At 63.7% G+C, this 113,072-nt stretch carries 104 protein-coding genes, 1 tRNA gene and 1 rRNA gene (1 of these 106 running past the window's edge); 42 read left to right on the forward strand and 64 right to left on the reverse strand.

What is annotated here, in order from left to right:
* Together E2484_RS04525 and E2484_RS04530 are read right to left on the reverse strand one after the other, a co-directional pair.
* Window positions 1-374 (reverse strand): 16S ribosomal RNA (locus E2484_RS04525); the annotation flags it as partial.
* Between the two features lie 905 nt (window positions 375-1,279).
* A complete protein-coding gene (locus E2484_RS04530; protein WP_137284056.1) occupies window positions 1,280-1,588 on the reverse strand; it encodes a non-histone chromosomal MC1 family protein in 309 nt (102 codons plus the stop codon).
* A gap of 251 nt (window positions 1,589-1,839) precedes the next feature.
* Here E2484_RS04530 and E2484_RS04535 point away from each other — a divergent pair, with 251 nt between their 5' ends.
* Both E2484_RS04535 and E2484_RS04540 read left to right on the forward strand, forming a co-directional pair.
* Complete coding sequence (locus E2484_RS04535) at window positions 1,840-2,037, forward strand: hypothetical protein (protein ID WP_115798291.1); 198 nt, start codon at window positions 1,840-1,842, stop codon at window positions 2,035-2,037.
* Between the two features lie 45 nt (window positions 2,038-2,082).
* A complete protein-coding gene (locus E2484_RS04540; RefSeq protein ID WP_137284057.1) occupies window positions 2,083-3,138 on the forward strand; it encodes a quinone-dependent dihydroorotate dehydrogenase in 1,056 nt (351 codons plus the stop codon).
* A 16-nt stretch (window positions 3,139-3,154) separates the two neighbouring features.
* Here E2484_RS04540 and pheT read toward each other — a convergent pair whose 3' ends face one another.
* Window positions 3,155-4,882 carry a phenylalanine--tRNA ligase subunit beta gene (gene pheT / locus E2484_RS04545; RefSeq protein ID WP_137284058.1) on the reverse strand — a complete coding sequence of 576 codons (1,728 nt, stop codon included), beginning with the start codon at window positions 4,880-4,882 and terminating at the stop codon, window positions 3,155-3,157.
* Window positions 4,882-6,390, reverse strand: a complete 1,509-nt coding sequence (gene pheS / locus E2484_RS04550) for a phenylalanine--tRNA ligase subunit alpha (RefSeq protein WP_137284059.1) — start codon at window positions 6,388-6,390, stop codon at window positions 4,882-4,884. The genes pheT and pheS overlap by 1 nt, the downstream gene beginning before the upstream one ends.
* 445 nt (window positions 6,391-6,835) lie before the next feature.
* Between pheS and E2484_RS04555 the strand changes: the two genes are divergently transcribed.
* On the forward strand, window positions 6,836-7,504 hold the full coding sequence (locus tag E2484_RS04555) for a class I SAM-dependent methyltransferase (RefSeq protein WP_137284060.1): 669 nt from the start codon (window positions 6,836-6,838) through the stop codon (window positions 7,502-7,504).
* Window positions 7,505-7,728: 224 nt separating this feature from the next.
* Here E2484_RS04555 and E2484_RS04560 read toward each other — a convergent pair whose 3' ends face one another.
* Together E2484_RS04560 and E2484_RS04565 are read right to left on the reverse strand one after the other, a co-directional pair.
* Window positions 7,729-8,907, reverse strand: a complete 1,179-nt coding sequence (locus tag E2484_RS04560; RefSeq protein WP_137284061.1) for an aspartate kinase — start codon at window positions 8,905-8,907, stop codon at window positions 7,729-7,731.
* A 118-nt stretch (window positions 8,908-9,025) separates the two neighbouring features.
* Window positions 9,026-10,183 (reverse strand): ATPase domain-containing protein, encoded by a 1,158-nt coding sequence (locus tag E2484_RS04565; RefSeq protein ID WP_321111824.1) that lies wholly within the window; start codon window positions 10,181-10,183, stop codon window positions 9,026-9,028.
* Window positions 10,184-10,304: 121 nt separating this feature from the next.
* Between E2484_RS04565 and E2484_RS04570 the strand changes: the two genes are divergently transcribed.
* Window positions 10,305-10,778, forward strand: a complete 474-nt coding sequence (locus tag E2484_RS04570; protein WP_137284062.1) for a hypothetical protein — start codon at window positions 10,305-10,307, stop codon at window positions 10,776-10,778.
* 134 nt (window positions 10,779-10,912) lie between these two features.
* Here the strand turns inward: E2484_RS04570 and E2484_RS04575 are convergent, their stop codons facing one another.
* A complete protein-coding gene (locus tag E2484_RS04575) occupies window positions 10,913-12,541 on the reverse strand; it encodes a DNA-directed DNA polymerase II small subunit (protein WP_137284063.1) in 1,629 nt (542 codons plus the stop codon).
* Between the two features lie 364 nt (window positions 12,542-12,905).
* Here E2484_RS04575 and E2484_RS04580 point away from each other — a divergent pair, with 364 nt between their 5' ends.
* A complete protein-coding gene (locus E2484_RS04580; protein WP_137284064.1) occupies window positions 12,906-13,781 on the forward strand; it encodes a S24/S26 family peptidase in 876 nt (291 codons plus the stop codon).
* Between the two features lie 106 nt (window positions 13,782-13,887).
* On the opposite strand, the gene E2484_RS04585 is transcribed toward E2484_RS04580, so the two are convergent.
* Window positions 13,888-15,378 carry a Cdc6/Cdc18 family protein gene (locus E2484_RS04585; protein ID WP_137284065.1) on the reverse strand — a complete coding sequence of 497 codons (1,491 nt, stop codon included), beginning with the start codon at window positions 15,376-15,378 and terminating at the stop codon, window positions 13,888-13,890.
* A gap of 1,881 nt (window positions 15,379-17,259) precedes the next feature.
* Here E2484_RS04585 and E2484_RS04590 point away from each other — a divergent pair.
* The 7 genes from E2484_RS04590 (at window position 17,260) to E2484_RS04615 (ending at window position 23,384) form a co-directional block, all read left to right on the forward strand.
* On the forward strand, window positions 17,260-17,901 hold the full coding sequence (locus tag E2484_RS04590; RefSeq protein ID WP_137284066.1) for an Era-like GTP-binding protein: 642 nt from the start codon (window positions 17,260-17,262) through the stop codon (window positions 17,899-17,901).
* 4 nt (window positions 17,902-17,905) lie between these two features.
* On the forward strand, window positions 17,906-18,295 hold the full coding sequence (locus E2484_RS04595; RefSeq protein ID WP_137284067.1) for a DUF2073 domain-containing protein: 390 nt from the start codon (window positions 17,906-17,908) through the stop codon (window positions 18,293-18,295).
* A complete protein-coding gene (locus E2484_RS04600) occupies window positions 18,295-19,017 on the forward strand; it encodes an OapC/ArvC family zinc-ribbon domain-containing protein (protein WP_137284068.1) in 723 nt (240 codons plus the stop codon). Before E2484_RS04595 ends, E2484_RS04600 begins: the two co-directional genes overlap by 1 nt.
* 87 nt (window positions 19,018-19,104) lie before the next feature.
* A complete protein-coding gene (locus E2484_RS04605) occupies window positions 19,105-20,583 on the forward strand; it encodes an MATE family efflux transporter (RefSeq protein ID WP_137284069.1) in 1,479 nt (492 codons plus the stop codon).
* Between the two features lie 39 nt (window positions 20,584-20,622).
* On the forward strand, window positions 20,623-20,715 hold the full coding sequence (locus tag E2484_RS26260; RefSeq protein WP_449272298.1) for a hypothetical protein: 93 nt from the start codon (window positions 20,623-20,625) through the stop codon (window positions 20,713-20,715).
* Window positions 20,715-21,485 (forward strand): DUF7089 family protein, encoded by a 771-nt coding sequence (locus E2484_RS04610; protein ID WP_137284070.1) that lies wholly within the window; start codon window positions 20,715-20,717, stop codon window positions 21,483-21,485. The genes E2484_RS26260 and E2484_RS04610 overlap by 1 nt, the downstream gene beginning before the upstream one ends.
* 411 nt (window positions 21,486-21,896) lie before the next feature.
* Window positions 21,897-23,384, forward strand: a complete 1,488-nt coding sequence (locus E2484_RS04615; protein ID WP_137284071.1) for a PAS domain S-box protein — start codon at window positions 21,897-21,899, stop codon at window positions 23,382-23,384.
* 114 nt (window positions 23,385-23,498) lie between these two features.
* Here E2484_RS04615 and E2484_RS04620 read toward each other — a convergent pair whose 3' ends face one another.
* The 3 genes from E2484_RS04620 to E2484_RS04630 all read right to left on the reverse strand — a co-directional run bounded on the left by E2484_RS04620 (window position 23,499) and on the right by E2484_RS04630 (window position 25,273).
* Window positions 23,499-23,744 (reverse strand): ferredoxin, encoded by a 246-nt coding sequence (locus tag E2484_RS04620; protein WP_137284072.1) that lies wholly within the window; start codon window positions 23,742-23,744, stop codon window positions 23,499-23,501.
* A gap of 173 nt (window positions 23,745-23,917) precedes the next feature.
* Window positions 23,918-24,577, reverse strand: a complete 660-nt coding sequence (locus tag E2484_RS04625) for a metallophosphoesterase family protein (RefSeq protein ID WP_137284073.1) — start codon at window positions 24,575-24,577, stop codon at window positions 23,918-23,920.
* Window positions 24,578-24,697: 120 nt separating this feature from the next.
* Window positions 24,698-25,273, reverse strand: coding sequence for an IMP cyclohydrolase (locus E2484_RS04630; protein ID WP_137284074.1), 576 nt, complete (start codon window positions 25,271-25,273; stop codon window positions 24,698-24,700).
* Between the two features lie 144 nt (window positions 25,274-25,417).
* Here E2484_RS04630 and E2484_RS04635 point away from each other — a divergent pair.
* Both E2484_RS04635 and E2484_RS04640 read left to right on the forward strand, forming a co-directional pair.
* A tRNA-Gln gene (locus E2484_RS04635) sits at window positions 25,418-25,490 on the forward strand.
* 442 nt (window positions 25,491-25,932) lie between these two features.
* A complete protein-coding gene (locus tag E2484_RS04640) occupies window positions 25,933-26,997 on the forward strand; it encodes a methyltransferase domain-containing protein (RefSeq protein ID WP_137284075.1) in 1,065 nt (354 codons plus the stop codon).
* A 257-nt stretch (window positions 26,998-27,254) separates the two neighbouring features.
* Here E2484_RS04640 and E2484_RS04645 read toward each other — a convergent pair whose 3' ends face one another.
* The 6 genes from E2484_RS04645 to mdh all read right to left on the reverse strand — a co-directional run bounded on the left by E2484_RS04645 (window position 27,255) and on the right by mdh (window position 34,536).
* A complete protein-coding gene (locus tag E2484_RS04645; RefSeq protein WP_137284076.1) occupies window positions 27,255-27,791 on the reverse strand; it encodes a DUF4188 domain-containing protein in 537 nt (178 codons plus the stop codon).
* Window positions 27,792-28,493: 702 nt separating this feature from the next.
* Complete coding sequence (locus E2484_RS04650; protein WP_137284077.1) at window positions 28,494-29,816, reverse strand: sulfatase-like hydrolase/transferase; 1,323 nt, start codon at window positions 29,814-29,816, stop codon at window positions 28,494-28,496.
* A 272-nt stretch (window positions 29,817-30,088) separates the two neighbouring features.
* The gene (locus tag E2484_RS04655) at window positions 30,089-30,466 is read right to left on the reverse strand and encodes a DUF5789 family protein (RefSeq protein ID WP_137284078.1); all 378 of its coding nucleotides are present in this window, start codon (window positions 30,464-30,466) and stop codon (window positions 30,089-30,091) included.
* A 51-nt stretch (window positions 30,467-30,517) separates the two neighbouring features.
* Complete coding sequence (cgi121, locus tag E2484_RS04660) at window positions 30,518-31,084, reverse strand: KEOPS complex subunit Cgi121 (protein WP_137284079.1); 567 nt, start codon at window positions 31,082-31,084, stop codon at window positions 30,518-30,520.
* A 25-nt stretch (window positions 31,085-31,109) separates the two neighbouring features.
* Window positions 31,110-33,353, reverse strand: a complete 2,244-nt coding sequence (locus E2484_RS04665; protein ID WP_137284080.1) for an ATP-dependent DNA helicase — start codon at window positions 33,351-33,353, stop codon at window positions 31,110-31,112.
* A 268-nt stretch (window positions 33,354-33,621) separates the two neighbouring features.
* Window positions 33,622-34,536 (reverse strand): malate dehydrogenase, encoded by a 915-nt coding sequence (gene mdh / locus E2484_RS04670; protein ID WP_137284081.1) that lies wholly within the window; start codon window positions 34,534-34,536, stop codon window positions 33,622-33,624.
* Between the two features lie 195 nt (window positions 34,537-34,731).
* On the opposite strand from mdh, the gene E2484_RS04675 reads away from it, so the two are divergent.
* Together E2484_RS04675 and E2484_RS04680 are read left to right on the forward strand one after the other, a co-directional pair.
* Complete coding sequence (locus tag E2484_RS04675; protein WP_137284082.1) at window positions 34,732-35,514, forward strand: Sjogren's syndrome/scleroderma autoantigen 1 family protein; 783 nt, start codon at window positions 34,732-34,734, stop codon at window positions 35,512-35,514.
* Window positions 35,515-35,538: 24 nt separating this feature from the next.
* Entirely contained in the window at window positions 35,539-35,931 is a 393-nt protein-coding gene (locus tag E2484_RS04680) for a universal stress protein (protein WP_137284083.1), read from the forward strand.
* Here E2484_RS04680 and E2484_RS04685 read toward each other — a convergent pair.
* A complete protein-coding gene (locus E2484_RS04685; RefSeq protein ID WP_137284084.1) occupies window positions 35,918-36,226 on the reverse strand; it encodes a hypothetical protein in 309 nt (102 codons plus the stop codon). The genes E2484_RS04680 and E2484_RS04685 overlap by 14 nt on opposite strands.
* A gap of 200 nt (window positions 36,227-36,426) precedes the next feature.
* Window positions 36,427-38,862 carry a DEAD/DEAH box helicase gene (locus E2484_RS04690; protein ID WP_137284085.1) on the reverse strand — a complete coding sequence of 812 codons (2,436 nt, stop codon included), beginning with the start codon at window positions 38,860-38,862 and terminating at the stop codon, window positions 36,427-36,429.
* Window positions 38,863-39,224: 362 nt separating this feature from the next.
* Here E2484_RS04690 and E2484_RS04695 point away from each other — a divergent pair, with 362 nt between their 5' ends.
* Window positions 39,225-40,595 (forward strand): GntP family permease, encoded by a 1,371-nt coding sequence (locus E2484_RS04695; protein WP_137284086.1) that lies wholly within the window; start codon window positions 39,225-39,227, stop codon window positions 40,593-40,595.
* A gap of 48 nt (window positions 40,596-40,643) precedes the next feature.
* Here E2484_RS04695 and E2484_RS04700 read toward each other — a convergent pair whose 3' ends face one another.
* From E2484_RS04700 to E2484_RS04745, 10 genes are all read right to left on the reverse strand, one after another.
* On the reverse strand, window positions 40,644-41,225 hold the full coding sequence (locus tag E2484_RS04700) for a diacylglycerol/polyprenol kinase family protein (protein WP_137284087.1): 582 nt from the start codon (window positions 41,223-41,225) through the stop codon (window positions 40,644-40,646).
* A gap of 2 nt (window positions 41,226-41,227) precedes the next feature.
* Window positions 41,228-42,973: a glycine--tRNA ligase gene (glyS, locus tag E2484_RS04705; RefSeq protein ID WP_137284088.1), complete on the reverse strand. Its 1,746-nt coding sequence runs from the start codon at window positions 42,971-42,973 to the stop codon at window positions 41,228-41,230.
* Window positions 42,970-43,818 carry a CBS domain-containing protein gene (locus E2484_RS04710; protein ID WP_137284089.1) on the reverse strand — a complete coding sequence of 283 codons (849 nt, stop codon included), beginning with the start codon at window positions 43,816-43,818 and terminating at the stop codon, window positions 42,970-42,972. The genes glyS and E2484_RS04710 overlap by 4 nt, the downstream gene beginning before the upstream one ends.
* A gap of 245 nt (window positions 43,819-44,063) precedes the next feature.
* A complete protein-coding gene (locus tag E2484_RS04715; RefSeq protein WP_137284090.1) occupies window positions 44,064-44,648 on the reverse strand; it encodes a DUF7529 family protein in 585 nt (194 codons plus the stop codon).
* A gap of 264 nt (window positions 44,649-44,912) precedes the next feature.
* The gene (locus tag E2484_RS04720) at window positions 44,913-45,365 is read right to left on the reverse strand and encodes a DUF7555 family protein (protein ID WP_137284091.1); all 453 of its coding nucleotides are present in this window, start codon (window positions 45,363-45,365) and stop codon (window positions 44,913-44,915) included.
* Between the two features lie 24 nt (window positions 45,366-45,389).
* Window positions 45,390-46,721: an ABC transporter ATP-binding protein gene (locus tag E2484_RS04725; protein ID WP_137284092.1), complete on the reverse strand. Its 1,332-nt coding sequence runs from the start codon at window positions 46,719-46,721 to the stop codon at window positions 45,390-45,392.
* On the reverse strand, window positions 46,718-47,800 hold the full coding sequence (locus E2484_RS04730) for an ABC transporter ATP-binding protein (RefSeq protein ID WP_137284093.1): 1,083 nt from the start codon (window positions 47,798-47,800) through the stop codon (window positions 46,718-46,720). Before E2484_RS04730 ends, E2484_RS04725 begins: the two co-directional genes overlap by 4 nt.
* Window positions 47,800-49,194, reverse strand: coding sequence for an ABC transporter permease (locus E2484_RS04735; RefSeq protein WP_137284094.1), 1,395 nt, complete (start codon window positions 49,192-49,194; stop codon window positions 47,800-47,802). The genes E2484_RS04730 and E2484_RS04735 overlap by 1 nt, the downstream gene beginning before the upstream one ends.
* Window position 49,195: 1 nt before the next feature.
* The gene (locus E2484_RS04740) at window positions 49,196-50,212 is read right to left on the reverse strand and encodes an ABC transporter permease (protein WP_137284095.1); all 1,017 of its coding nucleotides are present in this window, start codon (window positions 50,210-50,212) and stop codon (window positions 49,196-49,198) included.
* 243 nt (window positions 50,213-50,455) lie between these two features.
* Complete coding sequence (locus tag E2484_RS04745) at window positions 50,456-52,312, reverse strand: ABC transporter substrate-binding protein (RefSeq protein WP_137284096.1); 1,857 nt, start codon at window positions 52,310-52,312, stop codon at window positions 50,456-50,458.
* 293 nt (window positions 52,313-52,605) lie between these two features.
* On the opposite strand from E2484_RS04745, the gene E2484_RS24775 reads away from it, so the two are divergent.
* The 6 genes from E2484_RS24775 to E2484_RS04770 all read left to right on the forward strand — a co-directional run bounded on the left by E2484_RS24775 (window position 52,606) and on the right by E2484_RS04770 (window position 60,887).
* Window positions 52,606-52,776, forward strand: a complete 171-nt coding sequence (locus E2484_RS24775; RefSeq protein ID WP_170977244.1) for a DUF7556 family protein — start codon at window positions 52,606-52,608, stop codon at window positions 52,774-52,776.
* 98 nt (window positions 52,777-52,874) lie between these two features.
* Window positions 52,875-53,294 carry a PPC domain-containing DNA-binding protein gene (locus E2484_RS04750; protein ID WP_137284097.1) on the forward strand — a complete coding sequence of 140 codons (420 nt, stop codon included), beginning with the start codon at window positions 52,875-52,877 and terminating at the stop codon, window positions 53,292-53,294.
* A gap of 1 nt (window position 53,295) precedes the next feature.
* A complete protein-coding gene (locus E2484_RS04755; RefSeq protein ID WP_137284098.1) occupies window positions 53,296-58,329 on the forward strand; it encodes a DNA polymerase II large subunit in 5,034 nt (1,677 codons plus the stop codon).
* Between the two features lie 80 nt (window positions 58,330-58,409).
* Complete coding sequence (locus E2484_RS04760; RefSeq protein ID WP_137284099.1) at window positions 58,410-58,751, forward strand: DUF7130 family rubredoxin-like protein; 342 nt, start codon at window positions 58,410-58,412, stop codon at window positions 58,749-58,751.
* 49 nt (window positions 58,752-58,800) lie between these two features.
* Window positions 58,801-59,724 (forward strand): ketopantoate reductase family protein, encoded by a 924-nt coding sequence (locus E2484_RS04765; RefSeq protein WP_137284100.1) that lies wholly within the window; start codon window positions 58,801-58,803, stop codon window positions 59,722-59,724.
* 137 nt (window positions 59,725-59,861) lie between these two features.
* Entirely contained in the window at window positions 59,862-60,887 is a 1,026-nt protein-coding gene (locus E2484_RS04770; RefSeq protein ID WP_137284101.1) for a lysylphosphatidylglycerol synthase transmembrane domain-containing protein, read from the forward strand.
* A 166-nt stretch (window positions 60,888-61,053) separates the two neighbouring features.
* Here E2484_RS04770 and E2484_RS04775 read toward each other — a convergent pair whose 3' ends face one another.
* The 4 genes from E2484_RS04775 to E2484_RS04790 all read right to left on the reverse strand — a co-directional run bounded on the left by E2484_RS04775 (window position 61,054) and on the right by E2484_RS04790 (window position 64,511).
* Window positions 61,054-62,541, reverse strand: coding sequence for a sulfatase (locus E2484_RS04775; RefSeq protein WP_137284102.1), 1,488 nt, complete (start codon window positions 62,539-62,541; stop codon window positions 61,054-61,056).
* Between the two features lie 94 nt (window positions 62,542-62,635).
* A complete protein-coding gene (locus E2484_RS04780; protein WP_137284103.1) occupies window positions 62,636-62,998 on the reverse strand; it encodes a NifU family protein in 363 nt (120 codons plus the stop codon).
* 419 nt (window positions 62,999-63,417) lie between these two features.
* Window positions 63,418-63,738, reverse strand: a complete 321-nt coding sequence (locus E2484_RS04785) for a DUF5783 family protein (RefSeq protein WP_137284104.1) — start codon at window positions 63,736-63,738, stop codon at window positions 63,418-63,420.
* A 128-nt stretch (window positions 63,739-63,866) separates the two neighbouring features.
* Window positions 63,867-64,511, reverse strand: coding sequence for a helix-turn-helix domain-containing protein (locus E2484_RS04790; protein WP_137284105.1), 645 nt, complete (start codon window positions 64,509-64,511; stop codon window positions 63,867-63,869).
* Window positions 64,512-64,596: 85 nt separating this feature from the next.
* On the opposite strand from E2484_RS04790, the gene E2484_RS04795 reads away from it, so the two are divergent.
* Window positions 64,597-65,502, forward strand: coding sequence for an alpha/beta fold hydrolase (locus E2484_RS04795; protein ID WP_137284106.1), 906 nt, complete (start codon window positions 64,597-64,599; stop codon window positions 65,500-65,502).
* A gap of 352 nt (window positions 65,503-65,854) precedes the next feature.
* Here the strand turns inward: E2484_RS04795 and E2484_RS04800 are convergent, their stop codons facing one another.
* The 4 genes from E2484_RS04800 to E2484_RS04820 all read right to left on the reverse strand — a co-directional run bounded on the left by E2484_RS04800 (window position 65,855) and on the right by E2484_RS04820 (window position 71,080).
* Entirely contained in the window at window positions 65,855-67,291 is a 1,437-nt protein-coding gene (locus E2484_RS04800; RefSeq protein ID WP_137284107.1) for a DHHA1 domain-containing protein, read from the reverse strand.
* Between the two features lie 1,307 nt (window positions 67,292-68,598).
* On the reverse strand, window positions 68,599-69,120 hold the full coding sequence (locus tag E2484_RS04810; RefSeq protein ID WP_137284108.1) for a hypothetical protein: 522 nt from the start codon (window positions 69,118-69,120) through the stop codon (window positions 68,599-68,601).
* Window positions 69,121-69,431: 311 nt separating this feature from the next.
* Window positions 69,432-70,496, reverse strand: a complete 1,065-nt coding sequence (locus E2484_RS04815; protein WP_137284109.1) for a tyrosine-type recombinase/integrase — start codon at window positions 70,494-70,496, stop codon at window positions 69,432-69,434.
* A 2-nt stretch (window positions 70,497-70,498) separates the two neighbouring features.
* Complete coding sequence (locus tag E2484_RS04820) at window positions 70,499-71,080, reverse strand: hypothetical protein (RefSeq protein ID WP_137284110.1); 582 nt, start codon at window positions 71,078-71,080, stop codon at window positions 70,499-70,501.
* Window positions 71,081-71,126: 46 nt separating this feature from the next.
* Here E2484_RS04820 and E2484_RS04825 point away from each other — a divergent pair, with 46 nt between their 5' ends.
* Window positions 71,127-71,684 (forward strand): RNA 2'-phosphotransferase, encoded by a 558-nt coding sequence (locus E2484_RS04825; RefSeq protein WP_321111840.1) that lies wholly within the window; start codon window positions 71,127-71,129, stop codon window positions 71,682-71,684.
* Window positions 71,685-71,964: 280 nt separating this feature from the next.
* On the opposite strand, the gene E2484_RS04830 is transcribed toward E2484_RS04825, so the two are convergent.
* Window positions 71,965-72,795, reverse strand: coding sequence for a uroporphyrinogen-III synthase (locus tag E2484_RS04830; protein WP_137284112.1), 831 nt, complete (start codon window positions 72,793-72,795; stop codon window positions 71,965-71,967).
* Window positions 72,792-73,946, reverse strand: coding sequence for a hydroxymethylbilane synthase (gene hemC, locus E2484_RS04835; RefSeq protein ID WP_137284113.1), 1,155 nt, complete (start codon window positions 73,944-73,946; stop codon window positions 72,792-72,794). Before hemC ends, E2484_RS04830 begins: the two co-directional genes overlap by 4 nt.
* A 156-nt stretch (window positions 73,947-74,102) precedes the next feature.
* Between hemC and E2484_RS04840 the strand changes: the two genes are divergently transcribed.
* A complete protein-coding gene (locus E2484_RS04840) occupies window positions 74,103-74,459 on the forward strand; it encodes an HVO_A0114 family putative DNA-binding protein (protein ID WP_321111842.1) in 357 nt (118 codons plus the stop codon).
* Here the strand turns inward: E2484_RS04840 and E2484_RS04845 are convergent.
* Window positions 74,361-74,831: a hypothetical protein gene (locus E2484_RS04845; protein ID WP_137284114.1), complete on the reverse strand. Its 471-nt coding sequence runs from the start codon at window positions 74,829-74,831 to the stop codon at window positions 74,361-74,363. The two genes, E2484_RS04840 and E2484_RS04845, sit on opposite strands and share 99 nt — an antisense overlap.
* Window positions 74,832-74,928: 97 nt before the next feature.
* On the opposite strand from E2484_RS04845, the gene E2484_RS04850 reads away from it, so the two are divergent.
* Complete coding sequence (locus E2484_RS04850; RefSeq protein ID WP_137284115.1) at window positions 74,929-75,126, forward strand: hypothetical protein; 198 nt, start codon at window positions 74,929-74,931, stop codon at window positions 75,124-75,126.
* Between the two features lie 27 nt (window positions 75,127-75,153).
* Here E2484_RS04850 and hemL read toward each other — a convergent pair whose 3' ends face one another.
* Window positions 75,154-76,494, reverse strand: a complete 1,341-nt coding sequence (hemL, locus tag E2484_RS04855; protein WP_137284116.1) for a glutamate-1-semialdehyde 2,1-aminomutase — start codon at window positions 76,492-76,494, stop codon at window positions 75,154-75,156.
* A 237-nt stretch (window positions 76,495-76,731) separates the two neighbouring features.
* Between hemL and E2484_RS04860 the strand changes: the two genes are divergently transcribed.
* Window positions 76,732-77,697 (forward strand): hypothetical protein, encoded by a 966-nt coding sequence (locus E2484_RS04860; RefSeq protein ID WP_321111845.1) that lies wholly within the window; start codon window positions 76,732-76,734, stop codon window positions 77,695-77,697.
* Window positions 77,697-78,716 carry a hypothetical protein gene (locus E2484_RS04865; protein WP_137284117.1) on the forward strand — a complete coding sequence of 340 codons (1,020 nt, stop codon included), beginning with the start codon at window positions 77,697-77,699 and terminating at the stop codon, window positions 78,714-78,716. Before E2484_RS04860 ends, E2484_RS04865 begins: the two co-directional genes overlap by 1 nt.
* Window positions 78,717-78,762: 46 nt before the next feature.
* Here the strand turns inward: E2484_RS04865 and E2484_RS04870 are convergent, their stop codons facing one another.
* The 3 genes from E2484_RS04870 to hemB all read right to left on the reverse strand — a co-directional run bounded on the left by E2484_RS04870 (window position 78,763) and on the right by hemB (window position 82,362).
* A complete protein-coding gene (locus tag E2484_RS04870) occupies window positions 78,763-79,179 on the reverse strand; it encodes a DUF5518 domain-containing protein (protein WP_137284118.1) in 417 nt (138 codons plus the stop codon).
* Between the two features lie 115 nt (window positions 79,180-79,294).
* Entirely contained in the window at window positions 79,295-80,968 is a 1,674-nt protein-coding gene (locus E2484_RS04875; RefSeq protein ID WP_137284119.1) for an ammonium transporter, read from the reverse strand.
* Between the two features lie 398 nt (window positions 80,969-81,366).
* Window positions 81,367-82,362, reverse strand: a complete 996-nt coding sequence (gene hemB / locus E2484_RS04880; RefSeq protein ID WP_137284120.1) for a porphobilinogen synthase — start codon at window positions 82,360-82,362, stop codon at window positions 81,367-81,369.
* A 103-nt stretch (window positions 82,363-82,465) separates the two neighbouring features.
* Here hemB and E2484_RS04885 point away from each other — a divergent pair, with 103 nt between their 5' ends.
* A complete protein-coding gene (locus tag E2484_RS04885; protein WP_137284121.1) occupies window positions 82,466-83,179 on the forward strand; it encodes a DedA family protein in 714 nt (237 codons plus the stop codon).
* A 322-nt stretch (window positions 83,180-83,501) separates the two neighbouring features.
* Here E2484_RS04885 and E2484_RS04890 read toward each other — a convergent pair whose 3' ends face one another.
* The 4 genes from E2484_RS04890 to E2484_RS04905 form a co-directional block, all read right to left on the reverse strand.
* Complete coding sequence (locus E2484_RS04890) at window positions 83,502-85,622, reverse strand: heterodisulfide reductase-related iron-sulfur binding cluster (RefSeq protein WP_137284122.1); 2,121 nt, start codon at window positions 85,620-85,622, stop codon at window positions 83,502-83,504.
* Between the two features lie 83 nt (window positions 85,623-85,705).
* Complete coding sequence (locus tag E2484_RS04895; RefSeq protein WP_137284123.1) at window positions 85,706-86,413, reverse strand: energy-coupling factor transporter transmembrane component T family protein; 708 nt, start codon at window positions 86,411-86,413, stop codon at window positions 85,706-85,708.
* Window positions 86,410-87,156: an energy-coupling factor ABC transporter ATP-binding protein gene (locus E2484_RS04900; protein WP_137284124.1), complete on the reverse strand. Its 747-nt coding sequence runs from the start codon at window positions 87,154-87,156 to the stop codon at window positions 86,410-86,412. Before E2484_RS04900 ends, E2484_RS04895 begins: the two co-directional genes overlap by 4 nt.
* A gap of 43 nt (window positions 87,157-87,199) precedes the next feature.
* Window positions 87,200-87,781 carry a biotin transporter BioY gene (locus E2484_RS04905; protein ID WP_137284125.1) on the reverse strand — a complete coding sequence of 194 codons (582 nt, stop codon included), beginning with the start codon at window positions 87,779-87,781 and terminating at the stop codon, window positions 87,200-87,202.
* A 115-nt stretch (window positions 87,782-87,896) separates the two neighbouring features.
* Here E2484_RS04905 and E2484_RS04910 point away from each other — a divergent pair, with 115 nt between their 5' ends.
* Entirely contained in the window at window positions 87,897-88,499 is a 603-nt protein-coding gene (locus tag E2484_RS04910) for a conditioned medium-induced protein 4 (RefSeq protein WP_137284126.1), read from the forward strand.
* A 490-nt stretch (window positions 88,500-88,989) separates the two neighbouring features.
* Window positions 88,990-89,553, forward strand: coding sequence for a CRISPR-associated protein Cas4 (locus E2484_RS04915; RefSeq protein WP_321111851.1), 564 nt, complete (start codon window positions 88,990-88,992; stop codon window positions 89,551-89,553).
* Window positions 89,554-89,629: 76 nt separating this feature from the next.
* Here E2484_RS04915 and E2484_RS04920 read toward each other — a convergent pair whose 3' ends face one another.
* The 4 genes from E2484_RS04920 to E2484_RS04935 all read right to left on the reverse strand — a co-directional run bounded on the left by E2484_RS04920 (window position 89,630) and on the right by E2484_RS04935 (window position 91,790).
* The gene (locus E2484_RS04920) at window positions 89,630-89,962 is read right to left on the reverse strand and encodes a HalOD1 output domain-containing protein (protein ID WP_137284127.1); all 333 of its coding nucleotides are present in this window, start codon (window positions 89,960-89,962) and stop codon (window positions 89,630-89,632) included.
* A gap of 213 nt (window positions 89,963-90,175) precedes the next feature.
* A complete protein-coding gene (locus E2484_RS04925; protein WP_137284128.1) occupies window positions 90,176-90,769 on the reverse strand; it encodes an L-threonylcarbamoyladenylate synthase in 594 nt (197 codons plus the stop codon).
* A 218-nt stretch (window positions 90,770-90,987) separates the two neighbouring features.
* Window positions 90,988-91,509 (reverse strand): redoxin domain-containing protein, encoded by a 522-nt coding sequence (locus E2484_RS04930; protein WP_137284129.1) that lies wholly within the window; start codon window positions 91,507-91,509, stop codon window positions 90,988-90,990.
* Entirely contained in the window at window positions 91,509-91,790 is a 282-nt protein-coding gene (locus E2484_RS04935) for a glutathione S-transferase N-terminal domain-containing protein (RefSeq protein WP_137284130.1), read from the reverse strand. The genes E2484_RS04930 and E2484_RS04935 overlap by 1 nt, the downstream gene beginning before the upstream one ends.
* Window positions 91,791-91,956: 166 nt before the next feature.
* Here E2484_RS04935 and E2484_RS04940 point away from each other — a divergent pair, with 166 nt between their 5' ends.
* Entirely contained in the window at window positions 91,957-93,345 is a 1,389-nt protein-coding gene (locus tag E2484_RS04940; protein WP_137284131.1) for a hemolysin family protein, read from the forward strand.
* Window positions 93,346-93,530: 185 nt separating this feature from the next.
* Here the strand turns inward: E2484_RS04940 and E2484_RS04945 are convergent, their stop codons facing one another.
* Genes E2484_RS04945 through E2484_RS04955 form a run of 3 tightly spaced genes read right to left on the reverse strand, consistent with a single transcriptional unit; the run spans window position 93,531 to window position 95,706 of the window.
* Entirely contained in the window at window positions 93,531-94,721 is a 1,191-nt protein-coding gene (locus tag E2484_RS04945; RefSeq protein WP_137284132.1) for an inorganic phosphate transporter, read from the reverse strand.
* Window positions 94,722-94,773: 52 nt separating this feature from the next.
* Entirely contained in the window at window positions 94,774-95,460 is a 687-nt protein-coding gene (locus E2484_RS04950) for a DUF5828 family protein (protein ID WP_137284133.1), read from the reverse strand.
* A 57-nt stretch (window positions 95,461-95,517) separates the two neighbouring features.
* The gene (locus tag E2484_RS04955) at window positions 95,518-95,706 is read right to left on the reverse strand and encodes a hypothetical protein (RefSeq protein ID WP_321111855.1); all 189 of its coding nucleotides are present in this window, start codon (window positions 95,704-95,706) and stop codon (window positions 95,518-95,520) included.
* Window positions 95,707-95,941: 235 nt separating this feature from the next.
* Here E2484_RS04955 and E2484_RS04960 point away from each other — a divergent pair, with 235 nt between their 5' ends.
* Window positions 95,942-96,316, forward strand: a complete 375-nt coding sequence (locus tag E2484_RS04960; protein ID WP_137284135.1) for a cupin domain-containing protein — start codon at window positions 95,942-95,944, stop codon at window positions 96,314-96,316.
* Window positions 96,313-96,963, forward strand: coding sequence for a hypothetical protein (locus tag E2484_RS04965; protein WP_137284136.1), 651 nt, complete (start codon window positions 96,313-96,315; stop codon window positions 96,961-96,963). Before E2484_RS04960 ends, E2484_RS04965 begins: the two co-directional genes overlap by 4 nt.
* Window positions 96,964-97,024: 61 nt before the next feature.
* Here E2484_RS04965 and E2484_RS04970 read toward each other — a convergent pair whose 3' ends face one another.
* The 5 genes from E2484_RS04970 to E2484_RS04995 all read right to left on the reverse strand — a co-directional run bounded on the left by E2484_RS04970 (window position 97,025) and on the right by E2484_RS04995 (window position 101,801).
* Complete coding sequence (locus E2484_RS04970; protein ID WP_137284137.1) at window positions 97,025-98,845, reverse strand: carbon starvation CstA family protein; 1,821 nt, start codon at window positions 98,843-98,845, stop codon at window positions 97,025-97,027.
* 195 nt (window positions 98,846-99,040) lie between these two features.
* Window positions 99,041-100,009, reverse strand: coding sequence for an ArsA family ATPase (locus E2484_RS04975; protein ID WP_137284138.1), 969 nt, complete (start codon window positions 100,007-100,009; stop codon window positions 99,041-99,043).
* Between the two features lie 21 nt (window positions 100,010-100,030).
* On the reverse strand, window positions 100,031-100,327 hold the full coding sequence (locus tag E2484_RS04980; RefSeq protein WP_137284139.1) for a hypothetical protein: 297 nt from the start codon (window positions 100,325-100,327) through the stop codon (window positions 100,031-100,033).
* Window positions 100,328-100,928: 601 nt separating this feature from the next.
* On the reverse strand, window positions 100,929-101,336 hold the full coding sequence (locus tag E2484_RS04990) for an SRPBCC family protein (protein ID WP_137284141.1): 408 nt from the start codon (window positions 101,334-101,336) through the stop codon (window positions 100,929-100,931).
* Window positions 101,337-101,474: 138 nt separating this feature from the next.
* On the reverse strand, window positions 101,475-101,801 hold the full coding sequence (locus tag E2484_RS04995) for a hypothetical protein (RefSeq protein ID WP_137284142.1): 327 nt from the start codon (window positions 101,799-101,801) through the stop codon (window positions 101,475-101,477).
* A 93-nt stretch (window positions 101,802-101,894) separates the two neighbouring features.
* Here E2484_RS04995 and E2484_RS05000 point away from each other — a divergent pair, with 93 nt between their 5' ends.
* The 3 genes from E2484_RS05000 (at window position 101,895) to E2484_RS05010 (ending at window position 103,233) form a co-directional block, all read left to right on the forward strand.
* The gene (locus E2484_RS05000) at window positions 101,895-102,074 is read left to right on the forward strand and encodes a hypothetical protein (protein WP_137284143.1); all 180 of its coding nucleotides are present in this window, start codon (window positions 101,895-101,897) and stop codon (window positions 102,072-102,074) included.
* A gap of 127 nt (window positions 102,075-102,201) precedes the next feature.
* Entirely contained in the window at window positions 102,202-102,879 is a 678-nt protein-coding gene (gene upp, locus E2484_RS05005; protein ID WP_137284144.1) for a uracil phosphoribosyltransferase, read from the forward strand.
* A 111-nt stretch (window positions 102,880-102,990) separates the two neighbouring features.
* Window positions 102,991-103,233, forward strand: coding sequence for a hypothetical protein (locus E2484_RS05010; RefSeq protein ID WP_321111858.1), 243 nt, complete (start codon window positions 102,991-102,993; stop codon window positions 103,231-103,233).
* A gap of 25 nt (window positions 103,234-103,258) precedes the next feature.
* Here the strand turns inward: E2484_RS05010 and E2484_RS05015 are convergent, their stop codons facing one another.
* Window positions 103,259-104,122 (reverse strand): universal stress protein, encoded by an 864-nt coding sequence (locus E2484_RS05015; protein WP_137284145.1) that lies wholly within the window; start codon window positions 104,120-104,122, stop codon window positions 103,259-103,261.
* A 273-nt stretch (window positions 104,123-104,395) separates the two neighbouring features.
* Between E2484_RS05015 and E2484_RS05020 the strand changes: the two genes are divergently transcribed.
* A complete protein-coding gene (locus E2484_RS05020) occupies window positions 104,396-104,611 on the forward strand; it encodes a DUF7569 family protein (RefSeq protein ID WP_137284146.1) in 216 nt (71 codons plus the stop codon).
* A gap of 308 nt (window positions 104,612-104,919) precedes the next feature.
* On the opposite strand, the gene E2484_RS05025 is transcribed toward E2484_RS05020, so the two are convergent.
* Complete coding sequence (locus tag E2484_RS05025; protein ID WP_137284147.1) at window positions 104,920-106,986, reverse strand: S9 family peptidase; 2,067 nt, start codon at window positions 106,984-106,986, stop codon at window positions 104,920-104,922.
* A 278-nt stretch (window positions 106,987-107,264) separates the two neighbouring features.
* Between E2484_RS05025 and E2484_RS05030 the strand changes: the two genes are divergently transcribed.
* The 3 genes from E2484_RS05030 to E2484_RS05040 all read left to right on the forward strand — a co-directional run bounded on the left by E2484_RS05030 (window position 107,265) and on the right by E2484_RS05040 (window position 111,592).
* Window positions 107,265-108,311, forward strand: coding sequence for a TAXI family TRAP transporter solute-binding subunit (locus tag E2484_RS05030; RefSeq protein ID WP_137284148.1), 1,047 nt, complete (start codon window positions 107,265-107,267; stop codon window positions 108,309-108,311).
* 112 nt (window positions 108,312-108,423) lie between these two features.
* Window positions 108,424-108,876: a DUF1850 domain-containing protein gene (locus E2484_RS05035; RefSeq protein ID WP_170977304.1), complete on the forward strand. Its 453-nt coding sequence runs from the start codon at window positions 108,424-108,426 to the stop codon at window positions 108,874-108,876.
* Window position 108,877: 1 nt separating this feature from the next.
* On the forward strand, window positions 108,878-111,592 hold the full coding sequence (locus E2484_RS05040; RefSeq protein WP_137284149.1) for a TRAP transporter permease: 2,715 nt from the start codon (window positions 108,878-108,880) through the stop codon (window positions 111,590-111,592).
* 208 nt (window positions 111,593-111,800) lie between these two features.
* Here the strand turns inward: E2484_RS05040 and E2484_RS05045 are convergent, their stop codons facing one another.
* Both E2484_RS05045 and E2484_RS05050 read right to left on the reverse strand, forming a co-directional pair.
* Entirely contained in the window at window positions 111,801-112,796 is a 996-nt protein-coding gene (locus tag E2484_RS05045; protein WP_394347898.1) for an A24 family peptidase, read from the reverse strand.
* A gap of 89 nt (window positions 112,797-112,885) precedes the next feature.
* On the reverse strand, window positions 112,886-113,072 hold the 3' portion of the coding sequence (locus E2484_RS05050) for a hypothetical protein (protein ID WP_137284150.1). It continues 74 nt past the right edge of the window; the window shows 187 of its 261 coding nt (coding positions 75-261); the start codon falls outside the window, past its right edge; its stop codon occupies window positions 112,886-112,888.

A 113,072-nucleotide genomic window follows, 5' to 3' on the forward strand; every position in this document is an offset into this window, starting at 1 on the left:
CCCTTATCGCACTGTCGTGCAGTGTAAAGTTTTCGCGCCTGCTGCGCCCCGTAGGGCCCGGAATCTTGTCTCAGATTCCGTCTCCGGGCTCTTGCTCTCACAACCCGTACCGATTATCGGCACGGTGGGCCGTTACCCCACCGTCTACCTAATCGGCCGCAGCCACACCCTATGGCGCCGTAGCGTTTCTGATTTCCCTCACTCCAGAGTGGAAACCTTATTCGAGATTAGCCTCAGTTTCCCGAGGTTGTCTCGATCCATAGGACAGTTTGGCCACGTGTTACTGAGCTATCTGCCACGGGTCTAAACCCGTGCGACTAGCATGGCTAAATCGAACTCCGATAGCAATGGCCTCCGGCAGGATCAACCGGAATGGTTGCCGAGCTCAAAGGCTCGGTGGGTTTCTGGCGGAGACACTGTATCGTGTCTATCTTCTAGGTCCGTCAGTTCGACGACCCCAAACCAGATCGTTGGTCGGGTGTCACCGAACTACCAGGGCTAACATCAGATTCCATCGTGTACGGCGGACCGCAGGGGTGGAATCCTCATTTCCTCCGGACCCGAACGTTGACCTCGATTGGCTATAAACCCATCGAAATCGGTCCGAGTCCGAGACAGCGGAACGGATCGAACGTTCCGCAAATCACGTCGAGTCTTTCTCTGCATTCCAGTTCAAAGCGCCCTTATTATTTAAGGGCACCGAACTGCGTTCGTCCTTCGGTGGGAAGACCCCCGAAGGCTCGGTTGCACTCAATCCAAGTACCCTGTTACACTTAAGGGCAACGGATTGGGCGTCTAGTTGTCGTCCAAAACCACAAGACGACGTCGACATCCAATCCGAGTGCCCCTATACACTTAAGGGCAACGGATCGAGGGCGTGTTTCGAGAGGCGGCCGAGACGCCTTAAAAAGGCGTCGATTTAAGCCGTCTCCCGGAGGCCCGAACCACCGGACCTCGTTCGCATTCTTACGAATGGCAGGGTTACACTTAAGGCCGTCGAACCGAGGCGGCTCCGGGGAGGGATAACGTGGCACCCGTCCTGCGATTCGTCGGAGAACTCCCCTCGGTTTCGGGACTCACCTCGTAATTCCGAACGTGTAGTACAGGTGGAGGACGAGCCGGTCGTCCTACCTGTCGTACGCGACGTCCCGGTGGGTATCGCCTGCGTGAGTGAACGGACGGACAGTCGAGCCAACAGTCCTGGTCGTCTCGCTCGCACACGCAAAGAAGAATCTAGTCAAGGACGACAAAAACGATTGAAAAGTCGTTCCCGCCCGACCTACTCATCGAGGTGTTCGATGCCCTGTTTCGAGACGTTAGCCTCGGTGATCTCGTCCGGCATCCAGTCGGGTTTGTCGTCGGGAGCAGACTCGTTCCAAGCCCAGCCGTCGTAGATGTGGACCTTGTCGGTCCCCTTCTCTCGGAGACGGAGCTCGGTTCGGTCGGCGGAGTCTTCGGACGACGCCGGTTCGAGTCGTCGAGCTGCTTTGAGTGCGGCCTGCCGAGGAGTGTTCCCCGAGAAGACACTACTCTCGTCACCGTCCGATTCTCGAAGCGCGAAATTCCGTTTACCGTCTTCACGTACCATGGTTTTTTCCTCCATGCCAACCCAGCACAGGACCCATTATAAATATATCGCCGATATGAGCCGTTCTCGTCGAAAAGTTTATATAGTGAATTCGCACGGTCGTGCGATTCTCCGGGCGATTTTCGACGTCGGCGCGAACACGGCGGCGGGAGTACGTAGCTATATGCGTACGGCAATCCAGGCCCGAACTGGGTAGTCGGTAGAAAACACTTAAGTATAATCTGGAGCGAACGTATGCGTACAATACCGCGATGGTACGGAAAAAGAAGCTCAGCCCCAGTGGCGCGAAAGGCGAGGACGGCGAGTATCACAACGTCCACATCAACCTGCACGAGGACGAACTCGCCGTCGCTGGCATGGACATCGGCGACGAGGTGTTCGTGCGCGTCAGGGAAGACAAAATCATCATCCAGAAGGCTGACAAAGACGAGGTCGAACACGAATTCTGAACCGGAACGAGGGCTTTTTGCCACCGGAATCAGGGTAAACGTACTATGAACGCGTACCAGTTGGTGAAGCCGCTTCTCTTCAGTCTCCCTGCCGAGACGGCCCACGACGCCGTCCACGCGGGAATGCGAACCGCACAGGGAACGCCGATAGCGGACGCGCTCCGAGAGCGTTACCTCGTCGACGACGACCGCCTGCGGGTCGAAGCTTTCGGCCAGCAGCTCCCGAATCCGGTCGGCGTGGCCGCCGGATTCGACAAGAACGCACAGGTCCCCTCGCTACTGGCTAGTCTCGGCTTCGGCCACGTGGAAGTCGGTGGCGTCACGGCCGACCAGCAGTCGGGCAACGCCCGCCCCCGGATGTTCCGCCTGCGCGAGGACGAAGGCATCGTCAACCGCATGGGGCTGAACAACCACGGCGCAGACGTGGTCGGCGAGCGCCTCGCGGCCGCGAGCGTGAACGTCCCGGTCGGCGTCAACCTCGCCAAGACCGAACACGTCGCCATCGACGACGCGCCCGAAGACTACCGCTACACCTACGAGCGGGTCGCCGAAGGCGGCGACTTCTTCGTTGTCAACGTCTCCTGTCCCAACTCGGAGGGCTTCCGCGACCTCCAGAACCGCGACTCGATGGAAGCCATCCTCACGACGCTACAGGACGCGGGCGCGAGTCCACTCCTCGTCAAACTCTCGCCCGACCTGCCGGACCCGGCGGTCGAGGACGCGCTCGACCTCGTGAACGAACTCGGTCTCGACGGCGTCATCGCTACGAACACCACGACCGACCGACCGGCGACCCTCCGGAGCCACAACCGCGCCGAGGAGGGCGGTCTCTCCGGGAAACCCATCGAACCGCGCGCGACCAAGATGGTCCGGTTCGTCGCCGAGCGCGTTGACGTGCCGGTCGTCGGCGTCGGCGGCGTGTTCACCGCCGAGGACGCGTATCGGAAGCTGCGCGCGGGCGCGCACGTAATCCAACTTTACACTGGACTCGTCTATCGCGGCCCCGCAATCGCCCGCGACATCAACGAGGGACTGCTCGACTTGCTCGAACGCGACGGGTTCGACTCGGTGGAAGACGCCATCGGCGCGGACTTGGACTGAGAAAAAGCAGCGAAGTCTACTCCAGCGCGTCCAGTCGGAACTCGAAGCCGGCGACGGGGAGTTCGAGGTCGTGTTCGACCAGCACCTCGGGGTGTATCTCGCCGATGACGCCAACGCTCTCGCCGTCCAGAACGACTTCGGCGACGCGCCCGTCGATGAACGTCGGATGGTCGGTCGCGGGGGTCTCCAGTTCCACGTCGAAGTTCCGAGCCACCGCCTGAAGCCGAGCCTTCGCGTCCTCGTAGGAAGCGTCGTGACGCGCCAGGACTCCGGCGACCGTGCGGCGCTCGGCGAGACCCGTGTTCTGGCTCTCGTCGACCTCCGCCGCGAAGCCGACCTCCGCGAGGTCCTGCGGGTAGCCCCGATGGGTGTTGTTTTCGAGGACCATCAGCAGCGAGGGGAGCGCCCACGTCCGGAGCATGGTGTAGTCCTCGCTGTAGGGTTCGAGGATGGTCGCGGGGTCTGCGGCCCCGAGAACCTCGTCGTCCTGCGATAGACGCATCCGGTCGAAGTTCTCCTCCTCGCTGATCATGTGGAAGTTGAGCAGGTCCTCGAAGCCGAGACCCACGAGCGTCTCGCGCGCGGCGTCTTCGAGCTTCGACCGGTCGTGGCGACCGCCGACCGTCCCCACGTCGGGGTAGCGCGGTTCGAGGTCGTTGAAGCCGTAGGCCCGCCCCACGTCGTCCACGACGTCGAGGGGGTGAAGTACGTCCACTCGGTAGGGCGGCACGTCGACCTCGTAAGCCAACTCGTCGTCGCCGACCTCCTCCGTCTCGGCGTCGAGGCCCGAGCGCTCCAGCAGGTCCAGCACGCGCTCGGCGCTGAGGTCGACGCCCAGCATGCTCTCGATTCGCTCGTGAGTAACGGTCTTCTGGCACACCTCGAAGTCGGGGCGCACGAGGGTTCTGTCCGGGTACTCGACCGTGACCTCTTCGACCTTCGCGCCGCGGGCGTCGAGCGCGTAGCAGATGATGTTGCACATGTGGTCGATGGTCCACTGGTCGGTGCCGGTCAGTTCCACGAACAGGTCACGCGATTCGGTAGAAACCTCGGTCCGGCGGCCGTTGATGACCGGCGGGAACGAGAACAGACCGATGTCGTCGTAAATCGCGGGGTAGTGGTCGTACTCGGCCACGAGGTCGGCGTAGGTCTCGCCGGTCGGGTGCGAGCGAAGCACTTCCTCGGGAGTCATCTCGGCGTCCGAGTCGAGAGGGACGAATCGGTCGCCGTCGGGGTCGATACCCCGGTAGACGATGGAGTTTCCGGCCTCGGCCTGACCCTCCGCGGTGGCGGCCTGCCCCTTCAGCATCGTCAGGTCGTGGATGCCGATTGCGCCCTTCGCGCGCTTGCGACCCATCGTGGCGTGAAGTTTCTCCTGCAACTGGATGAGCGAGTCAAGCGCCTCGTCGTCCAGACTCACGTCTCGAATCACCGCACCCGTGACGTAGGGTCGTTCGTCGGGCACGCTCTCGTCGACTTCGATGGTCCAGTCGGGGTCGTTGGTGCCGGGGACGTAGACTCCCCGGTCGTCGCCGTACTGGTAGCGAAGCGAGCGCGCGACTCCTTCGACCGAGAGTCGGTCGAGTCGGTCGGGCGCGAATTCGAGTTGGAGGTCGTCGTCCTCCGTCCGCCCCTCGAATTCGAGGCCGAGCGCGAACAGGTCGTCTATCAGTTCGTCGTCGCTCTTCTCCTCGTGGCCGGTCAGGTCCCGGAGTTCGTCGGGATTCACGTCTACGACTGGCATCAGTGTAGCACCTCCGTCTCGCGGAGCAGTTCGAGGTCGCACAGCGTCCCGTGGATGTCCCGGATGTCCTCGAAGCCGTACATCAACATCAGCAGACGCTCCAGCGACAGGCCCCACGCCATCACGTCGCAGTCGACGCCGAGAGGCCGAAGCACCTCCTCGCGGAACATTCCGCTGTTGCCGACCTCGACCAGTTCACCCGTGGTCGGGTGTTCGCCGAACAACTCGAAGCTCGGCTCCGTGTAGGGGTTGTAGTGGGGCTTGTACTGCAGGTCGGTGATCCCGAACTGCTCGTAGAACTCCTCGAAGGTCCCCATCAGGTCTCGGACCGACAGGTCCTCGGCCATCACCCAGCCCTCGATCTGGAAGAACTCCAGCAGGTGAGTCGGGTCGAGCGTGTCGTTTCGGTACACCTTCTCGACGCTGAAGAACCGCTGTGGTGGCTCCAGGTCGCCGATTTCGTGACCCGAGAGGTAACGCATCGACAGCGAGGTGGTGTGGCCCCGGAGCGCGATTGCCCGCGCGAAGTCCTCGGACCACGGCGAGTGGTAGCCCTCGCCGTCTTCGCCGACGCCGTTGTGGTGAGCGTCTTCGACGCGTGCCACGAGGTCCTCGGGCAGATCGTCGATTTCGGTCGGGTTCGAGAGGGCGAACCGGTCCCAGTGAGTCCGCGCCGGGTGGTCCTGGGGCATGAACAGCGCGTCGTTGATCCAGAAGTCCGCGTCCGCGTGCGGGCCTTCCATCTCCTCGAAGCCCATGCCGACCAAGGTGTCTTTCACGCGGTTCGCGGTCTGGCGCAGGATGTGGGTCTTGCCGCCGTCGATGCGCTCGGCGTCGGCTTCGACGTTGTACTCGGCGAACTCCACGTCCCGCCACTCGCCGGAGGTCAGCATCTCGGGCGTGAGTTGGCCCACGGTCTCGGCCGTCTCGACGCCCTCCATCAGCGCAGTCACGCCGTCGTCGGTCAGCGTCACCGAGCGAACCGTGGATTCGGAGAGGGTCGCGAGTCCACGACTCTCCAACTGCTCCAGCACGCTCTCGTCCTCGACCGACTCGCCCGCGTCGAGTGCGGCGAGGGCTTCGGCCTCGGCGTCGCGCTCCGGGTCGGCGTCGGGGTCGGCCACGATCTCTCCGCTCTCGATGGTGCCGTACCCCTTCCGGGCGTAGTTCGACAGGGCGATGTCGACCTGCGGTCCCTCCAGTCCGGACTGGCCGATGACTCGTCCCATCTGGACGGCCGCCTCGTCGGCCCCGGCGTCGATCGCGGCCTCGTAGAGTCGGACTTCGGGCAGGTCGTCATCGACGTACTCGCGGCCCTCCTCGGTTATCTCGACCGTCTCGTCGGTCGATTCTTCGACCGTGACGAGACCGGCAGACTCCAGTTCGAAGGCCGCGCCCGTGACCGTCTCGGGCTTGAGACCGGTTTCGTCGGCCAGTCGTTCGATACTCTGTGCGTCGTTCGCGCTCGCGGCTTGAAGTACCGCGACCTGTGATTCGGGTAGTTTCATCGTCCGTCAGGCTCTCTTTGCTGGTAACGTTCCCGTGCGTCCGTTTATCGTTTCTGAAGCGCGGCCGTCCCTTTCGAGGGACCGCCGCGCGCGAGCGGTTTCGTCCCCGCCGGGGCCCTCGCTCGGCCGGGACTCCGCCGCTCGGTCAGGACGCGAAGAAGAAGCCGAACCCCGCGGACTGTTGCCGTGGCTGGCGAACGCTACCATCGGTCTGGGGCTCGGATGGCATACTCGGCAGTTAGCCGTAATCCATGAAAAACATTCCGGGGCCGCGCGAACGCTCGAAGGCCCGAATCCGGTCGATTCCTGCGCGGTTAGCCCATCAATTGTCAACTAACCTCGAAAGAGACCTAATCCCCGGGGACGGATTTCTGAGTGAAGAATATTTCTTCGTTTTCTTCCAAAAATACTTATCTGCGTTTGGGGTAGCTCCAGGCATCTCCCCATGTACGAAGGAACCATCGACTGGGACGCGTACTGGCGCACCGACCGCGAGACCGAGACCGACTTCCCCGCCAACGTGGGTGCGTACGGCAAGGCCGACCTGCTCGCGCGTTTCTTCGAAGACGAAGGAGTCCCCGACGACTTCGCGTCGATCGGCTGTGGCCCCGCCGACTGTCCTCTCGAACTCGCCGAGCGCTTCCCCGAGTTGGACGTGTTCGGTTACGACGCGGCCGAGTCGGTGGTCCGCGAGAACCGCGAGCGAATCGACGGCGAGACCACCGACCGCGGGAACGTCACCTTCGAGGTGGCCACGCTCCCCGATTTCGACGTGGGCCGTCAGTTCGACCTCGTCTACTGCTACGCGACTCTCCACTACGTCCGAAACGTCGAGCGCGCCATCCGGAATCTCTACGAGCACGTCCGTCCCGGCGGGCACCTCGTCTTCAACTACCCCAGCGAAACGACGCGGGAATTCTATCACGACCAGTTCGACGACGAAGAGGAGTTCCGCGACCGATTCCAACTCGTCTTCGAGGGCGAGAACGTCACGTCCGCCGCGGAGATCGAGGACGCGCTCGGCGCGAGCCTCCACGATTACTGGGACGCGGTGGACGCCGACAGCGACGTCGGGGCCGCGCCACCTAATCCCTGCGTCTACGTCGAGAAGTAGCCGGGATTTCGACCATACGAACCTGTTTCAAGAACCCCTGTACATTTGTCAGATATAGATTCTGTTGTGTTAGGGGAGCGTACCGTACTAGCGACCGCGGCCCTCCGAGCAGTCGGCGCTTTGCGCCGACGACGCCGGGAGCGAGCGACTCTTTTTGGTCTCTTCGTGAGCGAAGCGAATGAAGGCTCGTCAGAACGTAGCTCTGACGGCGCAAAAACTGGTTGCTAGAACTCGTTCTGGATGATGTCTAGCGTCTCCTCACGGTCCGACCAGTCCACGAAGACGGCGACGCTCGTCGCGCTGGTGATGAGGTCGTGGATGTTGATGTGAGCCTCAGCGATGGGGTTGACGAGGTTCCGGATGACGCCCGGTTGGTTCGGGAGTTCGCCGCCCATCACGCGGACGACGGCTACGTCGTCGTCGACGGTGACGCTCGACAGCGAGTCCTCTTCGATGACCTCGCGATGGAGGATGTTCTCGGCGCGCTCGGCTACCGTCTCGTCGACGTAGAACGTGACCGAGTCCATCCCGCTGGCGACGGCGTCGACGTTGATGTCGCTGTCGCCGAGCGCGGTCGAGAGTTCCTGTAGGATGCCCGGCCGGTTCCGGATAGCCCGGCCCGCGACCGTGAGACAGGCGAGGGGTTGCTCGCGCATGTCGATGAGGTTCTCGAACTCGCCGATGATGTCGGTACCGCCAGCCAGCAAGTCACCGTGCTGGTAGTGTACCACGCGGACGTTCAGGTTCTCGTTCTTGTACGAGAGCGCGCTGGGAGCGACGACCTCCGCACCGCGGAACGAGAGATTACGGAGTTCGTCCACCGAGATTTCCCCGACGTTGCGCGCGCCCTCCACGACGTGGGGGTCGCCGGTCATGACGCCCTCCACGTCGGTCACGATGACCACCTCGTCGGCGGTCATGTAGTTGCCGAGCATCACGGCCGTGGTGTCCGACCCGCCGCGACCGAGCGTCGTCACGTTGCCCTCGGGGTCCTCCGCGAGGAAACCGGTGACGACCGGAACCACGTCGTCGAGTTCAGTGGCGAGTTTCGCGGCGGCGTCCCTGGTCCGCTCGGCGTCGAGTTCGCCGTTCTCGTCGGTGAAGACGGGCCAGCGGTCGCTGCCCGGTTCCACGAAAACCGCCTCGACGCCGCGGGCCGCGAGCGCGGCTTTAAGCATCCGGACGCTGGTTCGCTCGCCCATGCTGACGATTTCGGCCCGGTCGGCTTCCTCCGTCTCGAACTCGATCTCTTCAAGGAGTTCGTCGGTCGTGTTGCCCATCGCGCTGGCGACCACCGCGATTTCGTGTCCCTGCGCCACGGCGTCGGCCACCGAGTCCGCAGCCCGGTTGATCCGGTCACCGCTTCCAAGACTCGTCCCGCCGAACTTCGCTACTACTCGCATACTATCACCTTCGAATCCGAAGACCCCCACGCGTGACGCGAATGCATGCGAGAGGCTAACTCTGGAACGCAGATAACTGCTTCCATGTCTGAGAAGCTTGCCACCGAAAACTCCGACTCTACCCTCCGCCGTGTTCCGCGAACTCGTGATTTTCCCCGGGAGAACCGCCCTCGGGTCGCTCGCGTTCGTCGTCCTCCCCCTCGTGTTCGCCGTCCTCTTCGCGTCCGCCGCCCTCGTACGTCTCGTCCATCTCGGCTATCGGGTCGAACGTGACCAGACCCTTCCCGGCGGTGAACTCGTAGGCGACCCACTCGGGAATCGCGAGTACGCCGTTCATCTTCCGGATTCGGATTCGCTTGATGAGGGTGTCCTCCACGATGGAGCCGTTCACCTGCATGTCCACGACGCCGTCGACGGCGTATCCGAGGTCGTGGGGAAACGTTTCCTCCTCGCCCGTGAACGTCGCGCCCGCGAAGACGGGGACGAACCGACCTTTACAAACGTCGGCCCGAACGTCCTTGACGAAGTTGTACGCCTGCACGGGTTGGACGAGCGTGCCGAACTCGGTCAGCGAGTCGATGACCACCACCCCGCAGTCGCTCATCTTTAACCCTTCGAGGCAGTTGTCGAGTTTGTTGTGGATCTCGGCCGCGTCGGTCGGGTCTCTGACGGTCTGAGTCACCGACTTGGTGATGCTGTAGATGTGGCGGTTCCACTCGTCCATGCGCTCGAACATGCGCTCGCGATCTCGGTCGTCCATCCGATAGGTGAAACAGTCCACGACGTGGAGCTGACCGGACTCCAGATACGGCAAGACGTTCCAGTCGAGCGAGACGAACCCCTCGACCACCGAGATGGGCGGTTCGGTGAACGTGACGACCGCGGCGGGTTCGTCGCGTTCGAGCGCCCGCCAGACGAGTTCGGCCCGGAGTGCGTCGTCGCGCGCCCCTTCGTCATTGGCCAACAGGACGAACGAGTTCCGGGGAAACCCCTGCGGGAGGAACTTGTCCAGGCCCGAGACGCCGGTTCGGATGCGCCGGAAGCCGTGATACTCGGTGAACGCCTGGTCGCTCTCGAGCATCGCGTCCCGGCAGGCTTCGGTGCAGAACTCGTAGACGTCCGACCCGCGCTCGAGCGTCACCGTGTCGGTCGGACACGGGAGACGGCAGAAATCGCAGAGTTTCCTGTCGTCCGGCCCGGAAGCGTCCGGTCCGGCCGCGTCGAAGTCGGGTGAGGTGTCGGAGTCCGCCGAGTCCGAACCATCCATGTCATTCATACCCACGACATAGGTCCCCGAGCGAAAAAGCCCTGCGCGTCAACGTCTCGGCTGAAACGTTCGTGAAGTAGACACGTGTTCCCCGCGAGCTTTAACTTAGTCGGCAGTCGATACGTGAACAATGCGCGTGCGAGATGCAGTCGAAGAGGACGGTGAGGTACTTGGTAAACTCGCCGACGCCCCTGCCGAAGTGATGCGAAACGTCGTCCACGACCGAACGGTCAGGGTGGCCGAGCGCGAGGACGAGAACGACGACGGAGACGCCGCCGAAGCCGAGAGTAGCGACGAAGCTGACGACGACCGCCTCGAAGTCGTCGGGTTCGTAGGCTTCGACGCGATGCCGGGAACCGTCCGCGTGACCTACCTCCGCGGGTCGCGGGCGGCCCGCGAGCGTCTGCTGGAGGAACCGCTCCGGTTCGCCCGAAAAGAAGGGATGGCCGTCGAGGCACTGGTCCCCGAGAACGAGGCGGAGACGAGAGAGGTGGTCGAAGAAGTCGGGTTCCAGCGCGTCGGGACCGGCCCGCGATTCGAGGGCGGCCAGACCCTCGAATATCGTCTCGACCCGTCGGTGAACACCGATTCGACCCGTCGATGAACGTCGGTTCGACTCGCCAGTGAACACTCTCTCGACCGACCGGCAACCGTCGATTCCGTACGTCGGTAGGCAGTGCCAACCGATCGACCCCTTCGTTTCAGGTGGAGCCTGAAACGCGAGTCTCCGGAGAAGAGTTAGCTGAACTGCCGGACCGTCATGTCGAGCGTGTCGAGGTCCAGAATCGGTGCGAACCCGGCGTCGGGGTCGATGTTGACCGACTTCTGGAAGGCCGTCTGGGCCTGCCAACATCCCGAGTTGACCGCGAGGACGTTGTGGTACTTGCCCCAGCCGAGTTTGTGGACGTGGCCGGTGTGGAACACGTCCGGAACGTCGTCCATCACGAGGTAGTCCTTCTCCTCGGGCGCGAGTCGGGTCTTGCCGCCGAACTGCGGCGCGACGTGGCGCTTCTTGAGGAGTTGGTACATCGCCTTGTGCGGTTCGTCGTAGTTGGCCTTCTCGTCGGGCAGTTCCGCGATGACCTCGTCGAGCGAGACGCCGTGGTACATCAGGATATCGACGCCCTCGACCGTGACCGTGGAGGGGTTGCCCGAAATCCGGGCGTCGTGGACCGACATGATGTCGCGGAGTTCCTCGTCGAAACCGGGTTGGGGTTCGGCGAGTCGAACCGCGTCGTGGTTGCCCGGAATCATGAGAACCTCCATGTCGCCGGGCACCTCCTTGAGATACTCCGAGAACTGCTCGTACTGGTCGTAGATGTCGATGATGTCGAGCTCGTCGTCCTGATTGGGGTAGACGCCGACGCCCTCCACCATGTCGCCCGCGACGAGGAGGTACTCGACGCGCTCGGCTTCGGGGGTGTGAAGCCAGTCCGCGAATCGGGACCACGCGTCGGCCATGAACTCCTGACTGCCGACGTGAACGTCGCTGATGAGCGCTGCCTGCACGTGGCGGTCGGCCGTGGACGGCTCGTAGGTCCGAGGAACGTCCGGAAAGTACAGCGAGTCCACGAACATGATGCCGTCCCCGTCGCCGTTGTCGTCCGAGAGCGTCCCCTCCACCGCGATTACCTCGTCGAAGAGCAGTTCGTCCACCGCGTCGGCGAACTCGCGGTCCTTCATGACGAGACAGGGGTACGTCCCGCTCGTGTCCTCCAACTCGATGAGCCAGTGCCCGCTGGCAGTCGAGCGAATGTCGCTTATCATCCCGACGATGGCGGTTTCGCCGCCGCCGGGCATCTCCTGGACTACGGAGGTCGGACGCGCGTTGACCCGCGAGCGCAACTGCTTCGAGAGGCGCTCGAAACGGTCCTGAAACACGGAGACGAAGTCCTCGTACTCGCCGGTCCCGGTGCTCTCGCCGGTTACGTCGCCGAGTACGTCGAGCGACCGAGCGTCGAGGTCCGGGTCCCGGACCGACTCGTCGGGCCGAGACACGTCGATTACGTCCTCGCCGATACCTTCGGAGTTCTCGTCGGTCTCGCCGAGGTCGCCGGAATCGCTCCGTTCCCCTCCATTTCTCACCCCCTTCGTTTCCTCTGCAGAGTCCGTCTCCCCCTGCGAACTGTTTCCGTTTTGGCCTCCAGTAGAAACAGTGGTGTTTTCGTCCGGGGTGTACTCCGCGAGGACGCGCTCGACGTGGTCCGCAGAGAGTTTGAGGGCGTCGTCGGGAGCGTGCTCGACGACCGCCTCGAGCGCGGCGTTCGGGTCGTCGGCCCCCGCGAGCAGCGTCACCGCCTCGCGGTCGGCGTTGTAGCCGCGACTGGTGAGTTCGCTGACGATACGCGCGGGGGTCTCCAGCGGCACGTTCGTTCAATTTCGGGGGTTCGTCAAAAGGATAGCGGAGCGCGGCAGGGGAGAGAACGAGTACCGAAGTGCGGTAGTTCACGAGAGACGGAGACACGGCCAGAGGTTCTTCGGGCGTACAGGAGCTCAGAGAAATATCTACGTTTCTTAGAGCATTGTTTTTCGTTATTTTGTTACTGTAGAGTTATCTCGCCGTTCCAGCACCGGACGTCGAGCGCGCACGTCGAACGCGCGTCGGGGGTCGCGGGTCGCTTCGGCGATAGTCAGGGTACGCTCGGCGACGCGCGGTTCGCTTCGGAGGTTCTGCATCGCCAACGCGTCGCACCCGGAAAATTGACAACCTCGGAACGGTAAGGTGGGTTCGATGAGTTCTTCCCGAGACGGTCACCCGTCCGACGAGGACGAACGGACGAACAGTCCGCCAGCCTCGTCGGACGGGCGGTCTGACGACGCGGCCACGGACGGGTCCGCGCGCTCCCAGCGCGAGACCCGTCCGGCGCGGTCCGACGGCGGCGAGCGCGAGAAGGGAACCGGCCCGCTCGCTCTCGTCCGTCGGTTCCGCAGTAGCGAAAATCAGGTGGTCGTGTTCGTCCGCGAGATGTTGAGCAGCGCTGGTATCGTCATCGCTATCGGTCTCCTTCTGTTCGCTATCAGCGGCGTCTGGCCCCCGATGGTCGCCATCGAGAGCGGAAGCATGGAACCGCACATGCAGAAAGGCGACCTGGTGTTCATCATGGAGGAGGGCCGTCTCGCGCCCGCGGCCGCACAGGGGGACACCGGCGTCGTCACGTACCAGAAGGGCGAAGAAGAGGGCTACAAGTCGTTCAACGACTACGGCGACGTAATCATCTATCAACCCGACGGGAAGGACTACAAGACGCCGATAATCCATCGCGCCAGATTCTGGGTCGAAGAGGGGGAGAACTGGTACGACGAGGCGAACAAACAGTACATCTCGGCGGACAGTTGCGAGGAGTTGAGCAACTGTCCGGCCCCGAACTCCGGGTTCATCACCAAGGGCGACGCGAACCCGTACTACGACCAGTCGAACGGGATGCGAATCAGTGGTCCCGTCGACCCGAGTTGGGTGCGCGGCACCGCCGAGGTCCGCGTTCCGTGGCTCGGCTGGGTCCGCCTCCAGTTCTCGGGCGCGGCGTATCTCTCTCCCGGGACGACCGCCCTCTCCCCCGGAGCGACACCGCTTTCCTCCGGAGTGACACCGCTTTCCGCGACCGGATAGTTCACTGGAGTGACGCAGCCCACACTCGACGTCGCTTCTCGTCGATGCTTTCTCGCAGAGAAGTGTCCGCTTTCGAGCTAGTAAACTCGTTCCGCGCCGACGGCCCCTAGTTGTCGAACCGCGCCTGCACGAACGGCTGGACGCTCTCGATGTCGCCGAGTCGGGAGTCGGACATCAGGACCGCCTCGGTCTCGTCGATTGGCACCGAGAGGCTGATCTCCTTGGTTCGGCCGTACCGACCCTTGCTGACGACCACCGCGTTGACGATGCCGAGCATGTCGAGTTCGCTGATGAGGTCGGTCACGCGGCGCTGGGTCAGCACGTCGGCGTCGATCTCCTCGCAGAGGCGCTTGTAGATGTTGTACACCTCGCCGGTGTTGACGTTGTGGACGCCGTTCTTCTCCAGCGAGATGATGGAGAAGAGGACGAGTTTCGACTGGGTCGGGAGCGTGCGGACGACTTCGACCACGCGGTCGAGTTCGATCTTCTCCTGGGCTTTCCGGACGTGCTTCTCGTTGACGCCTTCGGCTTGGTCGCGCTCGGCGAGTTCGCCCGCAGTCCGCAGGAGGTCGAGCGCACGCCGGGCGTCGCCGTGTTCCTGCGCTGCGAACGCGGCACAGAGCGGAATCACGTCGTCCGAGAGCGCGTCGGCCTTGAACGCGACCTCGGCGCGGTGCTGGAGGATGTCCCTGAGCTGGTTGGCGTCGTACGGCGGGAAGACGATTTCCTCCTCGCCCAGTGAGGACTTCACGCGCGGGTCGAGGAAGTCGGTGAACTTCAGGTCGTTCGAGATGCCGATGATGGAGACCCGGGAGTTTTCGAGTTCGGAGTTCATCCGCGAGAGGTTGTAGAGAGTGTCGTCGCCCGACTTCTCGACCAGCTTGTCGATTTCGTCCAGCATGATGACGACGACTCGCTCCTCGTAGTCCACGGCTTCGAAGAACGTGTTGTAGACGCGGTCGGTCGGCCACCCCGTCATAGGGACCGACTCCATCTCCTCGCGGTCGTCCTTCAACTCCTCGATGCGCGCGTCGATATCTTCGAGAGAATCGAACGAGGTGTCGGTGAGTCGAGCGGGGTCGGCGGTCGCTTCCTCGCGGAGCGTCTCGAGTTCCGTGGTCCGGTCGTCGACGAACTCCTGATTGTTCTCGATGAACTTGTTGGCGAGTTGCGCGAGGACGCGGTACTGAGTGTCGGTCACCTCGCAGTTGATGTACTCGACGTTACAGGGCACGTCGTACTTCTGGGACGTGCTTTCGAGTTCCTTGCTGACGAACTTCGCGCTGGCAGTCTTGCCAGTCCCGGTCTTGCCGTAGATGAGGATGTTCGAGGGCGTCTCTCCTCGGAGCGCGGCGACGAGAATCGTCGCCATGTTGTTGATCTGGTCCTTCCGGTGGGGGAGTTCGTGTGGCGTGTACGACGGCCGCAGGACCTCCTTGTTCTCGAATATCGGTTCGCCGGACAGCAAGTCGTCGAAGAGCCCTTGGTCGTCGTCTTCGTCGTCGAAGACCACGTCGTCCAAATCGACGTTGTCGAAGCTACGGTCGGGGCTGACGTCGACCGCGTCGTCCGTCGGTTGGGTGTTTTCGTCTGTCATGCGTTCGTTCCGACCCCTTCGTTTCAGGTGGAAGACGCGCGACGCGCGAGCAGATTTCGGCGAAACCGACCGAAAGCGGCGGGAAGCCGAATCCGAGAAGTGGCGAGCGCGTCCAGTTGATGCAGAAGAACCAAAGGTCCAGCAGGGTATTAAACTCTTTCTTCTTTCGACTCAGTTCGGACAAAATCACCCGGGAGCGGCGAAGAGTCGAAAATCGGTATTTGAAACCCGTGTACGTCGGGGTAATTGGTCCCTACACCCTGGAATCTCCCCGTTTCGCGCGGTTCGGGTGACGATGCGACGGCGCGAGTCGGTCGGGTTCCTCTCGTCACGAACCTCGATTCTTTCGTCTCCGCTACTCCGTCTCACCGTGTCCCTCGACTCCATCGTATCCCTCGATTCCATCGTATCCCTCGATTCCATCGTATCCCTCGACTCCACCCTCGTCTCGATTTTTCGTATCCTCTTCCCCCGACCCCATCGTTTCGCGTACAGCGACGATACCAGCGTCTTGGCCGGGAGGTAGAGTCTCGAATCGAGGCCTGGAGCCTCGGTCGAGGATAACGCCCCGGTCGAGGAACCAGAGGCGTATTCGAAGAATCGAGTGCGGAGTTTCCGTGTCGAGCCGAATATCTGCGGACAATTCCGAATTTCGGACCGAGATAGCGGGAAAGGGCAACGCTTCGAGTCGAAGGAGACTCAGATACCGGAAGAGTTCGAGTCGAACAGAGCGTGACTGTATCGAGTCGTTCCGAACTCGTCTTCTTTGGAATTCGTATTCTTTAGATCTCGCGTTCTTCAGAACCCGCACTCGTTCGGAACCCGCCGCTTTCGAGTGGAAATGTGTTCCGAACAGAAACCTGTTCCAAGGCGGAGAGTGTTCCGAGTAGAAGCAGGTTCCGATACTGAAGAGCGTAGTTTGCAAGTTGCGGGCCGATCGTTCGCGTAGATACCAGTTCTCGTGACCGACAGCCGATATTCTGTTAGTCGGTCACAGCTATCACGTCGGTCGGTCACAGTTTGCACGGTCGGTTTTTCCACGGTCGATTGGGATGATTTGTACGGTCGATTTTGGCGAGTGAGTGGACGGGGACCTCCCCCACCCCTTCGTTTCAGGTGGAACGGGGTGAGAGGCAGGGGAGGGAGGGTGCCTATTCGAACAGGTACTTTTATTACCATAGATATAAAACAATATCTGCAAACTAGATATTTTAGGTTTATTTAGTTAGTACGGTTTAGGTAGACTGCGAAATCAACCTCGGCAGTCCACCACCCATCCCGGTCTCCACCAACTCCACTCGAAACAAAGGGGTGGGGGAGGCCACCCGTTGCTCGGTTAGTCGTTCGAGGGTACGATTACCGAATCACTCCACCGATAATTCGCCCGGTTGTGGTCTGTTTTCGACTTCCTCGCTTCGCGGCCGACTCGACCTCCGAACTCGCCCGGATTCGGCAGTCTCACGGTGTCTCCACCCGTTTTCCGTCGCTTTCGAGGACCGAGATATTTCGTAAGGCTACTGGACATCTGACACGAGTACCCCTCCGTTTCAACTGGAGATTGCTCCTTTCGTCACCTTGGATACGTTTCGTCATCTCGGATTCTTTTTCGTCACCTCGGACTCTTTCGGTTTCCGAGACCTCGACCGGCCCGAACTATTCGATACCGTGACTGGCTCAGATCGTCCGATACCGTGAGTCCCAGTTACCTCTCGTCGGCGGTGAGACAGGCCCGAACCGGGGGACGGGTCCGCTCCGTAACTCGAAATAGGTCTTTTTTGCCGAATCGTGTCTGACATAGGTTTAAGTAGGTAGGATATAGTTATTCGCGCAACAGCCCCCGTGACGGTTTCATTCGCCGATAGTGGGGTCTGGGAGGAAAGGATGGGATTGTTTACGGATCTGAAAGACAGCATTTCCCGCGTTACGGACAAGCTCTTCTCCGCACAGGAGCCGAAGCGTATCGGCATCTACGGCCCGCCGAACGCCGGGAAGACGACCCTCGCTAATCGTATCGCCCGCGACTGGACCGGTGACGCAGTCGGACCGGAGAGCCACATTCCACACGAAACTCGACGTGCTCGTCGCAAAGAGAACGTCGAAATCGAGCGTGACGGCAAGACGGTGTCCATCGACATCGTGGACACGCCAGGCGTCACGACCAAAGTCGACTACGAGGAGTTCCTCGACCACGACATGGAGAAGGAAGACGCCGTGCGACGCTCCCGCGAAGCGACCGAGGGCGTCGCGGAGGCGATGCACTGGCTCCGCGAGGACGTAGACGGCGTCATCTACGTCCTCGACAGCACGACCGACCCCTTCACGCAGGTCAACACCATGCTCATCGGTATCATCGAGAGTCAGGACCTCCCCGTCCTCATCCTCGCCAACAAGACCGACCTCGAAGATTCGAGCGTCCAGCGCATCCGCAACGCCTTCCCGCAGCACGAGACGATTCCGCTCTCGGCGCTCGAAGGCGAGAACATGGACGAAGTGTACGCCAAAATCGCGGAGTACTTCGGGTGATATCATGCCGGAAGTGACAGAGGACGGCCCGAACGACGGCGTCCAGATCGACCTCATCGGTGCCGACCGGATGTCCGAGATGGCATCGATGGAGAAGATACGGATGATACTCGACGGGGTGCGCGACGGCAACATCGTCATCCTCGAAACCGGTCTCTCCCCCGACGAGGAGAGCAAACTCATCGAGGTGACGATGACCGAGATCAGTCCCGACGAGTTCAACGGCATCGAAATCGAGACGTATCCGCGCTCGGAGACTGCCGACCAGAGCTTCCTCGACCGACTGATGGGCAAGGAGTCCACCCAGAAGCTCACGGTCATCGGCCCGGCGAACCAGATAGAGACGCTCCACAAGGACGAGAACCTCATCAGCGCTCTCGTGTCACGAAAATAATGCCCCACCAGTGTACCACCTGCGGCCGGTCGTTCGAGGACGGTTCCAAGGAGATGCTCTCGGGCTGTCCCGACTGTGGCGGGAACAAGTTCCAGTTCAAACCCGCGGGAGCCGCGGATGGGAACGTTGGTGAGGCCGGAGGAAGTGCACGGTCTGCCGCGACTGCACGGAAGAAGACGCCCGAGAACGTCGGGCCGGCCGTCGGCGACGCACCGGAAACGGGGGGCGACGACCGGAGCAGCGCGGTAAACAGAGCCGCGGCGACGGTTCGGGACTGGGTGGGTGCGCGAGACGAGACCGAAGCGGACTCGGCCTCGGCCGCCGACAGCCAGAACTCGACGTCCGTCTCCGACGACCCGACACCAGTCGCCGAGGATTCGGCCTCTGTCGCCGAGGACTCGGCGCAGGCGAGCGCCCGGCGCGACGTAGTTCCGGAGTCGGAACTCCCGGACGAACCGCCGGAGGACGCGTCTTCTGCGCCGACGGCCGACTCGGACGCCGAAGCGAACGTCGTCGAGGCACCCGACGTGGAGAATCCCGGACTGAAGGAACTCCGCGAGGAACTCAACAGTCAGTTCGAGAGCATCCGCATCGTCGCACCCGGCCAGTACGAACTCAACCTGATGGAACTCTACGAACGTGAGGAGTACATCATCTCCCTGAAGGAGGACGGCAAGTACGTCATCGAAGTGCCGGACGCGTGGGACGCGACCGAGCGCTGAATCCACTCCGAGTTCTCGGAAACCACCAGCGAGCCACGTAGTCGTAACAAAACTGTTTAGCTCCGCCCTCACAAATGCCCGAATCCGATGCTCGACGACGCCAAGCGCCGAGCCCAGCGCGTCGCGTTCCTCTTTCCGGCCGCGCTGGCCCGCCTCGGCCTGCTCGACCGCGAGAAGGGCGAGGAGGCGTTCGACCTCGCGGTCCCCGTGATGGTCACGGGCGGGATGCGGACCCTCCTGCGCGTGGCCGACTTCTTCATGGTGGGGCGGGCACTCGGCGACGAGGCCGTCGCCGCGCTCGAACTCGGCTTTCAGTACTTCTTCATCCCGTTCGGTCTCTCGCTGGCGCTGACCAGCGGGACCATCAGCGTCGTCTCGCGGTTCGAGGGCGCGGACGAACGCGCGAAGGCCAACTTCGCCATCAAGCAGTCGCTCTGGCTGGCGCTCCTGCTCGCGGTGCCTATCACCGCGGCGACGTGGGTCTACGCCGCACCGATGCTCGACGTCCTCACCGACGACCCCCGGACCATCGAACTCGGGGCTATCTACCTCAAAATCATCATGCTCTCGGTCTCCTTCCGGTTCTGGAGCATGATAGCGGCCCGCGCTCTAGCAGGGGTCGGCGACACGCGGACGCCGATGTACGTCCGCTTGCTCACCCTCCCGACCAACGTCTTCCTGAACGCGGTCCTCATCTTCGGGTTCGGCCCGTTCCCCGAGTTGGGCGTCGCGGGCGCGGCGTGGGGAACCGCGATCGCCAACGTCCTCGCGGCGACCATCTTCACCGCCGCGCTCCTCTCGGGTCGGTACTCGGTCCGCTTCCCAATCGGCGGCAAGCAGTGGGACTGGTCGATTGCAGCCGAAATCGTCCGGGTAGGCGCACCGCTCGCGGGAACGCGCCTCTCCCGAACGTTCGGTCGGTTTCCGTTCCTGTTAGTCCTCACCACGCTCGGCACGCCGGTCGTCGCGGCCTACGCCATCGGTCGCCGAGTCATGCTGTTGGCACTGATGCCAGCGTGGGGTTACTCGACTGCCTCCTCGACGCTCGTCGGCCAATCCATCGGTGCCGGCAACGACGGCGAGGCCACCGAGTACGGCTGGCAGACCCTCCGCATCGCGCTCGTCACGCAACTGCTCCTCGGCGCGGTGCTGTTCGTGGCGGCCCGACCTATCGCGGTGGCTTTCGGCACCGAACACGTCGATTTGACCGTCACCTTCGTCCGCGTGTTCGGACTCGGCGTCGCGGCCTTCAGCGTCTCGCGGACGATGCGCGGCGGACTTCGCGGCGCTGGCGACACGCGCTGGCCCTTCTACGGCGCACTCGCGGGTACGTACCTGTTCAAACTACCGGTGGCGTTCCTCGCGGTCGCGCCCGGCGTCGTCCTCTTCTCGGTCGCCGACTGGCAGTTCGCGCCGGGTCTCGGTTGGGGCCTGCTCGCGGTCTACGCCTCCATCCTCGGCGACATGTACCTCCGGGCGGTGGTCAACGTCTTCCGGTTCTGGACCGGCAAGTGGAAGCGAATCGCCCGCGAGTCCGACGTCGGGGCCGGAACCGGCGCGGACTAAACCTGAGAGTTTTAAACGCTCGCGCTCGAACGACCCGACATGAGCAAGGCAACCAAGATCGTCGTCGCAACGGTCGGTATCGTCGCGGTTCTCTCGGTCGCAGTGCTGGCGAATCTCTGGCTGGCCGCCTGATGTTCGAGGAACGATCACTGTCCGGAGAGGTGGCCGCGGTTCGGGAAGCGCACGCTCCCCAGACGCTGGTCCTCGACTCCGGGTCGGACTTCGAGACGCTGTCGCCCGAGCGGGCCGAGGACCTCGGACTGCTCGTGGACGCGCTCGACCCCCTCGCCTACCCCGAAGAGTGGCTTCCCGAGGACGCGCCGGAACTCCTCCGGCGGTTCGCCTCGACCGACTTCACGGTCGGGATGCCCGGCGACGGGAGCGTGGCGTGGACCCGCCAGACCGAACCGCCTGTGGCGTTCGTGAAGGCCCGGGTGCAGGGGTCGCCCGACGACTTCGTGGACTTTCTGATCGCGGAAGCCCTGGTGGAAATCGGCACGCAACTCCCCGAACACTTCCTCGGGTTCTTCGAGGACCAGTACGTCGCACTCGACGCCGCGCTCCCGTTCGACGGTGGGAGCGTCTACCAAATCGCGGCGGCGCTGTACGACGCTTACCTCGGACTCCACACCCGGAAGGTCTTCGAGGAGTGGGACGACGACTACCCGCGTCTCTTCGCGGCGTGGCAGGACGCCGGCGAGCGCATCGAACCCCGTCTGGAGGGGCTTCCGTCGTCGATGGCCCGCGACGAGACCGACTTCGCGGACGCCGCGGAGTTCTCGTGCGCCGCGGTGAAACACGGTCTCGAACTCCCCGCGCCGTTCGCGGCGCTCGACACCGAGGCCTACCGCAGTCACGGCCCGGAGTACGCGGTGAAGTGGGCCGAGAAGACGTTCGAGTGAACGTCTCCGACGGTAACTTTGCAACCTGCGAAACGGTTTTAGCCTTCTGTGGCGAACGAAGGGATGGTGTCAAATGAACTGGGGGAAACGCGCAGAACCCGGCTGGGAGGAACAGCTGTATCCCGACGCTGACGACGAAGAGAGCGTCGAGGAGTCTACGACCGAGTAAACGACTGGAGTTCGAGTCGAACTCTCCTTCGATCTGCCCGATTGCTACCGAATCGATTCTCTGTAGCTCTTCGCTTGGCCCTCCGCCGATTCCCGTTTGCCCCTTCGTTTCGTCTGGAATTCCGGCCTCGTCGAACTCCCCGCTCCAGAGTGCCGTCTCCGTGAAGGAGCGCCTCAACTGACGTCGAGATGGCAACAAGGGAACCAACATCGTCTTTACCGACCAGTATCTTGGGGTGAGCAATGGGATACTTGCCCCGGGGTATCGAACGGGTCGGGGGACGCCGCGTCGTCTTAGCCCTCGGAGGACTCTACGTCGTAATTGCGGCCGCCTTCCCGATTACGTTAATCGTCGGGGACAGGTCAGCCGACGACGTACTGATTATTTCGCTCCTCGTCGGCGTGAGTGGTCTCGTACTCTCTTACGGCGGCTATCGGCTCTCGCGGACGAACATCCGCCCCGACCTCTACCACGTCGTCGCCGGGTGGTGCGTCCGCGCCATCGAGGTCATGGTCGGCGTTCTCCTCTTCATCTCGGCCGTCACGAGTCTGAACGACCCACTCGCGAACTTCCTCATCCTCCCTGCCCTCGCCAGCGTCGCCGGTCTCGGGATGGGGTATCACGATGGACGTGCCCAAACGCGAGCGGTGGACGCCGAAGAGTCCAGTCAAGAACTCGAACGCTACGAGACCATCGTCGAAACCGTCAACGACGGCATCTTCGTCACCGACGAGGAGAACTACTTCACGCTGGTCAACGACGCCTACACCGAACTGGTCGGCTACGACCGCGAGGAACTCGTCGGTTCGCACGTGTCGCTCGTCGTGGCCGAGGAGGAGAACGTGACGGCGATGGTCGAGGAGGTGAAACGTGACCTCAAGGAAGGTACCACCGACTCGAAGATGTACGAGACGGCACTGAAAACCGCGTTCGGGGAGACGATAGACGTCGAATGGACTGTCGCACCCCTCCCGGAGCAGGAGGACACCGGCCCCGACACAGTTGGCGTCGTGCGCGACGTGACCGAGCGCAACGAGCGCGAACGGCAACTCGAACGACAAAACGAGCGACTGGACAGTTTCGCGAGTCTGCTCGCCCACGAACTGCGCAACCCCGTCAACATCGGCCAGATATACAGTCAACAACTCTCGCGCGAGAACAGCCCGAAGGCGGTCGAGTACGTCACGGAAGCGTTCGACCGCATCGAAGACATGATCGACGTCATGTTGCTCGTGGCACGGGGCCGCGAGGCGGTCTCCGAGTGCTCGACGGTGCAACTCGCAGACGTGGCGCGGCAGGCGTGGTCCGAGATAGATACCTCCGAGGCGACGCTGGAGGTGACGACCACCCAGACGATAGACGTAGACGACACGTACATCCGGCACCTGTTTCGGAATCTGTTCGAGAACGCCGTGGAGCACGGCCCCACGAGCAGTCGGCCGGAGGCCGACGACGCCGTCGAACACGGCGGGACCGACGTTACGGTCACGGTCGGCGACCTCCCGACCGGGTTCTTCGTGGCCGACGACGGGGCCGGTATCCCCGACGACGACCGAGAGGCGATTTTCGAGACGGGGTACACGACGGCTTCCGGCAACGGAGGGATGGGACTCGGACTGACGTTCGTCCAGGAGATGGCGGACGTGTACGAGTGGGAGTGTTCGGTGACGGAGAGTGACGCCGGCGGGGCACGGTTCGAGTTCGAGAACGTGACCAAGACCAGCGTGTAGCCGCTCGACCGCATCCGTACCTACTGTTCTGTTTCCTATCGTCTCCGACAGGTTTCGACAGGCCCGGAGTTCAGGATACCACACTCCGAAGCGGACGCGTCCCGAAAAGCGCGCTCAGGGAACGAGTTGTTCACCGTCGTCGTCGTAGACTCTGATGGCGTCCACGGGGCAGACCCGTGCGGCCATCTTCGCGTCGAACTCGGCGTCGTCGGGCACCTCGCGCACGAACACGTCCTCCTCGCTCTCCTCGGAATCTCGGAGGTCGGCCTTGCCGTCGTCGCGGTTCTCCTCGAAGGCCTCCCACTCGGCGGTACACTGGAACATCCCGGTACAGGTGTCGCGGTCGAACTCGATTCGCATGTGTCGGCGTTGGGCGGGCACCCCCTAATTCCTGTCTCCTCGCACTCGACGCCGGACGACCGTCCGGAGAACGTCCGGAGACCGCCGCGCAAAGCAGACTCAACAACATATTTATTCCCCTTGGACAGTAAATTATTTCTATAGGAACGGCTTTCGATTATCTACGTCTCGAACTACTTGCCGTATTCGAGCCGGTTTCCGATTTTGGCCGGCAGTCCGGCTTCTTCGACTGCCTCCTGCACGGCGGCGACGTCGTACTCCACGCGACGTTGTTCGACCATCAGGTCGTCCAAGTCGAGCACCGAGTAGGCCGCACGCGGGTCGCCGTCGCGCGGTTGACCCACGCTTCCGGGGTTCATCACGATGCCCTCGGCGTACGCTTCGGCGTGCTGGACGTGGGTGTGGCCCATCACCAACACGTCCTCGTCGCCCAGCAAGTCGGGCGAGAACTCGTCGGGCATCGTGTAGTGGTCGGGGTCGTCGGGGTGGCCGTGGACGATTTTCACCCGGTCGTCGAACTCCCGACGCTCGTTCGGTAGACCGCCGAGCCAGTCCAACTGGTCGTCGGAGAGTCGCTCGCGGGCGTGTTCGACTCCGGCTTTCGCCATCGCGTTGAATCGGAACGCGGTGTCCGAAGCCACCGCTCGGTCGTGGTTGCCCATCACCGTCGGAATCTCGCGCTCGCGGACCGTCTCGACGCACTCGGCGGGCCACGGGTTGTACCCCACCACGTCGCCCGCACAGACCAGCGTGTCTACGTCGGTCGCGTCTTCGAGGACCGCTTCGAACGCGACTCGGTTCGAGTGAACGTCGGAGAGGACGCCGATTCTCATGTCAGAGCGTTCGCACGCCCGGGGCTTAATTCCGACTCTCGACGCCGCGACTCGGCTACGGTTCTCGACCGAACTCAGTTTCGGTTCACGAAGGGACTCGGTTCCGATTCACGACCGACCTCACTCCCCGTTCTCGACGGCGAACTCGAAGCCGTCGTCGGTTCGGGCGACTCCCGCGGCACAGACCGGATGCTCGAAGTCGAGGTCGTAGGCGTCGGCGGCGGCCTCCGTGGCAGTCTCGGCCGCGAAGTCGAACGACTCCGGCGCGTCTCTCTCGTAGGTCGCCACGAGCGTCGGCTCCGTGACTTCGCGGACGAGCAGGGCGTCTCTGCGCACGGTGCCGACGAAAGCCGACCCGTCTCCCACGACGCCCGCGATTCGCGGCGTGTCGTAGTCGTCCTTCTCGTAGTCGAGCGCGAGCAGACTCTCGGTGAGGGCGTCCCGTGCGGGGTAGCCGAGTTCGACCTTCTCGGTGATGGGGTCTACGTGCGACCCGTTTCCGACGACCGCAGAGCCGTCGGCGGTTCGGACGCAGTTGTACGAGATGTACGGGTTGTCCGTCTCGGGTGCGTCCTGGGTCGGGACGACGGTCAGCGCGTCGTCGCGCTGGATTATCTTGCGATTCGGGAACGACCGCGACGAGACGCGATACGCCGCAATCTGCGGTCCGACGACGAGGAAACGTCCGACGTACATACAAGAACGTGCGCACTTCCTGGGCAAATAGGTGTTGGTTTATGCACCTCCGGCGAACTCGCCGCGCGAGAATGCGAAAAGTTGCCACGCGAGAGTCAACGCGCAACGCTTACATTCCCCCGGCGAGTACCCGAGAGTGCGCAGAGTCCCATGGGGTAGTGGCCAATCCTGAAGCCTTCTGGGGGCTTCGACCCAGGTTCGAATCCTGGTGGGACTACTTCTTCCGACGTTCGAATCCCTATAGCCGTGGCCGTGACCGGCGCGGAAGTAGTGCGGACGACGAGTCGGCACTCGTCTCCCTTTGCTCCCGCTGGTGGCACCGGGCCGTTCTCCGGGGTCTGGGTCCACCAGCCTTCGAAGCGTACGTGTGAGCAAGTGAGAGGACGATAGAAGGCAGTATCTATCCGTCGGCTGGCCACCAGTGACGGGAGCGCCCACAAAGGTGCCCTATCGGTTCTCTATCCGCGCAGTCACGTGAGCTTGCAAACTCCGCGATGGCCACCTCACTGTGAGCCTCGTTCAGATTGCATCCGGCTTAGACTCCAGACTAAATGAATCGATTGTTAGAATGAGCACGTAGACTTCCCACTATAACGCGGCCCTTGGTAATACTTAACAAGGATTGCCTCGTACAGACGAGCGGGACAAGAGGTGACACGATGTCCATCAACGAAGACAGGCTCGAAGAGTTGATAGAAACAGCAACTACCGATATCGGTGCGATCGCATACGCACCGCTGGCCGTCATCGGCGATCGGCTCGGACTCTACGATGCGCTCGCCGAACACGGACCGCTCACGACGAGCGACCTCGCCGATCGCACCGACACCGCCGAGCGGTACGTGCGCGAGTGGCTCGCCGCCAGTGCGGCCAGCGATTACGTGAGCTACGACCCCGAGACGGAGCGCTACAGCCTCTCTCCCGAACAGGCACTCCTGCTGGCCGATACGGAGGGTCCGGCATCCCCCCTCGCGGGCTTGTTCCAGATCGCCACCGCCGCCGGCAAGGCCATGCCCGAGATCGAGACGGCCTTCCGCACCGGTGAAGGGGTTGGATGGCACGAGCACGACGACGAGGTCTTCCAGGGTATGATGCGCACCTCCGAATTCGACTTCAAGGAAAGCCTCGTCTCCGACTGGATCCCTGCCCTCGACGGGGTCGACGAGAAACTTCGGGAGGGCGCGCGAGTCGCCGACATCGGGTGCGGCCACGGCGAATCGACGATCACCATGGCTCGGGCCTATCCGAATTCGACGTTCGTCGGATACGATTATCACGAGGGGTCCGTCGAAGCGGCGCGCGAGCGCGCGGCTACCGCCGGCGTGGCCGACCGAGTCAGCTTCGAGGTCGCGAGGGCCAAGGAGTACGACGGTGGTGAGTACGACTTCGTCACCTCCTTCGACTGCCTGCACGACATGGGCGATCCGGTCGGCGTTGCAAAACACGTTCGAGAGACGCTCGCTGACGACGGCACGTGGATGATCGTCGAACCGCTTGGCGGTGATCAAGTCGAGGAGAATCTGAATCCGCGCGGGCGGATGTTTTATTCGGTTTCCACGATGCTGTGCACGCCGAACGCGGTCGATCAAGGGGGCTCCCACACGTTGGGCGCACAGGCCGGGGAAGAACGGCTGCGTGAGGTAGTCACCGGGGGCGGCTTCTCGGAGTTCCGCCGCGCGACCGAGACGCCGCCGTTCGACATGGTGCTCGAAGCGAAACCGTAGCGGGGGCGGGTATCTTTACCTGCTACGTAGGCTGGGCTACGCCGATCTCGAGGAGGCCGACGCCGTCTCGAAATACGTGACGAATACGCGCCCTGTGCCTTCGTCAGCGATATTCAGCACTCCCCATCTAACAGACAGCTACCGGTTAGGTCGAGTCGGAGCGTACAAGATACAGAGCATCTGTTCGTCACGCCTCTCGAAAACGACTTTTACAGATATTTCGACGTGGTCGAAGTATAGCTGATTTTCGCACCTCCTTATTCCGATTCGACTGGCTCGTTCGGTATGCCATCTTCCTCAGAAGATACCTCGTCCCCCTCTGTCCACCCAAGTCTGCCGGCGGCTGTTCTTCGCCGCCCAGTAGCGGGGTACAACGTCCCCGCCTTACCCAAGCCTATGGGTGGCACGTTATCGTAGACGGTTTCGTACGCATCGTCTCGCACCAGATACGTCTCGTGCCAGATTCCGACGTCATCGCTCTCACGCATTTGCTCGTTTGTCCACTGCATTGCGGGGGCGTGCCGGGCGTTCGAATCGAGTGCATATTCACGTAAATCCTCGAACGACCGCCAGTACTGGACGAGTTCGTGGTTACGGATACCCAACTTCGTATCGTAACCCAGTAACCCGCTATCCGGGTCAGCCTCCAGTTCGTCGAGCATCTTCGGCATTGCTCGAAAAACAGGAAGCCATTCGTGTACCTTCCAGAGCGAATTTATCCGAATTCCGATTCGAAACACCGCGAAGTCCCCCTCGAGTTCGGCTGTCACCCGTTCGGTGTTGAGTTCGGTCATGCCTTTCCCCCTCTCACGGCCGAGACGGTTCAAACTGCAAAAACCGTCTGTTAACCGCTATTACGTGGGTTTGATTTCGTCTTTCTTAGCTATTAGCATGGCCATCCTACTACAGGAGGTGCCAAAGCCCCGAAATATTAGATTCAGAGGAATCGAGTGCTTACACAGGTTCGCCTTCCTTGAAAACGAAAGCCGCGTGCTCGACTGCGGTGCCACTCGTCAGGAGCGGCGCCCGCCTCACCGTAGCCGCAGGCGTCCGCCGTGTTAACCCCTACGGCACCGGCTTCGTGTTCACCTCGAAAGACTCGAATCTCCGAGACTCACCGCCTGGTGGGACTACTCCCGATTTTCACGTCGCCTCGTTCGGTCAGTTACTCCCGTCTCGCTCGAACAAGTGGCTTCGATACGCATCCGGAGAGTCGCGTCGTATAAAAGAGATGCGTGGTGAGACGTGTCGTTTCGTGACAGGTCAGTCCTCGGAATCGTAGGCTAACACGTCGTATTCGGAGGCACCGCATTCAGGGCACGCGTCCCGAACGGGTTGGATACCCTCGTCGGTTTCCCTGCCGACGCGCAACTCTCCGCATTCTACACATTCCAACTGATAGACCACCACGACTCTGCCGAAACGTTCTGCTGGCTAAAGCCCTCTACACTGTTGCAACTGTTTCACGGTCGCCTGGCCACTTCGTCTTCGACTAGTCAGGCGTACCCGAGATCTTCGAGGCGTTCCCGCACGTCGCCGGAGACCGCTACGTCCTCCCTGCTGACCGCCCGGCGGTCGATGGACTCGACCAGTTCGGTCAGTCGCCGTTCCGGGTCGAAAGAGCGGTCGCCCCCGGACCGGTCCGGACTCGACTGGTCGCCGACCGACCGGAACCCGTCCGGGGTCTCGTAGCCGTAGAAACCGCCCGGAGCGACGAAGCCGTCGAGCGGTCGGTCCCAACGCTCGCGCTCGGCCGGGGGGACGCCTCTGCGTTCGAACTGCCGGTCGTGAAACGGGACGAGACCGTGGTACTCGACGAGTCGAGCGACCGGTTCGGGCGATTCGAGCAGGTTCCGACCGCGTGACTCGACTTCGACGCCCGCGAGGTCGGCGACGGTTCGGTGGACGTCCAACAGGCTCACCACCTCCTCGTAAGTGCCCGATTCCACGCCGTCGCCAGAGACGACAAGCGGAACGCGGAGGAGTTCCGGGTCGAGACCGAGCGAGTGGTTCCACATCCCGCGCTCGCCGAGGAGTTCGCCGTGGTCCGAGAGCGTCACCACGTAGTCGAACTCCGCTCGGAGGTCGGCGTAAACGTCTCGGTACAGGTCCGAGAGATACTCCACGCCGGCCCGGTACGCCCGCCGGACGCGGTCGGGATTCTCGACGGAATCCGTGAGCGCGTCGGCGGCCAGAATCACCACGGGGTCGCCGCCGTCGGGCGGGTAGTACGGCGTGTGGGTGGTCATGAGATTGGCGAGCAGGAACTCGTCCGAACCGAAGTCGGTCCGGCGAACCCGCCTCCGGAGTCCGTCGCCGCCGCCGTAGGCGCGCGACCGGGTGAAGAGCCGATAGCCCGCCCGGAGCGAGGGGAGGGTCGCGCAGTCGCCGAACAGGACGCGCCGGAGCGCGTCGAGATAGAGCCGCGACCCCTCGCGGTCGGTGTCGTAACCGAACGACGCCCAGTCGAACGCGTCGGCGGCGAGTCCGAGGCTGGCCTGCCCGACGCGCTGGTCGAAGCCGCGCTCCCACCCGTCGTATCGATAGATCTGGGGATTTCCGGTGAACATCCGAGTGCGATAGCCGGCGTCCCGAAGTCGTTCGGTCAGGACCGGTCGGTCGCAGTCGAGGGTCGGCGACCGCCCGTGGACGCCGACTTCGCTGGCGTACTGCCCGGTCAGAAGCGAGGCGTGGACGGGAATCGTCCAGTGGGAGGTCGAGTACGCGCGGGTGAACCACCGGCCGTCCAACCAGTCGAACGCGTCTCGGAAGGCGTCGTACCGGAGCGTGTCCAACACGACGATTGCGATACTCGTCATCCACTCTACGATGCGGGGCCGACGGTTTTGTTATGCGCCCGTTTCCCAACTGCCAGCGGGGAGCGGGGTACTCGCGTCTCGGCCGAACAGTAAACACCGATTACCGCGTCGGAACGCGAGTTCAGGACCGGAAGAACAAAGTTACAGACCGTGGAACGACGAAGAGCGTCGCCGAACCGAAACGCCGCGTTTTAAATATCTCCGTTAGGATCGCCGCCGTCTTCTCATTTAACCCCTTCGTTTCGACTGGAACTCTCGCCGCGGTCGGCCCGCTAGTTGGAGTTGACGTTCGATTCGTCGCCGGTCACTTCTTCGTCCAGTTCGGTGATGTCGCGCTCGTCGTTGTACTCCTCTGGACCGCCCGCTTCGCCCGTCAACTCGTTGTAGACCGCTTCGCGGGCCTCGTCGGCCGATTCGAATCGCTCGTCCACGAGACGGTCGAAGACGCTCCCGAGGCTCTCGGTCTCGTTCTGGAGGTCGAGCGGTTGGTCGCCGTACTCGGTGGCCAACTCCTCGCTGGTCGCGGGATACTTGTGCTCGCCGAGCATCTTCCCGGCCTCCCCGAGCATGTCCTCGACGCTCTCGGTTCGCTCGTGTTGGCGCTCGCGGGCACGTCGCTGTTCGCGCTCGGCGTCGGGTTCTTCGGCCATGTCTCTGGATAGGGTCGTGATATCCGTAACCCTGCTGGCTATCGCACTACGCTATTTCTCCACGTCCAGCAGGGCCACGCGCTCGCGCACGAGGTCGGCGAGGCTGGCGTCGGTCGCTTCGAGTTCGGCCTCGCTCACGTCGAAGAACTCCTCGACTTTCTCGCGGTCGATACGGGCGGGCGCGAGCGCGTCCACGGACGCGCTCGCGCCCGCCTCCGACACGTCCGCGCCTGCGTCCGCATCTACGGACGCGGACGCGAGCAGGTCGCGGACCGCTTCTGTCGCCGCCTGCTCGGCGGACTCGTCGCCTGCTGGCGAGTGGACGACGACGACTACGCGATTCTGCCCCTCGCCGACGCCCATCCGGAGTGCGCGGTTGATTTGCCTGCGTCCCGCGGCGTACAGCAGGATTTCGACCGCGCGCTCGCGGGCGACGTTCTCGCCGCGGTCGAAGGCGCGGTCGGCGCGCTCGACGGCCGCCCGGAGGTGGTCCGCGCCGAGGACGTAGTCGGCGTCGAACGCCTGTATCGCGCAGTCGAACTCGTCTTCGACGTCACCGACGCCGGCGAGGAAGTCGCCTAAGTCCTCGATTTCGGCGCGGCCTTCGACGAATCTCATCGATGCTCACCGGCGGGGTCGGTCCTCATTCGAAATCACCGAGGCTCTGCTGGCCGCTTCCGTCGTCTGCGCTCGCGGCCTCGACGTTGGCGTCGCCGTCCGCCTCGACGCCCTCCAGACTGGGGTCTTTGCGCCCCACGTTTTCGAGGATGGTTTCGGCGGTCTTTCGGCGGCCCCGGAGTGCACCGAGGACGACCGACTTGTCGGCGTTCCGGAGATCGGCGCGGGACTCGATACCCGCCTCGTAGAGGCGTCGGGCGCGCTTTCGGCCGACGTTCCTGACCCCGGCGAGGTCGAGCAGTTCCTCTTCGACGCCGTACTCGACCCGCTTTTTCGCCTCGCGGATGGCCGGACCGGAGTCTAAACCGAGTTCGCCAGCGAGTCGCTCGGCCGCGTTGAGCAACCACTCGGCGGTCTCGACCTTCCCGCGGATGTCGCCCGGGCCGACGCCGTAGCGTTCGGCCATGTCGTCCTCGTCCAGCTCGGAGGCCCAGTCTTCGAGCAGGCGGGCGGTCTTGAGCGCCGAGAGCCAGTCCTCGAAGGCGTTGTCCTCGAACTCCGAGGGCATCGACCCGAGGAACTCCGCCTCGCGCTCGTAGGCGAGTTCGGTGTACTCCTCGCGGTCGCCCGACCGCAGGTAGAGTTCGTACATGTCGGGAGTGCGCGAGACGAGGTGGAAGAGTCCGAGCGCGGTCGGCCGGTCGTCGGCGGCCCGGATGCCGTCGATGATTTCGGCCGCGCTCATCGGGTCGATGTAGAGTTGCGAGACCCGGTGGCCGAGTCCGGTGGCGCGGAGTCCGCCGTCCTCGCGTTCGAGGAACTCGTTGCGTTCGAGATATTCGAGGACGCTCTGGGTCACGGATTCGAGGCGTCCGGTCTCGTCGGTCTGGGTCGCGTAGAGGGTGCGTTCGAGGAACGAGACGAGTTCGTCCTCGGTGTCGGCGAATCCGGAGGCGACGGTGGCGAGGATGTGGGTCCGGAGCGCGGGTTCGGCGGCGAGTTTCGACCGGACCGGTTCGGGGTCGGCCCAGACGTAGCGGTCGAACAGTTCGTCCAACTCGTCGTGGCTGTTGGCGATGAGGACCGCCTCGCCGTAGGGGTCGAGACCGGGGCGGCCCGCGCGGCCGAACATCTGGTGGACCTCCAGTACGTCGAGCGGTTGCATGCCGCCGACGTCGCCGTCGTAGCGGCGCCAGTCCCGGACGATGACCCGTCGGGAGGGCGTGTTGACGCCCGCGGCGAGCGTCGGGGTCGCGGAGATGACCTTGACGAGTCGGTCGCGGAAGGCGTCTTCGACGAGTTCGCGACTCTCCGAGGAGAGTCCCGCGTGGTGGAACGCCGACCCCTTCTCGACGGCGTCGGCGAGGTCGTCGCTGGTCTGGGTGTCGCTGGCGTCCCGGATGTCGGCGGCGATGTCGCGGAGTTCGGTGCGCTCCTCGGACGTGAGGTAGTCGCGGGTCACGTCGCCGAGACGCCTCGCTGCGGCCTCGGCGTTACGCCGGGAGTTGACGAACACGAGCGAGGAACCGTCGTCGGTCAGGGTGTCCTCGACCAGCGAGGCGGTGGGTTTCTCGTTACCTCTCGAGATCTGCTTCTTCGACCCGTCGTCCAGGTGGAGGGCTTGCCCGTAGAGGACGCCCTTCTGGAGGTCGATGGGTCGCCACGTCGAGTCCACGAGGGTCGCGTCGAGCCACTCCGCTATCTCGTCGGCGTTGCCGACGGTCGCCGAGAGCGCGACGGTCTGGAGGTTCTCGTTGAGTTTCCGGAGTTTGGCGAGGGTGACCTCCAGCGTGGGACCGCGGTTCTTCGAGTCCACGAGGTGGACCTCGTCGGCGACCACGCAGGTCAGGTCGTCCACCCACTGGGCACCGTTCCGGACGAGCGAGTCCACCTTCTCGCTGGTGGCGACGATGATGTCCTTCTGGGCTAGCCAGTCGCCGTCGCTGTCGTAGTTGCCGGTCGAGACGCCCACGTCGATGCCGTACTGCTCGAACTCCTCGAACTCTGCCTTCTTCTCGCTGGCGAGCGCGCGCAGGGGAACGATGTAGAGGGCCTTCCCGCCGCGGGCGACGCTGGTGAGCATCGCCAACTCTGCGATGAGCGTCTTCCCGCTGGCGGTCGGGACGCTGGCGACCACGCTCTCGCCCTCGGCGACGCCGGCCTCGACGGCCTCGCCTTGCGGCGGATACAACTCCTCGATGCCCTGCTCGCGGAAGTGTTCGGGCACGCCCTCCGGCAGGTCGGCAACGTCGGAAATCTCGACGGTCACGCCGACCACCTCCACGGGGAGACGAAAGTAGTCATTACTCCGTCTTTGGCGCGTCTTCTGGTTTAAACTGTCGGGTCGGCACGTCGGTTCACGGTCTCGAAACCCCCGTTCAGTCCGCTCCGGTGTTTGGTCGGTCCGTCGTCGCGCCGTTACTAACTAAATATTGCTCAAGAAAATATAAAAAATGCAAATAGAATTACACAGTTTTGTCGCTCTAGCGGTAGACGACCAGCAGAAAAATCCGATTCGGGGTCGTGGACGCGACCGACTACGCGATTTCGTCGTACTGTTCGGAGAGTTTGTCGGCGGCCTCGCCGAGTTGTTCGCGCTCGAACTCGGTCAGGTCCCACTCGACGACTTCCTGCACGCCGCCCTCGCCGAGTTTGACGGGGACGCCGAGCGCAACGTCGTCGTGGCCGTATTCGCCTTCGAGTTTGATGGAACCGGGCAGGACCTCGCCGGTGTCTCGGACTACGGCCTCGACCATGTGGCCGACGCCCGTGGCGGGACCCCACTCGGTCGCGCCCTTCTTCTCGATGACGTTCATCGCGCTGGTCTTGAGTTCCTCCAGAATCTCGTCTTTCTCGTCGTCGGTGAACTCGGGGTCCTTGCCGTTGGCCCGGACCTTCGAGAAGACGGGAACCTGCGCGTCGCCGTGTTCGCCCAGAATCGTCGCCTCGACGTTCTGGACCGGTTCGTCGAAGCGCTGGCTCAGCACGTAGCGGAACCGCGCGGAGTCGAGGCGACCGCCGAAGCCGATGACCTTCTCGCGGGCCCGGTCGCCGGTCTCGTAGAGGTGGCGGTTCAGCAGGTCCACCGGGTTCGAGGTCGTGATGGTCACGAAGTCCTCGTTGTACTCGGCGATGGAGGAACCGATGTCCTCCATGATGGGCGCGTTGTCGCCCGCGAGGTCGATGCGGGTCTGGCCGGGTTGGCGCGGGATTCCGGCCGTGATGACGACCACGTCGGAGCCTTCGGTCGCCTCGTAGTCGCCCTGTCGAACCGTCGTGTTCGAGTCGTAGGCGGCCCCGTGGTTCACGTCGGCGGCCTGCCCGACGGTGTCCTCTTCTTTGTCCGGGATGTCTACGAGTACCAGTTCGTCCGCGATGTCCCGAAGCGCGATGTTGTACGCCGCCGCGGCCCCGACAGTTCCGGCCGCGCCGACCACGCTGATTTTCGTCATACCACGTAAAACGCCGCCCGCTACTCGGTTAAGGGCTTCGGAACCGCCGAAAAACCGCGTCTCGGGTCGTCGTGCGACGTTTCCGGATTCGACTATCGTCGTACCCTTCGACTCCACACTGTCGAGGGAGTTCCGGCGCGCCGGGCGCGACGAAGTTGCGTAAGCCGGAAGACGCTGGCGTTCCTCTTTGGGCACATGAGTAGCGACGACTCCGGATTCGACAAGGAGGCCGAGCGCGAGAAACTCCGGGAGAAGTACGGCGACGAGGAGGACGACCGGGAGAACACTCGCCGGATGAGCGAACTCCTCCTTCAGGGCGCGACGATGACGGGCAAGCACTGCGACAACTGCGGCGACCCCATCTTCCGATACGACGGACAGGAGTTCTGCCCGACCTGCCAGCACGAGGCTCGAGCGCAGGCCCAGAGCCAGAACGGCGAACCCGGCGACCAGTCCCAGCAAGCCGCCGGGACCGACGAGACCGGGGAGCGGGCAGCGGCCGACGCCGACCGAGATGTCGACGCCGACGAATCCGAGTCGGCCGACGGTTCCCCGGAGACCGACGACGAACCCCGCGTCGAGATCGACGACGTTCGGGTCGCCGACCGTCACGCCGACCGGTCGAACGTGCGCCGACCGCCGTCCCAGACCGACAGCGGCCGACGTGACGACTCTCGGCGCGGTTCGCACGACCGCGCTGGTCGACACGCGCACGACCACGCCGGCCACGACCATGGTACCCACGACCGCGCGCGAGGCCGCGAACGCGCGGGTTCGGGGGGCGAACGCGGACGCGACACGGGCGAACGAACCGGCGACGCCAAACTCGGTGCCGCCCGCGATGCACTCGTCCGGAAGCTAACCGACCTCGCGCGAGAGGCCGAGGCCACCGACGACGTGGCACGCGCCCGCGACCTGCTCGCGGCCACGCGCGAGGCCGCCGAAGCCCTCGCCGCGCTCGACCGGGCAAACCGTTAACGGGTTCCCGGCCAATGCTCCTGCATGGAAGTTCTTGTTCCGATCGACGGCTCCGAATGTAGCTTCCGCGCGCTCGACTTCGCCATCGACTTCGCCCGGCAGTTCGAGGCGTCGCTTCACGTCGTTCACATCACGGACGCCGAAACCGACGCGACCGACGACATCCTGGAACGCGCCCGCGAGCGACTCCGCGAAGACGGTATCGCCGGCGAACCCGAGATATCGACCGACGTAGACCTCTCGTTCCGGCCCGCCGACCGGGTCGGCGAGGACATCCTCGAACTCGTCGCCGAACGCGGTTACGACCACGTCGTCATGGGTCACCACGGGAGCGGCACCGTAGACCGGGTGATTCTGGGAAGCGCCGCACACACTGTCGTCGAAGAAGAGGTCGTGCCGGTGACTATTGTTCCGTAGAACTCGTCGGCGGAGTCCCGGAACGCGGCGGTAGCACTGTCGGACCAGCGGTGGATTCGGTTCGTATTCGGGCGAACAGGAGTTCGATGTCGGGGAGTTCGCGGCGCTCCTCGGGAATCTCGTGCTGAGGTTCCCCGTACAGCGTCTGCTCGTCGCGCTCCGACTCGACTTCGTGACACGGCTCGCCGTACAAGGTTCTCTCGTCACGGGTTTCGTCGGTCCCTCGACTCGAACCCCCGTAGAGCGAACTCGCACTTCCCGTCGTGTCCTCGGTGGAAGGCTGTTCGTATTTCATTTACTCGGTATCTACTCAATCATTCTTCATCGGCTTAAGTCGATGAGGCTGTTCGACCGAGTTTCGCCAGCAAACGCAGTATTACACCGTTCCTATTCCGTGGTAAGTGATGGTTTCGCACGCCGGAACGCTCGAAACGCAACGAGGTAACGTCGGCTTTTACCGCATCGTTCACGATCGTTTACAACCGAGTGGTACCACTACCGGTCGTACTCGCTGCCTACCACGTCGCGGATGCGTTCGGCGGTCACTTCACCGACCCCTTGAACGTCTATCAGGTCCTCTTTTCGAGCCGTCATCACCGCCTCGACGGTCCTGAACTCCTCCAAGAGCGACCGGGCGGTCACGGGTCCGACGTCGGCGATGGAGGAGACGACGTACTCCTGCTGTTCGGCCAGCGTCTTGCTCGCTTTCTCGCCGTGGACCGACACCTCGCGGTCGTCGCTCTCCTGTTCGCGGGTGGCGATGACCTCCAGCATGTCGGCGGTGTCGTCTTCGTCGTCGGTTCGGAGGACGCTCGCTCCGAAATCGACCGCTAACGACGCCAAGGCCCCTCGGACCGCGTTGGGGTGGACGTTGCGCTCCTCGTAGAGTCCCTCGCCCTCCAGAACCAGGACCGGCCGGGCGTAGTGGCGAGTCGCGTCGCCCAACTGCTCGAACATCGACCGGTCGCCGCCGGTCAGAGTGTCGAGGAAGTCGCCGACCGACTTGCGCTCTACCACCACGCGGTCGCTCAGCACGTAGTCGCCGACCGAGAGGGTTTCGAGGCGGGTCTCGATTCCCTCGCGGGTCGAGAGGTCCCGCGCGATGGTCGAGTCGAGTTCGCGCTGGTCGGCCACGATTTCGACCGTCTCGTCGTCGGGTTCCGCGGTGGCGACGACGCCCTCGTCGGAGTCCGCCGTCGCTTGCTCGTCGGTTGCATCGTTCCTTTCACTCGTTTCGTTGGTTGCATCGCTCCCGTCACCCGTTTCGTCCGTCGTGTCGAACTCCTGCAAGCCGGGTTCTACGTCGCTCTCCGTGTCACCGTCTCCCGAGTCGCCGGGCGTACCGAAGTCGCCGAGTTGGCGCTGGGAGTCGTCCAGTTCCTCTTCGACCTCGTCGGCGACGCCCTTCAGTTTCCGCAACTCGTCCTCCATCTCGTTCTCGCGGCGCTTGGAGATCCAGAAGTAGGCCTCGTCGCGGGTGTCCTCGGCCAGCAAGACCGTGACCCGGCCCTTGGCCTGTCGGCCGGTTCGACCCTTGCGCTGGATGGACCGAATCGCGGTCGGCACGGGTTCGTAGAACATCACGAGGTCCACCTCAGGGACGTCGAGTCCCTCTTCGGCCACGGAGGTCGAGATGAGCACCTCGAACTCGTTCGCCTTGAACTGGTCCAGGACCTCCTGTTGCTGTTTCTGGGTCATCCCGTCGCTACCTTCCTTGTCGCCCTGTCCGACGAACCGCTGGGTGTCGAAGTGCTCGCCCAAAAACTCGGTCAGAGCCTCGGCGGTGTCGCGGGACTCGGTGAAGACGATGACGCGCTCGCCGTTTTCGATGCCGAGCGTCTCGGCGATGCGCATCCGGGCACGGGAGTACTTCGGGTGGAGACCGTCGTACTCCTCGGCCCTCCGCATCGCTTCCTTCACTTTGGGTTCCGAGACGAACCGCTGGCTCGCCTTCGACGCACCCGAGGACTTGGCGGCGTTGCGCTGTCGCTCGAAGTACCGTCGGAGCGCCTCGACGCTCTGGGTCTCGACGTAGGTCACGGCTGTCCGGAGCTTTCGGATTTCGGCGAGCGCCGACATTCCCTTGTACCCCTCCGACTGGTCGTTGTCGATGAGTTGCTGGAGTTCCGCCCGCATCTTCTTGATGTCGGTCTCCGAGAGGTCGGCGCTGGTCTTGCGGGTGATGCCGAGTTCCTTCAGTTTCTCCAGTCGGTCCTCGACGACTTCGTTGAGCGCGTCCCGAATCTCCAGCACGTCGTCGGGTAACTCCACGCGCTCCCACTCCACGTCGGTGTCGTGGGTGTAGTCGTCCACGTCGCTGTCCTCCTCGGTCATCACTTCCACGTTGTCGATGCCGAGGTTCTCGCAGACCTCCAGAATCTCCTCCTCGTCGCCGCCCGGTGACGCACTCATCCCGGTGACGAGGGGTTCCTTCGCGTCCTGGTGGTAGCGCTCGGCGATGTAGTTGTAGGCGTAGTCGCCGGTCGCGCGGTGGCACTCGTCGAAGGTGACGTGGGTGACGGGTCCGAGGTCGATTCGGCTTCCGACGAGGTCGTTCTCCACGACCTGCGGGGTAGCGATGACGACCTGCGCACTCTTCCAGAGTTCCGTCCGGTCGTCGGGCGACACCTCGCCCGTGAACACGACGATGTCGTCGTCGGGTATCTCGAGGGCCTCCCGGTAGAAGTCGGCGTGCTGCTGGACGAGGGGTTTCGTGGGCGCGAGCAACAGGCTCTTGCCGCCCACGTCCGACAGTCGTTCGGCGGTCACCAGCAGACTCACGGTCGTCTTCCCCAGTCCGGTCGGTAGGCAGACCAGGGTGTTGCGGTCCTTGGCCGACCCCGCGAGTTGCAACTGGTACATCCGGCGCTCGATGAACGCCGGGACGAGGAGTTCGTGGTCTACGTACTGCTGGTCCCCGGTCGTCGCCATTCACACCGGGATTGGTCGCCAAGTGATTAAAGGGTTCGCGTTGCAGGGTGAAAGTGAAGCAGTTCGGACAGTATCGGGCGTAATCCGACCGGAGACGTAGATTCCGGTCTCCCTTTCTCCCGTTTGGTTCGAGGTCGAACGATTACGGCGTCGATAACGTTCGACTGTATCGGTGCGACGATGCTCGTTTGGAATGCCGAACGTGCCGCCGTGCGCACGCTCGTTTGATTTGAATATAATAAGATTATACACCAGTAACTATGTGTATATAATCGATAAAACTGCTATACTACTTTAAAATATTAAGATAAAGACGTAAATAGTTTATGTATGGGAGAATCAGAATCGGATGGTGTTATCAGATGGCATACCCCCATAGTCCGTTGGTGGCGTTTCTCGTAGGTATCGCTACGGTGATTCTGTTACTGGTCTACCTCGATTTACCAGCGGTGTTCGGACTGATCATCGCGTCGCTGGTCGTCGGGTTGGTCGCTCCGGATATCGCCGCCGGAGACATCGCTTCGAAGATGGCCACGGCGTTCGGCGACGGGATGGCAGGTATCGGTATCCCGATCCTGATGGCGGCCGTCATCGGCAAGTCGATGATGGAGAGTGGGGCCGCCGAACGCGTCGTCCGTAGTTTCACGAACGTGATAGGACGGGACAACGCCGACTACGCGCTTTGGGGAAGTAGTTCGGTTCTCGCAGTCCCGGTGTTCTTCGACAACGTGTTCTACCTGATGGCACCGCTCGCACGCTCGATGCGGAGTCGAGTCGGGAGCAACTACTCGCTTTACATCGTCGTCGTGGGTGCTGGTGCGGCGACGACCCACGTGTTCGTCCCGCCGACGCCGGGTCCGCTGGCGGTGGCTAACGAGATTCCCGGCGCTCGACTTGGCCTGACCATACTCATCGGGCTAGCCGTCGCTATCCCCTCGGCGCTCGTCGCTGGCATCGCCTACGGCCGATGGATCAACGAACGGATAGACATCCCGCTACGCGACGCTATGGGAACCGACGAGGAGGAACTGGCCGAAGTCGCCGACCGGTCGGCGGATCAGTTGCCGACCATGTTCGAGGCGCTTCTCCCTATCCTCCTCGCAGTCGCCCTCGTTACGTCGAATACCTTCGTGAACAACATCGTCGGCGAGAACTCCGCGTTCGGACCCGTCACGCGGTTCATCGGTGACCCCAACGTCGCGCTGACGGTCGCCGCACTGGCGGCCGCGTACACGTTCTTCCGACATAGCGACCTCACCTCGAACGAGTGGACGGACGAACTCATCGAGGCGCTCAAAAACGGCGGCCACATCGCGGCTATCACCGCGCTGGGTGGCGCGTTCGGCGTGATGCTCGCGTCCGCCGGAATCGGCGATTACATCGCAAACGGTCTCAAGGAAATCGGCATCGGTTTGCTGTTGACCGCGTGGCTCATCGCGGCCGCAGTGCGGATCGCACAGGGTTCGGCCACCGTCGCGATGCTGACCACCGCCGGTATCATGGCACCGCTGACGAGTGGACTCTCCGTCAACCCGGCGTACCTCGTGATGGCCATCGGCGCGGGCGGGAACATCTTCTCGTGGTACCCCGATAGCGGATTCTGGTTGGTGAAGGAAATCTGTGGACTGACCCAGAGGGAGACGCTCATGACGTGGACGGTGCTGACGACGATAATATCCGTCGTGGGCCTCACGGTCGTTCTCGCTCTCTCGACGCTGTTCCCGCTGGCCTGAGTCGTCGGGCCTCTTTCCGAGTGCCACCGGGGACCGACGCTCCCCGTTTCAGACCACTGTCGGTAGATACTGCAGCGCGAGGTACATCACGACGGCCGACCCGACCGGAATCGTGAGGTTGTCGTCGATGACGTAGCCCGCGATGATGGGTTTCATCCCGTCGGCGAGCGTGGCGGCCAGCGAACCGAGCGCGGCAGTCACCAGCGGGAGCCCCGACAGACTGGTGATGAGTAGGCAGACGCCGAACGTGAGCAGGAGTGTGTGGGTCGCCTTCACGCCCAACTCGCCCGACCCGGCGAGTCCGCTGATGGGGTCGGCGATGGTGAGCATCAACATCGCGGGAATCGCTATGCGAGGCTCGAATGCCAGCGCCGCCGCGGTCATGCCGAACATGTAGAGCGCGTAGCCAGCGAGGTTGTCCTGTTCGTACTCCCGGGTGAGTTCGTCGAAGATTCGCCAGTCGAGTCCGACGAACAGCCGAATCACTTCCAGAACCAGCGCGCCGACCGAACTGACGACGAGCAAGAGTCGCAACTGGTCGTACGAGGCGAGGCCGAGCAGGTACAGCGCCGGATATCCCGTCCCCGAAACGTGGACGAGTCGGCGCTTTACCTCGCTGTGGAGTGACACGGTTACTGTTCTGGGGCGGCGGCGTCCAGTTCCGCGAAGGTGGTCTCGCCCTCGCGCAGGTCCGCGAGCAGGTCCGGCAGGTCTTCGGTGGGGACCCGAACTTGCTCGGTCGAGTCGCGCTCTCGAAGGGTCACGGTGTCGGCGGTCTCGTCGTCGACCGTGACGCAGAACGGCGTGCCGACCTCGTCCTGCCGACGGTAGCGTCGGCCGATACTGCCCGAGTCGTCGTAGGTCACGTCGAAGCCCTCGGCCCGGAGGTCGTCGGCGATTCCGCGGGCGCGGTCGTCCATGCCCTCCTTGTTCACCAGCGGGAAGACGCCGACGAACGTGGGTGCGACTTCGGGTTCGAGCGAGAGATAGCTCCGCTCTTCGCCCTCGACGACGTCGTCCTCGTAGGCGTGGTCGAGGACCGTGTAGATGACTCGGTCGATGCCGATGGAGGGTTCCACGACGTGGGGCATGATGTGTTCGCCCGTCTCCTTGACCTCCTCGACGCCGAACCCGGTCTTCTCGGTCGGGATGGTGCGTTCCTCACCTTCGACCTCGACGGTCACTTCGTCGCCCTCGAACGCGGCGCGGTCGCGCTCGGCCAGTTTTTCGAGTTCGGCGGCTACGTCGCCGGCCTCGCCACCGAACTCGGGACCGAGGTAGCTCATGTCGGGGTCCACCGTGGCGCGCTCGACGACTTTCGGTTCGTCGTACTGCTTGAAGACGGTGAAGTCGTCGTCGGAGTACTCGTCGTGCTTGCTCAGGTCGTAGTCGCTCCGGTAGGCGTAGCCCGTAATCTCTATCCAGTCGCCGTCCACTTCGCTCTCGGCGTCCCAGCAGTCGGCGGCGTAGTGGGCGAGTTCGCCCGAGAGGTGCTGGCGGAACCGGAACCGGTCCATGTCCACGCCGATGGACTCGTACCACTGCTTGCCGACGCCCAGATAGTAGGCGACCCACTCGTGGACCAGACCCTCTTCGACCGCCTCCGCGACGGTCCTGTAGACGTACTCGCCGTCCTCTTTCTCCTGTTCCTCTGCGGGGTAGAGTTTGAGCTCCACGTCGGCGACTCGCTCTATGTCGGGTTCGTCCTCGGTCGGGTCGATGAAGTGTTCCAACTCGGCCTGCGTGAACTCCCGAACCCGGACGATGGACTTCCGGGGGCTGATCTCGTTCCGGTAGGCCTTGCCGATCTGGGTGATGCCGAACGGGAGCTGATTCCGGGCGTACTCGGCCAATTGGGGGAACTCCACGAAGATGCCCTGTGCGGTCTCGGGCCGGAGGTAACCCGGCGACGAACTACCGGGGCCGATGTTGGTCTCGAACATAAGGTTGAAGTCCTCGACCGAGACGCCGCCGAGTTCAGTCCCGCAGTTGGGACACTTCAGGTCGTGTTCGGCGATGAGGTCTTCGACCTCCTCGATGGGGATGCTCTCGGCCTCCTCGATGTCGGTGTTGTCCTCGACGAGGTGGTCGGCGCGGTGGCTCTCGCCGCACTCGGGGCACTCCACGAGCATGTCGTCGAAGGTGTCGAGGTGGCCCGACGCCTCGAAGACGGGTTCGGGCATCACGGTCGGAGCGTCGATTTCGCGGTGGCCCTCTCGAACCTGGAACCGCTCGCGCCACGAGTTCTCGACGTTCTGCTTGAGGGTCGCGCCCTGCGGACCGTAGGTGTAGAAGCCCGAGACACCGCCGTACGCGCCCGCCGACTGGAAGAAGTAGCCTCGACGCTTGGCGAGTTCCACGAGGTCGGTACTGGTCATCGAATCGCCTCCAGCAGGTTGATGTCTCGAACGACACCGACGAGTTCGTGGCCGCTCATCAGCGGAATCTGCTCGATATCGTTACTGAGCATCGTCTGTGCCGCTTGCTTGGCGGACTTCTCGCGCGAAACGGTCACGACGTCGTCGGTCATGAACTCGCGGACCGGCGCGGCCGGAATCTCGACGTTCCGGGTCGGCAGGTAGCGCTTCCCGATGGCCTTGATGGACTCCCACTTCCAGTCGTCGTCCTCGTCGGCGATGGAGTCGCCGGTGTCGTCCTCACCTTCGACCACGCGGGCGACTTCGATGATGTCTACCTCGGTCAGCATGCCGTCCATCTCACCCTCTTCGTCGAGGACCACGGCGTAGGGGAGATTCGCGTAGTAGAGTTCGCGCTCGGCGACCGTCAGCGGTACGTCGACGTAGGTGGTGTTCACGTCGCGCGAGGCGATGTCACCGACCGTCGCGTCGCCGTCGACGTCTCCGTCGGCGATGGTCCGAACGACGTCGGTGACGGTGACGATACCCTCCAACTCGCCGTCCACGACCGGTACGCGGCGTGTGCCTTCGTCGACCATCAGGGCCGCAACGTCTTCGATAGTGGTGTCCTGCGTGGTGGTCGGCACCTCGCGCATCAGCATGGCGAGTTGGTCCTCGTCGGGGTTCTCGATGAGGTCGTCCCGCGAGATGAGACCGCGGAACTCCTCGGTGCCGTCGGTGTTCTTGACCACGGGAACGGACGAGAACGACCGCTCCTGCAGGTACTGTAGTACGTCGTCGCGGGTGCCCGGAAGCTCTACGGTCACGACCTCCGAGCGGGGCGTCATGGCTTCGCCGACTTTCATATTCGCGCGATACGTGTTGGGGCGTCTTGTAGTCTACGAACGGGCATCGGCTTTTCGCCGGATTTCGACCCCGGTTTCGGTGTATTCTGCCGACCACGGGGCATTCACGGCGAGCGAACCGCGCGAAGTCTGCGAGAATGGACGTGACCGCAGACCCGTCGGAGCGTGCCTCCGACTCCTCCTGTTACTCCGTTCTACGTCGCACTGCCGTCTCAGTCGAGGAGACGCCGCAGAAAAGCGACCGACTACTCCGACTCCGCTTCGTCGTCCAGCACGTCGTCGAACTCCACCTGGTAGCCCGTGTACTTGTGCGGTTCCGGGAAGAACTTCTCCACGTCGTCGTGGCGGAACGACCCGAGGTGGGTCTTGTCAAGCTTCTGAACGTGAGTGAACATCTCGTCTTCCTTCAGCGCGGTCTTGACCAGTCCGGGCGCGTGGCGCATCTCGAAGTTACCCGCGATGAGGATGGCCGTCTCCGACTCGGGGTCGAGCAGTTGGGTCAGCATGAAGATGCGACCCTGCATCTCGTTGCGGAACACCCGATACTGAGGGAACTTGCCGGTCTCGACCGCCTCCTCGAACGGTTCGGACTTGTTGTCGGGGATGACGTGGACGAACCCCCAGCGGTCCGTCGCACCCACGTCGGGGTTCGTCGGCGCGGTGTGTCCCGCACCGATGGCTACGACCTCCCAGCCGTCTTCTTCGAGTTCCTCCTCCATCGCCTTCATGTCGTCGAGGGTGCGTTGCCACGCACCCTTGTGGACCTCGGCACTCGCGGCTATCTGCTCGGCGTAATCGGGTTCGTCGTCCCCGTCCCCAGTCTTTGGCATGTGTACGTCTGACGGTCTTCTTATGGTAAAACCTGTTGTTTAGTTGCGAACGAATCGAAACGAGGCCCGAACCACCGCCGAGCGACGGCCCTCTCGGCCGATTGCGATTCTCGGTTACTACGTCGTCGCACAGACGGCGGACGGTGCCAGTGTACGTAATATAATATATTTATAACGAAAGAATATGGTCGTCAGACTTTGATATATATTGATCAAACACAGAAGTATGATTCCATCGCCGATACGACGAACGTCGTTTAGACGCTACGCCGCGACGCCGAACACCGTCTCCATCACGAACGACCACGCGAGCGTCGCCAGACTGGCGACGAACATCTTGACCGCTATCGAGAGACGTTCGTTCGGTGGGAGCGAGTACCACGGGAGCGGTGGAATTCGCTGGACGGCCGCCTGAAATCGGGTCTCGTCGCGTCCGCCGACGACCGTCCCCTTCGGTTCGTTCTTGGTCACCCTGACCTTGCCGTCCTCGGTCTGCTCGGTGTCCCACGGCGGGTCCGGCCGCATCTGGAACGTCGCGTAGCCGAACAGCAGGAGGCCGACGACGAACATCACGAACTTCGCAGTCACGAGACCGCCGCCGACCGCGAGACCGACCAGCGTGCCCACGACGAACACGAGTGCGGCGACTGCGAGCGCGTACACGACAGCGTCGAGAAGCTGACGCGCGCGCCGCGAGAGCGTTGACGTATCGGTCATCTCCGAGGACGTGGACGACGACATCTACCGCTCGGTGTACGGGACGAACTCGTCGGGTTCTGTGTACTCCGACATGTGTCGGTGACAGTGGCTGAGCCGTCCGGTCTCGCTGACGACGTGGTCGTCGGGCTTTTCGGTGTCACAGATGCTTCCGAACTCCTCGCGGAGGACCGTACGGGCCTGGGACTCGTCGTTTTCCTCGACGTACTTGGCCGCGCGGTCGACGTACTCCTCGACTTCGCGCGAGAGGTCGAAGTCGCCGAACAGTTCCCGCTTAATTTCGTCGATGTCGGAGAACCGCGTCTCCATCCCGAGCATCTCCTTGGCCTGCTCGGTCAGCGACTTCTCGGCGCGTGACCGTTCTCGAAGCACCTCGCGGAACACCTCGATGGCGACCCACACGTCGGGGTCCATGTCCTGGTACTTGTCCGGCCGAATCTTCATCGGGCACCGCGTCGTGAACGGACACCCCGTCGGCGGGTCGCGCGGACTCGGCGGCGTCCCACGCAGGGTGATGCGCTCCTTGTCGGACGTGGGGTCGGGTTCCGGAATCGCCGACAGCAGCGAGTGAGTGTAGGGGTTCTTGGGGTCCTCGAACAACTCGTCGGTCTCGCCCAGTTCCATGACGTTGCCGAGATACATCACGGCCACGCGGTCGCAGATGTGGCGGACCACGCTCAGGTCGTGGGCGATGAACAGGTAGGTCAGGCCGAACTCGTCCTGCAGGTCTTCGAGCAGGTTGAGAATCTGGGCCTGCACCGACACGTCGAGCGCCGAGACGGGCTCGTCCAGCACGACGAACTCGGGTTCGAGTGCCAGTGCGCGGGCGATACCGATGCGCTGGCGCTGACCGCCCGAGAACTGGTGGGGATACCGGTAGTAGTGTTCCGGCTGAAGGCCGACCACGTCGAGGAGTTCGCGCACGCGCTCGCGGCGCTCCTGCGGCGTGTTCCAGTCGTGAACGTCCAGCGGCTCCCGGACGATTTCGCCGATGGTCATCCGGTCGTTGAGGCTGGACTCGGGGTCCTGAAACACCATCTGGCTGTTGCGCCGCCAGTCTTTCAGCTCCGACCCCGAGAGTTGGGTAACGTCGGTGCCGTCGAACAGCACTTCCCCGGAGGTGGCGCTTTCGAGTTGGATGAGCGTCCGGCCGAGCGTCGTCTTCCCGCATCCGGACTCGCCGACCAGACCCAGCGTCTCGCCGCGCTTGATTTCGAAGTTTACGCCATCGACTGCTTTCACCGGATTCGACTCGACGATGCCGCCCTCGTCGTAGTAGGTCTTGAGGTCGTTGACCTCTACGAGCGTCTCGCCCGCGGCGACGCTGACGGACTCCTGTTGAATTTGCTCACTCATCGTTCACTCACCTCTCGCTGACTCTCGCGCTGTTCGTGTAACTCGACCGCCTCCCGCTGGGACTCGTCTTCTGGATACAGCAGACAGGCCGCGGTGTGGTCCTGCGAGTCGCTGTCGACTGCCACCGACGCCGGGTGGACCCGCGTACAGTCCTCGAACGCCTTCGGACACCGAGGCTCGAACCGACAGTAGCCCGCGGGTTCGTTCGGCGTCGGCACGTCGCCTTCGATGGTCTGGAGTCGGTCGGCGTCGGGTTGGTTGCCCGGAATCGACCGAAGAAGCCCCTGCGTATAGGGATGCCGGGGGTTTCCGAACAGCTCCTCGACCGGCGCGCTCTCGACGATTTCGCCCGCGTACATCACGTTCACGCGGTCCGAAACCTCCGCGATGACACCCATGTCGTGGGTGATGAACATGATGGCGAGACCTCGCTCCTCCTGTAGCTCCTGGAGGAGTTCGAGAATCTGGGCCTGAATCGTCACGTCGAGCGCGGTCGTCGGCTCGTCACAGATGAGCAGTTCCGGGTCGCAGGCCAGTGCCATGGCGATGACTGCCCGCTGGCGCATCCCGCCCGAGAACTCGTGGGGGTACTCTTTGACCCGCCGAGACGCGTCGGGAATCCCGACGGCTTCGAGCAGGTTGATGGCCTCTTCGGTGGCCTCCGCGCCGTGCAGGTTCTGATGAAGCCGGAGCGCCTCCTTGATCTGGTTGCCCACCGTGTAGACGGGGTTGAGCGACGTCAACGGGTCCTGGAACACCATCGCGATGTCGCTCCCTCGGAGGTTCCGGTACTCCTTCTCGGTCTTCTGCGTGAGGTCTTCGCCGCGGAACTTGATGCGACTCCCCTCCAGCACGCGGCCGGGCGAGTCGACGAGTCCCATGATGGACCGGGCGGTGACGCTCTTGCCCGACCCACTCTCCCCGACGATGCCGACGGTTTCGCCGCGTCGGATGTCGAAGTTCACGCCGTCGACGGCCCGGATGACCTCCTTGTCCGTGAAGAAGGCGGTCTGGAGGTTCTGAACCGACAGCAGGGGTTCGTCCTCGCTCCGAACTGCGGAAGTCTCTCGCTGTGCCATCAGGCACCACCTCCGCTGGCCGCGGCGACTTCAGCGTCGCCTTCGCCGCTATTGCTCTGCGGGTCGATGGCGTCGCGGATGCCGTCGCCCAGCGCGTTGAACGCGGTCACGACCAGCACGATTAGTACGCCGGGGATGAACGAGATGTGCCACGACGACGTGGTGACGTACGACTGGCCGATGTTGACCGCTCGGCCCCACTCGGGCGTCGGCGGGTTGATACCCAGTCCGAGGAACGACAGGCCAGCGACCGCGATGATGATACCACCGAGGCTCATCGAGGCGTACACCAGCAGATAGCCGAGGATGTACGGTGCCATGTGCTTCCGCATCGTGACGTGTGGTCGCTGTCCGAAACTTTTTGCGGCGTCGATCCACTCCTGCTCGGCGACCTGCATCGCCGGTCCACGGACCGACCGCCACAGGAACGGCCACCCGGTTCCCGCGAAGATGACCGCCAACAGGAAGCCGCCGCTGTAGATTTCGGCTAGCCACGTTCCGCTCAGGACGACAGACAGGAGCATCACGAAGAGGAGTCTGGGCAAGGACATTATCGAGTCACCCACGATGACGACAGCGAGGTCTACCAGCCCCTTGTAGTACGCCGTCAACAGCGCGAACGCCGCCGCGATGAAACTGCTCACGCCGATGGAGACGAGACCGATGAACAGCGATATCCTGGCTCCCGCGGCCATGAAGGTGAACATGTCTTTCCCGGTCGGTAACGTCCCGAAGGGGTGCCACCGCCCGTACTCGTCGTAGGTCATCGGTCCCACGTTCCGGTCGGGCGTCCCCTGCGAGCGCGACCCGAGGTTGGCGGCCCCGACGGTGATGTTCTCCAGTTGGCCGTCGTCGTTGTAGTACTCGATGTGGTGCGAATACGGGTTGGAGATGGTGCGGTCGACCGTCGTCGGCCCGAGCGCCGGAGCGAACATCGCCATCACGACGAACGCGAACACGATGACAGCGCCGAACTGACCCCAGCGGTGACCGCGGAGTCGGTCGACCATGTCGTCGCGCGGCGTCCAGTCGGCGTACCGGTAGTGCTCTCGGAAGACGAGGTAGCCCCGCCAGAGCCACACCATCCACACGAACGCGTAGGCGTAGATGAGTACGACTCGCAACGCCCACGCGTAGGCGGGCGCGAGGTTCATGAACGTCTCCTTCCAGACGCCGTCCGGCGTCTGATAGCCGTTGTTAGCGATGAGGTCGCGCGTGAGGAGCGTCGGTAACTCGATCGGCGAACCGACGAGACCGGTCAGGAAGTGGACAACTGCACCGGCTTCTAGCGCGAACAGGACCAGTGCGCCAGCCAACCATCCCAGTGCGGGACCGGGGTTCTCTTTGACACGCGTCGCGAGCGAAGCGTCCTCATGCTCTCTGTCTACGCTCATGTTAGGCACCTCCGTCGTAGCCGACTCGCGGGTCGATTATCGTGTACAGGAAGTCTTGCATTATGTTGATGAGCACGACGAGCAGGATGAAGATGAACATCAGCGACCCGACCAGCGGCATGTCGCCGTTCTTGACCGCCTGGAAGAACAGGTAGCCGATACCGCTGATGTCGAACACGGTCTCGACCAGCACCGACCCGCCGATGAGCAGGAACGCCTCGCCCGTGATGATGGGCACCAGCGGGATGAGCGCGTTCCGGAAGATGTGCTTCCAGACGAGCGACCGGGGCGGGACGCCCTTCGCTTTCGCCGTCTCGATGAAGTTGGAGTTTACGGTCTCTAGAACCGCAGTCCGGCCGATTCGCATCTCGTTACCCATCGACGCCGAACCGAGGACGATGGCGGCCGGTGCGATCTTCTTGAGCGCCTTCAAGAACCCGTCTACCGAGGTGAGGTCGCCGAGCGGCGGCGGTCCCGTCACGTTGGTGGCGTAGAGGAAGCTCTGCCAGTCGAAGCCGAAGAAGAACTTCTCGGACTGGGAGAGGACACTCATCAGGATGACCGCCAGCCAGAAGTTCGGCATCGCCCGCCAGACGATACCGCCGAACGACGCGATGTAGTCGCTGAACGTGTTCGGGTTCAGCCCGGCGTAGAAACCGAGCGGAATGCCGATGAAGATGGCGATGAGCACCGACCAGAATCCGAGCCAGATGGTCCGCGGCGCGTAACTGAGCACCAGCGAATAGACGCTCGTGTCCGGCTGGAGCACCCACGACTCGCCCAAGTCGAAGGTGAACATGTTGATCATATAGTCGATGTACTGCTGCCAAAGTGGTTGGTTCAGACCGAGCTGTCGTTTGATACTGTTGTACGCCTGTGGGTTCCCCTGTGGTCCCAGAATTGCAGATACCGGGTCGAGCGGTCCGGCGCGAATCACGAGGAACGTGATAGATGCTCCGAACAGTAACACCGGGACCGAAAGCAGTACCCGTTTTGCGAAGTATTGCCACCGGCTCACGGCGAACCACCGCCGTGACTGCGGCTACTTCGGCCGAATTGTACGTACCCAAACTGGACCGCGAACATACGTGATAAATTTGAGGGTCTTCTCATTATGTCTTGCGCTTTCCGGCACCAACCCCCGACTCCGGTCTACAGGCCTTCTACTGGCGATAAACGGGACTTGAGCGCAGTGCTATTTCGCCGTTACGTGTGAAAAGAATATGACGGTCGTGGCCGCTGCGTTCGACGCTCGCCGTCGTTACTTCCGGTCGCCGATTTCGACCTTGTTGTACATCTGGCGGCTGACGCCAGCACCGCCGAAGCGCGGGCAGTCGACCCAGTCGTACTTGAACCGCTCGTCCATGCGGTGGTAGGTCGGCAGGAAGCCGAGGTCCTCCCAGTTGGCCTCCTCGATCTCGACGTAGGCCTCGTTGCGAGCCTTCTCGGCCTCGTCGGTCGGAGCCGCGTTGTTCTCGACGGTCTTCCACGCTTCCTTCGCTCGCTCGGCCGCGTCGGTGCCCGACCAGTTGATGTAGGAGATGGGGGCATCCAGCGAGGTGTCGGTTTGCGGCGGGTTGAGAAGCTGCAGGAAGTTGTCCGGGGCGGGCCAGTCCATTACCCATCCGAGCGAGTACGCTTGGAGGTTCCCGTTACGACCGCGCTTGAGGAGGGTCGAGAACGGCGCTCGCTCGACGTTCATCTCGATGTGCGCGCTGGAGAGCTTGTCACGCAGAAGCTTGCCGAGTTCCGCCCACGTGTCGGACGACTCGTAGGCCGTGAAGGTGAACGAGGCCTTGTTGTCGGGACCGTAGCCAGCCTCCTCCATGACTTTCTTGGCCTCGCCGAGCTTGGCCTCGTTGTAGCCGTAGGGGTAGTTGTTCTTGGCGTGCTTCTCGTACTCGGGCGCACCGCCGGGGTAGATGGACGGCGGCGTGAAGTGGTACGAACTCTCGCCACGACCCTTGAACACCTTGTCGACGGCTTCCTGCTGGTTCAGGGCGTAGGCGGCCGCCTGACGGACCGGCTTCTCGACGGCGTCGGTGTTGAAGCCGATGTAGAACGCGTTGATGGTTGCGAATCCGGTGTAGTCCATCGTCGCGTCGCTCTTGGTCGGGCCGTACGTACCGACTTTCCGACCCACGTCGTCAGTCTCCTCGACGTTGACCTTGTTCGGGTTGTACTTGGCGGTCGGGAGCTGCTCGCCCGACACCATGTCGGCGTTCTGGTTGACGATACCGTAGTTGTAGATGGCGTCCGAACTGGACGAAATGTTCCAGTGGACACCGTCGATGTTCGCCACGCTACCGTGGTAGTCCTCGTACTTCGTGACCTTGGCTTCGGTGTTGCTCTGCCACTTGTCGAACTTGAAGGGACCCGCACCGATGGGGTTCTCGGTCGAGAACTTCTTGTGGCTCATTTCGCCCTCGTAGCCGTCGATGTCGCCGACGATTCCTTCGGGGACCGCGGCGAACGACGTGTACGCCAACATCTCCATCGTGGCGTGGAACGGCTCCGAAAGCTGCATCTCGATGGTGTAGTCGTCTACTGCTTCGACGGCCATCGAGCCGGACTTGTAGACCTCGGACTCCTCGCCGTCTTCCGTGACCGTCTCGGTCTCGTGTTCGACGCCGATGGACGAGAGGATGAAGTAGGCCCGCCGGGAGTTGCTGGAGGCCGCGAGGCGTTCCCACGAGTAGACGAAGTCCTGTGCCGTGACTTCGTCGCCGTTGTGGAACTTGACGCCTTCCTTGAGCTTGAGCGTGTAGGTCGTGAAGTCCTCGGAAATATCGTGACCTTTGGCGATCTGGTTTTCGATCTCGATGCTCCCGTTCGGGTAGTTCATCAGGCCGTCGAACACCTGCTGGATGACCGTACCACCAGCGGTGTCGGTCGACTTGACGGGGTCGAGCGTGCTTATCGTGGAGTTGATCAGCCGAAGAACGTTGGCGTCGTCGCTCGGCTTGTTGGTGTCGCCACCTTCGTCCGTCTGGTTGCCTTCGGTGGTCGTCGTCTGGTTACCGTCCCCACCGGTACAGCCAGCGAGGGCTACAGCCGATGCCGCACCGCCGGTCGCTTGCAGGAATCGACGGCGGCTGAGGTTGTCAGTATCTGTCATCCAACCGCCCATTGTAAAGCAGACCGGATAAACTTACCGTTTGTTACTTAGGGAAACCTCGGCTTACTACCTCGATTACCTCGTCTCTAGACGTATTTCGGCCGTTCTTTTCTCTTCCTCCGGCCACTCCCGCCGGAACGCCGGGGCTCTCCGGACCTGTTTCGGTCCATCTCGTACCAGAAATCTGGCAGTAACGCGGTGTGGTATCAAGTCTCACTATTTGAAGGCTTCGGTTTCTACCACGGGTCTGGCGTTTCGGAGCGTTTATTAACCCATGATACCACGTGTCACATATGGCCCCGAACACGGCCACTCCGTCGGAATCGGTCGCACAGCGCGAGGTTATGGCCTCGCTGGACGATGATGGTCGCACGGAGCGACTCATCATCGCGGACACGACGGCCGACGACGCGTGGCTTTCGGTCCCCGTATCCGGAAGCGTCGCCCTCCAGGACTGGCAGTAGCGGTCTCGAACCGCCCTCCGTTTTCCGGCACTGTCCGATACCGCTCCGGTAACGAGTCAATACTAAACCTTTTCCCGACGCTCTTCCTTCCACGATACATGAACTACCGGGAGGTCTCAGGGGACCGCGAGTTCGTAGCGAGACTCGGCCACGGCGAGGACTGGCGCACCGAAATCGAGTCCCTCGCCGCCGACGAGGACGTCGACGCGGCGTGGTTCGTCGCCATGGGTGCGGTACAGGACGCCACCGTCTGGTACTACGACCAGTCCGAACTGGAGTACCGCGAAGTCGAGTTCGACGAACCGCTCGAAGTCGCCGCCTGCGTCGGCAACGTCTCGTGGCTAGATGGCGACCGGTTCGCCCACACGCACGCCGTCCTCTCGCGCAAGAGCGGCCAGACGCTCGCGGGCCACCTCGACTCGGCGACCGTGTTCGCCGGGGAACTGTACATGCGAACGTTCGAGGAGGAACTCGAGCGCGAACACGACGAACCCACCGACCTCGACCTCTGGCTATAACATGCGGGCCGAGGACGAGGATTACTTCGAGGACTTAGAATCCGACCTCGACGACGCCTTCGAGGTGGCCCGCGAGGCCCGCGAGAACAGTGGCGACCCCAAGCCCGAAGTCGAGATTCCGGTCGCCAAGGACATGGCCGACCGGGTGGAGAACATCCTCGGCATCGACGGGGTGGCCGAGCGCGTCCGAGAGTTGGAAGGCGAGATGTCCCGCGAAGAGGCCGCCCTCGTTCTCGCCGAGGACTTCGCGGAGGGTCGGGTCGGCGACTACGAGAGCAAGGCCGGGAAGGTCGAAGGTGCGGTCCGGACCGCAGTGGCTCTCCTGACCGAGGGCGTGGTCGCCGCGCCCATCGAAGGTATCGACAAGGTGGAAGTGCTGGAGAACGACGACGGCACCGAGTTCGTCAACGTCTACTACGCCGGACCGATTCGGTCGGCCGGTGGTACCGCCCAGGCCCTGTCGGTCCTCGTGGCCGACTACACCCGTGCGCTCGTCGGGATGGCCGAGTACGAGGCCCGCGACGAAGAAGTCGAACGCTACGCCGAAGAGATAAATCTCTACGACAAGGAGACCGGCCTCCAGTACTCGCCCAAGGACAAGGAGACGAAGTTCATCGCCGAACACATCCCCATCATGCTCGACGGGGAATCGACCGGCGACGAGGAGGTGTCGGGCTTTCGAGACCTCGAACGGGTCGATACCAACAACCCTCGCGGCGGTATGTGTCTCGTCCTCGCGGAAGGTATCGCGCTCAAGGCTCCCAAGATACAGCGTTACACCCGGAATCTGGACGAGATCGACTGGCCGTGGTTGCAGGACCTCATCGACGGTACCATCGGGAAGGACGACGCCGACGAGGAAGACGCGGCCGACGACGCCGACGAGAGCGAAGAAGACGCGGCCGAGGAAGAAGCCGACGAGGACACTGAAGAGCCAGACGGCCCGCCTCGCGTCGACCCCGCGAAAAAGTTCCTCCGGGACCTCATCGCCGGACGCCCCGTCTTCGGGCACCCGAGCGAGTCCGGAGGCTTCCGCCTGCGCTACGGTCGAGCGCGGAATCACGGGTTCGCTACCGCGGGCGTCCACCCCGCGACGATGCATCTCGTGGACGACTTCCTCGCCACCGGGACCCAGATCAAGACCGAGCGTCCGGGGAAGGCCGCGGGCGTCGTGCCCGTGGACTCCATCGAGGGGCCGACCGTCCGCCTCGCAAACGGCGACGTGCGAAGAATCGACGACCCCGACGAGGCGCTCGAACTCCGGAACGGGGTCGAGAAGATTCTGGACCTCGGGGAGTACCTGGTCAACTACGGCGAGTTCGTGGAGAACAACCATCCCCTCGCGCCCGCCTCCTACACCGTCGAGTGGTGGGTGCAGGACTTCGAGGCCGCCGGGGCCGACGTGCAGGCGATGCGCGACTCGCCCAGCGTGGACCTGACCGACCCGAACCCCGACGAGGCGCTGACGTGGGCCACCGAGTACGACTGCCCGCTCCACCCCAAGTACACCTACCTCTGGCACGACCTCACCGTCGAACAGTTCGAGACGCTCGCCAAGACCGTCGCGGACGGTGAACTCGTCGGCGGAGACGGCGACGACGCGACGCTCGTCGTCGAGTTCGCCGAGGAGGCCGTTCGGACCGCGCTCGAATGCATCCTCGTCCCTCACACGCAGGACGACGACGAGATTCGAATTCCCGAGTGGCGACCGCTCGCGCGGTCGCTAGGCGTCGACGACGACCTGACCCGGACGTGGGACGACCTGTCGGCCGAGGCCCGCAACTGGGGCGAAGCCGAGGACGGCGACAACGCGCTCCGGGCAGTCAACGAGGTCGCGCCCTTCGAGGTCCGCGAGCGCGCTCCGACCCGCATCGGCAACCGGATGGGACGCCCGGAGAAGTCCGAGAGCCGGGAACTCTCGCCCGCGGTCCACACCCTCTTCCCCATCGGCGAGGCCGGCGGCAGTCAGCGCGACGTGGCCGCCGCCGCCAAGCACGCGCCCGACATGGAGAGCACGCCCGGCCTGGTCGATGCGCAGGTCGGTCGCCGGGAGTGCGAGGACTGCGGCGAACACAGTTTCAAGGCCGAGTGCCCGGAGTGCGGCGGCAACACCTTCGCGCACTTCGAGTGCCCCGACTGCGACTCGGTGGTCGAACTGGACGAGTCGGGCCGGGCGATTTGCGACAACTGCGAAGTCGAGGCCACGTCGGTCGAGTACCGGACCATCGACGTGAACGACGAGTTCCGGTCCGCACTGGAGTCGGTCGGCGAGCGCGAGAACGCCTTCGACACGCTCAAAGGCGTCAAAGGGCTGTCGTCGTCGTACAAGACGCCCGAACCCATCGAGAAGGGCGTCCTCCGGGCGAAACACGGCGTCTCGGCCTTCAAGGACGGGACGGTCCGGTACGACATGACCGACCTCCCGGTCACCAGCGTCCGACCGTCGGAACTCGACGTGTCGGCCGACCACTTCCGGTCGCTCGGCTACGAGGAGGACGTTCACGGCGACCCGCTCCGCCACGACGACCAACTGGTCGAACTCAAGGTGCAGGACGTCGTCCTCTCGGACGGCGCGGCTGAACACCTCCTGAAGACCGCCGACTTCGTGGACGACCTGCTGGAGCAGTACTACGGACTCGACCCGTTCTACGACCTGGACGAGCGCGACGAACTCGTCGGCGAACTCGTCTTCGGGATGGCTCCCCACACCTCCGCGGCGGTCGTGGGCCGAATCGTCGGCTTTACTTCGGCGGCCGTGGGTTACGCGCATCCGTACTTTCACGCCGCGAAACGGCGTAACTGCTTCCACCCAGAGACGAAGGTCTGGTACGAAGACGAGTCCGGCGAGTGGCACTACGACGAGATTCAGCAATTGGTCGAGGAGCGACTACAAGTCCCGCGAGAGGACGACTTCGGGACACTAGTAGAAGAGTTGGACGGTGACGTGTGGGTTCCGTCGGTTGACGAAGATGGCGAGGTCGTCCACAAGCCAATCGAAGCGGTCTCGAAGCATCCCGCACCCGACCACCTCGTAGAAATAGAAACGCGGAGCGGGCGAAAGATCACGGTTACCCCGGACCACTCCATGCGCAGTTGGACTTCGGGTGGCGTTGAGAAAATCGAAGCTCGGGAACTAGATGTTGGTGACCAGATTCCCTCCCCGAAAGAAGTCGAATTCGAGGGTGAGTACGATTCGATCGACCTTCTCGAAAAGTTCCTGAACCTCGACTGTATCTCCAACGAGGAACTGATGGTAAGAGCGCTCGGCGAGAAGAAAATTAAGGAACTCTTTGATTCCGCAACCGAAGATAAGGGGTACCTCAAGCCGGTCGCAGCGAAACTTGGTAAGAGCGATTCGTCAGTTTACAATTGGGTCAACCGAGACAGTGTCCCCGCCTCGGTGTTCATCGCACTACTCGGAAGAGAAGGAACTCTCGAAAAACTCCCACAGAATCTCGAACTCGGCATCCGACGTGACACTGCTTCGGTCAGCCGAAATCTGACCGTCGGACGAGATATCGCAAAAGTCCTCGGCTATTACGCTGCTGAAGGTTTCACTCGTTCCGAAGAGGGTGAGTTCTACCAAACTACGATCTGTACGCCGGACGAAGAGCCAAGAAGTCATATCATCGAAACTCTCGAAGACGAACTCTCTGTGACGCCCTACGAAGAGAACGAATGGAAGATTACGACTTCGAGTCGTCTCGTCACCTTACTCTTCAGGGAAATCCTTGATGCGGGCTGTTCTGCCGAGGACAAGCAGATTCCGGATTACATCGTGAACTCTCCCAAACCGGTCGCCAAGGAGTTCCTCCGTTCTTACTTCAGTGGAGACGGAAGCGTTGCGAGTGATAGAATCGACATCCGAGCCTACACTATTAGCGACGACTTGAAGAGCGATATCGTCGGGTTGCTGAAGCGGTTCGGCATCGCTACGAAGGTTTACACTGAACGCCGTCGTCCATCTACCGGAGCAGTAGCCGAGTTCTACGACGACGAACCCGTTCCGGAGTTCAATTCGTGGGTTCTCAAGATAACCTCGGAAAACGCTGAGCAATTCGCTCAGAAAATTGGATTCGACCTCGACAGAAAGTCCGAGACCCTTAGGAACGCTCTTGATTCCATCCCCGTCCGGTCTCAGCGTATCTTCGGTGATGGCGGAGATCTCTGGCTGGACGAGGTAGAATCCATTGAAATCACGGAGTCGAAGGTTGACCACACCTACTCGGTTACTGTCGAAGATACTCACAGCCTCGTCGCTAATGACCTGTTTACCGGCCAGTGTGACGGCGACGAGGACTGCGTGATGCTCCTGATGGACGGTCTGCTCAACTTCAGCAAGGAGTTCCTCCCCGACAAGCGCGGGGGTCAGATGGACGCGCCGCTCGTCATGTCCTCGCGCATCGACCCCTCGGAGATCGACGACGAAGCCCACAACATGGACATCGTTCGGCAGTACCCCCGCGAGTTCTACGAGGCGACCCGCGAGATGGCCGACCCCGAGGAGGTCGAGGACGTGATGACCATCGCGGAGGAGAATCTGGGGACCGACCGCGAGTACACCGACTTCCACCACAGCCACGACACCTCCGACATCGCGCTCGGCCCGGACCTCTCGGCGTACAAGACGCTCGGGTCGATGATGGACAAGATGGACGCCCAGCTGGAACTGGCCCGAAAGCTCCGGTCGGTGGACGAGACCGACGTGGCCGAGCGCGTCATCGAGTACCACTTCCTGCCCGACCTCATCGGGAACCTCCGGGCGTTCTCCCGACAGGAAACCCGGTGTCTCGACTGCGGCGAGAAGTACCGCCGGATGCCCCTGACCAAGGAGTGTCGGGAGTGCGGCGGGCAGGTCAACCTCACGGTGCACCAGGGGTCGGTGAACAAGTACATGGAGACCGCGATTCAGGTGGCCGAGAAGTACGACTGCCGGGAGTACACCAAACAGCGGTTGGAGATTATGGACCGCAGGCTGGAGTCGATCTTCGAGAACGACAAGAACAAGCAGGGCAGTATCGCCGACTTCATGTGAAATCTTCGTCGGGCTTGGAAATCACTCCCCTCGGCGAATCGGCGACGAGCTTTATCACTCCCGACGCCGTACTCTTGACCATGAGTGGACACGGGGAGCAACCCGCGGAGAACGACGGAGACGTAGAAGCGGTCGAAGAAGCGATGTCGGTCGATTTCGGCCAGACCGTCTACGACGAGAACGGCGAGAAGCTCGGCAACATCCGGGGGCTGGAGAAGGGCGGCTTCTTCGTCTCGACTCGGGAGGGCGTAGAGAGCCTGAGCGTCGAACACTCCCGCTCGGGCCACGAGTTCGGCGAGGGCGAACTGATGTGGCGGTGTACCGAGTGCGGCGAGATGGGCGAGATAGACGAGGGCATCCCCGACGAGTGCCCCAACTGCGGCGAACCCAAGGAAGCCCTGATGTACTGGACCGAGGACTGACGACGCCGAGACGCACCGATTTTTCTACCCGCAACCCCGACGAGCAGACATGGATATCGTCGTGTTCGGCGCGGGGAGCCTCGGAAGCCTCGTCGGGGGCCTGCTCGCCCGCGACCACGCGGTCACGCTGGTCGGGCGCGACCCCCACGTCGCGGCCGTGTGCGAGTCGGGTCTGCGGGTCGGCGGGCGGTTCGACTTCGAGGCCCGGCCCGCGGCGACCACCGACGGGACCGGTCTCGCGGCCGACCTCGCGGTGGTGACGGTCAAGGCGTTCGACACCGAGGACGCGGCCGAGACGCTGGCTACCGGCGAGTTCGACGCCGCGCTCTCGCTCCAGAACGGGATGGGCAACGAGGAGGCTCTCGCCGACTCTCTCGACTGTCCCGTCCTCGCAGGGACCGCGACCTACGGTGCGGTCCTCCGGAACCCGGGCGAAGTCGAGTGTACCGGCCGCGGCGAGGTCGTCCTCGGTCCGCGCGAGGGCGGCACCTCCGAGACGGCCGACGCGGTGGGCCGGGCCTTCCGCAGCGCGGGCGTCGAGACCACCGTCGCCGACGACATGCCCTACCGGCTCTGGGAGAAGTTGGCGGTCAACGCGGGCATCAACGCGACCACGGCGCTGGCTCGCGTCGAGAACGGCGCGCTCCTCGACGGTCCTGCCCGCGAGGTCGCCGCCGACGCAGCACGAGAGACCGCCCGCGTCGCTCGCGCCGAGGGCGTCGAACTGGCGGACGAGGCGGCAGTTCGGGCCGTCGAGCGCGTCGCCGAAGACACGGCCGCGAACACGTCTTCGATGCACCAGGACGTGCTGGCCGACCGCCGGACCGAAGCCGAGGCCATCAACGGATACGTCGTCGCCCGCGCGAGCGCACGCGAGACGGCAGACGCCGTTCCGGTCCCCGTCAACCGGACGCTGGCGAACCTCCTGCGCGCGTGGGAGGAAGACCACGTGGAGGACCGCCAGCAAAGTTGAACTCGGGCCCGTCTTGCGGACACACGAGACGTTTCCCCGAAGCACGCTCCCGCGTGTTTCTTTAGGTTCTCCTTTCTGTACTCCGCCCCGAGTGGAGATTCCGACATACTGATTAGTGGCGGCAGTCAGCATAGTCTATGAACGGCGCGCAGTTACGTACCACAGTTCTCGGGTTTCTCGGTACGTTTGCGATACTCGGTCTTCTGCTGCATTTCGTCGGTGTAGAGGGATTCGTTCAGGAGATTCGCAGAGCCGACACGAGGACGGTCGCACTCATCGTTCTGGTCACGCTCGGCTGGCTCGCCGCGTGGGGGTTCGGCCTCCGAACCGTCCTCAACGTGCTCGGCGTCGACGTATCGTTCGCAAAGTCGTTCTTCATCCTGAACGGTGCGATGTTCTCGAACAACGTCACGCCCTTCGGGCAGGCGGGCGGCGAACCGGTCACGGCGTTGCTCATCTCGAAGGTAGCGAACACGGAGTACGAGCGCGGTCTGGCGGCTATCGCGAGCGTCGATTCGCTCAACTTCGTTCCGTCTATCGTCCTCTCGCTGACGGGTGCGGCGTTCTACGCGACCCAGACCTCGTTCGGTCGGCGACTCCGACTCGCGACGACGGCCATCGTCGTCCTCTCGGTCGCAGTTCCGGTCCTCGGGTTTCTCGGGTGGCGAAACCGGGCGTTGGTTCGGCGGGCCATCTCGAAGATACTCGCGCCGGTACTCGAACAGGTCAGCCGATTCGCTCCCATCGACGTGTCGCTCAGTCGTGAGAAGATCGACACGCGCGTCGGCGAGTTCTTCGACTCCATAGAGCGCGTGGCGACGAACCGGCGGGGACTGACCCTCACGCTCGCCGCTTCGACGGCCGGGTGGGTGTTCCAGATGGTCGCCCTGTGGCTGGCGTTCGTGGCTATCGGTTCACCGATACCGTTCTCCGTGTTGCTGTTCGTCGTGCCGGTGGGTGCTATCGCCGGGGTCACGCCGCTTCCGGGCGGTGCGGGCGGCATCGAAGCGGTACTGGTCGGACTGCTGTCCAGCCTTCCCGGTGCCGGGGTCAGTTCGGGAACCGCCCTAGCCGCCGTCATCATCTTCCGGGGCGCTATCTACTGGGTGCCCATCGCAATCGGCGGCGGCGTCGTGAGCATCGTCGGGGTAGACGCCGCGTAACCGGGCGATTCAGCACTCGGCATTCCTCGGCTATAGACACAGACCCTACTAACCTAACTCTACGTTGCTTTAGAACGGGTGTTCATTTCTAAAAACATCATAGTACTGTCCGAAAAGCTCGATAGCTGAATAGCACCCTCGGTGTCGCCCGTAGCGGACTGGGCGGTCAGTCGATGTAGCCGAGGTCCTGCAGGCGGTCCTTCGCGTCGTCGCTCATGTCGTCCAGCACGTCGTCGTCCTCGACTTCCTTCCACTCGCCGCCGACGCCCTCCTCGAACTCCGAGAGCGCGCCTTCGAGTTCGACCTCCTCGTCGCTGCCGTCGCCGCGGGCGTTCGCCGTCTCGCCGGGGTCCGAATCGAGGTGATAGAACTCGTCTCCGATGCGCTCGTTGCGGATGTACTTGGCGTCGGGTCGGCGTGCGGCCCGCATCCGGGAGTAGAACCGCGAGTCGGTGTCCAATTCGATGCCAGCGTCGTTGGCCTTCTGCTCTAACTGCTTCAGTTCCACGACCGGCCGGTAGTACTCCACGAAGGCGTAGTCTCCTTCCGCAAAGTCCCGATAGTCGGCCGAGAGGAGCGAGCGCGTCCGGTCGAGGGGTACCGTCGAGCGCTCGGCGTCGACTCCGGTGTGGTCCAGCACGGTGTGATAGAGGTCCATCAGTTCGACCTGCTGGTCCTCGCGCGTGCCCGACTCCATCTCGGGGTGCTTGACCATCAACGGGACGTTGACGAGGGGGTCGTAGATGCAGAACTCGTGGCCGTAGAGGTCGTGTTCGCCGTGGAGTTCGCCGTGGTCGGCGCAGACGACGACCATCGTGTCTTCCCACTCGCCGTTGTCCTGCATCCACGAGAAGAGGCGCTGGAGTTGGGCGTCGATGTGGCGAATCTCGGCGTCGTACAGCCCTTCGATCGCCTCCCACTCGTCGTCGGAGATGTCGCGGGCCCCGCAGTTGTACTCCTTGGAGTTCTGGCAGACCTCGGTGGAATCGACGCCGGGCGCGAACTTCTGCTTGTATTCCTCCGGCGGGTGGTACGGCAGGTGGGCGTCCATCAGGTTGATGAACGCGAAGTAGTCGTCGTCGGCGTCGTCGATGAACTCCATCGTCCGGTCGATGACCTGCGGAGTCTTCGAGTCCGCACCTTCACCGGAGGCCGTGTACTCGTGAATCTTGTTACCGACCGACACTAGCCAGTCGGCGACTTTCCGGAGCGACTCGTTGTCGTTCATCGCCTTCCACGCCTTCGCTAGCGGTCCCGACAGCAGGTCGCCGGGCATCACCTCGAAGAAGTTGTCCTGGTCGTCGAAGCCGTCGGTGAGATGCGTGTAGGGTGTTATCCACGCGTTCGAGGAGTAGCAGGCCGTCTCGTAGCCCGCGCCCGACAGCGATTCGGCGAGTGTCGTCGCGCCTTCCAGATACGGGTTCTCCTGACTCGCGCCGTGTTCGCTCGGGTACATTCCGGTGAACAGGGAGGCGTGAACTGGGAGCGTCCACGGTGCGGGGGCGACTGCCTGCTCGAAGACGGCCGCCTCGTCGGCGAACCGCTCCAAGCCGGGCGTCGTCGGCCGGTCGTAGCCATAGACCGAAAGGTGGCTCTTGCGAACCGTGTCCATGACCACGAAGACGACGTTCCCCGCAGAGGCGTCGTTAGTCATACCAGTACCGTCCAATCCGGGGCGGGATAAATATCCTGATGTTAGCCGCGTTCTATGGGAAGAATTACGTCATTTCGAGAGGAGAAATCCGGACTTAGAACGGAGCCTGCGGACCTTCGTCGTCGTCGCCGTCGTCGTCGGTCGTCTCGCCGGGGAACGACGGACTCATGCCGCCGCCGTGACCGCCTCCGCCGTCCATACCGGTGTCGGCGTGGACCGTCTCGATTTCGGGAATCTCCTTGACCATCCGGCTCTTGATGGCCTGAATCGTCATCGGCGAGATGCCACAGCCACTGCACGCACCGCCCAACTGGATGTGAACTTCTCCGGTCTCGCGGTCGATGTTCTGGATAGCCGCGCTTCCCCCGTGCATCTGAATCTGCGGGAAGTTGCGTCGCAGGAAGTTGCTGACGCGCTCCTCGAGGTCGTCCCCTTCGTCCTGAGTTTCGGTGCTCATGCTACGAGGTTGGGTTCGGGAAGTCTTAGGCCTTTGGTTCGTTCCCCAGTTCGTTCGGCGAGCAAGGACTGAAACTCGCCGATTCACCCTCTGAGGCGCTCGGGCGCACTACCACCGGGCATCCTCGCTCGCACTCGTCGAACCGGAATACGATCGATTCGATATAGCGTAATAGTATTTATCACGTCTGTCCGGGGAGACTTCCCCTAGCTGGTCATCCCGGGACGGTTCAGCGAAGCTTCGACGAGGAAAACGGAAATTCGCCGACTCGAACTCGCTGACCGGCGTTCGACGCACTCGCGTTTCGGCTTTCCGCACAGTCGCGTTCGGCCGACGTCGACGCTAGCCGAACGCGACCGGACTCACGACGTCGACGTACTCGAACCGCATCGTGGAACCTATCTCGTCGCCGACCTACTCTAACTCTCGAAACCGAACACCCGCCGCAGTTGGGTCTCTATCTCCTCGACGTAGATGTCGAGCATCTCCTCGACCTTCTCGTCCTTGACGACGATGCCCTGCACGCGCTCGACCGGATTCTCCGGGAGTTCGACGCGGAACTCGCCGTCGCCCTCGTAGAAGGGTTCGCTCTCGTTCAGGATCTGCTGGTCGATGGCGTGGATGAGTTCGGAGTCGTACTTGTCGTTGAGTCGGTTGAACGCGTTCTTGTACGCCTTCTGGAGTTCGTTGAAGTAGTTGGCGTACTTGTCCTCGAACTTCTCGGGGTCGAAGTCGGTCATGTGCCGGAGTTGGACGAGAGCGAATAAAAGTTGGGCGGTGCGAGGCTCTCGGTCTCGCCGAGCCTTCGCCGCCCGGCGACGAACGACCGTATCGATACGTCCGGGATGGCTTCCCAGACCGAGGTCCGTCAACCTTCTCGGACGAACGCGGTTACGACCGCGGACTCGGCCTTTCGAAGGAGTTCACCCGCGTTGCTGGCGGCACAGTCGAGTTCCGCCGCGACGTCTTCGACCGCTCCCGACCGTGGAACCTCGTAGTAGCCGACGGCGACCGCCGCCTCCAGCGCGTTGCGCTGGCGGTCCGTGACGTTCGCGGCCGACGGCCCTCGCCGGAAGTCGTGGACGCTCTCGATGGTCGCGTCGAGCAGGTCGCTCAGTCTGGCGTAGAATTCGCCCATGTAATCGGACTCGCCGACCGCCTCGAACCGGGCGATTCCGGTGTCGTGGAACGTGACCGGCGGGAGGAACACCACCTTCGACTGCGAGACGAGTTCGAGCAGGGACGACTCGAACTCGTAGTCGGTCTGATGGACGAACGCGTACGTTCCGTCGTTTCCCGCCACGAGGTGGGTCGTGGTGACGGTCTCGACCGAATCCAGCACGTCCGCCACGGCGTCCGGACCCGCGTCGAACCACGTCAGCGTCGTCACCGTGGACATCGGACCCCACATCAGCAGTTCTACGCGCGAGACTTCGCTACTCTCCACGATTCGGCGGTGCATCGGGTGCGCCAACTCGTCCGGATAGGTCGCCGCGAACGAGACTCGTTTCATACGGACCCCGAGCGCCGACGGACAAATAAAAGACCGCATCAGTCCGGCAGTGTACTTTCTCCGCTCGCCCGAGAAGCAATCGGTAATGACGAACGCGCTGTCCGAGCGAGCGAGTGGAGAGTCGTCCGACGACGCGGGCACGCGGACCGTTTCGGTCGACGAGGGACGCAGCGTCTCGTACGCCGAGTACGGCATTCCGGACGGGAGGCCGGTCGTGTTCCTTCACGGGACTCCGGGCTCGCGCGTCCTCGGGCGACTGTTCGACGAGTGCGCGCGCCGGAACGGAACTCGTCTCCTCGCGCCCGACCGGCCAGGCTACGGGAAGTCATCCCCGTGGCCCGACCGGACGCCGACCGACACCGGGGAGTTCGTGGCCGCGATGCTGGACGACGCGGGCGTCTCGCGCGCTCGCGTCGTCGGTTTCTCCGGCGGCGGCGCGTTCGCGCTCGCGCTCGCCGCTACGCGCGGGGAGTTAGTCAGCGAAATCGACGTGGTCTCGGGAGCGACTCCGCCGTCTCTCTCGAACGACACGCCGAGGGTCCAGCGTCTCCTCGGACTGTTCGCTCGGACGACGCCGCGACTTCTGAGGGGACTGTTCAGGGGTCAAACGTGGCTCGCCGAGCGTGCGCCACCCTCCGTCGTCGTCTCGCAATATGCGACCGAAGACGGGCGGGCGGAGATACCCGACGAGGTGGCCGAACTCGTCAAGCGGGATTTCGTCGCGGGGTTCGAGCGTCGTCGGAGCGGAGCGGTGACGGAACTCCGCCTGTTGGCGCGGGAGTGGGACTTCTCGCTCGCGGAGATAGACCACCCGGTTCGCCTGTGGCACGGCGGGCGAGACGCGAACGTGCCGGTGGACGACGCCCGTCGGGTCGCCGAGCGACTGCCGAACGGAGAACTGACCGTCTTCGAGGACGCCGACCACCTGACCACGCTCCTCCGCAGTCGGTCACGGATTCTCGAACGTCGCGTCTCCGACGACGAACGGTAGTCACACCGACGGTGTTGGCCCAGCTCGCTCCGGAAAACGGGCGTACTGGTAGACCTCGCGCATCTCGAAGGGTTTTCGACAGCTGGTGCAGTTCGTGCCGAAGCGAGTAATAAACTAGAGAGAGCTATATCAATTCCTCTTTCATCCGCCTCTAGCCGTTCGGACGACAGTACGATTCGGCGTCGAGTCGATAGCTCTCGGCTTAGAATCTCGAAATCGGTGTCGTGGCGGTCGCTCCGAAGTGATTCCGTGCTGACGTACCCTCCGGACTCCCCTCTTCGTGAAACAGTTCTTCTGATACGTCGTTCTCCGGCGACTCACACGACTGCCGACGCCGCGTCTTCAGCGCTCGTCAGCCCAACTGCTCGCCCACGAGTTCGTCGGCGCGTTCGACGAACTCCTCCTCGGTCCCTTTCGGCACCGTCGCGCCGGCGGCGACGTTGTGCCCGCCGCCGTCGCCGCCGACCGCTTGCGAGGCCTCGCGCATCACGACCGAGAGGTCGAGTCCCCGCCGGGTCAACGAGGGCGTGGCGCGCGCCGAGACCTTCACCTCCGTCACCTCCTCGCCGTCGTCGGTCTTCTCGGCGAAGGCGACGATCGGCGTCCCGCGTTCGATCCCGTCCGAACCGACCGCCATCCCGGCGACGATGCCCACGATGGTCTCTCGGATCTCGTCTCCGGCGTGGAACCACTGGAGGTTCTCCTCGCGGGTGACGCCCTCGCGTTTGACGCGTTGGAGGCCCTGCGAGAGGTTCTTTCGATGGTTCGAGAGGAGCGTCCGGGCCTGTTGGAGCGCGCCGTCGCGGTTGCCCAGACAGACCGCGAGTCCCACGTCGGCGCGCTCGTAGCGCGCCGTCGCGTTCAGGAGGGTGGAGAACTCGCTCACGTCTCGGAGTTCCGTCCCTTCGGGTTCGTCGGCGAGGGTGTAGGCCGTGCCGAACAGCCTGTCGATGCGGTCGGAGCTAACCCCCCGAGAGACGGCGTGCTGGAAGAGCGCGTTCGAGACCGTACTGCGTTCGCTCTCGGTCAGGTCCACCCAGCACCGCCACTCGCCGTCCTCGTCTTTGAGCGTCACGTCGAGACCGTCGAGGAATCGGAGGGCACCGCTCTCGTTGTTGGTGATGCCGGGGATGCGGGTGTCGCTGGCGTACTCCAGCATCTTGGGGAGCGGCCGGGTCTGCTTGCCGTACATCGACAGGTCGGTCGTCGTCTCCACGACGCCCGCCGCTTTGCCCTCCTCGACGATGGACTCGTTCGCGCCCACGAGTTCGCCGTCGGTCGTCTGCATGTCGCCGACCGCGCCCACCACCGCGAGCGCGGCCAAGTCGCGGTTGTCGGTCTCGCTCGGTTCCAGCGCGCGTGCGAGGACGTACGCCGCGCCCGCGCCCGAGAGCTCCGACGAGCCGTCGATGTCGAACAGGAGCGGATTCAGGTGAAAATCGGTGTCCGGCTCTGCCGGCTGGTGGTGGTCGGCGATGACCGGCGTGAACTCGCCCGCGGCCTCGTGGTCGGCGATGACGTCCAACTGGCCGCTCCCGAAGTCGGTGAACAGCACCGTCTCGTAGTCGGTCGCCGCAATCGACGCGATCTCCTCGGCGTCCAACTGCTTGCTGAAGACGGTCTCGAAGGGGATGCCCGCGCGTTCGAGCGCCGACGACGCGATTGCGGCGCTCGTCAGCCCGTCGGCGTCGATGTGGGACGCGAGCAACACCTCGTCGGCGTCTCGCAGGCGGTCGGCGCACGCGGCGGCGCGCTCTGCGAGAGCGGGGACTGGACCAGCGGAAGCCATTCGGCCGGAGGTAGGTCGCTATCGCTTATAAACTCTGGCTCCGCACGCTCGGATGCGGGTCGCTATGAACGGGAAAGTGGGTATCCGTGACCGGATTGGTCTCCTACTACTCGGCGCGCGCTGGCGCGACTTCGTGGTTTGAAGTCGCGCCCATGCGCGCGAGGGACGAGCGAGGAGGTTGGGGAGGCGTGAGGTCCGCGGTTGCGGTGCGGCGGTTCGTAAGCGGTGTCGTGCGGTGTGGGGACTCCGTGGTTCGAGGGGTAGCTAGCTTCTATTTCACCGTCACCCTATTCCGAATCACAGACTCGAGATTCCCAATCATCGCGTACTGCCGAGAGACCTTTCCGACGACACGACTTACGAACCGCCGACGACCGTGACCGACCCCGTTTTCCGCTGCCCGGACCACGGTTTCACGACCGCACCGGAGGACGCGGACCCGAAGTGCCCCGAGTGCGGACACCCAACCGAAAGAGTCCTCTCCGGCGAGCGCAGACGCAGACTCTCGAAGTTCGTCAGCGGCGCGCTCCGTTCTTGTATTTGCACCAGACTTGTCCAAAGTATAGAGACGTACCCCTTGGAGATAGGAGCCGAATGGGACTCTCCCACTCCCGTCAAAATTAGAGTGCCCCTCTCGACAGGGGTAGTGGAAATCGGGGAGGGGTTCACAATCGCGGTCGTTACAGGAGCATCGCCACAGCACGGGGAAGACGGCGGTCACGGGGGACAACCGTCCGCGTGACGGCAGTCAACCATAGATGGCCGTCAAGACGGATCACCAATTACCCAGAGTACCCGACTCGCGGGGCAAAGATGCCGAACAGTCCCGAGGGCGACGTTGTCAACGACACTGCCATGTTTCGCGCATGATAAACCATGATTTAATATTGTCAACTATATGTAAGGGAGGAAGGAAACAAATAAAGGATGGTGGGTTGCCTGTGACGATGGTCACTTGGCGTCTCACTACGATGCTGTCCGCGCCTAACTACGGTCATACGGCCTGACTACGGTGGTCCGGGGAGCGCCAGTGTAACGCCCGCGCGTGTAAAGTGGCGTCGGCGATACTGTAGTCCTGAGAAGTCGAGTCAAAGCCATCGAAGTAGAGACAGTGGTGCGTGAAAGCGACGAGAACCACGCACAGTGCCGTCAAATCGGCATCTCGAATTTCCGAGACTCATTCATTACCCCGCTTCTGAAGTCGCTTCATGCGCCGCTTATCCGCCTCATAACAAGGACAGAGGTCGACGGAAGGATAGTATGCATCATGTCGGCGATAGGGCCGCGCATAGTGTCATTTTAGGAATCTACAGGACCACGACTACTATCATGACTGTAGCCCAAAGAATAGCGAGACCACTTGTGAGTTTTTGCCCCCGCTGTTGTGCTACGTGAGCAGCACCAGCATGGAGGTCTTCTAAGCGACGAGTCTGCTGTGGGCCTCCCGCTCGATATCGTAGTCGTATCGTTTCTCCATTCGATTGCTCAGCATAAACAAGGCCATTATCGCCAAATCCGCCAAGTTCCTGATTGAGGCCAGCAAAATCGGTAATACTGGGTGGAGGACCGCAAACCAACCAGATACGTTCCACATCTCCGTAAAGCCCGTACGCTGCCTCTGCTGCCTTCTCAACTTGGGAAAATCCTTTCTCCCCTTGTTCAATGTAGCCCGCCTCAATATCATCCTCAGTAACGCGAGGTGTTTGAAGTGTTTCAATCCCAACCAATACACGTCGTACAAAAGGTGAATGGTTCGGGTACCACCACGGAGTGAGCGCAATCGAAACGGAAAGTGCAATTGCTATAATCCGTAGAATAAGTTCCTGCATAATGTGCCCTTCATATTGTCACAGGTAATAGTATTTATGAGTTAGCTGAGAGAATATTTGTATTCACTAATCGGTGCTGACTTTGTGACCGAGATGTACCACGTATTTCCTCTCAACAGCTATAGCAACGACAATGAAACAGCGGTCGGTCGCTCGGGGTGCAAGACCCGTTCGCGTCCCATTCCGCCAATGCAGTTGCCATAGGCTCACAACCATCCTACTGCGTGACAAAGGTCGGAGGAATGGGTCTTCGACGGTCAACCCCAAGGGTAGCCACAAAGAGAACGGAGGGATGCGAGGATCAAAGGTTCTCAGTTACCCCCGAGAGAGGGGGCATGGTTCAATGCCGCTTCCCGAAGGGCATCGTCACCGAAGGCTCGGAGGTACTTCCGTGTCGTCTCAAGGTTAGGTGAGCCATCGTCGGTCGTGTGACCCATGAGACGAGCAAGGCGAGCGATGTCCCCGCCGTCTTCCACCCATAGTCGAGCGAAGGTGTGTCGAAGGGTGTGAGGGGTGACACGGTGCATATCGTGACCCTGTGCGTTCTCATACATCACTTCCTGAATCCCTGCGTTCTCTGCCGCCGTCCGTACGATCTCGGTGATGGCCTTCTGGGTCAGTTTACCCGATTTATGAGAGATGAATAGACGGTCAGATTCGTTCGCCTTCGGGTATGCGGCGCGAAGACCACGGTCAATCCACTGCTCCAAGAGAGGGTCGAGACTCGGCTGATAGAAGACTGAACGATTCTCCTTGGTCTTCTCCCCACGGATTCGGATACGCCGCTCAGGAGCGCGTTCAATATCGTCAATACGGATTAGTGTCGCTTCCCCTGCCCGAATCCCTGTCTGAATGAGAAGGCGAATCAGTAACTCGTTTCGGACCTTTGGGTCAGGCATGTTCTCGCGTTTCACCAACTGCTCCGCTTCGTCTTTGGCCAGGGCAACGATGTCCTGACGTGTCGCTTTCGCTTTCTTTGGGGAACTATCAATATCAAGGTCCGTGATAACCCCATGAATTGGATTCTCGTCAATGGGGACACGGTCAATACTATGCTTGTCAGCAAGGAGTTCGGAATTGTCGAGAAGGAAGTTGTAGAGTTGTGAGACTGCATCTTTCGCCGAGATCACATACTTGTCGGCGTGTCCATCGTTGCTGAGTGATTGAAGGAACTCACGTAGGGCGTACCGTTTCGGGTCGAGAATACGGACGTCGTTCGCCTGACACCAGTTACGGAAGGGACGGGTGTGCCGCTTGCGATGTGCCTCGGTCGAGTCCCCCTCGAAGCGTTCGAGGTACTCCCAGAACGCCTCCATGACACGGCGGTTCTCCTGCCTGACCGTATCGAAGTTTAGGGATGGTTCCGTCTCAGACATCGTTACTGTCGATACTCGTTATGGACATAGTACCGCGTCGTACCGTCAACTTCCGTCCGTTCGATGGGGCTATCCTCGTTGTTGACAAGTCTCTCTAATTCGCCTCTAACGTCTTGGAGTTGGATGTCTCGTAGTTCGGGAGCATCGTCACGGACTCGCTCTGTGATGGGTTCTAACCGCCCGCTCCAGACGATGTCTTTGTCGGTATTTTCCCGAGCGCGCTTCCACGGTTCGGACTGGGGCTTTGCAGGCGGAACGAATTTCTGCACCCGATTGCTGAACGACCGACGGTCAAGCTGGTACTCGGCGTACTGCTCAAGCCGCTCCTGACGTTCAGCGATCTCGTCCATCCGCTCATTTAATTCGTTCAACTTCTCAATCACTTCGGCGAAGCGCGCCGAGACATCGGTCTCAAGCGAAGAGGACTCTCCACCAGTATCGTGTGCCCCCCGCACTTCCTTCTCCATCGCTTGACGGACCAGCTGCGAGAGGTTCGACACATTCGAGTTTTCCTTTGCATAGCTGTCCCAACGCTCTTTAGCGTCCGATTCAACTTGAACGTGCAACCGCTCTTTCTCGCTCACATGACACCGTTGTTAACGCCACCCCCATATATTTGGTGCAAATTTGGTGCAATTCAGGAAGGGGAGCGGCGCGCTCCGGCACTTCCCCGGAGATGCCGGACTCGAACTCGACCGCCGCGGGTGGACCGACTACGACGTTCTCGTGAACGCCGTGTCGCAAAAATACGACTGGGCCGAGCGCGACCACCTCGACGCGGTGGTCGCCACCGACCCGAAGGGGAGATTCGAATCCGAGGGAGATCGAATCCGGGCGGCCTACGGTCACTCGGTGGACGTGAATCTCGACGAGGGTGGAAGCGAGGGCGAGGGTGGCGAAATCCAGGGTGACGAGATTCCCGACCGACTCTACCACGGCACCGACCCGGACAGTCTCAGTGCGATTCGCTCGGACGGACTGAAGCCGATGGGCCGCCAGAAAGTCCACCTCTCGGGGAGGCCCGACGAGGCCCGCGAGGTGGGCCGGCGACACGCGGCGACTCCGGTGGTCCTCGAAGTGGATGCCGCGGGCATGATGGCGGACGGGTTGGAGATAGCAAAGCGTGGCGTGGGGACGTACACGACAGATACGGTCCCGCCGAAGTATCTCGAGGTACGAGAGAAGTAACTCCATTTCGATGGTAATTATTCCTCTATGTCTAAGAACTAGATGAGTTTGTTTCACACTCGTGTAGTTGTCTTTATCCGAAGCAGCTAGCTCCCCCGTGAGCCGATCATACCGCACTCGCACGGCACCGCACGGCACTGCGACCGCACAGCACCGAAACCGCGCCCCGTACCTCCCCGCCGCGTTCGCGCCGATCGGCGCGAACGCGGCGCGTCCCACGGTCTGCGACAACTCGTGAAACCGACGTAGAACGCCGAATCGCAGTAACCTCGAAAGTGAGCTACTCGTGATACGTCGGCGCGGCCTCTTCCACGGCCGCACACGCCAGTTTCTCGAAGTCGGCCACCTCGGGCACTACGTCTACTTCGATACCTTCGGACTCGGCCGTCTCGCGGGTCGGGTCGCCGATCGCGCCGACCACGGCGTCGTTCAGGCCCGCGATTGCGTCGTCTCGCACCCCGCGCTCCGCGGCGGCCGCCAAGAAGTGGGTCACCGTCAGCGACGAGGTGAAGACGGCGGCGTCGAGGTCCCCGTCCGCCGCGAGCGCGGCGGACTCGCCCGACCCCTCGGGACGGACCAATTGATATAGCACTGTTTCGTTTACGTCTGCTCCCGCGTCGGCGAGGCCGTCGGTCAGGACGTCGCTTCCGTGGTCGCTCCGGGCGACCTCGACTCGCTCGTCAGCCACCTCGTCTTCGAGGGTTTCGACCAACCCGGTCGAGGTGAACTCGTCGGGTACGACGTCCACCTCGTACCCCGCGTCGCGGAGCGCGTCGGCCGTACTCTCGCCGATGGCGCAGACGACGCTCTCGCCGGGGTCCCATCCGGACTCCGCGGCCAGTTCGACGCCGGTCTTGCTCGTCAGGACCACGTAGTCACCGTCGCGCGGTGCGTCGCCCGTGGGCCGGACTTCGAGCATCGGGTCCGCGACGGTCTCGGCACCCAGCGCGTCCAGCAGTTGCTCGGCCTCGGCGAGTCGCTCGTCGTCGGGCCGGAAGACGGCGACCCGCACGTTCCGATTCGTGCCGTCTCGGTCCGCCCCGTCTCGATTCGCGTCGCCCCGGTTCGCGTCGTCTCGACCCGCTCCGTCGCTCGTTCGGTCGCTGGTCATTCCTCGCTCGTCTCCTCCTGTTCGCGCTTGGCCTCCCGCGGTTCGTCGGCCTTCGCGGCCTCGATGAGGTCGGCCGCTCCTTTCTCGGCGAGGTCGGCAGCGACCTCCTTGGCGGCCGAGACGTGATTCTCGACCGGCACGTCCCGACTGGCTTCGATGACCTCCGTGCCGTCCTGGGAGAACACCTGTACGTCCACGTGGACGTGTTCGCCCTGAATCAGGCCGTGGACTCCGATGGGTGCGACGCATCCGCCGCCCAACTCCGCGAGGATGGTGCGCTCGACGGTCGTCTCGACCCGCGTCCTGGGATGGTCGAGGACCGCGTTGATGTCGCCCGCGAGTTCGCTGTCGAGGGCCGTCACCGCGAGTGCGCCCTGTCCGGGCGCGGGGACGAACTCGCTACTCGGTAGTTCGACGTATTCGAGGTGGTGGGCCAGACCGCTCCGCTCGAGTCCGGCCTGCGCGAGGACGATGGCGTCGTAGTCGGTCTCGACCTCTCGCTCCAGCGCCCGGCGCTCGATTTCGGCGAGGTCGTTGAACCACTCTTCGACGGTCCGGTCGAACTCGCCCTCGTACTCGACTTTGTGACCCTTCTGGGCTTTCGCCTTGTTCGACTGCTTCTCCTTCTCGGCCTCGGTCCGGTTCTCGTGTTCCTGCTGGAGCGCGGGCGCGAGCAGTTTCTCGGCGCGAGTGTCCACGTTCCCGCGGAGCGGTTCGACGTTCAGGTCGTCGCGGTGGTTCAGCAGTTGGGCCTTCCGCCGGAGGCTGGAAGTCCCCACGGTCGCGCCCTCGGGGAGTTCGTCCAGTTCCTTCCCGTCGGGCGTGACGAGCACGTCGTTTGCGCTGGCGCGTTCGGGGATGGCCGCGACCACCAACTCGTCGGGGCTGTCGGTCGGCATGTCCTTCATCGAGTGGATCGCGCCGTCCAACTCGCCGTCGAGCACCTTCTCGTCAAGACTCCGAACGAACGCCCCGGTCTTGCCGAGGCGGTGGATGAGTTCGTCCTGGATCTCGTCGCCGGTGGTCTCGACTTCGACGAGTTCGACCTCCAATCGCCGGTCCTCCAGGGCGGCTTTCACCTCGCCCGCCTGCCGAAGCGCGAGGTCGGACCCCCGCGTGGCGAGGCGTATCTCGGTCCCGTGTTTGCTCATGTGAGAAGGTCGGCGACGGAGGTTGAAACACTTGTTCGTTTTTCCGGCGGAGTCGGTTCGCCGGATTCTACTTCGAGTGATTTTCCTCGTACAGTCGGGCGTATCGCCGCCAGTTCGGCCCGCACGTTGGCTCGTGGCGGAACGACCGACGTACAGGTGCCGAGTCACGAGAGTGCCGAGCGCGTTCTCACGCCGAAGCGCCGCGAACTCGTCACGGTCCTCACGGACGAGACGGCCGAGTCGGTTCGGGATCTCGCTCGCCGCGTCGAACGCGACAAAGGTCGAGTGAGCCGTGACCTCAAGGTCCTGGCAGAGCACGGCGTCGTGGACTTCGAGGAGGCGGGCAAGGAGAAGCGACCGTATCTCCAACACAAACACGCGGTCGTCGAACTGATTTACCGATTAGCTCCGGCGTCACCACGGAACGTCGGGCGTCCCGACGTGTTCGTGGCGCTGATACAGGTAGTGCGCCGCGAAGGGGACGCTGACCACGAACCCGGCGACGACCGGTAGCGTCGGCGGAAGTCCGAGAAACACCGACGCAACGCCGACGAGAACGAGGACGACAAGTCCCAGCGCGGCCACGAGCGCCTGTTGCTTGGGTTCCGGTGCCCACTTCCCGCTCGTCCGGTTCACGTAGTCGGCGTCCCGGTAGACCGCCAGCGGGAAGTAGGCCGTCAGGAAGACGAACGGAATTCCGAGCGGGACCAGCGAGAGTTCGACCGTGTTCGCACCGAATCCGAACGCCTCCCACGAGGAGGCCAGCGCCAGCCACGCGAGGGTCGCAAGCCAGAGGAGGAAGGCCGCGGGGATGGCGGCCACCCAGTACCAGTGGTTCGAGCGACGGCGTCGGACGCGTCCGCTTTTCGCCCGTTCACTGCTCATGGTCGGAGTTGAGGGCGCGGTCCCTAAACCCGTGTCGCATGCGGTCGTCCCCTCGTGGCAACCATCCTTATGGAATTGGCGCACCCAGTTCGAGGAGATGGCGCGAATCACCTATGACGTCCCCGACGGGGTCGAAACGGTGGAGACGGACGCCGGGAAGATTTCGGACTCCGGCAAGGTCCGCGGCGTCCGGGTTCAGCGCGAAGACGGGAGCTATCTACACCTCCCGTACGAGCGACTCTACGCCGTCGAGACGACCGAACAAGAGGGGAAAGTGGACTACTCCGGACCGTAGCTCGACCCAAGTCCGTCCCGGACCGCGCTACAGCACTTCCTTGTACGCCTCCAGCGTCTCCTCGACGTCCTCCTCGGTGTGGGCGTAGCTGAGGAACTGGGATTCGTACTGGTTGGCGGTCAGGAAGACGCCCTGATCGCGCATCGCGGGCCAGAAGAGTCGCTCCCATCGCTCGGTTTCGGCGGCGTTCACGTCGGCCTTGCTCTTCGGGCAGTAGTCGAACCGGGGGCAGTCGGGGTCCTGTCGGCATCCGGCCTCGCACTGGCCCGACAGGTCGCGCGGGCCGTCGCGCGTGAAGACGACCTTGAACATGCTGTCGTAGCCCGTGACGGTGTACGCCGGGGCCTCGTCTTCGAGGATGTCGGTCAGTCCCGACCGCAACTGGTCTCCGAGGTCGCTGAGGTGGTCGTACACGTCGTTCTTGGCCGCGTACCGGAGCATCTCGAGACCCGCGGTGAGCGACAGCGGGTGGCCCGAGTAGGTCCCGGCCTGGAACACGTCGCCCGTGGGCGTGAACGACTCCATGATTTCGGCGGGGCCGCCGATGGCTCCGACCGGGAAACCGCCGCCGATGACCTTGGCGAAGGTGGTCAGGTCGGGCGTGACACCGAACTTGCCCTGGGCGCACTGAAGCCCCCCGACGCGGAACCCGGTCATCACCTCGTCGAAGATCAGGAGCGCGCCGTGGTCGTCGGTCACGTCTCGCAGGGCGTCGAGGTAGCCCTCGACCGGACCGACGGAGGCGCAGTTGCCCAGAATCGGCTCGGCGAGGACGGCCGCGATCTCGTCGCCGCGCTCCTCGAACACCTCGCGGACCGCCTGCTCGTCGTTGAACGGGACCGTGATGGTCTCCTCGGCGAAGGCCTCGGGAATCCCGGCGGAACTGGGCGACCCCGTGCCGCCGGTCTTGCCCTCCACGAGCGTCGATTCCTGCGCGCCGTGGTAGCCGCCCTGCATGACGACGATTTTGTCCCGGCCGGTGTAGCCGCGGGCGAGTCTGACCGCGGAGGTGGTCGCCTCGGTACCCGAGTTGACGAACCGGAGCATCTCGACGCTCTGGACGTGCCGGGCGACGAACTCGGCGAGTTCGACCTCGACTTCGGTGGGTGCGCCGTACATCGGGCCGTCGGCCAACTGGGACTGAATCCGCGATTCGACCGCCTGGGGCAGGTCGTGGCCCAGAAGCAGCGGACCGTAGCCCATCACGTAGTCGATGTACTTGTTGCCGTCGGCGTCGACGACGTGTGCGCCGTCACCGCTTTCCACGAAGAAGGGGTAGGGTCGGACGGCTCTGACGGGTGAGTTGACGCCGCCGGGAAGGACCGAGAGCGCCCGGTCGTACAGTTCGCGGGAGCGTTCGTCGTGCATACTCCGAGGCTTCGGACTCCTGCGTGAAGTTGATTTCTGTCTGTCCGACTGCGGGCCCCACGAACGCCGACCGTTCCGGCCGCGCCGAGGACTCGGTCGGTGCGGAGTTCGCCGAGTTGCGTCGTGGATTCGGCCGTGTCGATCTCGGCCGTCCCGCTCCGTCAGCGCCCAACACTGTACCAGACTCCCAGTTCGGCGAAAAGATTCATGCGACCACTGCGTTCATCCTTCCGTACGATGTCAGAAAAAGAGAGGCCAGTCCAGGCGTCACGCCGAGGAGTGCTGTCGGCGTTCGCGGGAACCGGCGTCGTGGCCGCCCTCGCGTCGGTCGGGTCGAACCCCGCGACCGCCGAGGAGGTCACGGCGACCGCGACGACCACCGACGCGAGCGCGACCGGTCCGACGGACGCCGTCTCGCTCGGCACGTTCGAGTCTGGTCTGGACGACTGGCAGGCCGACGGTGCGATTCGGCTGTCGAGAGTCGCCCGAAGCGACCGCCCGGCCGCAGTGACCGAAGGCGAGTACGCCCTCGCCTCCTCCGTCGACGGCGACCCGGCCCCCGCGATTTCGCGGCCGGTCGGAGGTATCGACCTGGCGACTCGCCCGCACTTCGTCGCCGACGTCGCGCCGGGCCGGGTCGAAGGCACCGACGCGCCCGTCGCGTTCCGGTTCCGCCTCTACCGCCCGGCGGACCTGCTCGACGGCGACTCCGACCCCGAACCGGTCGCGGCCTCCGACCCGGTGACGGTCCGGCAGGCCGCGCCTGGGCGCATCTACTGGGACGCCAGCGACGTGGATTCGGGACTCCTCGACGCGGTTTCCGTGCTGGAACTGGAGTGGTATCCGGCCGACTGCGCCCCCGACTCCGACTCCGACTGCGACCTCGATTTCGACCCCGACCGCGACTCGTCGGGCGACGACTTCGCCTTCCACGGCGAGGTCGTCTTCGACGACGTCCGGGCGACCGCCTCCCGCGATTCCGTCGCCAGCGCACGTCTCGCCGCGACGTTTCGGGAACTCCAGTTCGACCACGGTCCCTACGTCCGGACCGAGGTGACTGCCGAGTCCGAGACCCGCGAGGAGGGTCGGTTCGTCTTCGCGGGCGACGAGACCGAACCGTACCGGTTCGATATTTTGGCCGAAGACAGGTTCTCGCTCGCGATCGCGGACACCGAGGTGAAACTCGGAGGCGGGTGGTCCTGATGGTCGAGCGTTCGACGTCTGCGACGACCATCACGCTCCTCCCCGGAGGGAGCGAGGACAGCGCGAACGGCGGCGACGACCTCGACAGCGCGATGCCCGACTACGGCGGCAAGAGCCTCGACGCGTGGTTCGTCGCCGACCAGGTGACCGACCTCCCCGACGACCTCGCGGAGGTCGAGGAGATGCGAAAGCACCTCCCCGAGTACGACGAGGGACTCCGACAGTACCGACTGAAGAACCGCATCGAACTCTCGTTCTCGACGCGCGACGGCCAGTCCGTCGTCGATTCGAGCGTGCAGTTCGGGACGAACGCGGACGAGAAACCGCCCTACGTCGGGGTCGAGGGCCAGCAGGGCGAGGAGAACGTCGTTCGGGACATCATCGAACGCGACGATCTCGACTGGTTCGACGGGAAGTCCAAGCTTCGCGCCGACGTGGAAGACAAGCGATTCGAGAGCGAGGCGGTCCGCGAGGAGGTAGACGGCGTCGAGGGCGTGCGCGCCTCCGTCGTCCTCGGCGGGAGCGACACGTACGTCGAAATCATGCGGGAGAAGTTCTACGAACTCGGCCCGGTCGAGTTCCTCGAAACCACCGGCATGGACGTGGAGACGGTGCCCGCCTTCGTCGTCCAACCGCCGAACATGTACACCTTCCTCGAGCTGGCGGTGATGGCCGACGGGACGACGCTCGCCCGGGTCTGGGACGCCAGTCGCTACCCGAAACACTACCTCTACGTCGAGGCGGACAAGCGCGACGAGACCGAGTTCGAGCCGGGGAGTCGGCTCTCCGGCGGCGAGTGGCGGGAGAACGAGAACGTCAACGAGCGGTTCGGCCAGTGGACGCTCGAAGAGCAGGACCTCCGGTCGCCGTTCTCCCCGCACACGAGGTCGGGGTACGAGCAGTACCTCGACCACGCCACCTCGTTCGGGCCGCACCCGACGATGACCTACGGCGAGGACGGCGACGAACTCGCGGCCTCGGAGGTCGCGCTCCGACTCGCGCCGCTGTTCCCGTGGTGACGTTCCGCGTCGCCCCCGCGGTGAGATAGCCGACGAACTGGCGACCTCAGAGTTCCCGTCGGAGGTACACCGCGAGCGCGCCGCCGAGGGCCCCGGCACCGACGAGGTAGAGGGCGACGACGACGAAGAGGAAGATAGCGAAGAGACTGCTCAGCGCGAGGAGTGGGTCGCCACCGAGCAGGACGAACCCGACGACGGCCCACGCGAAGAGGAACGCCGGGACGGTCGCTATCGCGCCAGCGATGGCGCCAACCTTCGCGCCCTCGGCGAAGTCGCCCCGCTGGAGGTAGCCCGCGACCCCGCCGCCGACGATGGCGGCGAAGGGAAGGAGCGGGGCGGTCACGACGGTGACGATGGCACCGACGACGGCGTTCATCAGGGTGTTAGGTTCGTCACGAGGCGGGCGCTCGTCGTCGCCGGGAGAGCGGTTCGTGGACCGGGCGGTCGTCCGTTCCTCTTCCATATCGGGTATTTCTACCGGGACAGGATATACTTTGGCCGTTTCGGGGAGACGTCGGCCGGAATTGGAACGACGAGAGGAGTGGAAAGCGTCGAAGGGCCGCCAGCGCGGGCCGCGATTACACCGCTTCGGTCCCGCGGACGCCGGTCCGGACCTGACAGGCGTCCTCGACCGGGATCACGAAGATTTTGCCGTCGCCGGGTTCGCCGGTGTCGGCGGCCTCGCGGATGGCCTCGACCACCTCGTCGGCGGGCACGTCCGCGACCACGCACTCGACTTTCACCTTCTGGTGGAGGTCCACGGTGTACTCCTCGCCGCGCCACTGGCCGGTCTTCGCCGGCTGACTCCCTCTGCCCGAGACGTTCGTGACCGTGAGGCTCGGCGCGCCGACCTGCGCGAGGGCGGTCTTCACGTCGCTGAGGCGGTCGGGCCGGACGACGGCCGTGACCATCTTGATTCCGCCCGCGTTGGGGAGGTCGCCCGTACCGTCGGCGCGCAGTCCTCCGGCCCCGTCGGTCCGGACCGCGCTCCCCTCGGACACGTCGGGGCGGCCGAACTCGGGGTAGGTGTCCACGCCGTGCTCCGCGATGTCGAGACCCTCGCGCTCGTGTTCGGTGCTGACGCGGGCCTGCCCGAGGAGTTTCAGAACGCCGAAGATGAGGCCGGTCGCGCTGACCGTCCACAGCGCGATGATGCCGACGCCGATGGCCTGCGTGACGAAACTCACCTCGTAGCCCGGAACGGCGAAGAAGGGGAACGCGAGCGCCCCGAGGACGCCCGCCGAGCCGTGAACCGGGAAGACCGCGCACACGTCGTCTATCTTGAGCTTCCGCTCGACGAACTCGAAGACTATCGGAAGTTGGCCGCCCGCGAGCAGGCCGACGACCAGCGCGCCGGTCCACGTGATTGCGTTGGTGTTGCTAGTGATGCTCACGAGTCCGGCGAGCATCCCGTTTGCGACGTAGAGGGTATCGACTTTCTTCGTCTTGACCAGCGAGACGGTACTCGCGCCGATTGCGCCCGCGGCCATACCGAGCGTGGTGGTCAGCGCCACGCGACCCACCGTGTCGCCGAACGCGCCGAGGACGAGTTCGCCGTTCTCGACGAGGAAGACGCTCGCGGCCGTGCCGACGTTGAAGCCGTACCAGCCGAAACAGAGGATGAGCGTCCCGAGGACCGCGAACGTCACCGAGTGGCCCGGAATGACGTTGACCGACCCGTCGTCGTTGTAGCGGTCCATCCGCGGGCCGAGAATCCACGCCGCGGTCAGGCCCGCGATACCGCCCATGCCGTGGACGACGACTCCGCCTGCGAAGTCCTGAAAGCCCGGCCCGATTTCGGTCAGGAAGCCGCCCGCCCACGTGAATCCGACGACGACGGGGTAGACGACCGCCGACAGGAGGACGGTGTAGGTCACGTAGGCCCGAAGCTTCGCCCGGCCCGCGATAGCGCCCGAGACGATGGTCGCCGCGGTCATGGCGAACACCGCGCCGAACAGCCAACCTATCCACGAGTCCGACCCGCCCGAGACGTAGGCGAACGGGTCGGCGGCCCCGCCGACCACCGACGAGACGCCCGCGCCGACGAGGAAGTAGACCAGCACGCCGACGCTCCACGTCAGCATGTTCTTGGTCAACTGGTTGGCGACGTTCTTCGACCGGACCTGCCCCGCCTCCAGCATGGCGAAGCCAGCGTGCATGAAGAAGATGAGGAAGGTCACGGTCAGGACCCAGACGTTGTTGACCCCGCTGGCTACCGAACTGGGGTCTATCTGCAACGGCGCGCCTATCATTCTTCTCCCTCCTCCGGGAGCTCTACCAAATCGTCTGGACAACTGTTCAGGAAAATCTCGAATTCTTCTTGGTTCGTCTTCTGCGTCACGATATATTGTGACGGCAAAGCAGTACATAAGGATAAGCGTTGAGAATTTACAGAATACAGAGTCTGCAGTAGACGGTCGTCCGATTTAAAATCGGATAATACGTATTTAAGGTTGTATTCCGTCCAGAAACTGGACGCTCGCTGGTTCGGTTTTCGGACGTTCGTGGGGTGGACTTCGCGGGACGGGTGCGGACGAAGCGGTCGGCGGTGCGCCCGACACGAGCTAGGTAGAGAAATATAAGTAATGTCTAAAGTAACATCTACATGCTCTATAGAAATACAAATATTGCTAACTAGCCGACCGCCGGCTTACAGCGAGTCAGCGACGTCCTCCGCGAAGTACGTGAGGATCAGGTCGGCCCCGGCCCGCTTTATCGACACCAGCGACTCCATCGCCACCTCCTCCAACTCCAGCCACCCCTTCTCGCTCGCGGCGTGGAGCATCGCGTACTCGCCCGAGACGTTGTACGCCGCGACGGGATGGTCGAACTCCTCGCGGATGTCGCTCACGACGTCGAGGTACGGAAGCGCGGGCTTGACCATCAGCACGTCCGCGCCCTGTTCGACGTCGAGTCGGACCTCGCGCAGGGCCTCACGGGCGTTCGCGGGGTCCATCTGATAGTGCCGCCGGTCGCCGAACGCTGGCGCGCCGTCGGCGGCGTCCCGGAAGGGACCGTAGAACGCCGACTCGTACTTGGCGGCGTAGCTCATGATGGGCACGTCCGAGAAGTCCGCGGCGTCGAGCGACTCCCGGATCGCTCCGACCATCCCGTCCATCATCCCGGAGGGTGCGACCATGTCCGCGCCCGCCGCGGCGTGGGAAGTTGCGATTTTGCCGAGCAGGTCGAGGGTCTCGTCGTTCCGCACCGTCAGCCGTGCGTTCCCTTCGCCACGACTCTCGCCCGCGCCGTCTTCCAGCACCCCGCAGTGTCCGTGACTCGTGTACTCGCAGAGACACACGTCGGTAATCACGTAGGCGTCGGTCTCCCGGGTCACGCGCCGGGTCGCTTCCTGTACCACGCCGTCTTCGGCCCACGCGCGAGTACCCTGCTCGTCCTTCGACTCTGGAATTCCGAAGATCATGACCGCCTCGACGCCGGTTTCGAGTACTTCCTCGACGCGCGCGACGCTCTCTTCGACGGGTACGCGCTCGTGGCCGGGCATCGTCTCGATGGGCACGCGCTCGTCGGTCGTCGCGTCGACGAAGACGGGCGCGATGAGGTCGCTGGCGTCCACGTCGGTCTCGCTGACCATCTCGCGGATTCCGTCCCGCCGGAGACGGCGGGGCCGGTCGGTGAGCTCCATATCGGTTCTTGCGGCGCGCTCGTCAAAACCGCGTCGCTCGCGGCCGTCTACTCGCCCAGGGTCACAACGCATTTAGTACCGCCAGTCGATACGACAGTCACGAATGCTGTCCCCGCTCGCTCTCGTCGCTTCCGACGCCCCAGTCGCGCTCGGAGTCGCGGTACTCGTCGCAGGCGTGTTGCTGTCGAACGCGACCGAACCCGGCGCAGTCCGGGAGTTCTTCGCCGACAACGGTCTGCTCTTGCTCACGGTCGGCATCGTCCTCGCGGCGGTGGTCGGCGTCGGTCTGTTCTTCATCGGGAACGAGGAACTCGCGAGGCAGTGGCTCGACCAGTACGGCCTGCTCGCGCTCTTCTGTATCCTCATCCTGGAGGGCGCGATGTTGCTCTACTTCGCGCCGAGCGAGAGCCTCGTCCCCCTCGGCGTGACCTTGCTGGCGGAGTCGGCGACCGACTACGCCTCCATCGCGGCGGTCATCGGCGTCGCGGTGGTCGGCGCGACCATCGGCCAGTACGCCCTCTTCCTGCTGGCCAAGCGCGGCGGCCGGGAGTACCTGCTCGAAAAGCGCTGGTTCCGCATCGACGAGGACCAACTCGACCGCTTCGACGGGTGGTTCGAGCGCTGGGGCCGTGTCATCGTCCCGGTCAGCAACGCCCTGCTGTTCACTCGCGGGATGCTCACGGTTCCCGCGGGGTTCGCGGACATGGACGACTGGGAGTTCGTCGTCCTCTCGGCGCTCGGCACGTTGATTTTCCAGACGTGGCTCGCGGCCGCGGCGCTCTACGCGGTCGAACTCGGCTTCCTCGGATTCCTCTGAACTCGGGCCTCGTCGCGTCTCGCCGGGCCTCACCGAGGTTCCTTTTGTCGGCCCGACGCACCGGGACTCGCTACAACTCGTCGCGCTACCCCGTCGCGTTTTCTCCGAACTGAGAGGCGTCAGACCTAACAACTCTCGGGCCGTAGGATGACTCGCGCTCGCGTGCCGACTTCATCGCGTGCCATGCTTTGAAATCCACGCGAGCGCGCCGCTGCCGCGATGGGTGCGGCAGTCGTCGCTTTTCGGCGTCTCGACTCGCTTCGTAGCTACTGCTCCGAAATCGTCCCCCGAAAAGCTGTCAGACGAGACGGTCGGACCGCGGTCAGTCCGCTGCGACCTGCGTGCGCTCTTTCTGGCCGATAGCCTCGACCAACAACTCCGACACGTCCACGATTTCGATATCGTCCTCGTAGCCGCCGGTCTTCCGGCCGTCCTCGTACATCGTCATGCACATCGGGCAGGCGACGACGAACTTCTCGACTCGACTTCCGGCGTCGGTGTCTTCGAGGGCTTCGCGGAGACGCTCCTCGCTCGGCTTGGGGTCCTCCTCGAAGTCCATCCAGAGACCGCCCCCGCCGCCGCCACAGCAGAACGAGTCCTCGCGGTTGCGGGGCATCTCGTCGAGTTCGCACCCCGTCGCTTTCACGATTTCCCGCGGGGCCTCGTACTCGTCGTTGTACCGGCCGAGGTGGCAGGGGTCGTGGTAGGTGACGGTGTAGTCGAGTTCGGTTCCCGAGAGACCGAGTTCCCGGAACAGGTTCTCGACCACCTGCGTGTAGTGGAACACGTCATCTTCGGTCCACTCGCACTCCTCGAACTCCGGATACTCGTTCTTGAAGGTGTTGTAGCTGTGGGGGTCGGTGCAGACGATCTTGTCGTAGTCGCAGTCCCGAATCGCCTCGGCGTTGTCCTCCACCAGCATCTCGTAGAGGCCCTCCTCGCCGACTCGGCGCACGTCGTTGCCGTCGGCCTGTTCGTCCTCGTAGAGAATCCCGTAATCGACGCCGGACTCTTCGAGGATGGTCGCCAGCGACCGCGCGACCTTCCGATTCCGGTCGTCGAAACTCGGGTAGTCGCCGACGTACCAGAGGTACTCGACCGACTCGTCGCGGGCGTCGGGAATCTCGAAGTCGAGTTCGTCGGCCCAGTCGGGACGCTTGCGCTGGGGTTCGCCGAACGTGTTGCCGTTCTGGAACACGTTCATCATCGTGTCTTGGACGTTGGCGTCCATCTGGCCCGACTCGGTGAGTCGGCGGTTCATCTGCGTGAACTGCTCGACGTGTTCGATTTCGACCGGGCAGGCGTCCATACAGGCCATACAGGACATGCAGGACTCCATCGTCTCGCTGTCGATGACCGACGCGCCGCCGTCGGCGATGATGGGCTTCTCCTCGGTTCGCCCGGCCTCCAGATCCTCGCGGTACTGCTTCAGGTCGAGAATCACGTCGCGGGGGTCGAGCGGTCGGTCCGCGGCCTTCGCGGGGCAGACCGACGAACACCGACCGCACTTGGTGCAGGCGTCGTGGTCGAGCAGTTCCTTCCACGAGAAGTCCTCGATAGAGCCGTGGCCGATCTCCTCGGGGCTGGCGTCGTCGGGCACGCCCGGAAGTCGCTTGCCCGCTTTCTCGTCGCGGGTGACGACGTTGGCGAACGACGAGATCATGTGGAACGGCTTGGCGTACGGAATCGCGGCGACGAACGCCAGCGCGAGAATCGCGTGGGACCACCAGACCACGGGATAGGCCGCAGTCGCCATCTCCGGTGTCACGCCCGCGACCACCAGCACGTCGTAGACGAACCACCCGACGAAACTGACCGTCTCGAACGACACGTCGCGGGTCGCGCTCGTGCCGAGGATGCGGACGCCCTCGGTGACGTAGCCGCCGACTCCGAGCAGGAAGAGCGTCCAGACGAACAGGTCGTCCTCGGTCGAGGTGTGTTTGCCCCAGAGCCGACCCTCTCGAACCCAGTAGCGCCGGTAGATAGCCATGCCGACGCCGACCACGAACAGCAGGCCCATCGCGTCCATCACCAGCGAGTACGAGAGGTAGAACGCGCCCTCGAAGAAGGATGGCTGGCCGAGCGCCTTCGTCCAGATATCCATGTCGATGGCGAGAATCGTCGTCCCGATGAGCAGGGTCAGGAAGCCCCAGAAGACGAACGCGTGCATCAGGCCCGCGTAGAGGTCGCGGTCGAACTGCTTCTGGTTCGAGAAGACGATTTTCGTTGCGGAAGCGATACGGCCCGGCAGGTCGTCGAGGCGGTCGAACCACGAGTCGGTCCCCTGCGCGTATGTCGAGAACCGCTGGTAGGCCCCGACGAGGAAGATGGCTATCGCCACCGCCGAGAGGTAGTAGAAGATGGCCTCGCCCAGGTGGCCGATCTTCCAGAACGTCGGGCGGGTGACCTCGGACCCCGCCTGCGCCAGCACAAATCTTGCCATGTCTTACACGGGGAACAGGATTCGCTTAAGTTTTACCGACTCAGGCCGCTTCCCCGGCCGAAAACGGACTCGGAGTTTATCGTTCAGACGAGCGCCCACGCCAGTAGCGCGAGGCTCGCTACCGCCACCGGCAAGTCGGCCCGCGAGAACGACAGCGGGGGAAGCGTCGGATTCCACGCGAAACACCGCGCCCGGAGCGCCAGCGCGAACCTGTCCGCCCGCGAGAGCGCCCGCGCCAGCCCCGAGACGCCGACGAGTCGCATTCGCTCGACCAGTCCTCGCTGGTCGCCGAGTCGGGCCGCCGACGCGTCACGAATCCGACGCAGGTCGGCCTGCAAGACGGGCAGAAATCGGAAGACGAAACCGACCCCCGTACCGAGCAACCGCCCGGCCTTTCCGGGTACGAGGCGCTGAACCGCGGCCCGAGAGTCTCGGACGGGGGTCGTCCGGAGGTAGGCCGCGCTCACGAGCAGGACGAGGACGACGCGATAGCTCGCCAGCAGGCTCTCGAACCCCCGTCCCAATCGAAGCCACGGCGGTCCGAGCGTCACCGCCGAAATAAGGGGCCCCGCTACCAGAAACGGGAAGACGAAGCGGTACTCGACCAGTGTCTCGCGTGCGGTGACGCTCGACGCCCGAAGCGTAACGAGTGCGACCGCCGTCAGCGCGAGCAGGCCGCGCGGGTTCGTGTGCGCGAACGCCGCGGCCGCGAACGCGACCTGAAACGCCAGTTTGGTCCGGGGGTCGAGTCGGTGGGCCAGCGAGTCGCCCGGCCGGTAACCGAGGGTCACGGTCGCTCGGTGGCCTCCTGCCCGGTCGCTTCCAGTGGTGGAACCCGAATCCCGAGGTCCGGGAGTCGGTCGCGGGCGTCTGCGGGCGCGGCGTCCACGGCCACCTGCCCGTCCGCGAGCGCGACGATCCGGTCGGCGAGTTCGAAGGCGTCCCGGAGGTCGTGAGTCACGAGGACGACGCCCGTGCCCGACTCCCCGAGCGCGCGAAGTTGTTCGACCACCGACTCGCGGGCCGGAGCGTCCAAACCGGTGAAGGGTTCGTCCAGGACGAGGTGGTCGGGGTCCATCGCCAGCGCTCCGGCAATCGCCACGCGCTCGCGCTCGCCGCCCGAGAGACCGTCGATGCGCTCGTCTCGGCGACCGGCCATGTTCACCGCCGCGAGGGCTTCGCCGACCCGGCGGTCGATTTCCTCGTGGGACAGGCCCAGATTCTCGGGGCCGAAGGCCACGTCCGCGCCGACCGTGGCCGCGACGAAGCCGTCGCGGGGTTGCTGGAACACCATCCCGACTCGGGTCCGGGCGGCCACCAAATCTTCGGAGACCGGCGTGCCGTCCACCAGAACCTCGCCCTCGTCGGGTTCAAGTAGACCGTCGAAGTGACGGACGAGCGTGGTCTTGCCCGACCCGTTCGCGCCCGCCAGCAGGACGAACTCGCCGTCCGGAATCGACAGCGAGACGCCGTCGACCGCGGCCGGGCCGTTCTCGTCGCCGTATCGGTGGACCAGTTCGCGGGTTTCTATCATCCGGTCGTCCTCGTGGGTCGTCGGGTCGCTACTCGGCGGGTCACTATTCGGCGGCTATCTGGTCGCTCCGGACGACGCCGATTGCGGCCGCCATCTTGAACGCCTCGGCCGGGACGAACGCCACCGCGGCCGTGAGGAACGCCTTCTTCAGGGTCATGTTGAGGACCAGCGAGAAGCCGACTACGCCGAAGGCGTAGATGACGACGGTGCCGACGACCATCGCGCCGACCAGTCGCGGAATCCCCCGGGGAACCGGGTTTCGGAGTCGGAGACCGCCGTGGACGACCGCGCCGATTGCGAACGCCGCGACGGGGTACGACCAGAGGTAACCCCCGGTCGGGCCGAGCAGTGCGCCGACGCCTGCAGACCCGCCCGCGAAGATCGGTGCGCCGACCGCTCCGGCGACGAGGTACAGCGCCATCGAGACGCCGCCCCAGACCGGTCCGAGCAGGATACCGGCGAGGAAGACGCCCAGCACTTGGAGGCTGACCGGTGCTGGCGAGAAGGGGTTCGGGAACGAGACGTAGGCGAACGCGCCGGTGAGCGCGGCCAGCAGGGCCGCACGCGCGACGTTCTCGACCGTCTCTTCGCCGACCAGTTCGACCGAGGCCGTGTCGGTACTCATGTTCGGTCGTGGACCGTCAACCGGAAAGAATTCTTCGGTTGACGACGCTCGTGCGCGGTCCGTCATCGTTGCCGACAAATTTTTGTATCACCATCACGACCCACCCACATCGATAATGGACGAGAAGACAGAGGAACTCCGGGACATCTTCATGGATGTCACCGACGAATCCACCGTCACCGAACAGCAGGAGGAGACCCACGGGTCTCTGCATTCGGAGACGGCGGTCGAGGAGCGCCTCCAAGAGGTCGTCGCCCGAATGCGCGACCGTTACGACTTCGGGACGACGCTCTCGGACGAGGAACTCGTGACCGTGGTTCGTGGCTTCTACGCGGGCGACTCGGACGCCGAAATCGCCCGGGAACTCGGGGACGCCTCGCTCGGCAAGACCGTCTCGCGCGCTCGTATCGACCTGCATCTCATCCGCGACGCCGACTCGGACGCACCGTTCGACGTCGAGGAGTTGCGCGACCTCCTCGATTCGGGGGCCTCGTCCGCCGAGTGCGCCGACGAACTCGACGTGAGCGAATCGACCGTGCGGCGCTATCGCCGGGTCGTCGAGACCCAGCAGGAACGCCGCACCGTCAACGACCAGTTCCGCAACGAGTTCGAGAACGTCCTCCAGGACCGGGAACTCTCCGACCGGATGACCGAAGGCGTTCAAGAGGACGGACTGGACGACGCCACCGAGGGCATGGAGACGAACGTCTCCTTTTAGACCACCTTTTTTCGTCGGGTGTCCTCGGGCGAGCGACGCACCGCGTCGCTCGCCCTGTGGCACCCTCCTCGAAAAAATCTGGACCAAAAAAGGGCCGCTCGGTCGGTCGCTTCCGCTCCTCGCTTGCGGTGAACCGCGCTCACAGCGAACCGCGCTCGCTTCGCTCGCGCGGATGCTGGTCCCGGGTTGCTAGGTTTACCGAGCGCTCGGGTTGTCGGCTTGCCGAGCGTTTGTATCGCTGGTTTCGCCGAGCGTCCGCTCCCTCGTTTCACTCGGTCGCTCGCTGGCCGTGGACGGCTCGCTAGCTGTACGTTTCCGAAAGAAATAATATTATTTTCTTAACAAATATATAGTTTGCTGAAGTTTATATTCGAGAACGGGACGAACCATTCGCGTGTCGAAGATTCCGTTCGGCGAACTCGAAACCGCGACGTACTGCCCTCGAAAACTCTACTACTGACGGCGTGACGACCTCGAAGTTCCAGAAGAGGTGGCCGAGCGCCGCGACCTCGCGTTCCGATACGGCGACCTACTGGACGGCCCCGACGAGCGACTCGCCGACCTACCGCTGGCGGTCGGTCCGGCCGAGTTCCGGTCGAATCTCGACTACGCCCGCAGACGGTTCTCCGAGGAGTGGCCCGCTATCCGAGACCCGAGCGAGCGCTCGACCGAGGGCAAGGACTGTCGGGGAATCGTCCACAAGGTCCTCTCGCTCGACGTTCCCACGCCCGCGATGGTCTACACCGGCGACCCACCGGAACAGGGCGTCTGGGAACCACAGACGGTCCGGGCCGTCGCCGCGGCGAAGGCGCTCTCGTGGGAGTCCGGCGAGTCGGTCGAACGCGCGTTCGTGGAGTATCCCGCCCACGGCGTGGTTCGAGAAATCCACGTCGGCACTCGTCGGAAGGCGGCCTACCGGACCGCGGTCGGCGCCGTCCGGTCGCTAGACGGTCCGCCGCCGCGGCTCCGGAGTAACGCGAAGTGCGAGGCCTGCGAGTACCGTACCGAATGTGGGGTGAAAACGCGGTCGCTGAAGTCGCTACTCGGATTCTGAACGCCGAACCCCGGCGTAGGGAGGTCGTCGTGGCCGACTCCACGAGCCGCCACGGCCGAGTCCCGGACAGCGTTCGCTATCGTGACGCCGGATTACCGCAGTCCTGTTTCCAGTCGTCGGCTCGCTCCCGGACGACGACCTGGCCGTCGTCCGCTACTTCCACCTCGTAGGCGGCGATAGTGAACGTGACGCTGAGTCGTTCGGAGCGCTCGGCCGTCGTCCGGTACAGCGAGTCGAGCGCGTCGCCGTCCACGCTGTCGTACAGTCGCACGTCCAGATCCTCCGGTTCGACGTTCTCGACCACGGCCAGCGCCTCGACGACGGCGTCGCTGATAGGGCCGTCACGGTTTCGGTCGTGGTACGTTCGATACAGTATCTCCGAGTTCGCATCGTTGGTTGCGACCGACATTGTCTATCCCTACTGCTACGGTAAACCTACCCTTCCTTTGTTATGTCCCGCCTGATTCCACCGTCGCACCCCGCCGCCGTCCGTCTGACACTCTCCTAAAACAGTGTAATCACTGCCTACGCGCGTCTGTCCGCCGTCGGTTCCAGATTCCGAGAGGCGAACCCTTCCTGAGTCGCTGAAGACCGTCCGCGTCGAGCGTCCGACCGTCGAACGTCACCCGCGTAGCCACGCCGCCACCTCGTCGGCGTTCGCGCCGCGGCGGTGTATCTCGCCCGACTCGACGTCGACGACGGTGCTTCCGGTACCACCGGTCTCGCCACCGTCGAGAACCATCGACGCGGCGTCTCGAATCTCGTCGTCGAGGTCGGCCACGCGGGTCGCGCTGGGTCGCCCGCTCACGTTCGCGCTCGTACTCGTGACGGGCGCGACCTCGCGCAGGAGGTCGAGCGCGACCTCGTGGTCTGGCACGCGCACCCCGACGCGCTCGCGGCCTCCGGTCAGGACGTCCGGGACGCACTCGCGCTTCCGGCAGAGAACCGTCACCGGTCCGGGCAGAAACTCCCGCACGAAACGTTCCTCTCGGTCGGTCGCGTGGACGTACTCCAGCGCCGACTCCACGTCGGGGACCGCCAACGAGACGGGGTCGTCGCGCGACCGGCGCTTCGCCTCGAAGACGCGCTCGATAGCCTCCTCGCTCAGTGCGTTCGCGCCGAGTCCGTAGACCGTCTCGGTCGGATAGACGACGAGTTCGCCGTCACGAATCGCGGTCGCCGCGCGCTCGATTTCTGTTGGACCCGTGTCGCTCATCACGTAGTCGTCAGGCGCTTCCGGAGAAAAAGGGTGGTGGTCCGTCAGAACGAACCGATGCCGTAGTTCTTGGCGAATCCGGTCTGGACGCGAATTCCGTCGTCGTAGCCGCCGGGCACATTCGTCGAACGCGTCGTGGGTGTAGCTCCCGCGCCCCTCGCCGTAAACCGACGGGACGATTCCCGAACGGTACGTCGGAGTCGCGGACTGCAGTGTTGTTAGTTCGATTCGATGGCTGTCTCGACCTCGTCGTAATCCGGGAAGTCGGGCCACTCCTCGGCGACCCACGCGTACTCGACGGTTCGGTCCTCGCCGAGCAGGAAGACGGCGGGCCGGGGTTCGCTCACGCCCGCCATCCCGTCCAAATCGTTGACGATACCGTACTCCTCGGCGACGTCGTTCTGTGGGTCGCTGAACAGTCGGTAGTCCATCTCGCGCTCCTCGACGAGTTGCTTGTGGGCGTACGGGTCCGAGATGGAGAGGCCGACGACGGTGAGTTCGTGATCGCTTGCCTCGCTACCCCACGCCCGGTCCCGAATTTCGTTCCACATGTACGTCGCGGGGAACGCCCCGTCCATCGTGAAGAAGACGAGCAGGACCGGCCCCTCCTCGGTCAGGTCCGACAGCGAGGCGTCCTCCCAGTACTCGTCGTTGACCAGCGGTCGGGTGAAGTCCGGCGCGGTGTCGCCCTCCGCGACGTGGTCTGCGTCGGGGAGTTCGACGACTTCGAAGTCGACCATTACTCGGCACCCCCTCGCGCACCGTACGTGTTCTCCAGATACTCCACGATGTTGGCGCTCTCGCTCATCGTGACGCCGGTGTTCTCGTCCTCGATGGCCGGGACGGTCCGCTTGCCCGAGATCCGCTTGACGACGTTGCGGTCGCTGTGCATCGGTTCGACGAACCGCGACCGGTAGTCGAGGTCGTACTCCTGTAGCTTCCGCACCACGCGCTCGCAGTACGGACACGCCTGCAAGCGGTACAGTGTGATGGCGGGGTCACCGGTAGCTGGCTGGCTCATAGGCACGTATTGGCGCGAAGTAGCCGTAAGGTCTTCGCTCGCGGCAGTCGCCGAGTCCGGTCCGAAATCTCCGAAATCCAGTTGTCGGTCGCTGATATCGGAGGAAAAGAATAAAGAGTTAATCCCGTCCACTTTCAAGTTGGGTTGTCGAATGGTGCCATTCCCGATGTCTACGGTCGCGTCTGTGGGACCGACCCCGATAGCGCAAGTGTTGGGTATCCCGATTTCGGAGGCGATGATCACGTGGGGCGGTGCGTTGGTCATCGTCCTCCTCATCGGCCTCTCGGGATTCTTCTCGTCCTCGGAGATCGCCATGTTCTCGCTGGCGAACCACCGCATCAACTCGCTGGTCGAGGACAAGGTACCCGGAGCCGAGACCGTCGACGAACTCAAGTCGGACCCGCACCGACTGCTCGTGACGATTCTCGTCGGGAACAACATCGTCAACATCGCCATGTCGTCCATCGCCACGGGGGTCCTCGCGCTCCACCTCAACCAGGGGCAGGCCGTGGCGGTCGCCACCTTCGGAATCACCGCTCTCGTTCTCCTGTTCGGCGAAAGCGCGCCGAAGTCCTACGCGGTCGAGAACACCGAATCGTGGGCGCTTCGCATCGCTAAACCGCTGAAGTACTCCGAGTACGCGCTGCTCCCGCTGGTCGTCCTCTTCGACTACCTCACGAGAGTCGTCAACAAGGTGACGGGCGGTCGGTCGGCCATCGAGACCTCCTACGTGACCCGCGACGAGATTCAGGACATGATAGAGACCGGCGAACGCGAGGGCGTCCTCGAAGAGGACGAGCGCGAGATGCTCCAGCGCATCTTCCGGTTCAACAACACCATCGCCAAGGAGGTGATGACCCCGCGTCTCGACATGACCGCGGTGCCCAAGACCGCGAGCGTCGAAGATGCCATCCAGACGCTGGTCCAAAGCGGCCACGAACGCGTCCCGGTCTACGAGGGAAGCCTCGACAACGTCATCGGCGTCATCCACATCCGCGACCTGGTTCGGGAACAGACCTACGGCGAACACGACGAACTCGAACTCGACGACGTGATTCAGCCGACCCTCCACGTCCCCGAGAGCAAGAACGTCGACGAACTCTTGACCGAGATGCGCGAGAACCGGATGCAGATGGTCATCGTCATCGACGAGTTCGGGACAACCGAGGGACTCGTCACCATGGAGGACATGGTGGAGGAGATCGTCGGCGACATCCTCGAAGGCGAGGAGGAGGAACCCATCGAGTACGTGGACGACGAGACCATCATCGTGCAGGGCGAACTCAACATCGACGAGGTCAACGAGGCGCTGGACATCGAACTGCCTGAAGGCGAGGAGTTCGAGACCATCGCCGGGTTCATCTTCAACCGCGCTGGCCGACTGGTCGAAGAGGGCGAGGACATCACCTACGACGGCGTGCGCCTCCACGTCGAACAGGTCGAGAACACGCGCATCATGAAGGCCCGCGTGACCAAGTTAGACGAGCAGGAACGCGCCGAGAGCGAGGGCAAATCGGAAGCCGAGTTGGAAGAGGGCGTCGAAACCGAGGGGTAGCTACCGGTTCTCGTTGCTCGGACGACTTTCGAGGCGACGACGAACGAACTTCACGAACCACTTCGGCCCGATGTAGAATCGCGTTCCTTCCAAATCCCGCTCCGAATTCGGTGATTTCACCGTGTTACCAGTTGCACTTCGTGCGGTAAAAACGTCGGAGAAGTCGAGCTTTTGGGCCAGTCCGGCTATCCGACCATCTCGATGAGCGTGAAGACGCCGTACCCGACGCCGATTGCCAACGCCAACGACGCGAGCCACGCCAGCACGGTGTAGACCATCTTCTCACGACTGACGCCGCTTCCCTCCGCGGCGTAGCCGCTCCCTACGATTGCACTCACGATGATCTCGTTGAACGAGACGGGAATCCCGTAGAGGACGGCGACCTGCGCGATGGCGAACGAGGGAATGAGCGCGGCGATGGAGCGCCGCGGGCCCAGCGCCGAGTAGTCCTGCGCGATGGCCTTTATCATTCGGGGTGCACCGGTCCACGACCCGGCGAGCAGGCCGAGACCGCCGCCCACGAGGACCGGCACGAGCGGAATCTCGAACGGGTCGAGTAGCGGGACCAGCGGCCCGATAGCGAGACCGACCTGCGACCCGCCGGCCGAGAAGGCGACGAGGCTCCCGAGCGCGAGCAGGAAGTGGCGCTGTCCGGCTTCGAGATTCCGGTGTACGTCCCACCCGAGAACTCCGGCGACGAGTCCGCCGACGCCGAGCGAGACGAGAACGTACCCGACTTCGACTCCCGCGACCGGCGGCAACGCCAGCGCATTCGCCGCAGCTTCGGCGATAGACTGGCTCACGTCGGGCGGCCCTAACACGACGAACTCGATGTTGGCGATGATGAGACCGACGACGCCGCCAAGGAGTGGGATGACGACTCGCTCGGCGGTGCGCTCCGAGCGGAGGAGTTTCGCGGTGGAGTAGGCGATGGAACTACCGACGAACGGCGTCAGGATCCACAGCGCCGAAATCTGGCGGTACTTCGCCCACGCCGGGTCGCCACCCATCGCCAGTCCCACGCCCACGATGGCTCCCGTGACGGTGAACGCCGTGGCGATGGGGTAGCCCGTGAACACGCCGATGGCGACCAGTATGGCCGCCACGAGCAGTCCCGTCGTCGCCGCGATGGCAGTGAGCTGGACCCCGCCGATGAGCTCCGTGCCCACGGCTTCCGAGACGTTCGCACCCTGCATCACCGCTCCGAGGAAGCCGAGCAAACCGACGAAGAATCCGGCCCGCATCACCGAAATCGCGTTCGCACCGACCGCGGGTGCGAACGGTGTCGACCCCGACGACCCTGCGCCGATAGCCCACGCCATGAAGAGGCTGGCGATGCCTGCGATTACCAACGTTACGACGCCGCTCCCGACCATAATGCGAACCAATCACCGACGATAGAATAGTGTACCGACTTTCGTACTCGGGTCAGGTCGTTTTCGAGTGTGGCTCTTCGGGTTCCTCCGGCGCTTCGACGCCCTCGGCGGCCTCGGCGGTGTCGGTGTGCTTCTCGGTAGCGACGTGCCAGCGGTTGACCTCGTCCTCGTAGTCCGACAGTTTCTCGCTGACCTTCTGCTTGAGGTTGTCGTCGTTGATGTTGACCTCGAAGACGAACTCCTCTTCGCCGTCGCCGCGGCCGACCTGCTGGACGTTGGCGCTGATGAGGTCGTTGTCGAAGTAGTAGGGCGCGAGCTGGGTCATCACCTTCTGGTAGACGGTGTCCTCGACCTTCCGCAGGGCCTTCCGACTCGCTGAGTCGGCCGCGCGCGCGACGTAGCTGACCGAGTCCTGCCAGCTATCGACCGCCTCGTCGGTTTTCTCCTCTTCGAGCTTCTCGTAGGACTCGCTGATCTTCTCGCCCGCGGTCTTGAGGTCGTCGTCGGGCGTCTTGCCCTTCTTCTCGCCTTTGCCTTCGCCGACCGACGCCTGCTCGGCGGTCTTCTCGGACACGTCCTCGCCGAGTCGCTCGTGGTGCTTGGGACGCCACTCGTCCCACTCCTCGTAGGCGTCGCCGGACACGTCGGCCTCGCGGAGTGCCTCGGTGATGCGCTCGCCGTGTTCGACGATGTCGCCCCACGTCCCGCGGAGCTTGAAACCAGAAACGCTCTCTTCCATTGGGATTCTCCTAGTTCGGCTCTGATATACGCTTGTCGGGCGATACCCGTCGTGCGACTAGCGACCGTACGTCAAGCGAGTCGCCACCTCGTCGAGACGACGCTTGACTCGGCCGAGCCAAACCTGGTGCCTGTTGACTGCCTGCATCTCGGCCTCGGACACCTCGATACGGTCCCCGTCGAAGGGGTTTCGCCCGGCGCGTTCGCCGTCCTCGCCGTCCGTCGTCATCGAGACGACGGAGGTCATTGAACACCGACCGCACGCCTCGGTTCGTTTGTCGTCCATGCTGGCCACTTGCACGGTGATTGTGTGTCCGGATTATTAAGGTTTCGGCGGTAGTGAGTGTCTATCTCGTTAGACGAAGAGAGCGACGGTGACGTGTCTGTAGTTTCCTATCCACTGACGGGTGGACAGGACAGTACCGGAACCGAGTCCCCTCTTCGTCCGAGGAGTTTTAACCCACTGCGAACAGTGGTCTCACATGGGATACCACGTCATCGACCCCGAAACGGTCGAACCAACGCCCGACCGGCCGTGCGTCCAGCGCGCGGTGGGGGACGCCGCAGGGTTGGAGAACGCCGCGCTCAACCTCTACGAGGTCGAACCCGGCGAGCAGATTCCACTGGCGTACCACTACCACGACGACCAGGAGGAGGTCTTCTACGTCGAGTCGGGCGAACTCCACGTCGAGACGCCCGAGGGCGAGCAGGTCGTCCCCGAGGGCAACGTCTTCGTCGTGGAACCGGACAGCCCCCAGCGGGCGTTCGTCCCCGCGGACGCCTCCGAGACGGTCCGGACGCTCGTCCTCGGCGCCCCGTCGGTCGAGGACGTTCACGCCTACGAACCCGACTCATGAGCGACGAGACCGCCGACTCCCGAGCCCCCGAGGACGCCCAACTCCCCGACGACGCGAACGTTCCCGACGATGCAGACGTCGCCGACGACGTGCCCGACTGGGACGACGAGTACGTCGACCGGGTGAGCGACCGCCTGATGTTCAACTACGACCTCGAAAAGGACCACGCGGTTCGCGGCCGGGCGTTCACCATGTACGGCGAACTCCGACTGGAGTCCCAGAAGCACTTCCTCCACCCGTCGGTCAACTACGCCAACTACGAGGCCCGGGAGCATCTGTTCGTCCGGCGTGCCGAGACGATATCGCGGGCCGACCTCGACGAACTGGTCGAACTCGGCCACGAACTCGCCGACGAGTGGATAGACCCCGACGAGGAACACTACGGCACCGAGTTCACCTTCGGCGTCGTCGTCCCCGAGATTCCCGACGCGGTGCGGGAGCACGTCGCCGACTTCCGCGACCGAACCCTCCTCAAGTTCGGCTACTACGGCCACTACGAGGTGAACCTCCTAGTCGCCGCCCCCGACCGCGAGGAAGTGGTCGAGAGTCGGAACGCCGACGTGGCGACCGCGTTCCGAACGTGGACCGACGTGGCCGAAGAACGGTCGGGGCTGTTGACGCGACTCGTCTCCGCGATTCGCGGGTAATTCCATCGCGGGTCGAAAAAAGAAAGACGAAAAGCTCGGTCGGTGTCGGTCGCCGGTTCGGTCAGTCGCCGTCTGGTTCGCCGCCGTCCGCGACCGGCGTTCCGCGGGCACCGCGGACCTGCTGGATGTTCCTGTAACCCATCCGAATCAGAGATAGCGCCAGTCCGATGAGCACCAGCGCGAGTACCATCTGCGTGATGGCCGACAGCGTCTGGGCTATCGTCATCTCGGCCGGACTGCTCTGGATGAACTTGACGTAGAGGTTGTCGTGGAACGCGAGCCACCCCAGTCCGAGGACGGTGATGGACCCCATCAGCGCCATCGGAACGCCGGTCGAGATGAGCTGTTTCGAGTCGTCCCAGTTCGCCAGCCAGACCGTGGCGGTCAGTAGCGCGAGCGCCGCGAGCAACTGGTTCGCGCCGCCGAACAACTGCCAGAGGGTGAGCCACGACCCGCTGGTGATGAGGATGTACGCCGGGACGCCCTGTATCGCGGCGTTGGCGTAGCGATTTTTGGCGACCTCGCCGACGCCGGACGCGTCGGTGCCGACGATCTCCTCGATCATGTATCGACCGAGTCGAACCGCGGTGTCGGTCGAGGTCAGCAGGAAACTGACGAGCACCAGCGCCATGAACGGGGCGCCGAACGAAGTCGGGATGCCGAACGACGTGAGGATGATGCCGCCACCGCTCGCGAACGTCGGGAGCGCGAGGCCGATGCCGCTGCCCACGTCGGGCGCGACGATGGCCACCGTCGCGAGCGCCACCGTCGCCAGCAGTCCCTCGCCGAGCATTCCGCCGTACCCGATGGTCCGAGCGTCGGACTCCTTGTGCAACTGCTTCGCAGTGGTCCCCGAAGAGACCAGCGAGTGGAATCCGCTAATCGTCCCGCACGCGATGGTGATGAACAGTAGCGGGAACAGCGGCGTCCCCGTCGCGCCCATGAAGCCCTTGTACGAAGCGAGTTGGATTTCGAGAGGTTGCGACGACGTGCCGAATATCGTTCCGACGATGATGGCCAGCAGCGCGCCGCCGACGCCGGTGTACAGCAGGAACGACGACAGGTAGTCGCGAGGTTGGAGCAGCATCCACACCGGGAGCGCGCTCGCCAACCCGCCGTAGACGATGACTATCGGCACCCACGCCGCGGTGTTCACGCCGAGGCTCGACGCCCCGGGAATCCACTGTCCGCCCTCGAACAGCACCGTCGTACCTGCAGGGTACGTCGCGTCCGCACCGGCCGGGAACAGCGCGAGCGGATACTCGATGCCCGCGAAGACCCCGCCGAACACGCCAGCGACGAACACTACCGTTCCGAGGAGGAACGGGAGGTTGAGCTGGTAGAGGTAGACGCCGAACACGAACGCGAGCGCGATGTACACGAGGCTCGCAGTCGCCGCCTGCGGGAAGGCGTTGAACACGATGGCTACCACCAGCGCGAACACCGCCACGACGAGGATGATGGTCAGGAACGCGAACCACAGCAGCATGTTCTTGCCGCGTTCGCCGACGTACTCGCCGATGATGTACCCGATAGACTTCCCTTCGTGTCGGAGACTGCTCGACAGCGACACGAAGTCGTGGACCGACCCCATCAGGGGGTTCCCGATGGCGATCCACAGGAGCGCAGGCACCCAGCCCCACACTACGCCCGCCGTAATCGGGCCCACGATGGGTGCCCCGCCCGCGATACTCGAATAGTGATGCCCCAGTAGCACCGGCTTCTTCGCCGGTACGTACTCCTGCCCGTCTTCATACTTGTGTGCTGGCGTCTCGCGCTCGTCGTCGAGTTCGACGAACCGCGCGAGGTACCGGGAGTAGCCCAGATACCCGACGCTGAAGAGCGCGAGAACCGAAAGCACCATCCAAATTACTTGCACCATGTTATGCCGCCTCGTCCCCAGACACGGAAAACACGACCTTAAAGTTTGTTCTCCATTTTTCCTTACGTTTGATACATACGATGGCCTATAGCTGGCCTTTCTTCGGCCGCAGGCCGCATTTCCTGGATAAATGGTACGTGGTTTGACGGTAAATTCTGCTCCTAAACGTTCCGGCCCGCCGACCGGCGCGTTTTGTCAGACACTCACCTCCGGCGCGACTTCGATGTCTAGTTCGGCCGCCACGTCGTCCAACAGGTCGCCCTTGACTTCCTCAACTCGCTGGCGGATGCGGGCCACGACCGGTTCGGGGAACTCCTCGTCGATTTGCCGGATGCGTTCGTGTTCGGTGTCGTGTCGCTGGCGGAGGTACTGCGCGCCGGTCCCCTCCTCGCCGGCGTCGGGTTCGGGCGCGATTTTGTTGACCACCAGTCCCTCGACGCCGAGACCGTACTCCGAGAGGTCCCCGATGGCCCGGCGAGTCTCCCGAATCGAGAGTTCGTCGGGATTCAGGACGAGGAAGAACGTCGCGTCGTTGCGCAGCGTCTCTCCGGCGAACTCGAACATCTGCTTGCGCTCGGTGAGACGTGCGATGATGGGGTCGTCCGCGACCTTCTTGCGGGCCTCGCGTTCGCCGATAGCGGCCTTCTCGTAGAGGTCGATGCTCTTCTCGCGTTTCTTCACGAGTCGCTCGATCCAGCTTTCGAGGAAGTCCGGAAGCGAGAGCAGGCGGAGCGTCCCACCGGTCGGCGAGGTGTCGAAGACCACCCGGTCGTACTCCTCTGAGTCGCGCATCACGTCGATGAACCGGTCGAACAGCGCGGCCTCGTACGCGCCGGGCGTCCGGTGCGCGAGTTCGATCTGGCGGTCGATCTCGTTGACGATGGAGGGACTCACTTGGTCGCTCATCGTGCGCTTTATCTCCTGCATGTGGCGCTCGACTTCCTCGTCGGGGTCGATCTCCATCGCCCAGAGGTCGTCGTACCCCTCGACCGCTTTCGGTTCGTCGCCGAACTGCTGGTCGAACACGTCGGAGGTGCTGTGGGCCGGGTCGGTCGAAACGACCAGCGTCTTCAACCCCTCGCGCGCGCTCCTGAGACCGTACGCGCACGAGACCGTGGTTTTGCCTACTCCACCCTTTCCGCCGAAGAAGACGAACTTGTTCATTATTGAAGAGTATGTCGTCGCTTAGAAGTGGTACTGTTGACCCTTGCGCTCGATGAGAGATTCGCGGTCCCACATCCGACGTTCCCACTGCTGGAACTCCTCGCCGAGATACGGTAGCAGTTCGGCGGTGTAGTAAGAGACCGGACTCGGGATGCCGAACGCGTCGGCGAAGCACGCGAACATGAAGGTGTCCTCCGTGTCTTCGGCCTCCTTCTCGATGAGTTCGAAGGCCGGATGCTCTATCATCCCGTGATAGAGACCGTGAAGCCACTCCTCCACTCGATCGCGGTACACCTCGATCCGGTCGGCAAGTGTCATCGTTTATCGTACAGTCGTCCCGCCGATAAAAAGTTGCCGCCACGCCGGTCACTCGGTGGTCTTCTTCGGTTCGTTCGGCCAGAGGTTTAGTTTTCTAACCGTACTCGTGATTCTTCCGTCCGGTCGCTACTGTCGTAACTTCCCCCAGCGCGGGCTGGCGCGGCGCGCAGTCGCGCACCGCGCTAACCGCGCGGGGTCGTCGGGAACGGACGTGACCGACGGCTCGGAAGACGCGGGTTGTCTGCCGGTGTCTGCGGGAACGGATGTGACCGCAGGTTCGGAGGACGTTGTTCGTCCTCCGGTGGTCGAGGCTTGCGAGACGCCACGCGTCTCGCTGGTCTGCGAACGTCGTTCGCAGACATCGCAGGCCGTAGGCCGAGAAGCGCAGGCGGTTGGGGAGGGACGAGGCCCTCGCGGTTGCGGTGCGGAGCGGTGCGGTACGATTGGCGTCGGCAGTAGTTACTTCTCCTCGACTTTCACCGTCGTTCCACGAATCTGGCCGCCACAAATATAGATATGTCTCAAAGAAATACGTACGAATCCTTTAGAAATGTATAGTCACTAAATACGTAACTACGACACGTACACCCGTTCGGTCGGGTCACACGTCCTCGGCCAACCTGTCCAGCGCCCGGCGAATCTCCCCTCTCCGCTTCCACGCGGCGATGCGGTCCGAAATCGCCGACGCCGGCAGGCCGAGACTCACCGACGACCGCATCGTCACCCTGCTCCCCTCGTCTTCGTGTCCGACCGAGATCTCGGTCTCCATCGACTCGAAGGGACCGGCGTCGCCGCGCTGGCGGCAGACGAGACCGTTCTCGCGCTCCTCGAAGTCGAGGTGCATTGTCAGTCCGCGCGCGCTGGCGGTCACCGCCCATCCGTCGTCGGTCGCTTCGACCGTTCGAACCTCGAAACTCCCCTCGTACTCGACCACGGCCTCGGGCGTGAGCGCGCGCTCAACCGCCGACGGCGGCGCGGGCACGAACGCCGAGACTTCGACTTGGCGCATCGTCGGCCCTACGTAGGTCGGACGGAAAGTGTTACGGTCACTCTCGAAAGCCGACCTGCTCGCTACGAACCGCAGGCCGTTCCAAAATACCGCCGGAAAGCGCACGCGGACGTTCGGGGAGCATGCGAAGAAGCCGGGTCAGAACACCGCGTCCAGAAGCGGAAGCGCGAGGAGTGCGAACACCCCGGCGACGGCCACCCCGCCGAGTACGATTCGCCGAAGGCGGAGCTGTGCTGGCACCTCGCGTCGGAGGTCCGGCCGGGCGGTCCAGACCAGGCGGTAGTAGGCGAGTCCGGTGACGACCAGAAACGCCATCGTGGAGTAGCCCAGTCCGCCCGCCAACTCCGCGCCGAACGCCATCAGGTAGCTCGGGCCGAGCGTGTAGCTGAACAGGAACCCGAGTGCCGCGACCACCAGAAACGGTACCGGGTCTACCGGCGTGCCGAATCTGTTCCCCCAACCCATACACGTTCTCGGCACTCCGTCGTCTTCGCTCTACTGGCCTGCCCACGCGCTGTCGGGGAAGAGATAAGTCGGTGTACGAACGACAGTCGGCCGATGCCGAACTCGAAAGGCGACCCGCGAGTGTTGCTTCTCATGAATCTCGTGCTGTCGGCCGCGTTCGCCTCCCTCGTGGTCTGGGGCCTGTCGTATCTCGACCTGCTGGCGTTTACGTGGCCGACCGTCGCAGTTGCGACCGGTCTCGTGATGGTTCTGACGTATCTCGTCGTGTGGTAGTTCGCCAGTTCGGGTCCGCGTCCCGACGACGGGATTCGATACTGGCGCGCTGGTCCGTGGGTCCGACTCTCGGTCTCGCCGCCCATATCAAAAGATAAGCCCCCGCGCACCCGTCGTTTGGACGAACATGCCCATCGAAGACCGCGGGGACGCCAAACTCCTCACGCACGCCTTGGCACAGGACACCCTCTCGAAGATTCGGGACGTAGAGACCGAGCAGGTCGGCTTCCGGAAGGGTCTCGTCAAACTCGGCCGCATCTGTGGCTACGAGATCATCGACGGCGCGATGGAGACCGAGTACGTCTCCATCCAGACGCCACTGACCGAGACGACCGGCGAACGCGTCAAAGGACTCGACGACGTGGTCATCATCAACGTGCTTCGGGCCGCGACTCCCTTCGTGGAGGGCCTGCTGAAGGCCTTCCCGCGCGCCAAGCAGGGCGTCATCAGCGCGGGCCGTGACGAGGAGGCCGGACGCGAGGAGGACGGCACCTTCCCCATCACCATCGACTACGTGAAACTCCCCGAAATTCGCGAGAAGGACACCGTCATCGTCGCCGACCCGATGCTCGCCACGGGGTCGACGATGTGTGCCGTTCTCGACGAAGTGCTGAACGAGCAACCGAACCCCGAAGACCTGTTCGTCCTCTCGGCGGTCAGCGCGCCCGAGGGTCTGCTCCGCGTCGGCGACGCGTTCGACGAGGCCGACCTGCTGACGGTCGCCATCGACGACGAACTCAACGACAAAGGCTTCATCGTACCCGGTCTCGGCGACGCGGGCGACCGGGCGTTCCGGACGAAGTAACGGATTCGACCGAGTACGTCACCGAATGGTTCGGAAACTTCTTCTATTCCCCTCTGAGACGGTAAATCAACGGCCAAACACTCTTGTCCACCGGAATCTAACTCGTCGAGTATGAACAGGTGGCTACGCATCGGCGGTTGGGCCGCGCTCGGACTCCTCGTCCTCTGGGTCGTGCTGGAGGTCGTGACGGTCGTCCTCGGTATCGTCTCGTGGTTCGTGAGCACCGTCGTCTCGTTGCTGGTCGTCGCTCTACTGCTGTATCTGGCGTACCTCGCCGTCTCGAAACTCGTCGGTGGCTCCGGTGGCTCTTCGTCTCGGTCGCGGTCGCGCGAGAAAGAGAAAATCTTCGAGTAAGCCCGCCTGCCGAAACTTCCTCGACCTACAACCGGAACACCCGCGACACCAGCGACCCGTCTCCCTTTCGCGCCATGATGACCGTCCCCTCGGCGCGCCGCCCGACTTCCCGCGGCGTCGAACCCACGATGCGCCGCCGAACCGCGCCCGTCCGGGTCGCTCCGAGGACCGTCACGTCGTGGAACTCCGACTCCGCGACGATGACCTCCGGAACGTCGCCCTCCAGGACGGTGGTCTCGACTTCGACGCCGGGGAGCGAGTCTGCCCGTTCGGCGAGCAGGTCGCGGGCCTCGGACTCGTCGCTGGCCGACTCGACGACCCGAAGGAGGTCCACGCGGGCGTCGTTGGAGACTGCAATCGCTCGCGCCACGGACGCGGCGAGTTCGGCGTGCGGACTCCGGGCGACCGGCAGGAGGACGGTCTCGACCTCCCCGGCGAGCGCGCCGATTTTCTCGACCAGCACGTCGCAGTCGGCCCGACGCACGATGCGGTCGACGTTGGTCCCGAGGACCGCGTTCTCCCGGGTTCGCTCCCGCCAACCGATTAGGAGGCCGTCGCAGTCGCGCTCCCGGACTGCCGTGAGGACGCCTCTCGCCACCGACGAAGCGACGAAGAGCTTTCCGGAGACGGGGACGCCCGTACCGGAGGCGACCTCCATCGCGCTGTCGAGCACGGCCTGTCGCTCGCCGCCGAACTCGCGAGTGATGACCTCGTCGGTGAACAGCGCGAACGGCGACTCCTGCGGCGTCGAGATGACGCCGACGACGAACACCTCGCCGTCCCGTTCGCGGGCCACGTCCACCGCCGTCCGGACCAACTGCTCGGCGTGGTCGGGGTTGCCGACCGCGACGGCGATGCGGTAGCGGTCGGCGTCGTCGTCGGTTCCCATCGTCGGTACCACACCCGCCGCGAGGAAAAACGTTCGCGTCGCTCGCCCGTCCGCTTCGAGTGGAACGCTCTCGCTCGCATACCGACGTGTGGTACCCTTTAAGCAATATTTCTACCTTCTAAAGCCGTATCGAGGCATGCCAGGGAAATACAGAACTTTCTACGATTGACCCAGTAACCCCGCCCGACGGGTGATTCGATTCGAAAGCGCCGCTAATCTCGCCGGACCGAACTATCGCCAAAACCTATATGTCCGCCCTACAGACGCCAAAGCATGGCCGACGACGAGGACCCCTGTAACGACTGCGGCGACCCCGTTTCGGACGCGCTGGCGCGCACCGTCCGACTGACAGTGGACCGCTCGCAGATCGATAGCCAACGGCTCTGCCCCGAGTGCTTCGCCGACTGGATAGACCGCTACGAGTCCGAGATGCAACCCGACGACCACCCGGCCGTCGCGGACGCCGACGCGGACATCATCGTGGATTGACCGACTCTCGACGTTCACCGTCCGACGAACCCCTTCGTCTCGACTGGAGAACCGACCGAAGCGGCGTCACCCTCGGCGATAAACCTCCTCACGAAAGCCACCACCACTGTGGAACGTACCGCTCCGGAGCGGTTCGTGTCAATCAGTACCGACGGTCGTCGAACCCCTTCGTTTCGGGTGTAAAACCACGCGACGTCGACGGGATTTTCTGCGTGAGGAACTCTCCCGAAGCCGACCTCTATATAACAAATGTGACTGAAGTGGCGGTCGGGCCGTCGTTTCCTCTCGGCCGAGAGCGCGAACGGTAGCTACTCCTCGTTATCGCCGTCCTCGTCGGCCTCGTCGTCGGCCTCGCTCTCCTCCTCACCCGCCAACAGGCCGTCGTCGCCACGCTCCAGCGCCTTCGGCACGTCGTGGTGGTCGGAGTAGCCGTCGAACCAGCGGACGATGCGTTCGAGGCGATCCACGACGTGGCCGGGGTCGCCGCTTCGGGAGAGTTCGTGGCCCTCGCCCGGGTAGCGCACCAGTCTGGTCTCCACGCCGTTCTTCTTGTAGAGCAGATAGAGCATCTCGGCGTTGTTCACCGGGACGCGGTAGTCGTCGTCGGCGTGGACGAGCAGCGTCGGAGTGTCCACTTCGTCGGCGTAGGCCGCCGGCGACTGCTCCCAGAGGAACTCGGCGTCCTCCGACGGGGTCGTGTCGAAGTCCCACTCGATTAGCTTGAACGCGTCGGTCGAACCGTAGAAACTGTTGAGTTCGTAGACGCCGCGCTGGCTGACCGCGCCGGCGAAGCGGTCGGTGTGGCCGACGACCCACGTCGTCATGTAGCCGCCGTAACTGCCGCCGGTCACGAACATGTTCTCGTCGTCCACGTACTCCCGTCCCGCCACTTCGTCCACGCCAGCCATCACGTCCTCGTAGGCCGGCGGTCCCCACTGGCCGCCTCCGAGCGCGGCCATGAACTCCTCGCCGTACCCCGTCGAACCCCGAGGGTTCGACCAGAAGACGACGTAGCCCCGCGCCGCGAGCAGTTGGAACTCGTGCCACATCATCCCGCTCGTGGTCCACATCGAGTGTGGCCCGCCGTGGATTTCGACCGCGAGGGGGTACTCCTCGCTCGAATCGAAGTCTGGCGGCGTCAGCATCCAGCCCTGGATTTCGTCGCCGGAATCGTTCTCGAAGCGAATCTCCTCCGGTTGGCAGACTGCTCGGTCGTCGAGATACTCGCTATTGACTCGGGTGAGACGCCGGGTCTCCGCGCCGCCCGGCGTCGAGACGAACACGTCGCCTGGGTGGTCCCACTCCGACCGGACGAACGCGATTTTATCCTCGCCGACCGTCGCGTCCTCCACGGTGCCCGCGCCGACCACGCGCTCGGGGTCGGTGCTGGCGTCGGCCGGCGCGCGCCAGACGGAGAACTCTCCCTCGTCGGGCGTCAGGAAGTAGAGGTTCTCGTCGCTCGGTCCCCACTGGACCGACATCGACATGTCCAGCGTCCGGTCCAGCGACTCGGTCGGAGTCGTCACCTCGCCGGTCTCGCGGTCCAGTACCTCGATCTCGGTCTGGCGGAGCGTCGCGTTCTCCTCGGGCGTGTAGGCGTACGCGAGTCGCCCGTCGTTCGCGGCCGCGAGCATCGGCGTCCACCCGGTCGTCTGAGTGACGGTTTCGGTCTCCTCGCCGGTCTCGAGGTCGTACTCCGCGATATCGATGCGGATGTTGTCGTCGGGGTCGCCGGTCCGCCGTGCGCCGTAGTAGAGCGTCGTTTCGTCGGCCCACTCGGGTTCCAGATGGTCGTAGTCGCCGTCGGTGAGGCGTTCTACATCGGCGTCCTCCAGTTCGACCACGTAGACGTGCGAGCGCCGCCCGTCGAAGTACTGCTCCCCGGCCCGGTAGACCATCCGGTCGATGACCCGCGGGTCCGGTTCTTCTGGGTCGAAGTCCTCGCCGTCGAGACCGATATCTCGGCCGTCCTCGCGGTCCTCTTCGGTGGCCTGCTGGACGAACGCGATTCGACTCCCGTCGGGCGACCACGCGAGCCCCGAGACGCCGCCGACCACGTCCGTCACCTGTTGGGCCTCGCCGCCGTCGGTCGGCATCACCCACAACTGGGGCCGGTCGTCGTCCGCGCCGCGAGTGCTGACGAAAGCGAGGCGGTCGCCGCTTGGACTCCACCGAGGTTGGCTGTCCACGCCCTCGGCGACGGTGAACTGCCGGGGTTCATCCCCGCCGACCGGGACCACGTAGACTGTCGCCTCGTACTCGTCGTCTGATTTGGGAACCTTTCGGACGAACGCGACGGACTCGCCGTCGGGCGAGACGCGCGGGTCCTCGACCTGCGCGACGTCGTGGTAATCCGTTGCACGAACTGTCTCCATACGCTTGAGTGCTATGCGACCGGCAATAGGGTTTCGATTCGAATGGTCCGCGCCGGTCCGAAGGACTGTCTAGACAGTAATCCGCGATTTGCCGGACGGAGACGATGTGACGGCGAGCAGTACTGGGCGATTTCCACCGTCTTCGGACGCCAACGTCGGATTGCCGTATTCTCGTTTCGATTATTCCGAAGAATTCCGGCGTTTGAAGGGCGTAACGCGGTGTTTCCACCGAGAAGCGTCGGTAGGTATAATGCCGGTTGACGAATATGACACATTTCATGGTGGGAGACAACAACAGACGAGACGTACTGAAGGGAACAGCGGCCGCCGGTCTCGCGGGACTCCTCGGAGTTACGGGAACCGGCCTCGCGCAGGACCAGGGCCAACGGCTTTCGTGGCACGCCGGCGGGACCGGAGGCACGTACTTCCCGCTCTCGAACGAGTTCAAGACGGTCATCGAGGAGAACACCGACTTCACGATACAGGTCCAATCCACGGGTGCGAGCGTCGAGAACGTCGGGAGCCTCGCTCGCGGGGACGCCGACTTCGCGCTCATCCAGAACGACATTGCGTTCTTCGCGTACAACGGAACCGGTATCGAAGCCTTCCAAGGGGAGGCAATCGAGAGTCTACGGGGCGTAGCAACGCTGTATCCCGAGACAATTCATGTCGTGACCCGGCCGGAAACCGGTATCGAGACTATCGAAGACCTCGAAGGCGCGACCATCAATACGGGCGACCTCGGGAGCGGAACGCAGGTCAACGCGCTTCAGATTCTGGAGACGGTCGGCATCACGACTGACGACTTCGAGGAGCAGAACGCCAGCTTCGCGCAGGCGGCCGACCAGCTACGTGACGGCGACATCGACGCGGCCTTCGTCGTCGGTGGGTGGCCACTCGGTGCTATCGAGGAATTAGCGACGACGACGGACATCTCCATCGTGGAGATATCCGGTGACACCCGCGAGCAGGTACTCGACGCTTCCCCGCTGTTCGCCGAAGACGAGATTCCAGGTGGGACCTACAGCGGCGTGGACGAGGACGTGCCGACGGTCTCGGTGCAGGCGATGATAGCGACCAACCAGGATCTGTCGGCCGACACGGTCGAGTCGGTCACGCGGGCCATCTTCGAGAACACGGACGCCCTGACCATCAAGGCCGACTTCATCAGCGAGGACACCGCACTCGATGGCATGTCCATCCCACTCCATCCGGGTGCCAGAGCCGTCTTCGGTCCCGCGACGACCGAGGCACCGACCGGCAACGAGACCGACACGGGCAACGAAACTGACACCGGGATGACGGAGACGACGACAGAAAGCTGAAACTGTGACCCGACTCCCGATTCTGGTCGGTGCGTGCCTGCTGGTGGCGTCGGTCGTCGGTTTCGGGGTGTTCGCCGGTGAACTAACTGCAGGTGAGCGGTCGCCGGACGCGGTGGCCGACGACCAGCGACCGCTGGAGGTCGACGAGAGCCAGCGACTGCTGGTGGTCGAGGACGTGGAGACAGGTGAACGTCTGCTCGCAGTCCCGGTCTCGGAGGGAACGACGGTCGCGCTGAACTACACTCACAGCGTCGAGAAGACCCCCGTGTTGGACGTGTACGAGGTCAACGGGACGCGACTGGAGATGGTCCGGATGGAGTTTCGCTCCTACGGCGCGGGCCTCCCGTCTCGGGCGGACGTGAACGTGACCGACGACGGGACCTTCGTCTTCGACCCCGAGGGTAGCTACGAGCAGCTCTACGTCAAACCCGGCACGATTGCGGGCCACGAACTGATAGTCGGCGACCGGACGTTCGACCTCGTGGCGCTGTCGGACGCTCGTTCGGTCAACGTCTACGTCGCAAACCGGTCCTCGCCCGAAACGGCTCCCTCTTCCATACTCTGACATGAGCGTAGACGATTCCATCGACGACGAGGTTATTCCGGAGGAAAAGCGACAGGAACTCATCGAGGAACTGGAGCGCCAGCGCTCGCTTCGGGGCTGGATGGCGCTCGCGGTCTCGATAATCGGTATCTCGTTCTCGGCGTTCCAGATGTGGCTGGCGGCCCGTGGCTTCGTCTTCGAGGCGACGCTCCCGGTCGTCGGGACGGTCGAACTCGCGGCGCTCCAGTTGTTGCAGATAAACGCGATTCACGTCTGTTTCGCGCTGGTGCTGACCTTCCTGCTGTTTCCGCCGACGATGGGCGACGGGTTCCTCTCGCGCCGTCTCGCTCGTCTAGTCCCGGAGACGCGAGAGCGATTCGGTGCGGACAGTCCCGTCACACGCGCAGTCGAGGGCGTCCGCGGGGCGGTCCGCTGGGCCGTCATGGACCCCGAGCGTCGGCGAGTCACCCCCGTGGACTGGATACTCGTCCTGTTCTCGTTCCTCGCGGCGGCGTACATGATAACCGACTTCGGAGAGATTCGGCGGATGCGGGCGCTCGGCCTCGGTATCGGGAGCACGATAGACGAGGTGTACCCCTTCCTCGACCCCGTGACCGACCTGTTCTCGATCCTCGGGATTCCGCTGAACGATACCTCGTACGCCTTCGTTCTGGGGACCGTCGGCGTCCTTCTCGTGCTGGAGGCGACCCGGCGGGCGCTGGGCCTGTACCTGATGCTCATCGTCACGTCGTTCATCGTCTACGCGCGGTGGGGGTACCTCATCCCGCTGGACGCCCCGTACGTCGGGGTCCTCTCCATCACGCCGCTGGGGTGGGACTCGATTATCCAGAACCTCTGGTACAACACCGAGAACGGCGTGTTCGGGATTCCGGTCACGGTCAGCGTCCGGTTCATCTACATCTTCATCCTGTTCGGGGCGTTCCTCGAGATGAGCGGTGCGGGCAAGTGGTTCATCGACCTCGCGTACTCGGCGACCGGCGAGCGCCGGGGCGGTCCCGCGAAGGCCAGTATCATCGCCAGCGGCTTCATGGGGACCATCAGTGGCTCTTCGATTGCGAACACCGTCACCACGGGCGCGTTCACGATTCCGCTGATGAAGCGGTCGGGCTACAGCCCCGAGTTCTCTGGTGCGGTCGAGTCGTCGGCGTCGTCGGGCGGCCAGATTCTCCCGCCAGTGATGGGTGCGGCCGCGTTCCTCATCGTGGAGTACACGCTGACGCCGTTCCGCGACGTGATAATGGCGGCCGCGATTCCCGCGGTCGTGTTCTTCTTCGGCGTCTGGGTGATGGTCGATCTCGAAGCGTCGAAGCGAAACATCGGTGGCCTGTCGCCCGACGAAATCGTGTCGTGGGTGCCCCACCTCCGGCGCGGGTGGTTCTACCTCGTGCCGCTCGTACTGTTGCTCTACTACCTCATCGTCGAGCGCCTGTCGGTCGCGCGCTCGGCGTGGTTCACGTTGGTCGCCATCGCGGCGCTCATCGCGCTCGTGGTGGCCTACGACGAGGAGATTCGGGTCCCTCTGCTCGGGACGATCACGGCGCTGTTCGTGCTGGAGGCGGCGAGCTTTCTGACCACCGGGGCGGGGATAATCGAGGCCCTCACGGGAGGGGCACCGGGCGAAGGGGTGGCTCCGGTCGCGGCGGTACTCGCTGCGACCGGAAAACTCGGCTGGATGACGCTGGCGGTCAGTCTCGTCACGATGCTCCTCCGGCCTCACGCCGACGCGCCACTGCTCGACTTCGACGCGCAGGTCGATCACGCAGTGGCCACGACAGCCAACGCACTCCGGCGGCCACGACTCTCCGAGAATCGGCCGTTCCAGTTCGGGAGCTTCATCCTGAAGTCGATGGACGCTGGTGCGCGAACCGCGACGACCGTCGTCGTCGCGGTCGCGGCCGCGGGCATCATTCCGGGCGTCATCAGCGTGAGCGGCCTCGGGCCGAATCTGACCGCGCTCATCCGCTCCATCGCGGGCGGTTCCATCGTCATCCTACTGGTGTTGACCGCGGTTTCGTCCATCATCCTCGGGATGGGGATGCCCACGACCGTGACCTACATCATCCTCGTCTCGATGCTCGGCCCGGCCATCAGCGAGATCGGGGGCATCCCGATTCTCGCGGCTCACCTGTTCATCCTCTACTTCGGCGTCATCGCGGACATCACGCCCCCGGTCGCGGTGGCGGCCTACGCCGCCTCCGGCATCGCCAAGTCCGATCAGTTCGAGACGGGGGTAAAGGCGTTCTCGCTGTCGCTGAACAAGGCCATCGTCCCCTTCGCGTTCGTGCTGACCCCCGGTATCCTCCTGCTCCGCGGGACGGGAACCGGCGAAGAGGTGGCGGTCATCGGCTTCTCCGACGTGGCCGACGTAGGCTACTTCGTACCGGAGGTCGTGATTCCAGTGGTCGGGGTGTTCGTCGGCGTCGTCGCGCTCGGCGCGACCGTCATCGCGTACCTCTACACCGACGTAAACAGACTCGGCCGCGCGGGGTTCGCGGTGGCCGCGCTGCTGCTGATGGCTCCGCTCTTGCTGTTCAACTCCGCCACGAGTCTGCTGTCACTGGTCGGCGTCACCACGGAACTCTCTCCGGGCGTCTTCGACCTCCTGTTCCGGGCCGTCGGTGGCGTCCTGTTCGGGGCGCTCGTCCTGCGGAACCGACGGCGAGCGGACACCGAGCGGGCGGCCGAACCCGGCGAGGAAGCGACTGAAGCGGCCTAGTCGAAGGCGACGGATGCGCGGTTCGAGGATTTCTCGGGGTCGCCTTCGCGAACGGAACGTCGGTTTCTGAACCGTGAGACAATTATACAGTTATGCTACAGAAATATACTATTTTCTAAGAGAAACAGAAATCATTCTCCGTGTCCCCGAAAGACGACGCCGTTCTCGAACCCGCTCGGTCCAACTTACGAACGGGACGTTCTCACCCTCACGCGAGACCGAAGAAAGCTATCGCGCCGAACAGCAGGTCGCCGTAGGTCAGCGCCACGGCGGTCCCGACGAACAGCGGCACGACGAACGGGATGCCGGGCGAGACCCAGACGCGCTCCTCGCGGGTCAACACGTCCAGTCCGTCGCGCAGGCCCTCGGGGGTCGTCCCGTACGCGCCGTGGTCGATGTCCGCGAGGAACGCCGCCGCGCCCCACGGGTCGTCGACGGGCGCGTCTTCGTCCGGGATAGCTTCGGCCGCGCCGCCGTCCGCTCGCACTTCGACCGCCGCGCCGTCGCCCGGCGGATTCGGTTCCGCTGGAAGGGTCGCCGGGTCTCGGAGGTGGTCGGCGCGCTCACGCAGGTCGGCCAGCGTCAGGCCGCGCCACCGGAGGTACATCCGCACCGCGTCCAGGTCTACGCCGTTGCGGGTCACGCCGTCGGGCGTCTCCAGCAGGCGACCGTGTTCATCGGGCACGTCGTCCCACCGAACCGGCTTGCCGACCACCATCACCGACGAGAACCGTCCGGCGGCCGCGTTGCGCGCGAAGACCGCGAGCGGGTAGAGCGCGCCGAGCAGGACCGTGTTCGTCAGGACGGTCAGCGAGAACACGCCGACCGCGGTCTGCTGGTGGGGAAGCACCCATCCGAGGACCTCGTAGGTCGGATACGTGGGGAAGAGCGCGGCGATCACGAGGAACGCCTTGGCGTCCGCACCGCCGAACGCGCGGAACCACCAGAACGCGAGTACCAGCGGCGCGACGAAGCCGAGGCTAATCGCCGCCCGGAGCGCGAACGCGCGCGTCTCGTACGGCGTTCCGGTCCACGCCTGCCAGCCCTCTACCGCCAGCAGGACGATCGCGAGCGCGGCGAGCGGGTACCACGTCCGGTTGGGCACTCGGCGGGTCTTCACGTCCCGCCACGCGGCCCACCCGAAGACGGGGACGACGAGTAGTCTGAGTAAGTCGGGTATCGAGGCGTCGATTGGGGTAGACACGGCGAGTAGTTCTCCGTGAGCGAGGTTTGTTTCGGCTTCCTATATAAATGTAAGAGGAGAGGCCGAGAAGCCGTGCGGTGACCTGGCGTTTACGCGTCTTCGTCGACCGCGTGAATCGCGTCTAATCGCCACGACGGGCCAGTTCCGTCGGCTTCCACGAGCGTTGCCTCTACGGTGGCCGACGAATCCGACAGTCGCTCGAACAAGTTCGCGTCGTCTTCCGGTAGCGAGATGGCGACGTACTGGTCGTCCGAACTCCGGAGGACGACTTCGCGC

Source organism: Halorussus salinisoli, from assembly GCA_005239435.1.
GTDB lineage: Archaea > Halobacteriota > Halobacteria > Halobacteriales > Haladaptataceae > Halorussus > Halorussus salinisoli.

What these genes read in the sequence shown, in the direction of transcription:
- E2484_RS04615 (WP_137284071.1), top strand. Translation starts at nt 21,897, where the DNA reads ATGGGATACTTGCCCCGGGGTATCGAACGGGTCGGGGGACGCCGCGTC.
- hemL (WP_137284116.1), bottom strand. Translation starts at nt 76,494, where the DNA reads ATGCACGACGAACGCTCCCGCGAACTGTACGACCGGGCGCTCTCGGTC.
- E2484_RS04570 (WP_137284062.1), top strand. Translation starts at nt 10,305, where the DNA reads ATGCGCGTGCGAGATGCAGTCGAAGAGGACGGTGAGGTACTTGGTAAA.
- E2484_RS04555 (WP_137284060.1), top strand. Translation starts at nt 6,836, where the DNA reads ATGTACGAAGGAACCATCGACTGGGACGCGTACTGGCGCACCGACCGC.
- E2484_RS04830 (WP_137284112.1), bottom strand. Translation starts at nt 72,795, where the DNA reads ATGACCAGCGACCGAACGAGCGACGGAGCGGGTCGAGACGACGCGAAC.
- E2484_RS04580 (WP_137284064.1), top strand. Translation starts at nt 12,906, where the DNA reads ATGAGTTCTTCCCGAGACGGTCACCCGTCCGACGAGGACGAACGGACG.
- cgi121 (WP_137284079.1), bottom strand. Translation starts at nt 31,084, where the DNA reads ATGAGATTCGTCGAAGGCCGCGCCGAAATCGAGGACTTAGGCGACTTC.
- E2484_RS04975 (WP_137284138.1), bottom strand. Translation starts at nt 100,009, where the DNA reads ATGAACAAGTTCGTCTTCTTCGGCGGAAAGGGTGGAGTAGGCAAAACC.
- E2484_RS04775 (WP_137284102.1), bottom strand. Translation starts at nt 62,541, where the DNA reads ATGACTAACGACGCCTCTGCGGGGAACGTCGTCTTCGTGGTCATGGAC.
- hemB (WP_137284120.1), bottom strand. Translation starts at nt 82,362, where the DNA reads ATGGAGCTCACCGACCGGCCCCGCCGTCTCCGGCGGGACGGAATCCGC.
- E2484_RS04785 (WP_137284104.1), bottom strand. Translation starts at nt 63,738, where the DNA reads ATGACCGACTTCGACCCCGAGAAGTTCGAGGACAAGTACGCCAACTAC.
- E2484_RS04590 (WP_137284066.1), top strand. Translation starts at nt 17,260, where the DNA reads ATGGGATTGTTTACGGATCTGAAAGACAGCATTTCCCGCGTTACGGAC.
- E2484_RS04680 (WP_137284083.1), top strand. Translation starts at nt 35,539, where the DNA reads ATGGAAGTTCTTGTTCCGATCGACGGCTCCGAATGTAGCTTCCGCGCG.
- E2484_RS04690 (WP_137284085.1), bottom strand. Translation starts at nt 38,862, where the DNA reads ATGGCGACGACCGGGGACCAGCAGTACGTAGACCACGAACTCCTCGTC.
- upp (WP_137284144.1), top strand. Translation starts at nt 102,202, where the DNA reads ATGCCCATCGAAGACCGCGGGGACGCCAAACTCCTCACGCACGCCTTG.
- E2484_RS04925 (WP_137284128.1), bottom strand. Translation starts at nt 90,769, where the DNA reads ATGAGCGACACGGGTCCAACAGAAATCGAGCGCGCGGCGACCGCGATT.
- E2484_RS04715 (WP_137284090.1), bottom strand. Translation starts at nt 44,648, where the DNA reads ATGCCAAAGACTGGGGACGGGGACGACGAACCCGATTACGCCGAGCAG.
- pheT (WP_137284058.1), bottom strand. Translation starts at nt 4,882, where the DNA reads ATGCCAGTCGTAGACGTGAATCCCGACGAACTCCGGGACCTGACCGGC.
- E2484_RS04730 (WP_137284093.1), bottom strand. Translation starts at nt 47,800, where the DNA reads ATGGCACAGCGAGAGACTTCCGCAGTTCGGAGCGAGGACGAACCCCTG.
- E2484_RS04725 (WP_137284092.1), bottom strand. Translation starts at nt 46,721, where the DNA reads ATGAGTGAGCAAATTCAACAGGAGTCCGTCAGCGTCGCCGCGGGCGAG.
- E2484_RS04565 (WP_321111824.1), bottom strand. Translation starts at nt 10,183, where the DNA reads ATGAATGACATGGATGGTTCGGACTCGGCGGACTCCGACACCTCACCC.
- E2484_RS04910 (WP_137284126.1), top strand. Translation starts at nt 87,897, where the DNA reads ATGGACGAGAAGACAGAGGAACTCCGGGACATCTTCATGGATGTCACC.
- E2484_RS04960 (WP_137284135.1), top strand. Translation starts at nt 95,942, where the DNA reads ATGGGATACCACGTCATCGACCCCGAAACGGTCGAACCAACGCCCGAC.
- E2484_RS04735 (WP_137284094.1), bottom strand. Translation starts at nt 49,194, where the DNA reads ATGAGCGTAGACAGAGAGCATGAGGACGCTTCGCTCGCGACGCGTGTC.
- E2484_RS04905 (WP_137284125.1), bottom strand. Translation starts at nt 87,781, where the DNA reads ATGAGTACCGACACGGCCTCGGTCGAACTGGTCGGCGAAGAGACGGTC.
- E2484_RS04865 (WP_137284117.1), top strand. Translation starts at nt 77,697, where the DNA reads ATGGTCGAGCGTTCGACGTCTGCGACGACCATCACGCTCCTCCCCGGA.
- E2484_RS04795 (WP_137284106.1), top strand. Translation starts at nt 64,597, where the DNA reads ATGACGAACGCGCTGTCCGAGCGAGCGAGTGGAGAGTCGTCCGACGAC.
- E2484_RS04620 (WP_137284072.1), bottom strand. Translation starts at nt 23,744, where the DNA reads ATGCGAATCGAGTTCGACCGCGACACCTGTACCGGGATGTTCCAGTGT.
- E2484_RS04930 (WP_137284129.1), bottom strand. Translation starts at nt 91,509, where the DNA reads ATGGTCGACTTCGAAGTCGTCGAACTCCCCGACGCAGACCACGTCGCG.
- E2484_RS04600 (WP_137284068.1), top strand. Translation starts at nt 18,295, where the DNA reads ATGCCCCACCAGTGTACCACCTGCGGCCGGTCGTTCGAGGACGGTTCC.
- E2484_RS04935 (WP_137284130.1), bottom strand. Translation starts at nt 91,790, where the DNA reads ATGAGCCAGCCAGCTACCGGTGACCCCGCCATCACACTGTACCGCTTG.
- E2484_RS04720 (WP_137284091.1), bottom strand. Translation starts at nt 45,365, where the DNA reads ATGACCGATACGTCAACGCTCTCGCGGCGCGCGCGTCAGCTTCTCGAC.
- E2484_RS04610 (WP_137284070.1), top strand. Translation starts at nt 20,715, where the DNA reads ATGTTCGAGGAACGATCACTGTCCGGAGAGGTGGCCGCGGTTCGGGAA.
- E2484_RS04625 (WP_137284073.1), bottom strand. Translation starts at nt 24,577, where the DNA reads ATGAGAATCGGCGTCCTCTCCGACGTTCACTCGAACCGAGTCGCGTTC.
- E2484_RS04760 (WP_137284099.1), top strand. Translation starts at nt 58,410, where the DNA reads ATGAGTGGACACGGGGAGCAACCCGCGGAGAACGACGGAGACGTAGAA.
- E2484_RS04535 (WP_115798291.1), top strand. Translation starts at nt 1,840, where the DNA reads ATGGTACGGAAAAAGAAGCTCAGCCCCAGTGGCGCGAAAGGCGAGGAC.
- E2484_RS04900 (WP_137284124.1), bottom strand. Translation starts at nt 87,156, where the DNA reads ATGATAGAAACCCGCGAACTGGTCCACCGATACGGCGACGAGAACGGC.
- E2484_RS04695 (WP_137284086.1), top strand. Translation starts at nt 39,225, where the DNA reads ATGGCATACCCCCATAGTCCGTTGGTGGCGTTTCTCGTAGGTATCGCT.
- E2484_RS05000 (WP_137284143.1), top strand. Translation starts at nt 101,895, where the DNA reads ATGCCGAACTCGAAAGGCGACCCGCGAGTGTTGCTTCTCATGAATCTC.
- E2484_RS04810 (WP_137284108.1), bottom strand. Translation starts at nt 69,120, where the DNA reads ATGCAGGAACTTATTCTACGGATTATAGCAATTGCACTTTCCGTTTCG.
- E2484_RS04980 (WP_137284139.1), bottom strand. Translation starts at nt 100,327, where the DNA reads ATGACACTTGCCGACCGGATCGAGGTGTACCGCGATCGAGTGGAGGAG.
- E2484_RS05030 (WP_137284148.1), top strand. Translation starts at nt 107,265, where the DNA reads ATGGTGGGAGACAACAACAGACGAGACGTACTGAAGGGAACAGCGGCC.
- E2484_RS04710 (WP_137284089.1), bottom strand. Translation starts at nt 43,818, where the DNA reads ATGAAAGTCGGCGAAGCCATGACGCCCCGCTCGGAGGTCGTGACCGTA.
- E2484_RS26260 (WP_449272298.1), top strand. Translation starts at nt 20,623, where the DNA reads ATGAGCAAGGCAACCAAGATCGTCGTCGCAACGGTCGGTATCGTCGCG.
- E2484_RS04970 (WP_137284137.1), bottom strand. Translation starts at nt 98,845, where the DNA reads ATGGTGCAAGTAATTTGGATGGTGCTTTCGGTTCTCGCGCTCTTCAGC.
- E2484_RS04750 (WP_137284097.1), top strand. Translation starts at nt 52,875, where the DNA reads ATGAACTACCGGGAGGTCTCAGGGGACCGCGAGTTCGTAGCGAGACTC.
- E2484_RS04885 (WP_137284121.1), top strand. Translation starts at nt 82,466, where the DNA reads ATGCTGTCCCCGCTCGCTCTCGTCGCTTCCGACGCCCCAGTCGCGCTC.
- E2484_RS04945 (WP_137284132.1), bottom strand. Translation starts at nt 94,721, where the DNA reads ATGGTCGGGAGCGGCGTCGTAACGTTGGTAATCGCAGGCATCGCCAGC.
- E2484_RS04770 (WP_137284101.1), top strand. Translation starts at nt 59,862, where the DNA reads ATGAACGGCGCGCAGTTACGTACCACAGTTCTCGGGTTTCTCGGTACG.
- E2484_RS04860 (WP_321111845.1), top strand. Translation starts at nt 76,732, where the DNA reads ATGTCAGAAAAAGAGAGGCCAGTCCAGGCGTCACGCCGAGGAGTGCTG.
- E2484_RS04605 (WP_137284069.1), top strand. Translation starts at nt 19,105, where the DNA reads ATGCTCGACGACGCCAAGCGCCGAGCCCAGCGCGTCGCGTTCCTCTTT.
- E2484_RS04950 (WP_137284133.1), bottom strand. Translation starts at nt 95,460, where the DNA reads ATGGAAGAGAGCGTTTCTGGTTTCAAGCTCCGCGGGACGTGGGGCGAC.
- E2484_RS04790 (WP_137284105.1), bottom strand. Translation starts at nt 64,511, where the DNA reads ATGAAACGAGTCTCGTTCGCGGCGACCTATCCGGACGAGTTGGCGCAC.
- E2484_RS05040 (WP_137284149.1), top strand. Translation starts at nt 108,878, where the DNA reads ATGAGCGTAGACGATTCCATCGACGACGAGGTTATTCCGGAGGAAAAG.
- E2484_RS05020 (WP_137284146.1), top strand. Translation starts at nt 104,396, where the DNA reads ATGGCCGACGACGAGGACCCCTGTAACGACTGCGGCGACCCCGTTTCG.
- hemC (WP_137284113.1), bottom strand. Translation starts at nt 73,946, where the DNA reads ATGAGCAAACACGGGACCGAGATACGCCTCGCCACGCGGGGGTCCGAC.
- E2484_RS04595 (WP_137284067.1), top strand. Translation starts at nt 17,906, where the DNA reads ATGCCGGAAGTGACAGAGGACGGCCCGAACGACGGCGTCCAGATCGAC.
- E2484_RS04560 (WP_137284061.1), bottom strand. Translation starts at nt 8,907, where the DNA reads ATGCGAGTAGTAGCGAAGTTCGGCGGGACGAGTCTTGGAAGCGGTGAC.
- E2484_RS04955 (WP_321111855.1), bottom strand. Translation starts at nt 95,706, where the DNA reads ATGACCTCCGTCGTCTCGATGACGACGGACGGCGAGGACGGCGAACGC.
- E2484_RS04655 (WP_137284078.1), bottom strand. Translation starts at nt 30,466, where the DNA reads ATGGCCGAAGAACCCGACGCCGAGCGCGAACAGCGACGTGCCCGCGAG.
- E2484_RS04540 (WP_137284057.1), top strand. Translation starts at nt 2,083, where the DNA reads ATGAACGCGTACCAGTTGGTGAAGCCGCTTCTCTTCAGTCTCCCTGCC.
- E2484_RS04755 (WP_137284098.1), top strand. Translation starts at nt 53,296, where the DNA reads ATGCGGGCCGAGGACGAGGATTACTTCGAGGACTTAGAATCCGACCTC.
- E2484_RS04815 (WP_137284109.1), bottom strand. Translation starts at nt 70,496, where the DNA reads ATGTCTGAGACGGAACCATCCCTAAACTTCGATACGGTCAGGCAGGAG.
- E2484_RS04745 (WP_137284096.1), bottom strand. Translation starts at nt 52,312, where the DNA reads ATGACAGATACTGACAACCTCAGCCGCCGTCGATTCCTGCAAGCGACC.
- E2484_RS24775 (WP_170977244.1), top strand. Translation starts at nt 52,606, where the DNA reads ATGGCCCCGAACACGGCCACTCCGTCGGAATCGGTCGCACAGCGCGAG.
- pheS (WP_137284059.1), bottom strand. Translation starts at nt 6,390, where the DNA reads ATGAAACTACCCGAATCACAGGTCGCGGTACTTCAAGCCGCGAGCGCG.
- E2484_RS04630 (WP_137284074.1), bottom strand. Translation starts at nt 25,273, where the DNA reads ATGTACGTCGGACGTTTCCTCGTCGTCGGACCGCAGATTGCGGCGTAT.
- E2484_RS04920 (WP_137284127.1), bottom strand. Translation starts at nt 89,962, where the DNA reads ATGTCGGTCGCAACCAACGATGCGAACTCGGAGATACTGTATCGAACG.
- E2484_RS04995 (WP_137284142.1), bottom strand. Translation starts at nt 101,801, where the DNA reads ATGGGTTGGGGGAACAGATTCGGCACGCCGGTAGACCCGGTACCGTTT.
- E2484_RS04875 (WP_137284119.1), bottom strand. Translation starts at nt 80,968, where the DNA reads ATGATAGGCGCGCCGTTGCAGATAGACCCCAGTTCGGTAGCCAGCGGG.
- E2484_RS04640 (WP_137284075.1), top strand. Translation starts at nt 25,933, where the DNA reads ATGTCCATCAACGAAGACAGGCTCGAAGAGTTGATAGAAACAGCAACT.
- E2484_RS04845 (WP_137284114.1), bottom strand. Translation starts at nt 74,831, where the DNA reads ATGAGCAGTGAACGGGCGAAAAGCGGACGCGTCCGACGCCGTCGCTCG.
- E2484_RS04765 (WP_137284100.1), top strand. Translation starts at nt 58,801, where the DNA reads ATGGATATCGTCGTGTTCGGCGCGGGGAGCCTCGGAAGCCTCGTCGGG.
- E2484_RS04685 (WP_137284084.1), bottom strand. Translation starts at nt 36,226, where the DNA reads ATGAAATACGAACAGCCTTCCACCGAGGACACGACGGGAAGTGCGAGT.
- mdh (WP_137284081.1), bottom strand. Translation starts at nt 34,536, where the DNA reads ATGACGAAAATCAGCGTGGTCGGCGCGGCCGGAACTGTCGGGGCCGCG.
- glyS (WP_137284088.1), bottom strand. Translation starts at nt 42,973, where the DNA reads ATGACCAGTACCGACCTCGTGGAACTCGCCAAGCGTCGAGGCTACTTC.
- E2484_RS04530 (WP_137284056.1), bottom strand. Translation starts at nt 1,588, where the DNA reads ATGGTACGTGAAGACGGTAAACGGAATTTCGCGCTTCGAGAATCGGAC.
- E2484_RS04800 (WP_137284107.1), bottom strand. Translation starts at nt 67,291, where the DNA reads ATGGCTTCCGCTGGTCCAGTCCCCGCTCTCGCAGAGCGCGCCGCCGCG.
- E2484_RS04965 (WP_137284136.1), top strand. Translation starts at nt 96,313, where the DNA reads ATGAGCGACGAGACCGCCGACTCCCGAGCCCCCGAGGACGCCCAACTC.
- E2484_RS04650 (WP_137284077.1), bottom strand. Translation starts at nt 29,816, where the DNA reads ATGACGAGTATCGCAATCGTCGTGTTGGACACGCTCCGGTACGACGCC.
- E2484_RS04585 (WP_137284065.1), bottom strand. Translation starts at nt 15,378, where the DNA reads ATGACAGACGAAAACACCCAACCGACGGACGACGCGGTCGACGTCAGC.
- E2484_RS05025 (WP_137284147.1), bottom strand. Translation starts at nt 106,986, where the DNA reads ATGGAGACAGTTCGTGCAACGGATTACCACGACGTCGCGCAGGTCGAG.
- E2484_RS04850 (WP_137284115.1), top strand. Translation starts at nt 74,929, where the DNA reads ATGGCGCGAATCACCTATGACGTCCCCGACGGGGTCGAAACGGTGGAG.
- E2484_RS04780 (WP_137284103.1), bottom strand. Translation starts at nt 62,998, where the DNA reads ATGAGCACCGAAACTCAGGACGAAGGGGACGACCTCGAGGAGCGCGTC.
- E2484_RS04940 (WP_137284131.1), top strand. Translation starts at nt 91,957, where the DNA reads ATGTCTACGGTCGCGTCTGTGGGACCGACCCCGATAGCGCAAGTGTTG.
- E2484_RS04990 (WP_137284141.1), bottom strand. Translation starts at nt 101,336, where the DNA reads ATGCGCCAAGTCGAAGTCTCGGCGTTCGTGCCCGCGCCGCCGTCGGCG.
- E2484_RS04870 (WP_137284118.1), bottom strand. Translation starts at nt 79,179, where the DNA reads ATGGAAGAGGAACGGACGACCGCCCGGTCCACGAACCGCTCTCCCGGC.
- E2484_RS05015 (WP_137284145.1), bottom strand. Translation starts at nt 104,122, where the DNA reads ATGGGAACCGACGACGACGCCGACCGCTACCGCATCGCCGTCGCGGTC.
- E2484_RS04675 (WP_137284082.1), top strand. Translation starts at nt 34,732, where the DNA reads ATGAGTAGCGACGACTCCGGATTCGACAAGGAGGCCGAGCGCGAGAAA.
- E2484_RS05010 (WP_321111858.1), top strand. Translation starts at nt 102,991, where the DNA reads ATGAACAGGTGGCTACGCATCGGCGGTTGGGCCGCGCTCGGACTCCTC.
- E2484_RS04890 (WP_137284122.1), bottom strand. Translation starts at nt 85,622, where the DNA reads ATGGCAAGATTTGTGCTGGCGCAGGCGGGGTCCGAGGTCACCCGCCCG.
- E2484_RS04645 (WP_137284076.1), bottom strand. Translation starts at nt 27,791, where the DNA reads ATGACCGAACTCAACACCGAACGGGTGACAGCCGAACTCGAGGGGGAC.